The organism is Marinagarivorans algicola (assembly GCF_001292705.1).
In the GTDB taxonomy this organism is placed as follows: Bacteria; Pseudomonadota; Gammaproteobacteria; order Pseudomonadales; family Cellvibrionaceae; genus Marinagarivorans; species Marinagarivorans algicola.
The window spans coordinates 1-115,343 of the sequence record NZ_LGAK01000016.1 but is presented as its reverse complement, the minus strand read 5'-3'; the positions used below and the strand labels follow the sequence as shown (position 1 = coordinate 115,343).

Sequence of the window (115,343 nt, the reverse complement as noted above, 5' to 3'; positions counted from 1 at the left end):
GTGGGTAAGTTTGATTACGATATTATTTTGCACAAAGATTTAGAAGGTGAAAAAGTACATACCTACCTCTACAGTAAAGGAATGACGAAATGGGAATATATCGGTGTATCTGTAACTAATAAAGATGGCAGAATCTACGTGCCAATTGCCGACCGTCCAGTAGGTGAATACATAGTTAAAATGGTAGTTGAAGGTGATCTTAGCTCGGCAACCGGTTATTTGAATGTGGTAGAGCCCAATCGAAAAACCATTTTATTTGACATCGATGGTACATTAACCTTAAACGATTTCGAAGGCATTGGTGACTATTTTGGAAGTAAAACGGCTGCTGCGCATGCTTATGCCACAGAAGTTGTTAAAGCCTACACTGCAAAAAACTATCAGATTGTTTATCTAACAGGTCGGCCTTATTGGGTTGCCGAAGATACCCGCCAGTGGTTTAAAACAAACAATATTATACCTAGGCATTTACATACCAACCCTTCTAGTGGCGGGTTGCTTTCATTGGATACTGAAAATTATAAAGCGGACTATATTCGCTACTTGGTTAATGAGGCACAATTGGACATAGTGCGAGCTTACGGTAATGCTGCTACTGACATTAGTGCATACGCAAGAGCTGGCTTGCCAGCTCAACATACTTATATTATAGGCCCGCAAGCGGGTAATGGCGGCACACAGGATATAGGTGGAGATTATAGTTATCACTTTTCGACAGTTGTAAAGAGTACGCCTGCTGTCAATTGCCGAAGCTAATTTTAGATTGAATATATAAATAATAGCCTTAAAAACCCCTAGCGATTTTTTGATTACTAACTCTTGATCTTCTAATCGATAACAACACAGCAGCAAACGTGTCATGATAGTCAGATCAAATGGCGACTAACGGAGCTGCTGTGAATATTGAATTAACAACCACGCCATCGGCGCGAGATGCAAAAATTATTAGCCAAGGTATTGTCAATTACAACCACGCAATGATACCCACCCTTGAACCTGAGGATAATGAGATAAAGTTTTCGGTGTTTGCGCGGGACAATAGCGGTAGTATTACCGGTGGTTTAAGGGCAGTATGCTACTGGAATACCTTGCATATTGAATTGTTGTGGGTGTGTGAACGCGCTCGAGGGGCTCAGGTTGGTAGTCGCTTGGTCGGTAAAGCCGAGCGTTTTGCATTGAGTCAGGGCTTTAAGCGTTCACTGTTATTTACGACTAGCTGGCAGGCTAAACCGTTTTATGAAAAGCAAGGTTATTGTTTAGAGGCCAGTATTCCTGATTACCCAGAAGGTTATGTGTCGTATCTATTAACTAAAGTATTACTTTAGGTTTTTGATTTCTTCGTATTTAGGCTCACTGTGTTTTGCTCTCTCGTGAAATCGTGTATCCTCGCAAAATTTTACCTCAGTATTGCCGTGAAACTCGATATGTTTTGAGTGTGTTAGTCAAGCTCAATTCCTATGGTGCGAGCGTAAGTGGACAATGAATGAAGGTATTGATTATTTAGGGTACAGCTATGACATCACTCATTATTAAAGATATACAAAAAGGTAACGGAAAAGAGGCGGTAAAAGGCGCTTTAATTACAACGCATTATCGTGGCTTTTTAAGCGACGGTACACTTTTTGATTCCTCTTATGATAAAAATAAACCGTTTCAATGTGTTATTGGCACAGGCCGTGTGATCAAAGGCTGGGATCAAGGTATTTTAGGTATGAAAGTAGGTGGTAAACGCACTTTAGAGGTGCCCGCACATTTGGCTTATGGTGAGCGTGCGATGGGTAAGGTGATACCGGCTAATTCTGATTTGAAGTTTGAGATCGAATTACTTGAAGTGTTAACACGTGATAATTAAATATTATTTAAGTATTATTTAAGTATTAAATAGCAGGCTGCCAATCAAGTGGCAGCCTGCTTGGGGTATAGGTATTATTTCACTGATTAATCAGTGGTAACGTTGTCGCCATATAAAGCAGCCGTTAACTATTTAAGGTCAAAGCGATCGAGCTGCATCACTTTAACCCAAGCTTTAACAAAGTCGTTAATAAAGCGTTCTTTTGCTCCATTGTATGCATACACTTCAGCGACTGCGCGTAGTTCTGAGTTGGATCCGAAAATCAAATCAACAGGTGTTGCCGTGTATTTGATAGTTCCTGTTTTACGATCAGCACCTTGATAAATACCAGCTTGATCGGTTTTATGCCATTGCGTGTTCATGTCGAGCAAGTTGATAAAAAAGTCATTGCTGAGTACGCCTGGGTTACGAGTGAATACGCCGTGTTTTGTACCGTCGCTATTAATATTTAATGTACGTAGGCCGCCCAGTAAAACAGTCATTTCGGGCACGCTCAGAGTTAATTGATCGGCTTTGTCTACTAGCATTTCAGTGGGTGTGCGATAACTTTTGTTACTATCAAAGTAATTGCGAAACGCATCGGCTGTTGGCTCAAGTAGTGCAAAAGAGCGTACATCTGTTTGTGCTTGTGTTGCATCACCGCGCCCAGGAGTAAAAGGTACATCAACGTTAACACCTGCTTGACTCGCTGCTTGCTCGATACCTACTGCACCGCCCAATACAATAAGATCAGCCAGTGAAACATGTTTACGAGATGAGCTTTGGTTAAAGTCAGATTGTATTTGCGTTAGTGTTGCTATGACTTTAGCTAATGTTTGTGGCTTATTCACTACCCAGTCTTTTTGTGGTGCTAAAGCAATACGAGCACCGTTTGCACCACCGCGCATATCGCTCGCTCTAAAGCTAGAAGCTGAAGCCCACGCTGTATGGATTAACTGCTGAGTTGTTAAGCCAGAATTAAGAATCTGCTTTTTGAGTTTTTTAATGTCACGTGCAGCGATAACTTTTTTATCAGAAACAGTGATAGGGTCTTGCCAAATGAGCTCTTCGGCAGGTATATCGTTACCAAGAAAGCGTGTGCTTGGTCCCATATCACGATGCGTTAATTTATACCATGCCTTAGCAAAGGCTAATTGATATTCCTTAGGGTCGGCTAAAAAACGCTCTGCTATTTTTTTGTATGCTGGGTCAAATTTCAGCGCTAAATCGGCGGTAGTCATTACCGGAGGGTTGCGCTTGTCTTTAATGTGCGCATCAGGTACTGAATTGTGAAATGATTCATCGGTGGGCACCCATTGAATAGCGCCAGCAGGGCTGCGTACTTGCTTCCACTCTAAATTAAGTAAGTTAGATAAGTAGAGTGTTGTCCATTGTGTAGGGGCTTGCGTCCAGGCGCCCTCAAGGCCGCTCGTGACAGTATCTTCTGAGTGGCCTTTTCCGCACTTGTTCTTCCAGCCTAGGCCTTGCTCTTCTAATGGTGCAGCTGCAGGCTCGCGACCTACGCAATCGCTAGGTTTGTGTGCCCCATGCATTTTGCCAAAGGTATGGCCGCCGGCAATGAGTGCTAAAGTTTCTTCATCGGTCATGGCCATGCGGGTAAAAGCTGTGCGGATATTTTTAGCCGAGCCGAGTGGGTCTGGCTTACCCATGGGGCCTTCTGGATTGACATAAATCAATCCCATATGGGTTGCCCCTAATGGGCGTTGAAGTTTACCGTCTTTTTGCTTGCGGTCACTCGCAAGCATTTCTACTTCTGGGCCCCAGTATACAAGATCTGGCTCCCAGTCATCGGCTCTGCCACCGGCAAAACCGTAGGTTTCAAAGCCCATGTTTTCGAGCGACACATTACCGGCTAAAATAATTAAGTCACCCCACGATAAAGCGGCACCATACTTTTGTTTAATGGGCCAAAGTAGGCGACGGGCTTTATCCAGGCTTGCGTTATCCGGCCAGCTATTAAGAGGGTCAAAGCGCTGCTGTCCACCGTCGCCACCGCCGCGCCCATCAAGTGTGCGGTAGGTGCCGGCGCTGTGCCAAGTCATACGGATAAAAAACGGACCGTAATTTCCAAAGTCAGCGGGCCACCAATCTTGTGATGAGGTGAGTAGTGTATCGATATCTTTTTTAACAGCTTCTAAATCTAAGCGCTTAAAGGCTTCGGCGTAATTGAAGTCTGGACCTAATGGGTTGGAGCGCGCGTCATGATCGCGCAGTGGCGCTAAATCAAGCTGCTCTGGCCACCAAAAATTATTGGACTTGGGTTGCCCGACTAACACGCTACCGCTACCTATTGCCCCTTTGGGTTTGCTAATACTTGATGGGTCGGCTATGGCCTTTAAAGGGGCGTAGCTTGTGCTGTATATCCCTGCTATAGCCAAAGCGGTGAGTGATTTATAAAATTTCATGAGATGCGTTCTCTTGTGAGTGTTTTGGTTTTAGTTTTATTGTAACTATTCAGAGATACCGAAATTGGGCACTAATGAATCATTGTCTGGGCCGCTCAAGCCATCCATGGGCGCTATATAAGCGCTCCCGGCACTTAAATGCCCATAAAATAATCCATCAGTGCTCTATCAGGTAAATTTTTTCAGCTTGGCTGAATAATTACGTTTTATTTTTGGTTTGCATCGTTGCAATATAAAATATGTTAATTACTTGTTGCTGTTTTACTTTTAATATAGAGAAGCTGCAGTTTGGGCGCTATATAAATGCTAGTACCACTTTAGAGCTGGCCCTGTGCTGTCTCAGTTGCTTTACGCAGCGTGCGACGCAGCAGTTTTGTTGTGCAGCGCGCTTTGAGCTATAAAGCTGTGGGTGAACTATAAAAACTTGTTAACCACAGTGACACTTTTTTATTGCTATAGCGACGATAGGTAAAATTAATAATCTGTTAAAACAGGTTTTATATGTCAAATAGCTAATATGACAGCCATTTTTAGTGGATGGTTAGTGTCTTAAATGATCAAAGATGAGCAGTGGCGACCTGGCCGGCTGTGCAATAGCATGCTGGAATGCTATTCCGTAGAACTTAATGCTTCTATATCGCACTCTAAAGTTACACTGTGGACTTGATGGGATGGTAAGTCAGAGTGGCAGAATTTGAGTGCGGGCTGTGTGTACGAGGCTTGTTTTGCACTACGGTTATGCAATCGGTGGCTTTTTACGCTTCAACTGCCTAAAATGCTTAGCTAAATTAAGCTGTAGTGGTCTGTATCGATGGAAACTCTAACCCTTAAGCCGCTTAAGGCGGTACGTGGCGAAGTGACTTTGCCGGGCTCTAAAAGCCTTTCTAACCGTATTTTATTATTAGCGGCCCTCGCCCAGGGGCAAACACGTATTACTAATTTACTCAATAGCGATGACGTCAAACATATGCTAAAGGCACTCACACAGCTGGGCGTTAGTTATGCGCTCAATGCCGAGCGCACAGAGTGTACCGTTACAGGTCTAGGTGGCGTGTTTAATGTTGCTGAGCCGGTGAGTTTGTTTTTGGGTAATGCAGGTACCGCTGTACGACCTTTAACCGCAGCGCTATGTGTAAGCTCGGGTCAGTTCGAAATTACCGGCGAGCCGCGCATGTATGAGCGCCCGATTGGCGACCTCATTGATGCTATGGCGCAATTAGGTGCCGATGCTACCTACCTTAAAGATGAAGGTTTCCCACCACTGGACATTAAAGGTAAGGCGCTTGCCGGTGGCAAAGTGAGCATTCGTGGTAATATTTCTAGTCAATATTTGACGGCTTTATTGATGATTGCTCCGTTATTACGCAGTGATTTACATATTGAAGTGGATGGCGAACTGGTCTCTAAACCTTACATTGATATTACTTTAGATACTATGGCTAAATTTGGTGTGAGTGTGACCAACAATCATTATCAAAGCTTCGTGGTTAAAGGCGGACAAACCTACACTGCTCCAGGGCATATTATGGTTGAAGGAGATGCATCGTCGGCGAGTTATTTTTTGGCTGCTGCTGCGATTGGGCATGGTCCAGTTAAGGTGCATGGTACAGGTAATGCCAGCGTGCAAGGTGATGCTGCATTTGCTCGTGTACTTGAGCAAATGGGTGCCAAAGTCGAGTACAGTGACTACTGGATTGAGGTGACCGGCACAGGCACGCTCAATGGGATTGATGTTGATTTAAACCATATTCCCGATGCTGCAATGACCATTGCAACTGCTGCTCTTTTTGCAAAAGGCAGCACACGCATTCGCAATATTTATAACTGGCGCGTGAAAGAAACCGATCGCTTAAGTGCTATGGCGACTGAATTGCGAAAAGTGGGTGCGATAGTCGAGGAAGGTGAAGATTATATCCACATTACCCCGCCTACACAGATGACAAGTGCAGCCATAGATACCTATGATGACCATCGCATGGCAATGTGTTTTTCACTTGCCAGTTTTGGTGATGCAAAAATCACAATTAATGACCCTCAGTGTACCTCTAAAACCTTTCCAACTTATTTTGATGAGTTTGCAAAACTACGAATCGAATAAGACGTTTTGATATATTATTTTTTGGCCATTTAAGCGCTAGTTTTTACCTGTAAAGTAAGGCTAAATTTATACGTGAGTGCATGCAATATTAAGCTTTTCAGCAGTACAAAATCGAGATTTTAAGAACGTTAATATAGTGTCAGTTTGGGTGCCTACAACAGTGGTAAATATAAAACCTTGGCTCTTGCTGAGGTTTTTTGTCTTTGAGAATTTTGGGTGTTGACCTTGGGCGATCATTGGTAAAATAGGTGGCGAGTATTGATTATGGCGATAAAAAAAATAATAACCTTTGAGCCTTGCTTTTTATTGGCGTTGATTTGGGTGTTTTATTTTTTAGCATTTGTGATTCCAAATCTTAACTACATATTGGGTATTCAGCCGCGTACGTTGTCTGGTTTGTGGGGTATTGTGGCCTCGCCTTTTGCGCATAAAAATCTATTGCATATTAGTGCTAACTCTATCTCATTACTTGTACTGGGTACTTTATTGCGCATGCAAGGGCGTAAGCTGTACTGGAAGGTGACAGTATCAATTACTATTTTAAGCGGCTTAGGTACTTGGTTAATTAGCCCGCCGGCGATAGTGATTGGCGCCTCAGGCTTGTTGTTTGGCTATTGGGCCTTTCTTATTGTATATGGTATCAAGCGGCGCTCATTGATAGCTATTGCCATAGCCATTGCGGTGTTGATATTTTACGGCACCATGTTTTTTTCGCTACTGTACGCTGCCCCAGGTATTAGCTGGACGGCGCACTTTTGCGGCACTATTGCCGGCGCTAGCATTGCCTGGTTTTGGGCGCCGCAGCGTCAATAGTCGTTCATGCTATGAATTTAAATGTGAAGTTGGCGTCGAATCCAAAACTTAATACGACGAAAATACCGAGCACAAGTGTATGATTGATTATCAACCCATCGTAAAAAAAGTATCTAGCATTGCTATACAAGTAGCCATTATGCTTTTTGTATTTCTATTGATGAGTACAGCATTAGATATTTGGCGCGCACAACAATTACCCCAAGGTACTTTACCTGTGGGTAGCTATACTACTCTCAACGAACAGGTGATTAATTTCCATGATCTTGAGCATTATGCTGCGGATGAATTAGTGGTCGTTTATTTTTGGGCTACTTGGTGTGGTCCTTGTAAAGTGACCAGCCCATCGGTCAAGCAACTAGCAAAGCATCACCCCGTGGTTAGTATTGCCATGGCCTCAGGAGATGACAAGGTTCTTGAGCAATATGTCAGTAGCAGTGGCTTAAATATCCCGGTTATTAATGATGATAATCAAGCGATAGCTAATACTTGGGGGGTCAAGGTTACGCCGACAGTGTTATTTATTAAAGGTGGTCAAATACATGGCTATACTATGGGCGCCAGTGGCTACCCAGGCTTGTTGGCGCGGGCATGGTGGCTGGCCAAAGGCTAAGTTAGGGAATATAAAGTTTCAAAAAGGCGGTCATGTAAAGTGTGCTTTAGCAAGAGTATTGAGATGATGCCCATAAGGCATAGGTTACAGGTATAATACTGACATATTTTTGAGCAATACTGGCGATATTATGAACGATCACATCGATTACAAAAACAACCCTTTGCATGGCTTAGGCCTTAAGGCACTACTCACCGAGCTTGTAGAGCATTACGGCTTTAATATTTTATATGCGTATATGAATATTAATTGTTTTAAAACGAATCCTAGTATTGACTCAAGTATTAAATTTCTTAAAAAAACAGATTGGGCGCGCGAAAAAGTCGAAGCTTTTTATTTGTACCAATTTAAAAGTTTGCCACGGGCATCGAGTGAGCAATTTGAGCTGCCGCCGCGCGATCGCGTGATTCCTGAGGGCGACAAGCCTGGTGAGCCTGCACAGTTAAGCTTGGAAGATGCTGAGCAATTGCGTGAAAAGCGCGCTAAAAAAGCCGCCGATTTTGATAAAAACGGTGGCCGTAGCGGCTTGGGCAGAAGCAGTGCTAAAAAGACATTTGATCAACGTAAAAAGCCAGCGACTCGAGCACCAGCTAGCGCAGACCCGTGGGCCAACTGGAAAGATAAACACTAGCTAACGCCTACTTATTAATGCCGAGGCGCTAGTATTTTTTGCCCTAGGTTTTTATATTTTCAATTAAGGCAATCGCTGAAAATGGCATGTTAGGGTCTTCGATAAGAACAACATTTTTTTCGTGGGCCAAAACTTTTAAATGGGCAATATCACTACTTTGGCTGTCACGTAATATAAGTAACCTAGGGACCCGTCTCAGCATAACGCGCGTTGCTTCGGCAACACCAGGCTTTATTTTATTAATGTCTGTAATGTTGTAGCGCGCCATAATAGTCTGCATATAAGCCGCTACTATTTTTTGTCGGGTTATGCGCCATGTGCGGTCAACTGTGTTCACAGCTGTTGGTACGGTACTAAAGCGCTGACTCACTTGATCAATAAACCAGTTGCTTAAGTCATGAGTTTTTAAGTGCTGGTACATAATACATTGATGAAAACCTGTCATATTATCAAGCATGAGCGTACGCGACAGCAAACCCGACACGGTACTATTGAGTACCCCTGAGGGAATGGCATAGTCATCGGTGGTGGCAATCCACTGGGCATTCCCGCTTAAATCAGATATGACACACAGCTCATCGCCAATACAATAATCGTGAGTACTATTCCAGTGTGCAATGGCGGTTTTTAACTCTCTATTGATGACTCCTTTAGCGGTCCAGCCATCGACAAAAACAATCGATTCGGCGGGATAGCCTGCTGCTTGAATATGCGCTAAAGCAGCCGTATCGATGCCTCGGTCACGTACAATGGAAATAGAGAAATGCTTTACATTTTGACTGTAATACTGCTTGAGTGCACGTGTTAGCAAAACGCCAATAGGAGTGCCTGCACGAGCGAGAGATACCAGTGTAATGCACTCACCTTTCGCCTCAAATATTTGCTTGGCAAGTAATTTTATTTCAGCGGCAAGTCGATCAGCATACGCTTCAACCAGAGTATAAAACGTCTCCAAGTAAGTTTGACTGGGCTCTGTTTCGTTAGAAATTATCTTGGAATAGTGTACATCACCATTTTGTAGTAGTGTTTCTTTTTCGGCGATACTCAGTGGTTGAATATTTACTTCTTGCAGCAAAAACTCACAATCAGCAAGCGTGTAGCTGCCTGTTAACGGTATGTAATGTGAGGCGTCACTCATAATAAGTTCTCAGCTATTTGGCTGTGTGAGGGTAAGATTTGAAAATCACAAGCGGCCATAAAAGCTGCATCAGAGTTACTATCTCCTACGCCTAAATAAGTAACTATTGACTGTTCTTCTGCTTGTATTAATTTTTTTAAAAAAAGTACAGCGCGCTTTTTACTGGCATAAGGCGGCATGTAGGCGAGGTTTCTCGCGTTTATATGGCAGGTAAACCCTTCGGCTGGCAAGCGAGGCTGATGATTTTTTTGCATACGATTAAGGTGATCATCACGCCCTTTAACACATACATAACAAGCGTAGCTATAATCTTCGACAATACGCACACGTAAATCTAAATTATGTTGCTCAATATAGGTGAGTAACTCCTGCTCTAAAGCTTGTAGGCGTAAGCGCCATTGGGGCTCTTCTTGTTGCAGTATCTGCAGCCAAGCTGGGTGGATATTATTATTAGCATCTAAAATAATAGCGCCGTGAGAGGCCACTTTATAATGCTCGAAAGTCATGCGCACACGAGCGAGCGAGTCGGTGCGTCGCCCGGTCACAGGGATCACCATATAGGGTTCTAGCATAGCCGTTAGCATTTGCTGTTGAGGAGTTGCATAGGCGCCGGGTTGACCATTGGGTAGGTCGGCGGCAATGCTGTATTGATGGTCATCAGGGCACTTGCGAGGTGATTGAAACAAAGTGTCGTCGAGGTCAGTAAATGCAATTGTTTTCATTAAAAGTCCTCTAGGTAATAAGCGCGGCAATGAAGTAGTTTATGTAATGGAGAGCCTTCTAATTGCTCTAATGTTTCATATAGGATAATGGGCGTGCGCTCTTCGGGTAAATTGTATAGGTAGTAATTAGCTTGATGGCAGGCATCAAAAAAGGATAGTTTACTTGAGATACCCCCACCTTTTAAAATAGGCGATCTGCCAGTAGACTCAAACAGTACATCAAAACCTGCTTGCTCCATGATTTCGGCAAATAAAAAGGGTTGATAGTTAAATTCACCGGTTCCTACAACCACATAAGAACTGCTGCTGTCTAAATGCGCGAGCGTTAGGCGCTCTTTTTGTGTATTAATAAAAGTGACTTTAGATGTTTCATTAATACAAACTCCTGTTCTACCTAGATCCCAGCGGCAGTGTGCTCGCGACAGCTCTGTGGCTGTGGCGCGTGGAAATTCAATCACTTGATTAGAGGTTTTTTTGAAATTAAATTCACCTTTTAGTAAGCTAGCAAAGTGAATGTCGATGTTGCTATGCTGTGTTTTAATTTCTTTACAGCGCAAATGTGACATCCAATTTACCAGTGATAGCCAGTGTACACGCTCTACATTGGGTAGGTAGGCGATGACTTCCTGCGTTATTTGAGTAAGGGTATTTCCCGTACTAATTTCATCATCAACTAAAACTACATCGCGAATAGTATCGCTTGGGATATTTTTATTGAAGTCATAAATCAGGTGTTGAGGCGCATGACTGTGTTTTTCGGTAATATCAAAAGCGAGCGGCCTATCTTTTTTAAAACGTGTTGTTTGTGAAAAATAAATATCTTTATGTTGCTGGCAAAAGCTTTGTGCAACGCCTGCGCCTAATCCGGTTGCAGTTTCTGCAATGCCTAATACAAGTGTTGGTGTTTTTGGGTGAATTAGTTTGGCAAGCTCGCGGTATGAATTACGCATAGTGGATGGTTTGCAAGGGATATACTTACCTAAAACTTTAGAGACAAAAAGGTAAGCGCGCTTAGGGTTTTCTCGAGAGGCAAACTCGAGTAAATTTTCAATCGAATGCGTAGAGGGCTCAACTTCAACCTCCAAGCGACCAGTTTGTAAGGTGACGCCACACTGGTTTTGGTTATGCATAATGACTCCAAAAAAAAGGCGGGGTAAGCCCGCCTTTTTAGCCTGTATATCGTCGGTTTAACCGATGTTAACACCGTACTGCTTAGCTAAGGGCGCTAAACCGCCAGCAAAACCTTGGCCGATAGCTTTAAATTTCCACTCGCCGTTATGACGGTAGAATTCACCAAAGTTCAAAGCAGTTTCAACAGAATAATCTTCACTGAGGTCGTAACGTACTACTTCGCTATTATCTGTTTCGTTAAGCACACGAATGAATGCATTAGATACTTGACCAAAATTTTGGTTGCGTGCAGCGGCATCATGAATAGTTACAGCAATCACAATTTTAGAGACAGCGGCAGGTACATCGGTAAGGTTGATTTTGATGGTTTCATCATCACCATCGCCTTCACCGGTTAAGTTGTCGCCAGTATGCTCTACTGAACCGCAGACAGATTTTAAATTGTTGTAAAAAATAAAGCCTTTATCGTCAAGGACTTTACCATCTTCACCGATCATAAAAATTGAAGCATCTAGGTCAAAATCAGTACCGTCAGTGGCGCGAGTATCCCAGCCTAGGCCGGCGCGTAATTTGGTCATGCCAGGAGCTACTTTTTCTAAAGATACGTTTCCGCCTTTTTGTAAAGATACGCCCATAATATATTACTCCACTTTATTGAAATTAAGTTAATAGTATTGTAAGCCTAGTGGCTTAAAGTTCAAACTCTGCAGGTGTGAGACCTAATTCTACGGCAACCTTTTTAGCAACAGCTTTTTCGTCAGCATCAAAATCACCGTCAGCGCCTGCAATAGCAATAACTAAGCGCATTAATGTTCTGCACTGTGTTTCATCACCGCGAATTTTATTGAGTGCCTCATACGACTTAGAAACTCCAACATCGGCATCAAATTCAAAGTAGCCGAGGTACTCGTTAAAAACTTTAATAACCTCTGATTGATCAAATACAGATAATGCATCGTTACTGCTGACGATCTTCATCATTTTTTGCTTTTCTTCACTCGATACATCACCATCAGCACGAGAAATTAGCACAGAGCCAGCTGCCGCTGCATTGAGAAAATTTTTATTTTTGTATTGTAGTACGCCACTTTTTAAATCTGACGCTTTACTTTTAATAGAGTTCATTAAATTGGATAGCATAATGGAGTCCTGTTGGCGGCCTACCCTTTTTTAAAATCAGGGGTAGACCTTTACTAAATTAGGGGTAGACTTTTACTCAATTAGGTGCAGACCTTTATTAAAGCATAAGCCATTGCGACAAGCAGTATTCTATCAAAGCCACTTATAAATAATTTGCTGCGACAGTGTTGAGCGTTTGCTCTAATTTACGATCGCTGGTGGGCTCGCCTACTGCTCTGAATTTCCAGCCGCTACCATGGCGATACAGTATGCCTAGTACCATGGATACCGACCCGTTAAATTTAGGCTCATTGGCAATATTGTAATTAGCAATAATATTATCAACGCGAGTAGGGCTGCCCTCGTATAGGCGGATACTGGCAAAAGGAATCGAGGCAAAGTCTTGACCTTGGAAGCTGTTAAGTACGACAGCGACTTTGTCTGCTTCAGCAGGTAAGCGACTCATTTTGATGGTGATAATCTCATTATCAAGCCCATCATCGCCGTCAATGTCCCCAGTGCGATCATCGCCGCTGTGCGTAATTTCACCACCTTTATTGCGCAAGTTACCAAAATAAACCACTTCGGCCAGCTGCTTGTCGGCAGTAAATACACCCACACTGGCATCAAGATCAACGGCTACGCGTTTTTTGCCGCCAAATAAACCTTTCTTTTCAATAGCGCCCCAGTTAACACCGACGCATATTTCGTCTAGGCCTGAGCCATTTTTTTCAAGACTAATACGTTGACCTTTTTCTAAGCTAATAGCCATGTGATTTCCTATAAGTTAGTGGGTAGAGGTAGAAATAGTTTTAACAGTCTGTTTACGAGCTAGAATGTTGATTTTCATGTCTTTTTTTAATAATGATCGAGTGAGCAAAGGCAATGGCGATAAATCCTGCCCCAAGTAAGCCGGTGATAACCTCTGGCACATGATGAAAGGTTTTAATGAACATAATAATCGCCAACGCAATAATTGCATAAAATGCACCATGTTCCAAATAACGATATTCATCCAGTGTATTCTTTTCTACCAGCATAATAGTGAGTGAGCGCACAAACATGGCCCCAATCCCTAACCCAATGGCAATAATAAAGAGGTTGGTGGTGATAGCAAAAGCGGCAATAACGCCATCAAAACTAAAAGAAGCATCTAAAATCTCTAGATACAAAAACATACCTAACCCACTTTTAGCTGCAGCTTGAGTTGCTTTTGCGGCATTGCGTTGCTCTTCTTTTGATTCCATAAAATTGGCCAGTTTATGGATAGCAGTAAAAGTAATGACACCCGAAACACCCGCGGTTAAAAAGGAATATTTATCAGCTTCTGGTAGAAAAAAAGCACCAATCACTAGGAGTGAAAGTACGGTTAGTATTTCGGCGGCAAACTTGATTTTACCTACATGCAGTACTGGACGCTCAATTACACCGATCCAATGCTCTTCTTTTTCATCATTTAAAAAGAAGTCTAGACCCACCAACATTAAAAAGGCTCCACCAAAACCCATGAGTGAAATATGGGCACTTTCCATAATGATTTTGTATTGTTCTGGGTTGTCGATGGCGATGCGTAGCGCCTCCCATGGTGAGACCATTGCAATCACTGATACCACAGCAACAGGAAAAACAATACGCATGCCAAATACAGCAATGAGAATCCCCCAAGTTAAAAAGCGCCGGCGCCATACTGCGTCCATTTCTTTAAGCACTGTTGCATTTACAACCGCATTGTCAAAAGATAGAGAAATCTCAAGTACCGATAAGACAGCAACTAAAAATAAGCCTGTTAAACCGTAAAAGTAAAAAGCGGCGGCGGCACCGATTGCCGTCACTAAAAAACTGCCCCAAAAAAACTTAATGTTACCCATGGTATTTCCATTGATATTAAAGTGTGCAGCCCAGAGCTTACTAAGCTGTGCGTGTATTGCTTATGTTTATGGGGGTGGCCCCACATGTAAACAAGGGGGCGATGGATATTTCCCTATCCGAATGTGCTGGGTGTTGGGGAGTATGGCGTTTTTTTACCTGTACTGGTGTGAAAATAGCATGCCAATGAGTTATCGGTATACAGTCATCATTAGAGGCTCGCCTTGATGATGACTGGAACTTGGCGTTTATGCGCGCGAAAAGCCTACGGCGCTGGCGATATCGGCAGGGCTGTGGAAATATTGATCAATGCGCTTTAACGTTGCTTGAGTGCCAATTATCTCGATTGAACCCAAAACATAAAAAGGCGTGTGCAGCGCGGAATCAATATTGCAGTGGGTCAATTGATTATCGAGGTGAATAGCTAGCTGAACCTGGGTGTCCTTCCAGCAGCGACTGCCTTCGGTAATTTCGGCACAAATAATATACTTAAACATCTTATGACTGTAAGCCGAGTTGAACAGTAGTTCGCTCTCGCCTTTATCGGCATTGGTGAGTGTTTTGCAATAAGGGATACCTTCGAGTGAACCTTGGGTGTGTTCATCGGCACCATAAATGACACCGCGCTGGCCACTTTTTAAAATATATAAGCAAAAAAAGTTGAGGCTGGATAAAGCAGAAAACTCAGAGCCCAGGTAAGCACTAGAGGTATCAAAGTGCTCTGCGCAAGAGGCTGACCATGTAAGTTTTGCCGATATAGGCACGCCAGGGGTTGGCGGTGTTGGCGTATTGAGCGGTGCGGATGTTGCTGTGGCGAAGGGAGTATGTTGGGTGAGACTTTTCGCTTGAAACAGGGCTTGCTTACCCCCGCTGTAGCCTTGGAAAAAGGATTTTATTTTCCATTGCCCATTTTTAAAGTAAATATGGATGGCTTCAAGTACTTGTAGTTGAGTGTCTATATTCCCTGATGAGCATGCAATGACTTGCTCGCCCGTTAAAGAGGTGATGAGGGTAGCGTGAATGAGTGGCTTTGCTGCTGGGCCTTGTTCGCAATAAATGAGTATTTCTTCGAGTGTACTATGAGCATCTTGTAAATTGAGATAAAGCGACTGCTTAACTAAGTTTACGCCAGCTTCATTGTTTAGCGAGGTATAGACTCCAGACTTTTTGACCAGTGCACCAATGGCCCAGCCTTCGGCTTCTAAGCTGAGTTGATAAGCGAGACTAGCATCAATGGGGGTATTTTGGCCTATCACTAATTCAATGGTCATCCTTGGGTCCTTTGGTGTGGCTGCTCGGTAATACGCGAAGTGTCATTGCGGAAGCTATTATCATCAATAAATGGAAGGTAGATCAAGCGTATTTATTGGCGCTAGGTAACACTTAAAAGAGATAGATTACATTTCGCTCCAGAGAGCCGGTAGCCTCTAGGCTGATGGTTGGCAGTATGTAAAAGGGCCAGCATTTGCGGGCCCTTTTACATACTGCCATTGATTTAAGCTGAAGCTGATGCACTGCTTAATTGCGGAAAACAACATCTGATAAAGCGTGCTTGCAATGTGTTAAATTCGGTACTGGAGCAACCATTTACGGCTAGCCATTGTGCTGTTAGTGTGGCGGGCGTGTCGTTTTGGCTGCTACCGAAGCTTTGTTGCAACGCCTCCACTTGGTATTCCATGCGCAATTGTTTATCGCTTTCAGGGCTGTCTATACCCTGAGCAATTTCGGCGCGAATACACAGCAAGCGCAGTTGTTTAACGGCGTTATCATTGGGAGTCGCTATTTGCGTTAAGCGTTTGGTTAAAATGGCGACGCTATTACCGGGCAATTTTTGTGCTTGAAGCTGTGTGTTAAATGCTTCGGTTTGCTCAGTGATATCGCCCTCGGCTGCTTCTAGAGTATTGAGCTGGCTATTTAATTCGAATAATACACCCCAGACTTGCTCTTTAGCACTGTTACGGTACTGCTCTATATTAGCCTCGATAGATTGCAATGCTTTTTGCAGTTTTACCACTTGTGCTTTAGGTAGCTCACCTAGAGCATAAAAAGCTTCTGTGATTTCATTCACTTGGCCGCTGAGTGTTTGGAGTTCTTTGCCTGGCTTTTGGCTTAGGGTTATGAGCTTTTCTATCTGTGCCTCAGACTGAATAATCAGTTGATCGCGTTCGGCATTAGCTTCATCAAAAATGGCTTGGCGTTTATTAAATACCTCATCGCAAACAGAGCGAAACGCTGCCCATAGCTGTTGATCAGCTTTGCGATAGCTACGACCAATGTGCTTCCAGTTGGCCTGCAACTGTTTGATTTGTTCGGCAGCGGCTTTGATGTCTGGATTTTGTGCGGCACTTTGTGCTTGAGCTATTAATTGCTCTTTTTGTACTTTGGCAGTATCAAACGCTGCATTCATGTGTGCATAAATTTTATCGAGTACGGCATCAAAGCGTGTTTGAATTTCTTTTTGCTGTTGACGTGGTACAGGCCATAGCGTTTTCCAGGTGTCTTTGGCTACGCGTAGCGTTTGCTCTACGTCTTTCCAAATAGCTTGACTCCAATCGTAGGCATCGTAGTAGTTGTTCATTTGCGCGATTAAGTCTAGGCGTGCCTGGGCGTTATTTTCACGGGCTTGAGCTTGCTTAGCAAAATGTATTTTGCATGGTTCGAAGGCTTTGTCGGCGCTGGCTTGAAAAGCTTGCCAAATTTCGGCATCTTGATTTTCGCCGCCTTTGCATAATAGTTTCCATTCATCTTGTAGGCTGTGAATTTTTGCAGCGAGATCATCGGGTGCTAATGTGGAGTTGTGCAGGCTATTCATGGTATCGACGAGTGCTTGCTTTTTCGGGGTGACAGCAAATTCATGCCAGTCACCTAATTTAGCTATTTCGGTGTCAAGATCTTCTAATTTACTGGCTAGCCCTTGAGGAATACTGGGAATCTGCTTACGCTTGTCGTCGAGTTCGCGGTATATGCCGCGAGCTCGGCGGACTTGACCATTGCGCGCTGCACTACTGGCGCGACGCATTAGGTCGCTGATATTGCTAATGAGTGCTTTGCGGGCAGCGGCTTGCGCTTTTTGCGCTTTTTGCCAATCGGCTATTGCCGCTTGTGCTTTTTGTGCGGTGGTGCTGGTAAAATCTTTAAATTGGCTGCTAAACGCTAATAGCTCGGCAATTTGATTGCATACGTGCTCAAGCTCTGTCGTTTTGTGTGTATGAGCTGTTCCAATATTGTTGTGTGCGATGTTCTGCTCTTCGGTGCTAGGATTATTAGCGCTGGGCTGGTCGGCTTTTTCTGGTTCAGTAGAGGCGTTTTGCGTAATTTTTTGGGTCAGTGAGCTGAGAAGCTGACCTTGTGCAATTTTATTGAGTAGCCCATGGGTTGCTTCGGATACTTGATAAAAATATTGCTGGGCCGCTTGCTGTTTCTTCTGTTGGGTTTGACGTAGCTTGATGGATTCGGGGGTGTCTTCGGTGGCCTGTATTTCGCTTTGAGCACGACTAATGAGTGAACGTACATTATCACTTTGGGTTTTAAGCTGTTGCTCGGCTTGTTGTTGCCTGTCGGTTGTCCACTGTGTTGCATCATAGAGCTCGGCCGCTAATTGACTCACGGCCTGGGTGGCTGCATGAATTCCTGCGATAGCAGCATTGGCGGATTCTTCGGCTTGTGCTTTGGCGTGTTCTTTAGCTATTTCGGCATCAATGACTGCTTGGCATTTTGCAATGGCGTTATCAAAGCGGGTGTGTAGTTCGGGGGTTGCATCGGATTTGGTGTCTTGCCATGCTTTTTCGAGGTTAATAAATTTATGCGTGTATAAATGGTCGAATGGTTTTTTGCCATGACGCTCTGCATCGTTACATAAGCTGGCAATTTCAGCATGTTTTTGAGCTAAGGCTTCATCTTCGGCTTTGAATACAGCTAAGGCGGCTTTAGCAATTTTATAAACATGCTTATCTTTACCTTTTGCACCTTTTAACATGGCTTCGATAGCGGTGCGCTCGGTGACTTTTTCGGCGGCGGCTTTACGAATGGCGGCGGTAGCTGCTTCGTTGGCTAAAGAGGCAAGTGCGCTTTGTGTGTGCTCAGCGCTGAGTATTTCGGCGGCGGCCTTTTCACTAAAACTGCATAGCGTCAGTAGCTCATTGGTGTTGGCGGCATCACGTGTAACTTGCGCTAGTGTCAGTGTTTCTTCTTCGAGTAGTTTGGCTATACGCTGACGGGCTGCAGTTTTATGTTTACTGCTGTTATTGTTTAGCGCAATGTCAATAAGCTCGGGGCAATAGTGTTGCGGTACGTCAGGCTCGACTTTGGCATGAGTACCACTTATGCCGTTATGGTTCGCTGGGCCATTGGTTGAAGCGCTTGCGGCGTGGTTAGAAGCAGCGGCCGAGCGTGCGGCTTTGCTGGGAGCTTTTTTAAACAAACGGCTAAAAAAGGATATCATCGTGGGTTCTCTGCAGTTGTCGGTTTTCAAAATGCTTAAGGTTATTAAAAGCTAGCAAAAGGCCCCTAGCATAATCAATGTGCTTAAAAAATGCACGTAAGGGCGCTAGGGGTCGTATTTTTTGGGGGAATGAGTGGGGGGGGTGGCGTCGCCATGCACTTGGCGTAAGCGGGTTACTCATTGTGGGCGTGATGTGCCAGCAGTACTTCACGCGCTTGATTAACGCGTGCCGCTAAGTAATCACTGCCTCCCTTATCGGGATGGAGTTTACTCATGAGGCGCCTGTGCACAGTAATGATTTCTTTTTTTGTCGGTGTTTCTTTGAACCCAAATATTTCCATGGCCTCGCTTAGCGGTACACTGCTTGATTGGTTCGGCGGGTTTGAGTGGTTGCTATGGTGGTGATCGTGTTGCGCGCTGTCAAAGTGCTCTTGATTTTTATCGGTAAAAGTATTGGCGAAGCCTCGACTTCGGATATAGGCGGTCAATAAGTAGTATGATTTTTTGTCATGTTCATTAAAGAAGCGATGCAATTTTTGGATGTCATCTTCTTTTATATTACCAAGATTTTGCTCGGCAAACTCGCCTTTAATGACTTTACCTGTCATTTGGCCATTGGCGACACTGACGGACATGATTAAATATTCACTGCGAAAGGTCGCATTGCCACCGCTTTTAGCTAGCCACATTTTAGCCAGTGGCATACCCCAGCGTAAACCAAAACGGCCAAAAGTAGCGACTGCCGCGACTAACCCAGCTATAACCGGTACACGCCCTGTTATAGCGCCCACAATAACGGCTACCACCACCACAGCAATGACCCCTTTAAGGATCCAGCTTTTACGCTCCTCGGGTTTGGCTTTTTTGTATTTATGAATAAACGAAAAAAGCGCAGCAATAATGGCGATACCAATAATCAGTTTAATAATCATAAAAAATGGTCAGTATAAATGTAAGGTGAATGTCTGTATGCGGCAGTTATAATCGCCATGGCAGTCACTGTTTGAGTTATCTCATGTTAAGGCTAAAACCGACGGCTTCCAAATAACGGGCTTCTTGCTCTAGACCTGCTTGTGTTAAAGGGTGCTGCGCCAGCCACTCGGCATTAAAGATCAGTTGTATGTTGGGGCTATTTAGGGTGATTTCTACTGAGGTATCTACACCGTCGCGTCCGCGATTTAAGATGACAGCCAATCGCAGGCAAATGAGCAGTGGCATAATGGCGGCAATGGCTTTAGTGGGCAAGGTTGTCAGCTTGCCGGTGATTTTTTTGCGATGGCAGCTGGCAATGTTGGCCAGTAGGGCTTGTTCGTGGCGGCTAAAGCCGGCGAGGTCGGCGTGCTGTAAAATATACAGGTTGTGGTGGTGGTAGCCTGAGTGTGAAATACCCAGGCCCAGCTCGTGTAATTGCGCTGCCCAGTTAAGTAACTTGGTGCGCGAGGCACCGGGCAAAACAGGGCCGTCTATTTGTCGCCATAAATGTGCAGCCAAATGGCGTACACGCTCGCCGTGTTGGGTATCTATACGGTATTGCTGCTGTAGCTTTTGAATCGTACGTTGACGAATATCATCGTCGCCTAAGCGGCCTATGGTGTCGTAGATTAAACCCTCTTTTAAGGTGGCATCGGCGACGTGTAAGGTTTTGATATTGAGCTCATCATATATCGCTTTTAATATCACAATGCCTGCAGGCAATACGCTGCGCCTTGGTTTAGAGAAATTACCACTGTTAATCTCACCGTCATTTTCAAGCACACCGATAAGAAGATTAAGGCTTTTGGCATTAATGACTGCTCCGCCGTCGTATTCTTGGCATAAGTCGGCAATTGCGCGCATGGTACCCGAGGTGCCGTAGCTGATATCCCAGCCATGCCTTACATAGTTGGCGCGAATATCTTCGATGCGTTCGCATACAGCTAAATAAGCGGCCTTTAAGCTTTTGGCATTAACCCCCTGTGCAAAAAACTCACGAGTAATCGCAACACAACCAAAGTCTAGGCTTTCGAGGAGTTCGGGGGTGCCATCACAGCCAATAATAAACTCGGTGCTGGCGCCACCAATATCAATGACAAGGCGCTGGTTATTGTCGTTCACGACACTGCGACTTAACCCTTCGTATACTAAGCGAGCCTCTTCATAGCCCGAAATAATTGCAATAGGATAGCCTAAGGCCTCTTCGGCGGCAGTTAAGAAGTCACCTGCTGCATCGGCATCACGTAGTGTTTTTGTTCCCACTACCCGCACTTGATGTGCCGGTATATCACGCAAGCGCTCGCTAAAGCGATTGAGGCAGGCCAATGCGCGCTCGCGGGCTTCTTCGCTCAAATTACCGTCATCTTGTAGGCCGCGAGCCAATTGAACCATATCTTTTTCACGGTCTACCGTTTTAATGAAGCCATCCTCTAGCTGCGCTACTAATAGATGAAAGCTGTTTGAGCCTAAGTCAACAGCAGCAAAGTAAGGGGGAGCAGCATGGATAGAGTTTGTCATGATGAGTCGTGCGCCGTTACACAAAAATGTGGGAGTGGGCATTATGCCAAGGCTTACGCTTTTTGCCAGTGTTGGTGGCTTTGGTATCGGAATCTTCTTGAAATACTACTCTTTGGGCGCGTATTGACAAGGTTTTTGTTCTTCTTTGTACATTAAAGTGCTCTAAGCATTTTGTGATTAGATGTTAGCGTTCTATGCGCGTTTATCTTAGCACCGCTAATCCTACACATACCCCTTTGGTAGCTTGTTATTAGAGCTTTTTGGCGTATTCAATTACCTTTTATATAGCGAGTCAGTTTGACAGTGTGCTTGATTTTTATGGGGCTTATTTCGTTAATGCTAATTATATAGGCGCTTATCGTGAGTGTGGTATAGGTGGAGCTGAGTTGTGCTGGATTGCGTTGTGTTGAGCGGTATGGTCCTAAATAAGACTAAATCGTAGACATTAAAAAAGCAGATGACCAGTAGCGTTAATAAGCAGAGGTAGATGGTATGCGCAATAAAATAGTGACAATATTTAAAGGGTGTATGTGTTTAGGCTTGGCTGTTATCGTCTCGATTTTTGGCCCTGCTAAAGTGAGTCATCATCTTGATGCCTTTTGGGTTGAAGAGGCGCATCATGCATTATTAAGCGGCTTGGTTGAGGCCCGCAAGCATGCTTGGGAGAACCGAGTAACTGTAGAGCTTTGCGCAGCGACTGCCGCACGTGTTTGCATTACCCCTGAAGATAGCGATATTGAAGGCTGGTTAATGTACGAAGTGGGCCCAGAGCGCCAGCGCACCAGTATTCAATTTTATAGTTTTCATGCGGAGTATGTCGGGCTAACGGCCAGTGATCGCTTTGCTCGTTATACGCCACTGGGTTTTGATGCTGATGGCTATAGCGTGCAAGCAAATGTTATTGGTTTTGATGTGTATTCGCTTAGCGGTGTGAGTACAAAAAATTACACCGTATTAGTTGAGCCCAGTGGTGCGCTGCAAACGTTGGTCAATGGTACGCTGCGCTCAAATAGGCAAATTGCACAGCGCTAATGCTTTTTTACTCTCAATGGCACTTAAAATTCAAAGCGACAGTATCCATGGCGTAATACTGTCGCTTCATGAATATTGTGGGCGGCTGTATTTTATTATCGCTATGCAGGCTGTACTTTTGAATTATACAGGCTGCACTTTTGAATGTAGTTAAACCGCTCGCAGTTATGGTTATTAATAAAAAATTGACTGTTCTCTATGACTTGCTCGTTAACTGTATGGCAGCTAAATGACGCCCACAGTGCAGCCTGATTTAATACTGTGCATTCTTTTTCGTGTTTCTTTAGTCCTACTTGTACCTCCCCTAAGCGCTGTATATTCTGCTCTCTGTACTATTGCTGTATAAATTTCGAGAGGTGACTGGAAAGTGGCTGGCTTGGGTGTGCTTTACTTGCAGGTTGTGGCAGCTTGTTATGTCATGGTTTCGGTGGCCTTGATGCACACAGTAATAATTGATTCAGTGGCGAGTGTAGATGTGTACGGTTTTGTACATTATGGCGCCGCCCACACTGCAATCCAAAAACACTGGATGAATGTGTTAGCTGATCAATTTTGCGTGTAATGACTTTGACCACTATTGAATAGCTGCCTATGGCTATATTGTGAGCCCCCTCGGTATAGGCAAGGCAAAATAGTCGATATTTGATCTTTGATTTTTTCTTGAGGTATAAGCTTTACTCTGTATCTTTTCTGTTTATGGCTTTAATATTTTTGCATATTTTTATGAGTCATTGATTTTTTCGGCATATTCTCTTTATTGACCTTAGTTTCAAACGATTGTTTTAATAAATATGTTCAATCTTGCGCCACTATGTTGATAGATACATTATCAATTTTAAAGCGACCTTTTTATTGCAAATAAATACCCCTATCATTCGTGCCGGTTGTTCATGTCTGCATTATATTTTATTTATGAGTGTCTATGCTCGTATTTTGACATATAGTTAATTTGTTATTAATTTTTTTATGATTTTTTTGGGGAAGGTATGGCTGTCTTTTTAGGTGAAGGTATGGTTATCTTTTTAGGTGGTATGTCGCTAGGTATGAAAACGGCGAGGCCACTATGAAGGAGTGGGTACGAGATGGATTATGTTTATTTGTCTGTATGCTAGGCGGAATATTATCTGTTTATTTGTTATTTTTTGCAGCTGAAAAAGTCATTCCTTATTAGGCGAAGCAGCTATTGTTTAGGTTTTTTAATGAGTAGTTTGACGCATTAAAGCTCTTTTACATGCCTAAGTACCTCAATGCTTCAGGTTGTAATGAAATGATTATATCGATCCATTTTTTGTAAGAAATTTAGCTTCAAGCTTATCGAGAACTCTAGGTTAATAAGGTTGCTATTGTTTACTGAAAAGTGGGTCGCTCACATGCAAAAAACGATTGATACTAACCCTAAAAACAATAAAAGAAGTGGCGATTGTCGATGTTGGTGTCCGCTATCTGGTCACGCTAATGATTATGAGAACGTTTGGGGGATTTTTGAGAGAGCTTGATGGAAATAAGAATTACCTAGAATCCAAGAGGAGTGATACGAGCAAGCGCCGACTAAAATACTGAGTCATGGCCTCCACTATTGCTGATGACTATAGAGCAAAAATTATACTGTATACCCAATTTTATGAGGAGGCCTTGGCATCTGCGGTAATGACTGAAAGGTCGATTTTTCAACTTGGTTAAAAATTTACGATTTCAGTAACGTTAAAATTGTGTCTCGGCTGTCAACCAAAGTTTGCTGGTGTCTTTAAAGTTTGTGGCGTTTTCATCGGCAGAAAAATTGGCATATTTGAGCGATAAACTAATGTTGTGTAGCTTGCCTGTCATAACAATACCTAGCTCACTACCAAAGCGGTCAAAACCTGTTTGTGTTGCATCGTTAACATTAAATTGATGATAAGCAACCGCCAAGTTGATAGCGCCGGCCTGCCCACCCATTTGAAAATAAAGATCATCAATACCCCCTTCAACATTGCCGGTACCACCACCTAAGAATACATCTGTCCATCCTTGGAATTTATGCAAAGTGGCAAAGGGGGTAATGAAGCGCCCTTTATTACGGTCTGTTCCCAAGCTTTCATAGCCTAACTTAAAGGTAAGGGGCTTCATTTTATAAAAAGCGCTTAATCCGAGATAACTGGCAGAGTATTGATTGTTGTTATTACCTGATTCAGATTGTGTGGCTAGCTCGGCTTCATACACAAAAGCTGCCGCTTGACCTGTGGCGCGCATACCTAAAGTTGCATTGGATAAAGCGGGCACCGATACATTATCAATATCATAATAATAGCCTGTGAGTTTGATTATTGGGTTGAAAGCATACTGGGCATTGAGTAATAGACTTTGATTGTCATGCTCACCTCTTAGATCTTGCTCGCCAAAGATACGTTTAACCGAGGTAATATAAGCGCCAAATACTGTAAGGTTTTTGATGTCTTTGCTTTCGATACGGAATGAATCATAGGTTTGCTCGTTTTGACGAAACCCCACGCCGCCGACAAATCGCTGGTTGTCGAGTAATATGCGGTTGCGTCCCATTTTGGCAATCGTATGACCGGCTTTATAAGAGAGGAAGTATTGATTGACTTCAGTGCCTTCAGGGTCGCTAATGCTAGCGCCTTGTGGTTGGAAGTTTGTTAGGTGAGTAACGTCATCCATTTCTACGCCTAAACCCCAGCCATTAAAAGATTGCGATATGTAACTAAGGCGAGTTTTTAGAGAGAGTACATCAGCAGTACTTTCTTGAGCATTAATATTAGTGACCGTGACATCTTCGTAGCGCATACGAAAACTGAGTTTAATATCTGCGTTTTGAAGCGCTTGCGTAATAGAAGCCGCCTGCTGAGCAAATGCGGGCATTATGCAGGCGCAGCTAATAGTAGCACTGAGTGTTAATTGGCAAAAAGTATTCATGGTGAGCTCCGGTCATCAAAAAGTTATAGCTTTGAAGGTTCTTTTGGGTATGCGCGTTTAGTGTGTTCTTTATATGGGTGAAGCGATGATATGTGCTTCTGATGGTGCAGCTGTTCGTTAGGTGTCCTTGTTTTTGCAATCATTTAGCTGAGTCGACAAACTCCAGTAGAGACTAGGATCGCCCAGTCAGTGATACATGGGTGTCCAATTGCGGAATCTTTTAATAGTGGTTTTTATGCGCAGTCTTACTTTGGAGCTTGGTATATTGATGTTTGTGTTATATCAATAATCGCCAACAAAGTACTTTATGGCAGATTGAATATTCAGGGTATTGCTTTAGCTACCGCAAAGATCTTGCCAGTTTTTATTTTTTTTAAAAATTAGCGCATGAGTTCTTTTGATGATAGTTCTTTTGATGGTAGTTCTTTGAGTTGTAGGCTTACTGCTATAGCGTTTTTCTATTGCTTAATGGCTACTAAGTTAAGTGTTTGTGCATTATTTTGTATCTTGGTCGCCGTAGGCGTGTTTTTTTGGGGCGTCAATAGCTTCCTTATTATTTGGGCTGTCTGCGTTGAAGTGTTTACAATGCACAGTTTTGTGGCATGAAGACCAATGAATTGCATTGAATACCACTTCGAGATTGAATTTGCATGTTTACTTTGTTTGAGCGGAGATTATTCCAGAGTCACTATCTCTCATCGCCTCTGTTGCTTAGGGTCTATGCCATCAGAGCTCACTCTGTGCGATAGGGTAAGGTTGAACCGATGACTAGAAGATATTTAACGGGCTAAAATAAGGGATTGAGGTTTAGCGCTGTCGAGTCGTGTTCAAGCTGCGCGCCCTGTCGCTGAATGCGATGGTGAGATTGCGTATAGTCGGTATAAGTGATATTCATGTATTGAATCATTGAAGTTGGTCGAATGACTTAGCGAGCTGGATCGTAGAGGTGTAAAAGAGCGCCTATAAAGGAGCATGTAAGGAAGAGGGTAACAGGCAGTATAATATCGCTGACATATAAAGACGCTACGCGCTAGCGGGCTTAAGCATGCCTGTATCATTATTATACAATCCGAGATTGAGGCTGTGTTGAGCTATTATTATGTGAGAATAAGGTTGAATCATAGAATCTAGCAATAGGGTCTCTTCATGGGCTGTGAACAATGATGGCAGGTTAACCATCAGTAAAAAGGTAGTATTTGATGACTTGTAGGTTTAATCGGTGAAGAGCGCAATTGGCTTATTAGCTTGCGCAGTATTGGTGTGCTCGGTTGTTGCGGCTTTTTGGTTGGAGCAAAATAAAGATTTACGCTTTAAGGTGCGTCAATTAGAGCGTCAAATCATGCAGCTAGAGCTGACCGACACAGCGACAGTCTTAATTCCTCAGGCGAGTTGTCAACCCAGCTCCTTGGCGCCTGCTGTTAAGCCGTTTGATGAAATGGCTATGGCCGCTATGTGCGCGCCCTACATTAATGAACGTGACACTAATATTGATGCAAAACCAATCATGAACGCGGAGCAGAGCCAGCGTATTGTGTTACAAAAATACCGATTATTATTGCAAGCATTGACTTTGGCACCTAAAGATACCGAGACTTTGATGGCGTTATTTGCACAAAGAGAAGCGTTATTAAATGCTCCGGTGCAAGATTACTATGCGAGCCAAAAGCAGGTGGATTCGCTAATTATGGAGCAGCAAGAAGCGTTAACGGCCCTTGATATGCAGGTGTATGACATACTAGGAGACGAAGAGAGCGAAAAATATACACTACTTAAGGATTCCGATTTTGCGCAATACCAGTTGTCTCAATTGCAGCAAGGCTTAAGTGGGGCGAGTGCTTTAACCACCGAGCAACAGAGTCAGTTATTATTGAGTAAACTTACCCATCAGCGTGAATTTGAGCGGACTGTGGCGGGCCTAGTGGCTGATCATAACAGCACTAGCCGTTATAACCCTGTCAACGCCAATAGTCGTAATAGTATAGCTCGGAGCCATCAGCAGGCGCTAAAAAATGCCTTACAGGCCTATAAGCGGGCGTACTTGAGTGACAGTGCCGCGTTTTTGGGGGAGGAGCAATTTACGCGTTTAAAGGCCTTCGAGGGGGCGCAATTTGAAGCGTTACTCGAAAGCTTGCAGCAACAAGTACCTACACTGAAAAACGAAAATTGAGATGCAATATCAAGCCCTAGTGCAAAAAATCGATTCAAGTTACTAGGTATGCCTTTAGTGACCCTAAGCGCAGCTTGGGCGATGTAGGTGTAGAGTGAGTGTGGATGTCTGTGCAGGTATTATAATTTTTTGGCTGGCTTGGATAAAGCTGGGCTAGATAGGGCTGATGGGTGGTATTTGGTTGCGCGCTTTCTTGTGTTGTAACTTTGCTTTAACTGGGCTGTAACTATCCAGAGACCCCGAAATTGGATGCTAATGAATTATTATCTGGCCCACACAAGCCATCGGTGACTTGGTACTCATGTAACGTCTACCCACACGCATCCATGCTGGGGCTGGGCGCTGTATAAGCGCTCTCAGAGCTCATACAGCACCCAAAAAATAATCCATTACTTATTGTAAGGTGAGATTTTTCAGATTGGCTGAATGATTACGGCTAAGCTTTAATTAAAACGTTAATTGTCGCCCTCAAATTCGTAATCCATACTGGCAGTTGGTGCCTGCAAGTAATAGCCTTGAATGTAATGCACGCCTGACTGCCATAATTTTGAGAGTACACTGGCGTTTTCGACAAAGGGCACGATGGTGATTTTTTCGAGAGTGTGCAGTTCAGTCACTAACTCACTAAACTTTTCGGGCGCACCGCTTTGCAGTTCATGGGTGAATGAGCCATCTATTTTGATGTATTTCGCAGGTACATGCTGGAGCGCATTGAATGGGTTAACATTGCAGCCGAAGCGGCTAATACACACGGCGCTACCGAGGTGAGTGAGTTTTTCTGTGAGTGTTTTGGCCTGTGTGATGTGATCGTTGACCTCTGACTCACCGAGCTGAAACACCAAACTATCGCTGGGGAGTTTGCTTGCCTTAAATGCTAGCGCCAGCCAGTCGGGGAGTGTTTTGTCTTTGATCGACGCGGGGCTTAAATTGATAATTAAGCGTGTATTGTGGCCCACCGCGCGGTGCGATGACAGCGTTTTGAGCGCCTCTAAAATAACCCAGCGATCAAGCTTGGCGGTTAGGCCTAGGTTATCGGCAATTCCCAAAAACTCGTCGGGCGTAATCTCATTCCCCTTGCTATCTAGCATGCGCATCAGTACTTCGTAATGCTCTTGGGTTGAGCCTCTTAAACTGAGGATGGGTTGAAACAGCAGTTTAAAGCGGCCGTTGTCTAGGGCTTTTTGAATTAAACGACCAATATCTTTATCGCTACGAGCTGAGTTTTCGCCATCTTCTGCAGGTGGCTCGTAAAGCTCGGCTAGCTTACTTTCATCTTTGCTGGCCAGCGTGCAAGCTTTTAGTGCGTGAATAATCGGGGTGTCGGGAGTTGTGGTGGTTTCACTGAATAAGCCAGCACCCACAAAATATTGAAACTGCAAGCTCGAGCCATCAATGTCAACATAAAACTCACGCAAGCTTGAGCACAGTGCTTGCGCCGCTTCTAGTGCCTCGCTCGCTTGGGTAGTGGGCAATAACACTAAAAACGCACTTGCTCCAAATTGGCAGGCGGTGGCACTGCTGGGGCAAATGCTCTTTAAGTGCGTGGCAATGCTTTTTAAAACGCGATCAGCAGCCAGTGCGCCTACTTTGTTAACCACTGTGGGTAAAAAGTCTTTGATATCAATATGAATGACAGCCCCAGTACTTTCTGACTCGGCGGCAACATCTAAGGCGCGGTGAAGCTTCTCAATGAAACTATTGCGGTCAATTAACCCGTTGTTGTTATCCGTACTTTTGCTAGTGCTTGTCGCTGAGGTTTCTGTGTGGGTATGGCTGGCTGCAGCACTGGTGCCTACGCCAGGCACCAGTAACTGAATGCATGTTTCGTCATCGTAATTAGCAAGGCTAATATCAACATTTAGTGTTTTGTTCTCGCCGCTTTCATTAATCACTTGAAACGCTAAGACTTGCGTATCGAGCATGTTACCTTTACTGGTTACATCCTTTAAAAAGTCTTTTAGCATATCTTGATCGCAAGGGGCAATCACATCAATGATGGGCGTACACTCAAGGTCATCTTGCCCGCTCGCGTAGCCTAGTAGCTCGGCAAAGCTATCATTGGCGTACAAAAACATACCGTCTTCAACAAAGGCAATGGCATCTTTAGAACTGTCGAGCAGCTGTTGATTTCGGCGTTCAACTTCTTTCAGCTTGCGTTGTGCATAGCGACTTTGGCTGCGGTACTCTCGATTGTTGAGTTCACGTGTAATGACTTGTAACAGGTGCTGATCTTCATCGATCATTAGTACGTCGGCGGCCCCTTTTTTAAGGCCATCTACGATGGGTAAGCTACCGTCTTCTTCGGTTAGCATAATCATTGGAACATCTTTATTATGCTTGCGAATTTGTTTTCTGGCGGCCTCGGGTGTTAGGTTGGTTGTATCTACATGGCCAATCAGAAGGTCCCAGCTACGCTCTTGCAGGACTTTGGTTAAGGCTTCTAAACTCTCAACATGCTGCGCATCAGTAGTTTTGCCGGCATTGCTCAACATGCTCACAAGGCGATTAGCCTCATCACGCGAGTCATTTAATATCAATAATCGGATCGGGTTGTTGGCGTTCATTCCGCTCTACTTTATTTATTTGCGTGGTGGAGTATTCCAGTGTTACGCATAGGTGTGTTATATCATTGTAGGCTGAGGCAATAGTCTATGCATTATTAAGCACAATGGCCCGCTCTGCCTACTTAATTTTCGAGTGTTGGTATCTTGCTATTCGCAGAGTTTACTCAATTGACTGGCCTGCGACCAGCCCAAAGGTCGTATCTTGGGTATGAATGCATGCTTTTGTTAAAGTTCATGCATTTGAGCGCTGTTTACTTGGTTTGATAGATCGACTTTTTGCAGTTCAAAAACTTTGACTTTCCCCGTTGTTATTTGGCAGTCGAGTATTTTGCTTTGTACAGGTGGGTGAGATGCGTTGGCTTTGATTTTGACTTTTGTGTGCTCGTTAAATAAGAGGTTTGCTGTGAGTAAGCTTGGATTGTGATGCGAGTGTAAGCCTGGCAATAAAAAAGCGCGCATAAAATCTGAATAGCCCCCTTCTTTATAGTGACACGATGCCCCTACGGCTTGGGGCTTGGTATCGATGAGTTGAACTCCCAGTATCGAGTGTTGTTTAAGCTGGCGGATCCAGCGAATAACGCCAATTCCCCAGTCACGTTTTGCATGCTCGCGAATAATCACAACGTCGCCAGCATGAATGCGCACGCTTTGCGAGCCCTCCCAAAGCAAGCAGTAGCCGTCTTTACTGATGTTTTGCGTGGTGACTTTGAGGGGGGTAAAAGCATGTGTCGTCTTGGTGTTTGCATTGTCTGCAGGGGTTAGCGAGCTCATCAGATTGGTGAGCATGTCGGTGTTTTTGGGGGCTGAGATGTTATCACCAAGAAAAACATTAAAGTCATCGACGCCGCTCAGCTTGCTGTGGCATTGCTGAAAGCCGATGATAATCTCTGCTGTGTGTGTACTGGTGCGGCGCTCGTCACTGCGCAAGCTACTGCGCGACCATGCCGATTCAAGATGCACAACGGTCGGCAGGTTAATTTCGAGAGGGAGTCTCATTTGAGCGCCATTACCAATGGCGGGTCCATCACCAGCAATAAAGCGCGACAACTGACGGGTGAGAGCGCTGAAATCAATATGAATAATACGGCCGGATTCGGGGGAGCACTTGCGCTTTTGAGACTGCGGAGCGCCATCTTGTTGAAGGTCGACCCAGAAAGTGGTTGGCTCATCGGAGAACTTTAATATAGCAGACCACTGCCCCAGCGCATTAAATACATTATGCATATCAATTTGTGTTAATTGATTCAATTGCGCCCCTGCTAAAGCCACTATACGTAAATAGGCTTGGTTGGGTGTTGGGGCTTGGCATTCGGGCAGCACTGATTTGACAAGGGTTTCGCCTATATTTAAGTGATCGGTCAGTTGGATAAGTGCATTCGCGTAGCGCCATATGATAGGCGTGGCTTGACTGTAGAGTTGTTGGTTGCGTAACTGCATGAGAGCTAAGCACTGTAATGCGCTATGCGCGGCTTCTGCCGCTTGTGTTAGCTGAGTATCCTTCAGTTTTTTTTCGGTGTATGCCTTTTGTAAATAAAGTAAGTACCCTGCGGCCAATGATTTTAAAATGGCCTGCCCTAGCATTGCCGACTTTTGTGCTGGCTCTGGGAGTGATAGCGGTTGGTTGAGGAATTCTTTGCCAAGGCTTAGGCAGCTGGTGTATGCGGTTAAAAATAGCTCATCGAGCATTGCTTTGCGCTCGGGGGCTGTTGTTTTTAGTCGCAATATTTGTGCAATAGCCTGATACAGTTGGTTGCAGGTGTTAATAGTTTGTGTGGTTTTAAGATTATTTACCCAAGCATTGACCTTACTGACTTTATTGCCCCCGCAAAAAGCCAGCAACTCGATATCGGGCTTTGGTAAGCGTAAAGTACTAAAAATATGATCGATGTCTGTTGTTTTCATGATGCTTAGCCTTATTGTGTTCCGCGAACACCCTGTATAGGTGAAGCTTGGTGCAGCCCCTTGATGTGTTATGTGATGATTCCATTCATTAAGGCGTGGTCTGCTAGTGTACTTATTATAATTATTGCTGAGTATTTGACCAACTAGTATAGCGTTTGTATTGCGGGCTTGTCTTTCTTGAATTTTTTATTGATGTTGCGATTATGGCGTCACGGCCACTTTGCGTGGCCTTTATGGCGATGCGCGCTGTTTTTATTATGTATTACTATAAGTTAAATCGACTCAAGTCCCGGCTTATAGCATGGATTAGCATAATAATTGTACAGATTGGGTGTGTGAAAAAGGAGAAGATGCAGTATTAACATATTAATTGTTCATACTAAAATATGAGTGTTTTGTGTGCCCGATGCGGAATTTCACGAACCAGCTTAGGGACTAAAAAGCCAGGTAGATTGGCTTGCATTTGTTGGTGAAGTGCTATGGCTTCGCTTTCTGGGATCGAAAAATGAGCTGCCCCTTTAACCGTATCCATAAGATGTAGGTAATAAGGTAGTACACCAGCATTAAAAAGTTGCTCGCTCAATGCGATGAGTGTTTGAGCGTTATTATTGATATTGGCCAGTAGCACCGCTTGATTAAGTAGTGTAATACCTGCATGTTTGATTGCTGTTAAGGCCTGCACGACATCATTATCAATTTCATTGGGGTGGTTACAGTGAATAACCATAATGGCATTAAGCCGAGAGCGCTGCATTAAGGTGATGAGTGCGGGCGTGATGCGATGGGGTAATACAATGGGTAAGCGTGTATGGATTCGCACGCGAGTGATGTGCGGTATTTGTTCGATTTGCGCAATAAGCCAGCTGAGTGTTGAGTCGCTTAAGACGAGGGGGTCGCCACCACTTAAAATAACCTCGTTAATACTGGGTGTTTGGTGAATATAGGCTAGCGACTCTTGCCATTGTGCGCGACTGGGGCTATTAGCTTGGTAATCAAAATTGCGTCTAAAACAGTAGCGACAATTAATCGCGCATTGACTGGCGGCAATCAAGAGAACGCGACCATGATATTTATGGATAACGCCTTTTACAGGGTTGTGATGTGACTCGGCCAGAGGATCGTCACTATAGTGTTCGGGCGAAGACTGTTCAGCCTCTAGTGGCAGTACTTGCTTAAGCAGTGGATCGTTAAGATCACCTTTTTTGATTCTATTAAGGTATGGCAAAGTGACGCGCACCTTAAATAGTGCATGCGCTTGTTGTGCACTAGGTAGCGCGCTAAGAGGCAGCTCGAGCGCTTCAAATAGAACTTTGGGGCAGGTAATAATGCTTTTTAGCTCATCTTGCCAGCTTGGGGGATACGCAGCTTGCTGTGTTCGGGGTATCATAGGCACCTTTTATAGAATGATCCTGAAGAGGAAGAGATATGGCAGACTATTCTACCAGCGATTTTCGCAGTGGGCTTAAAGTGATGCTCGATGGCGATCCTTGCTCCATCGTAGAGAATGAATTTGTAAAACCCGGTAAAGGGCAGGCGTTTGCACGTGTGCGGTTGCGTAATTTACGAACGGCACGTGTTTGGGAGCGTACGTTTAAGTCAGGCGAAAAGCTTGAAGCGGCCGATGTCATGGATCAAGATATGGAGTATCTCTATAACGATGGTGAGTTTTTCCATTTTATGGATCCCGCTAGTTTTGAGCAGGTACAAGCCGATGCGACAGCTGTTGGCGATACGGCTAAATGGCTAAAAGAGCAAGATGTGTGTGTGGTCACGTTGTATAACGGTGCGCCTTTAGCTGTAACCCCGCCAAACCATGTCGAGCTAGAGATCACCGAAACAGATCCAGGCTTGAAGGGAGATACTGCGCAAGGTGGCACTAAGCCTGCCACTTTGGCAACCGGCGCCATTATTAAAGTCCCGTTGTTCTTGTGTACTGGTGAAGTTGTACGTGTGGATACGCGTACAGGCGAGTATCTTGGGCGCGCTAACAGTAAGTGATTGTGCTGCGATGATGTGGTTGGGTGATGCTTTTAGGTAAATGATGAAAGGCTGGAGTTGTTGCTCTGGCCTTTTTTTGTCTCTATAGCTACTGGCTCAGCGGTTGTAATAAATCAGCTATCGCGCTATTGGCGCGCAAAGGTTAAATGGTGGAACTAACAAATAGCACGCCTTACGAGCGTTATTTGCAAGATGTGGCGCGCGATGATTTTGTGGCCGATGCTGCTCAGCGAGAGGCGATAGAATACCTGCAGCGCCTCTACGAAAAATTGTGCGCGCCGGTTAAATCGTCGTGGTGGGCGCGTGTGCGTAAACAGCCTCAAACCCCTGTTACAGGTTTGTACTTTTGGGGTGGAGTGGGCCGTGGCAAAACATATTTAATGGATGTGTTTTATGACGCTTTACCCTTTGAGCAAAAAATGCGGACGCACTTTCATCGTTTTATGCGCCGCGTACACCATGAGTTAGGTGTACTTGATGAGCAAAAAAACCCACTGGAGCAGGTGGCTGATGTGATTGCGCGCGAGGCGCGTGTGATTTGCTTTGATGAGTTTTTTGTCACGGATATTACCGATGCTATGATTTTGGCTGGGTTATTAGAGGCGCTCTTTGCTCGTGGAGTGACGCTGGTGGCGACGTCAAATATTGAGCCGCAAGGCTTGTATCGCGATGGCTTGCAGCGTGCGCGCTTTTTGCCAGCTATTGATTTATTATTGCGCCACACTCAGGTGGTGAACGTTGATGGGGGGGTGGATTATCGATTGCGTGCGTTGCAGCAAGCAGCGCTGTACTACACGCCCTGTAATGCTGATACGCATGCGGCCATGGAGGCATGTTTTATGCGTTTGATTCCCGATAGCGCCAGCATAAAGTATGCCGAGGTTATTGATGTAGAAGGCCGTCAAATTACGGCTCGTCAAGTGGCTGATGACGTGATTTGGTTTGATTTTGAGGCGTTGTGTGATGGTCCGCGCTCTCAGCGTGATTATATTGAAATTGCGAGAGAGTACCATGCTGTGCTGATATCTAATGTGCCCTTATTAGGCGTTGGTAACGATGATCAGGCGAGGCGGTTTATTTACCTTGTCGATGAGTTTTACGATCGCAATGTTAAGCTTGTGCTCTGTGCTGCCGCCCCGATTGCTGAGCTTTACAGCGCGCAGGGCCGGCTGGTCTTTGAGTTTGAGCGCACCCAGAGTCGTCTTTTAGAGATGCAAAGCGAGCACTATCTTGAGCAGGCCCATAAGCCTTAAAAATGTGTCTCGAAGGGTCTTTAATTGAGAGGTGTTTTGGCTGTATATGAGGGCGCGGGTCCACTGTAGGTGCGCTTAAAAATTAGTATTCTGGCCCAAGCTTTTCATAAAGTAGCTTAGAAAGTACTTGTGTATTGCAGTGCGAGACTATAGAATTCGCGCTCCTAATTTTGGCTGCTCGTTGAGTGGTTATTTAAGCTGCTAAATTTAAGCGGCAAGTGCTACAGGATGTGGCGCGGTTTGCGGTGGTGTTTGACCATAGGCAGACAGGGTAGACACTCGGAGTGGTGATGAGCCCCTAAATAAGTTTGCTCGGTATTTGTTGATTGCATTGTGCATTAACACTGAGCGTAATAAAAAATATTGTATTCCATACGTTTGAAGGCCTAAAACATGAAGACATACAGTGCCAAACCTGAAACAGTAAAACGTGACTGGTACATTATCGATGCTTCTGGCAAAACTCTTGGTCGCATGTCGACTGAGATTGCGAACCGCTTACGCGGCAAGAATAAGCCAGAGTTCACCCCACACGTTGACGGTGGTGATTACATTGTTGTAATCAATGCTGAAAAAGTACACGTAACGGGTAACAAAGCTAAAGATAAAATGTACTACTCACACAGCGGTTACATCGGCGGAATTAAGTCGATCAGCTTTGAAAAGTTAATTGCCAAAGCCCCTGAGCGTGCCATCGAATTTGCGGTTAAGGGCATGATGCCTAAAGGCCCACTTGGTCGTGCGATGTTTAAGAAGCTGAAAGTATACGCTGGTGAATCTCACCCGCATTCAGCCCAACAACCCAAAGAGCTTAACATTTAACGGAAGTTGATTATGTCTGCTGAACAATTCTACGGTACAGGTCGTCGTAAAACTTCGACCGCACGTGTTTTCATCACTCCAGGTAATGGCACTATTGTTGTTAATGGTAAAGGCTTAGACGAGTACTTTGGTCGTCAAGTTGCACGCATGATTGTGCGCCAGCCTCTTGAGTTATTGGAAATTCCTGAAAAATTCGATGTAAACGTCACTGTGAAAGGTGGTGGTAGTTTTGGTCAGGCGGGTGCTATCCGTCACGGCCTAACTCGTGCCTTAATGGCGTATGACGAAACTAATCGTCCTGAGCTTCGCAAAGCGGGTTATGTGACTCGTGATGCACGTGAAGTTGAGCGTAAGAAAGTGGGTCTGCGTAAAGCACGTAAGAAGCCACAATTTTCGAAGCGTTAATATCTTGCAGCTTTGGCTGCATTGCTTGGACGATTCGTTCAAAAAAACCCGAGCTTGCTCGGGTTTTTTTATGCGCGCTTTTTTGATTTAACCCTGCCTCAAGTAGGTTTTACCTTGTGGCTTATGGCTAATTTCTTTAGTATGGCGCCGTTTTAATGGTATGCAGAATATAGGTCTATACTCATGGCTTAATTCGTACAATGTTTGTAGCTCAAGCCTTGTACTGAAGGGCTAAAGTGTGAGGTGTGCTTAACGGTTGTCTAAAAGGCGCTCAAAGCAGCCTAAAAAGACTCAGCATGGCTATATAAGTTTATTTTTTCTTTTAATACTACTGGTCTTCAGTAAATAGTCACAGGAGATTTTCTTGATGAGTGATGACGGTGCGAATTTAGTTCGCCGGCGTGTGTTAACAGCAGTAACCTCTGCCGTTGGTGCAGTTGGTGCGGTTGGCGTAGCAGTGCCATTTGTGGGTTCTTGGAATCCGAGTGAGCGAGCCAAAGCGGCAGGGGCGCCTGTTGAAATTAACATTAGCCGGATTGAACCTGGCCAAATGGTTACATTTGAATGGCGAGGCAAGCCTATTTATGTTGTGCGCCGAACCCAAAAAGTCTTGGACGATCTCGCTAAAATGGAACCTCTCTTACGCGACCCTTCTTCTGAAAAATCAGTACAACCGGATTATGTTGACCCTAAATTTCGCTCACAAAAAGACGAGTTTTTAGTGTTATTGGGTTTGTGTACACATTTGGGGTGTGCCCCTGGCTATCAGCCTAAAGTGGGCTCGGTGCAAATTAGCGGTGGCGAATGGCTCGGTGGCTTCTTTTGTAAGTGCCATGGTTCTAAATTTGATTTGGCCGGTCGCGTATTACAAGGTGTACCTGCACCAATTAATTTAGAAGTCCCCCCCCATAAATACTTGAGTGATAGTGTGATACTCGTCGGCGTAGATCAGGAGGCCTAAGCATGAATGGATTATTAAGTTGGATTGATGCCCGCCTGCCTGTTGTGCGCGCGTGGGATACTCACATGGGTAAATACTATGCCCCTAAAAACTTTAACTTTTGGTATTTCTTTGGTGTCTTATCAATTTTAGTACTGGTTAATCAGTTGTTGACTGGTATTTTCTTAACGATGCATTACGAGCCCTCAGTAGAAGGTGCGTTTGCTTCGGTTGAATATATTATGCGTGACGTGCCTTATGGCTGGTTGTTACGCTATATGCACTCCACAGGTGCCTCGGCATTCTTTGTGGTTGTTTACCTGCATATGTTCCGCGGTTTAATGTATGGCTCTTATAAGGCTCCACGCGAGCTTGTATGGATTTTTGGTATGCTCATATACTTGGTCCTTATGGCTGAGGCCTTTATGGGCTACGTATTACCTTGGGGTCAGATGAGCTATTGGGGCGCACAGGTTATTGTAAATTTGTTTGGTGCTATTCCTGTTATTGGCGAAGACCTTGTTCAGTGGATTCGTGGTGATTATCTTATTTCGGGTGCTACTTTAAGCCGCTTTTTTGCATTGCATGTTGTGGCTATGCCGATTGTCTTATTGGGCTTGGTGGTGATGCATATTTTAGCATTGCATGAAGTTGGCTCTAACAACCCTGATGGCATCGACATTAAAAAGAACAAAGATGAAAATGGTATCCCTAAAGATGGCGTACCCTTCCACCCGTTTTACACGGTTCACGACTTGGTGGGTATTACTGTCTTTTTGTTTGTGTTTTGTGCGATTATCTTTTTTGCGCCAGAAATGGGCGGTTACTTTTTAGAGTTTGCTAACTTTGAAGTGGCCAACGGACTTAAAACCCCTGAGCATATTGCTCCAGTTTGGTACTTTACGCCGTTTTACGCTATTTTGCGTGCGGTTACCATTGATATAGGACCCTTAAACTCTAAGTTTCTAGGTTTTGTAGCCATGGGTGCTGCGATTGCTATATTGTTTGTTTTACCTTGGTTGGATCGCAGCCCGGTGAGGTCAATGCGCTACAAAGGCTGGTTTAGCCGCGTTGCTTTGATTGCCTTTGCCGCGGTATTTGTGATTTTGGGCTATTTAGGGGTTAAGGAATCTACGCCTGGGCGCACTATACTGTCACAAGTTTGCTCGGTTTTGTACTTTGCTTACTTCTTAGGTATGCCATTTTGGACCTCACGCGAGAAGTGCCAACCGGTTCCTGAGCGCGTTCAGCAAAAAGGCCTCAGTAAAGCTTTAGTCTTTGGTGGTTTGGCACTGTTTGCCGTTTTGGTGGTTGTACCTATTAAAGCCGTTGCTGCAGGTGGAGCCGCTTGCGGCTCCGTGCCTTGTGAGCACTTTCATGCGGATTTTGACGATAAAGCATCACTACAGCGCGGCGCCCAAACCTTTGTGAATTACTGCATGGGCTGCCACTCAATACAATATTCTCGTTTTGGTCGTGTGGCTGATGACTTGGAGATTCCGCGTGATGTTATGCGTGAGCAACTGATTTTTGGCGATGAAAAAATCGGTGATCTCATGGTGAGCTCGATGGATCCCGTTAAATCTAAAGCCTGGTTCGGCGCTATGCCGCCTGATTTGAGCTTGGTTTCACGCTCGCGTAACCCCGATTGGTTGCTAACCTATTTTTTAACGTTTTATAAGGATGAATCACGCCCTACCGGTGTTAACAATAAGGTCTTTGCCAACGTAGGCATGCCCCACGCCCTACTGGAGTTGCAAGGCTTACAGGAGTGTGCGCCAGGGCCTAAGTACGATGATCATGGCCATGTCATTCGTAATGCGGTGGGCGAGTTGGGTGAGATTGATCCTTGTGGCTCTTTAGTAGTGGGTAATATTAAAGGCACCATGAGCCCATCAGAGTACCGAGCTGCCATGGTCGATCTAGTCAACTTTATAGAGTATGTAGGTGAGCCTATTGCTGATAAGCGCCAAACTATTGGTATTTATGTACTGTTATTTTTAATGTTATTGTTTGTTTGCGTATGGTTCTTGAACCGTGAATACTGGCGCGATATTCATTAAGCGCCCAGATTAGGGCTTCTACGGCCCTAAGCAACATAGCCCATATAAAAAACCCAGCAAGTGCTGGGTTTTTTATATGGGCTATGTTGCTTTTGAGTCTTGCCGCCCAGACACCTTAGCGCCATACTACGCACCTTGTTTTGCAACTGTTCAGTCGTAACCTCTAAGGCCAAAATATGACGATGACCTCTAGCCGCCCTTATCTTATACGCGCACTCTATGAGTGGATAAACGATAATAATCTCACCCCTTATTTATTGGTTAATGCCAACGAGCAAGATGTGAGTGTGCCACAAGATTTTGTGGGAAAGGACGGTCAAATTATTTTGAACGTAGCGCCTAATGCCATTATGGGCCTTGACATGAGCAATGACGCAATTAGCTTTAACGCCCGCTTTGGCGGTGTACCGACAGATTTATATGTTCCCAATCATGCGGTAATGGGTATTTATGCTAAAGAAAACGGCAAAGGTATGATGTTTGAGCCCGAGCCAACGCCTCCGTCAACCCCGCCTAAAGAAACTAAGCCAAAAGAGAAGTCTGTCAAAAAGCCAATGCTGAAAGTGGTTAAGTAGCGCGGCAGTAGCTAATCTTATTAAGTCAATATGTATTTCGTATAAGCAATAAATAATAAAAAGTCATTACAAAGGCGTGCCATGTTACCCAGTATTCTAGACTTTGAAGCCTCAGGCTTTGGTTATGATAGCTACCCGATCGAAGTCGGTGTGGCGCTGAGTAATGGCGAGCGCTTTTGTACATTGATTATTCCTTTAGAGCAGTGGACGCACTGGGACGCTAGTGCTGAAAAGGTGCATCAAATACAACAAGCGGACTTGGCTCGTCATGGCCTACCTATTGGCGATGTATGCTTAAGATTAAATCAGCTCTTGCGTGAGCAAACGGTCTACTCCGATGGCTGGGTTGTTGATAAGCCTTGGCTTAATACGTTGTATAAAGCAGCAGGTATAAAACCTACATTTACGCTCTCGCCTATTGAGTCAATTCAATCTGAGCAGCAGCAGGCGGTATGGGCTGAGGTGCGCGATGAACTCATCGAAAAATTTGCATTTGGCCGGCATCGTGCAAGCCATGATGCATTACTGATTCAAGAAACCTACAAAGCCACTCGGCATTTGCGATAGATATATTGTGATAGCTATAGAAAGGCATTATTCAGCCAAGTTGAAAAGTATGCCCTATTCAGTGTTGATGGTTGAGCCTCTAGGTGTTCAGTATCGGGACCCGTTTATAGCATCCAGCCCCAACATGGATGCGTGGGGATAGAGCCTTTATCGCTGCACAGAAATAGGCAAAATTAGACATCGCATTGCCTAACCCGAAAGCACCAAGTCGTCGATGGTTTAAGTGGCTTTGCCAACGGTTCATCAGCGCCCAATCTCGGTACCTGTAATAGCAGCAACAGATCTTACTGGATTAAACTAAACCTAGAGTATTAGCTGAAGGGAAGTCACCTGCGACGCCGAGGCCTTTTAATACTGTTTCGTTAAAATCATAGGTTGAGCCGTTGTTGGTAGCGCTTTGATTCAAAGCTGAAAATCCAGTATTAAAGCTTGGTAAGCGTGTAGCTAAAATAAAGGGTGCATGAGAGGTGGTGTGATCCATACCGTTACCCATACAGGTCACTTGTGCAAAAGCGGTAGTATCAATAAGGGGTTTTCCATCAGGGCCATTGTTATTCATTAATTGCTTGATTAAGTAGGCCGGCACCTGCGATAAATAGCGATGACACTCTACATAAGAGATTGGTAGATTATTTTTATTGGCTAGCGAATAACCCGCATGCACCGAGCCGTGAGAGTCTCCTGTAAAGCCACCGTAATGATTAACCCCATGGGTTTTCCAAGTGCCCGATTCTGCTCCTAGCTGTAAGGTGGCTACATTGGTTAAGCCGCACTTTAAGGCAGCAATAATAATGTCAGCTTGTACCTTGCCGTGCTCTAGCATTTTAGTTTGCTCGCCAGCGCCTACCGTTAAAATATAGTCGCTTTTAGGTGGCAGGGTCGGTGCGCAAGTGCTTGGGTCAATGCTGTTACCATTTAAGAAATCAGTAATGCGAGTTTCTATTTTTTCTAGTGCAGCTGAATGCTCTTGTAAGCGTTCACGCTCATCGGCAGAAAGTTTGTTTTTAATTCCCTCAATCGCTCGCATTTGTGCTTGGTATACTTTTAAATAAGTGGTGTCGGGCCCATCGTTATCACCAGCACCCGATGAAAAATAATCTTTTAAGGCAATAAGAGGATCCGATTTGGGTTTGCCATAAGCACTAATATCTTGGCCGGTTGCATCGCTGCCTAAAAATATCGATGAAAAAGGCGTAGAGGCGCTTAAGGCCGGGGCTGCAATTGAATCGCTGGTGGGTTGTCCGTAAGCGCGTGCACCCAGTGCGGTCGTGGCGCGACCATGACCTGCGACAACAGCGTCAACTTCACGAAAATGGCAAATGCTTGCCACATCGGCATAAGGTTCGGTCACTAAATTCATTTCGGTTTGACTTTTGGGTAGCCAATACCCGTTCGGTGCGCCACTGTTGATATAGCAAAACACAGCGCGGGTAGTTTCTTGTGCGATGGCATGGCGTGCACCTAGAACGCCAGCAATGGCTGGGAATGTACGCAATACCCCACTTGCAACACCAGTACGGCCCAGAAAATCTAAAAGCTGACGACGATTTTTGCGAAAGAGAGTGCGGCGAGTGTTAATGTCGCGCGCATATTTTTTAAAGTACTCACTCTTTGCGTTTTTTTCTTTGTCGATAAGTGCTAATCGCTGTATGTCTAGTTGAGTATGTTCATGTTTATGGTGTTGTAATATTTCATCAATCGCTTTCATAAAGTATTTACCCTGTTACATAGCGGTGGTACTGCCTGACTATTGGCGCCGCGAATGTTGATGTCATCATACATACGAATATTAATGGTTGGCACGTATGACTGTTATGGCTAAGATTATGATTGTTTAGTGTGTATAGGGGGCGACCCGCTAGCGCCTAAAGCGTACAACATCAGATAAGCTCAGCGCTTTTAACATGGCTTTAGGGTCATTAGCAGAGCCTAATGCTCTATTCAGTGCATCTTGCATGCAGAGCATTTGGCCTTGCTCTGCTGTATTGAGCGAGGCTTCAAACCGGGTATCCACATCGGATTGTGTAATTGGTGTGCCTAAGGCATAGCGATATGTTTTTTGAATTAAACAGGCATCAACACCAGGCAGGTTATTATGAACGAGTGCCTTTGACAGTGCTTTGGCGCCGCTAAAAGCAATACCATTACCCTGTGTTTTCGCATTATCAGCCGCTTGTGTATCGATGGCTCCAAGTGCATGCCCCGAGAAAAGAAAACCTCCAGTATTCACCGCCTGAATGGGCACGTTAGCTGCGCCGTTAGGCCCTAGACCTGTTTGCACAATTTGACCGTCAACAACAGAGCGCGGTAGGCCAACATTATCAAAATCGTCGATAGCGAAAAGAGGATTGATGACCGCGTTGTGACAAACCGCACAGCCAGTGCCGGGTACATTAGTTTGAATGTCATAAAACTCTGTAGTAGTTAAATCACCTGCTTGCTCGCGAGATTTCGCTAGGTCGACGGCGGCAATACGTTCGTCACCATCATCTAAAGCTTCGGGCTGGGGAATAGATTGACATAAAAAATCTTGGCGTAAATGCACGGCTCGCTTAATAGGAGAAGTACGATCATCGTGTGCATTGAGTGCCATAAAGGCTCCGGATGCGACTAATCCTCCGCGCGGCGTACCAGCAGTAGAGACTTTTACAAACTCATCACTATTGGCACCGGTTATGCCATAAAATTCGGATAAAGTTTTATTTAAAAAAGTAAAGTCAGCTTCTAATAGCTCGCGATAGGCGACGTCTTTATCGTAAAAGGCGTGAGCAAATAAAGTACGAATTTCTTGAGCCATAGCATTTTTAACATCGCGGGTAAAATTGTCATTACCAAAGCGATTCACGTTACGTACTTGGTCTGTGCCAAACCAGAGGCCCGCAAAGCGTTCAACTTGAGCGCGTCCCAAAGATGAATCCATTAAACGATCAATATGCTTTTCGACGTTTAATGGGTTTTCTAAATCACCGATTAATGCCGCTTTCATTAATGCTTTATCTGGCGATGAAGCGGTCAATAAATAAGATAAAGCTGAAGCGTATTCAAAGCTATCAAGTACATAGCTATTGGGTTCGGCAGCGGTAACTTTTTGCTTATATGTTTCGGGTATTTCTTTAACTTTCGCTGGCGCAATTAAAAACTCAGTCATATTAAAATTGCCGCCATACTTTACGCCATTAATTTCGCCCACACCTTGCGGAGCTAAAAAATAGACTGGCCCCGTGAGTGTTGAAACATGAAACTGTAAAGTCACAGGCCCTGGGCCATTCATGGGTACTGGTTCGCTATTATAACCATTGCCGGTGATACGTATGGCAGGGTAAAGACCACTTTCAATCGGTGGTGATACGCTATAATCGAGCGGTGATGTTGCTGTGAATGTCATAATCAGAAGGTCGTTACCCGTAAAAGTATAACCCGAATTGGCAGGGCTATTTCCGGTAATTATCGTGGGCTCAGCTGCTGGTTCATAAATGATGCGCTCGGGGGTCTTATTAATATCGATAAGCGCTTGTGCGGCAGTACGGCCTAGCTCTTCTCGATACAAAAATTGCGGAGACATTAATGCTGAACGGATGGCCCATTTTAAGCCAATCTCTAAATTCGTTGCCTCGTTAATTATCGCACTGTATTCGTTTTTTTCGGCTACTGTGAGTGGGCGACGAAAAGCATAATATGCAAACTTCTCAGTAAAATCTTGAGTGCATTGTGTCGCTGTTTTACATTCAAAAGAGAGCGCACCGCTTGTGTTAAGCGCCCAGTTGGCAATATCAGCTGCATTACTATCGTATGAATTAACACGGTTTTCTCCGATTTTTGAATGTGCATGGTTGGGTAGGCCGCCAACAGTATTATCACCCACAATTTTATTCGACGCGGAATAATCAGCAGGTAAAGGCTGCTCAAATAAGGCTTGTAATGAATTGTGATATTCATAGCTTGTCAAGAATTTAAGGGCGCGGCGGCCATATAAGACGGGATCTTCCGAAGTGCATTGTTGGGGGCCAATAACCACTTTTTGCCCGCGCAGTGACCATAAATAAGCAGCAATATCTTGTGCGCATTGATCTACACAGCCCGCAGGGTTGAGAGGCATTTGCTCTTCAATGTAGCGCGCAAGATCTTCAACTGATTGGCCTGTGTAATTATCGTCGGCATATTTTGTATTTTGCGGATAGGTGAAGGTATTAACATTGATACGTACATTTACGGCACCAGCTTCAAAATACCCATCTTCATCGGCATCTTGATGGCAGGTAAAACAGTTGCCGCTGGAGTCTTTGAGCAACGTGCGCCCTGTGGCTATATTGCCAATAAAGACAGGTGCAGATGAAGTGCTAGCAGAAGCTGGTGTTGTGCTCATTGATGACGATACGGCAGTACTTGAAGAGCTTAGTGGCGATGTTATTGAGCTAGATCTCGCTGAACTAAATCCCGCCGAGCTGAGTGTTGCCGAACTCAATAATACTGAACTAGAATTTTTTGATGTTGAGCTTGTGGTCGGATCAGGGTCTATGGCTACACAGGCGTTAAGCAGTGTAACCATGCTTAAGGCTAATAATGATCGCTTCATGATGCTACCTTATGAATAAAATTATAAATACACATATGTGAAATATTGCTAGTGAGTAGAAAGGTCATAATTGAAAGCGATACGGTGATTGATCAGTGCCAGCAATATGTTTTGGCATATCAAGTATCTTAAATCGCTAGCAGCCTTAATTTTTTAAATTAATTTAGGCATGTATTGCCTAAATACAATCCGATGTTATCTAACTGCACATTTGCAAGACTCTGGCCGCCAAGGTGAAAACCAATACGTGCAACTTCATCTGTTGCGGTAGCGGTAAATGTAAAAGTGAAGGTTTGGTAGTCAGTGGACAAATAGTGAGTATTTTTCTGGTGGGTTAGACTCGCGTAGTCAGGCTCATCGGTATCGACGTCAACAACAATTGTGCGCTTTTGGCTGGCTTTTGCGTCATAACATAAGGTGTATTGCTCACCCGCTTGAATGCCTACACGGTGAATCAGTTGAATGTCATAGGTGTTTTTTGACACTTGAGTAATTGTAAAATTAGCTTCACCATTAAAGCTGGCACTGCCGCTTGTATTGAGGTAAAAGTGTGAAAATAGTTGCTGACCTTGACGGAAAGTCCCATCACTTTTTAATAAGCTGGCAGTTATTACTGGCGTAGCCCCATCTCTTTTTGATGCTTGATATGCATCAATATGCGTCCTTTTTTTGAGTGTGCTTGCCGCTTTAGAGGGGTAGATGAGTTCAGCCATTTTATCGGCGTAACGCTGACCAAATATTTTATAAGCATCATAGGTAAAGTGTGCATTGTCGGCGCCTTGCAACCCCTGTGCTGAAATAACATGAGCGTTATTGATTAAGCTGGGTAGCTTATTGACCTCTAAATTATGCGCATCACAGCAACCGCCACCTGCTTGGTAGAGTAACTCGCCGGCAAGAAAAGGCACTTCACCTAAAGTAAGATCTTGTTTCAAGTCGTTAACAATTTCTTTGACTTTGTTTTTCCAGTCTTGCTGTGAGGTGTTTGTTTCACCTTGATGAAAAATAATGCCTTTGATGACACCGCGTTGCTGCGCTTGCTTGGTCAGATCGAGCAGCCAGCTATACCCGCCATCAAAGTGGGCGGGAATTTTTTCTGTGCCTATGTTGCCACGGCCAATCGGCGCGCCTTTACGATAAAGTCCAATATCACTACCGCCAATAGCAATAGGAACCAAACCAATAGAGACTGAGGAAGGCGTGTGCGTGAGGAGCGACTCGAGAAACCCGTTAGCGACACCCACTTGCCCCCAGCAGCCAAAGTAAGGTTGTTGAGCGGTATACCATTGCCCGTATGTACGCGAAAGATTAGGGCAGCTCAAATTTTGAATTAATTGTGCGCGTGGGTCGTTGAGGTTATCGGCTGTGCTGAAGCTTGCCGTACCTTCCATATTTGATTGTCCAAAGGCTAGGTAAATATGAAAGTTGGCATCCACTACGCTAACCGAAGAGCTACTATTTGATGAAGTGCTACTGTTGTCTACTATAGCTGGGCTTGCGCATTGATTGCCTGCATAAAGTCCAATGTTATCCAGTTGTACGTCTTCGGTGGTATTGCCGCCTAGATGAAAAACCACGCGCGCGGTTGTATCAGTGGCATTAGCAATGAATGTGATTTTGAAGCTTTGGTAGGCGGTGTCGAGGAGCGATGTGGTGCCTTTATCGGTGAGGCTGCCGTAAGTTGTTGGCCCACCAGTATCAATATCGGCGTAAATAGTGCGCTCACCACTGGCTTTGGCGTCATAACATAAAGAATACTCTTGGCCTGCCATGACACTGGTAGGGTGTATCAATTGGATGTCATAAGGATTCGGTGTTGTGCTATCGACTGTAAAATTGGCCGTATCTGTAAATATGGCTTGGCCATTTTCGAGCGCGTAATAATATGAGTAAAGTTGCTGGCCTTGCTCAAATGTGCCGTCGCTTGCGAGTAGGTTATGGGTAGGCGAGTGATTGGCATAACCGGTGTGGCTTGCTAAAAGTCCGGTGAGAGTCGTTGTCTTCAAAATCATTTGCAGTGTTGTTTTTTTCATAATTAGGCCAAAGCGTTATGATGAGACTCAAACAATATTGACCGACTCTCTTATCCTTGCGCTTGCTGAGAGAGCTTGTCAATAATTATTCATTGATTTACATCTTAGGTTTTTAAAAGGCCTGTACTTTACAAAAAGCACGATAATAATAAGAATCTGCAAAAAGGATATGTTATTTAGCTAATAGTCCAAGTGCTTACATAGCACGCATGAGTGCTGCTCTAGTGCGATTACAATCAATAGTTTGCGACTTAAGCGTCAGCATTCGCAGTGGTAGCGCTATTTTTTCTAGGCTGGCACTAAACGCTCTAAAGTCATGCGCCGGCACTTAAAAGGCATAGAAGGGATACTGGGCTGGAGGGGGAGATCTGTAAGGTCCGCACAAGACGGCTTACGGTTGATCTTTGACCTTGCATCTTTCACTCTATGCGCTTTTCGGTTTGAGCTCTTAGGCTGCGCGTTATTTGCAGAATGTGACCACCGGTTACTGAATGCTATTTTGCTCTCGGTAGGCTTTGGGTGTGATGTGATAGGTTTTTTTAAATAGTCGGTTAAAGTAGTTGACACTTTTATAGCCCACTGCATATGCAATTTCGGTGATACTCGCTTTTTTTGTTTCGAGTAGACGAGCGGCCTCTTGCAGGCGAAGTTGGTTGAGGTAGGTTGAAAAGGTGAGTTCCGTTTCTTGCTTAAGAATATTATTGATCTTATCGCGATTAATGCCCAGTGTATTAACGAGCACTTCCATTGATAAGTCAGGATTTGTGTATTCATGAGCAAGAAAATGCAGGACGTCGTATTTTTCTTTATCTTGTCGAGACTCAAAGTTAACTGATTGTGGCTCGAGCTTAGATGGGGGATCTTGTTTGAGCTCGGCACGGAGTTTACGGGCTAATTGTTGGGTGTGCTGATGAATGAGCCATAAAATTAATCCCACCCAAAAAAGCGCAACAACCACTACACTTGCATAGCGATACAGGGTGTTTTGGCCAATAAGCGTGAACTCGCTAATTTTGACATTAGATATTTGCGCAGCAGGGCTTTGGTTGGAGGTCGTTACCGAAAAGCTCTTTAACTGACTCAGGTCGTAATGCTGGCTAGAGTAGGGTAAGCCCCGTTGCTCTAACCACCATTCGGGTGTTTTAAGGCGCTTTAAGTCAATAGTAACAGACTGCCATTGGTCGCGACAGGTTAAAAAGTGCGTAGAAATACGATAGCTTGAAGCATCTCCTAGGGTCGATATGCTCTTGTCATAGGCATGCGCAGCAAAGCTAAGGACATTATACGGCTGACATTTCACCGTGAGTTTGATACTCGAGTATTGGGAGGCATCAAATAGGGTGTTTTCTGCGTCATTCTCAGATTGACTGATTTGTAGTGTTACCATCGCAAAAGGAAAGGCGTTTTGGCCTTTATCTAAGCTAAAATCAAAATCGAGAGCGTAGCGGCTATCGCGTGCAGCAATATGCGTATTTCCGCCTTCATAGCCATCAGACGTAAAGATTGCCTGCCACGGCAGAGGGCTTTTTTCGGCTGGCAATAAAGGGGTCTCAATACGTGAAGCTATGAAAACTGTAACCACCAGCAAGGTAGATGCCACAATTGAAATGAGCAACAGACTTAGCAATCGAAAATTTAAAACTCTCACGCGTTGAAGTTCCTAAGAATTGACGGTATTAAACAGCCTAAAAAACTGCTAATTGTAAGTCATAATGGGGTCTTCAAGCAAAGTAGCTCATTGCTCACAGCTCTTAAAGTGTGCACTAGATAGGGTGAATGAGTATTTTATTTATGCTTGATGGTGCGACAATAACTTATCAGTATCCGAATTTTGTTAAGAGTGAGACGCCTTAATGGCATTTTATCGATAGGCTGATCGGCGCAGGTGAATCCATAATCATTCAATCACTAATTTGTAGGTCGATCATCATGTTTGCTTTTAATATTCAGGTTAAGCTGCCCTTTTATGCCAAAGCGCTATCGTTTTTGTTGCTTGGGCTATTTTTTGAGCTGTGCTCTTTGGTGCTTTCAGGTCGTGTATGGGCAACAGCACAAGAATCTTTTTCTAATCCCATTTTGTCTGGGTTTTACCCCGATCCGTCTATCGTACGTGTTAATGATACTTATTATATGGTGAACTCCACTTTTGAGTGGTTTCCCGGTATGCCTATTCATCGTAGTAAAGACCTTGTTAACTGGGAGCTTATTGGTCATGGCTTGCATCGCCAAGATCAGCTTAAATTGCAAGAAGGTTTAGGTGACTATAACGGTATTTATGCCGTGACTATTCGCCACCATCAAGGAGTCTTTTACTTGGTGACCACCTGTGTTCAGTGCACTAGAGGCGGTAACTTTTACGTGACCGCTAAAAAGCCAGAAGGGCCTTGGTCTGACCCTGTATGGCTCGACTCACCAGGCATTGACCCTTCTATTATGTGGGATGATGATGGCAAAGCGTATTATGTTGGGCATGGTAATTTAACAGGAAAAGAGGCTTGGGTAGACCAGCAAGGTGTCTGGCTGCAAGAGCTAGATACTCGTTTGGGTAAGTTAGTGGGCCCTCGCAAGCAGCTGACTTTTGGCCATGCCAATAACGCCAGTTGGACTGAAGGACCGCACCTTTATAAAATCAATGGCCAGTATTTATTATTAGTGGCGGAAGGGGGAACAGGATACTTTCATAGTGTTACCGCCCATCATAGTAAAAGTGTTTGGGGCCCTTATGTGGCCGATTATGTGAACCCCGTCTTAACTCACCGTCACTTAGGGCGTGACTACCCTATTCATTCAATAGGGCATGCCGATTTAGTACAAACTCAAAAAGGTGACTGGTGGGCGGTGATGCTGGGCAAGCGTTATGTAGAAGGCGCTACTTTACTTGCTCGTGAAACTTTCTTAACACCGGTTAAATTTGAGGGTGAGACCCCTATTTTTAACCCTGGTATTGGCCGGGTGACACTTACGCAAAAGCGCCCCAATCTGCCTTGGTCGCCGGTTAAAAAAACGCCTATCAGAGATGACTTTAATAGCCCTACATTGGCGCTGCAGTGGAATATGCTACGCACACCGCAAAGCCAGTGGTATTCCGTTGGTAACGGTAGTTTGGTATTGCAGCCACGTATACAAAATTTACGAGCGCTGACTAACCCGTCATTTATAGCCCGACGAATAGAAGATCACGTTTTTACAGCGACAACGCAACTCAATTTCAGTACGCTAAAGTCAGGCGAGCAAGCTGGTATAGCTATCTATCGCAATAGCCAAAGCCATTTTACTTTTATGAAAGAGGCCGATGCTTTGGTGGTTACACAGGTGCGCCAAGGTGTTGCAACACGTATTGCGCGTATTGCTTATACCCACGATACCGTGGTGTTAAGTGCGCAAGCGCGTGGGCGTAAATTACAGTTTTTGTTCGGCGCAAACGAAGCCGATTTAAAGCCGATTGGTCGGGAGCTGGATATGGCGGTTATTTCTTTTGAAGAGGCTTTTGGCTTTAACGGTCCTTATGTGGGAATGTATGCCACTAGCGAGCAAAAGGCCGCCTCTCAAGCACGCTTTGCGTGGTTTGACTATAAAAGTCTATAGCCTCTCACCATGAGTAACATGATTAATGTTACTCATGTCACCAAATATAGTTTATTCGGTGTACAAAATAAAAATCAATGGAAAAACTACATTCTGACACTGCTCAGTAAAAGTGCTTAAAAATAGCGCAAATGTCAATAATATGGCACTGCTTGAGGTGTTTTTCGGGACTTGATTTGTCCCATAATCCGCATTGGTGTGTCTATATCATTTCTTTTGCTGCGGATTGTGATACGTATCGCGCGTATCAATTCTTTTGGGTGCATGATTGAGACGCTACTTTTTAGTATCAGCGCACCCTAGATTTTGTTTTGACGTTAAATGTATGAAGCTCGTCAATTTGAATGCTAATGACCCCAGCCTTAAGGGAGCTGCTTTATGTACCAGTCCTCCAGTAGGGCTGGTACATAAAGCAGCAAAACAAACACATGTTGTATTGATATAGTACGCAAAACTTGGGTGCGATTTTTATAGTGACGATCATGAGGTTGAAAAATGATTCTCAAACATATCCCCCACTTATGCCAGCTTGCTTTGATAATGGCTGGCTTAAGTGCTTGTTCAGGCTCCCCTAGCGACGACTCTAGTTCGACGGGTATTCATAGTTCGGCGAGGTCTAGTTCGCAGACTGCGGTCTCTTCGGTGGCAGCAAGTTCATCTCCGGCGAGCGTATCACCTGTTAGTATTTCGAGTATTACGGGGGTTGCGCCGGGGGCGGTTTTAGCACCTGATACCTCACTAGTTGTGGCGGTAACTACGACCAACGATGCTAATGTGCGCCATATTGAACTGTTTCTAAATAACACATTAGTGCGCAAAGAAGGCATAGCTCCTTATGATTGGAATAATACATCGATTAAGCAAAGCGATGCGCTATTACAATCTTTGGTGCCTGGCGCTTATACCTTGCGCGCGGTATTAACCTCTAAAAGCGGGACTAAAACAACCAAGCAAGTGCGTTTTAGCGTTGCGCAAGCCAGTACTGAGCCCACGCCCGACTTAGCTACCCGCGCGCAAAAGATTTTTGACGCAGGCTGCGCTAGCTCAAGCTGCCACGATGCAACGCCTGGCGGCGCACGCGTTGATTTGGTGACCGGCACCCTAGATGACTTTGCCAAACGCTTAGTCGGCCAGCCCTCGGGGGGCAGCAAATGTAGTGATGAGCTTATTATTGACCCTGTCAACCCGGCTAATTCCTTGTTTTTAAAAATTACCGATGCCGGTGCTGGTGATCAATGTATGGCCAAAATGCCCTTTGGCAAGGCAGGTGTAACGCCAGCAGAGCATGCAGTACTGATTGAATGGGTGAACGAGCTAGTCAATATAGCTCCGCCGATAATAAATACGCCTGATAAAGTTTTGCGCATTGAGCCTGTGACCCTGAATAAAACACAAGGTTACTCGGTGGCGCATTATGCCAAAAAAATTCTAACTGGCAGCCCCTTAACGAATGGCGAATACAAGCGTATTACTGATAATGGTGACTTTAATGTGGCCGAATACGAAGCCTTATTAAAGCAGTGGATAAAAACCGATAAATTTGACTATAAAATCCGTCAATTTTTGCGCCTTGCACTCCAGCAAAACGCCTCACCTTTAACCAATACCGATTATTGGGAGCAACTGGGCGGTTTAGGTTACGCACCAAAAGCCCCCGTAAGTACATCACGCACTCAAAAGGCGCTGCATGAAATGATGGTGCAAACGGCATTGCGTATTATTAATGGTAATCAAGATTTTCGCACGATTGTTACAACCCGTGACTGGGAAGTGAGCACTATTGTATTGGCTGCGCTGGGCCGGGCCGACCAGCAACACCTGAGCGAAAACAGCGAGCAACATCGCCTACGTAATATGCCTGGCGTGATTGATAGTGATTACGACGATTGGCGAACAATTACTTTAAAACAAGGGACATCGCCCGGACAATACGAAAAAACCGAAGACTATATTGAGTCAATGCGGGCTCTGAAAGATGGCGATAGTTATGAATTATTAGCGCCTAGGGTTGGGTTTTTTACCACGCCGGCTTTTATTTTTAATTGGGAAACTAACCCCTCTAACGAGTTTCGCCTAACGCTCAATCAAACATTGATCAGTGCATTAGGGCTGAGCTTTGAAGCCGGCGATACTACCAAGCGCAACCACAGCGAAGGTATTATTGCCGACCATGCAGTACCGGGTACCGATTGCCACGCCTGTCACACCCAGATGGACCCTATGCGCAATGTGTTTTTACAGTATTACCACTCTGAAAACACGCGAGCACTGAAGCGTAGAGGCACTCAGCGCCCTGATTTTTCACTTCATGGCTTAACCCGTGAGGTTAAGGATATGGATGAGTTTGCTCAAGCTTTGGCTGACCATCCTAATTTTGCTTTCGCATGGGCCAGTAAAATGTGCCAATGGGTGACCTCGGTTGATTGTGATAAAAAATACCCCGACGACGTGAAAGACATTGCCGAAAAATTCAAAGCTTCGGGCTTTAAGTTTAAAACTCTTTTACTCGAAACGTTTAAATCGCCCTTAGTCATCAATGGTATTACTGACAATACCGAGATGCTAGTGAGCATTGCACGACAAGACCATTTCTGTACGCACCTTGATAGTGGCTTAAATGATATTGCCAAAAAGCGTGGTCGTACCAACGACAAAGTATTTTGCGATAAGAGCGTTCACTACCGTACAGCGCAAACTGACCTTATCCCTAACGATGAATATACGCGTGGCAAAATTTCATTATTGCAGCCATCGCAAATCGATCCGTTTTATGTAAAGTCAGTCGAGTACCTATGCTCAGATCGTGACTATTGGTTTATTGGCAATAAAAATAATGTGCCCTTTCATCGGGACAAAACCGAGCAAATGCTTGACGATATGACCCAGGTTGTTTTGGGGATACCTAGCGCGCATGAACACTATGGCGTTGCTCGCCAATCGCTGGCTCGCACTTATGCTGTGCTGCGTAAATCGCCCAAGTGCGCTAACCCCAATAAAGTGAATATTAAAAATAATGCCACACCCAGTTGCGGCTATGGCTTAGACGCACAAAAAGCGGTAGAAACGCTTTGGAAAATGACCTGTAGCGCCCCATCCACCATCAGTGTTGGCCTAGGCTTTTAGGCGGAGAATAAACTATGAAAAAATCACAAAATAAGCCGTTTTTAAGTGCCCGCCGTGACTTTCTCAAGCACAGTAGTTTAGGGGCTTTAAGCCTATCAACCTGCGCCAGTGTTATTGGGGTGCCGGCGAGTTTTTTGGCTGCCGGTACAGTCAGTGCTGCCACCAATGCCAAATTTACTATTTTGTCGCAATCACTACAGGGTGAGCCGATTAATTGCAGCGGTCCCATGAGCTTTGCCAGTGCGGGTAATCAAGCGGCAAGCCTTATTGATCATCCTAAATCATCGGAGCTGGGCACCAGTGCACGCGGTACAGTTAATGGTACTAGTTACTCAGGCAAAGACTTAGAAGAGCCGGTTGAGCTGACTATTGGTGGCAAGAAAGTATTAGCCGCACGTCCTTGGCAGGAGCTACCACAAGCATTTTTAAATAATCTATGTGGCGTTTGGTATCGTACGGGTGCGAATGCCCACCCCGAAATGCCATCGGTAAAGGGTTTAAAAGGTGCGCTACGCGATGACCTTAACCCTAATCGCGGCGAAGAGCTTGGCTCAGCCATTGCCTGGGATACCGCCGAAGCTCTGGGCACTTCGTTAAAAACGCCTTTGGTATTATCTAAAAATGGCATGGCGGGGTTCTCTAAGGGTAACCCGCTGACTATCTATAAACCTTCACAGGTAAAAAGTTTGTTTGCCGCCACTGCCGGTAGTCACCTAGATCCTGCTGATTACGACAATCTATACAGTCAAATGATTGACCAAGTATATGCCAACGTAAAGCAACATGGCACGCAAAAGCAGCGCGCTTTTTTAGATAATCATGCACTCACACGCACACAAGCACAAACGATTGGCGACAAGCTAGGTACAGCATTAGATGCTATTGATGGTGATGATACCGTTAACCAGCTGCGTACAGCCATTGCCTTTATCAAGCTGCGTTTAACGCCTGTGGTGTGTGTATCGCACGACTTTGCCGGCGATAATCACAGCGATAAGATGTTAGCCGACGAAGCTAGTCGTACATTAAAGGGCATCGATAGCATGGTGCAGTACTGGAAAATGCTCAATGCGGCGGGTTTAACCGATGATATCAACTGGGTAACGCTCGATTGCTTTGGCCGCACGCCGACGCGTAATAAAGAGGGGGGGCGTGACCATTTTAGTAATTTAACCTTGAGCTTTATGCACGGTAGCGGTATCAAAAGCGGCATGATAGGCGGTCTTGAAGTCAATAAAAAAAATCAACCCGAAGCTACTGGTATTCATTCTAGAAATGGCTCTAAAAATAATCCTGATATTGATGCAGAAAGCACCTTGGCAGCCTATGGTAAGACTGTGATTGCTGCCGCTGGTGTTGATGAAGAAAAAACCAATATACGCGTGCCTTCAGGTAAAGTAATTACGGCAGCATTGGTTTAATGGCTAGCAGTCTTATATGTTAGGACATTGTTTTTATTTTTGCATTTTTAAAAATTCTCATCAGTTTTACTGATGAGAATTTTTTTTGAATAAATTATAAATATTAAGATATTTTTAATTTTTAATTTTTTTGTAAGCTCTATGGGTTCATAATTTTTTTAACGATAAAATTTTATGTTTTTTTGGGTTGTATGGCGTGTTGGCGCCATACATAAAGCGGGGTAAGTAATGTGCATTTTTATTTAATGATAGGTCGGGTCGCTATCTTTTTTTTGGCGGGCTTTCTTTTGGGAGCTTGCACCTCTGAGTCAAATACGTCTGCTTCTCAGTCATCTGATTTTTCGCAAACTTCATCAGCGCCCATGAGTCTGCCCGTTGATGTAACAAAGGGGGCTGCCCTTTATAAAAATCAATGCAGCAGTTGTCATGATGACGGCAATAGTATTGCGACTAAACCGGATTTTGGGGCACAGAATGATATAGATATTATTGATCGCTATGGTCAATTTTCTTGTGAGTATCTTAGCGACTGCGCCTCGCAGTCGAGCTTATCTGATTACATTCACACGGCGATGCCTTGGGGAGCGGTCAATAACTGTGATAAGAGCTGCGCGAGCGATATTGCGGCTTATATTATTAACCTGCAGCAAACAAGCGTGCCAAACTTAGGGCCAGGTGATGATGATGAAGACGGCGTTGATAACCCCAGCGACTTGTGTCCACTCAAACCTGGGCCTGCTCGTAATAATGGTTGTCCCGTGCCAACCAATGCGCCAGACCCTGATAGGGGAGATCAAATTGCAGGCCTCGATGTTTATACAGCACAATGCTCAACATGCCATGGCAGTCATGGCGGCGGTACTAATATTGGCCCCTCACTGATACAGGGCGAGTGTAAAGTGTGCGGTGATTTTGGTGATTTAGTGGATATTATTGAAATTAGTATGCCAACCCCCGGTGCTTGTATCGATGATTGCGCGATTAATGTTGCTACCTATGTTCAAAGCGCTTTTACCGCATCGATTCAGGCCACCAACTGCGCAGCAGAAGCGCCCAGCCCCGGTATATTTCCTCTTCGTCGGCTTAATAAACGTGAATATACCAATACCATCGTTGACTTGTTTGGTGTTGATAAATCATTAATGAATCGTATTCCTGCTGAGCAAAACTCTGGCTTTGATAATGATGCTGGTGTCTTAGGTGTTAACTCTAGCCTTGTCGATTCTTTTATTGATGCATCAGAGGTCGTAGCAGCAGCTTTTGTTAGTACATTGAGTGCCACCCCTATCGTTTCCTCTGGTGATCAGTGCAATACCACAAGTCAGTGTCGAACAACTTATGGTGCAAGTGCAACAGATTGTGTTGATAGCTTATCAAATCAAAGTTATTGCCAATGTGGTACTGATCGCTGCGATGCCGGAGCAAGCCCAAGCCCAAGCACCAGTAATCGCTTATTAAGTTGTGCGGCTCTAAATGATCAATGTGCTTTTGATTTTATTAAAAATGCTGGCCAAAAAATTTACCGACGGCCATTAAGTACGCAAGAAAATAAGCAATTACGTGCTTTATATACCGAAGGTAAAAGTATTGATTTTGCAGCAGGTATTCAATTAGTTGTAGAGGCAATGTTACAGTCACCTTCTTTTTTATATCGTGCAGAATTTGGTACCGGATCACTGAGTAGTGGCGTGACTCCATTGACAAGTTGGGAAATTGCTACTCGCTTATCGTATATGTTTTGGGCGACAACACCTGACGATAAATTATTGAAATTGGCTGCGGAAGATAAATTACGTGATAAAAAAGTGATAGCCGAGCAAGCGCAAAGGCTATTAAGTGATAATAAAGCTAAAAAAGTACTGCGATTATTTTTTCGCAATTTAATTCAGCAGACTAAAATATTGGCCGCACCAGCTGACCCTGCTATTTATCCACATATGACTGCACAAGCGCCACAATTATATTTAAAAGAACTTGATGCATTTGTTGACCATATATTATGGCAAAAAGAGGCTAGCTGGGACGAATTTTTGTCTGCCGATTACACCTTTGTCAATAACGCTTTAGCAGAGGTCTATGGCTTTACGCCGCCAGGGAGTGATGATTTTGTACAAGTGTCTGAGCAAGGTCGACACTTTGGTTTATTTAGCTTGGGGGCTGTAGTCGCGAGCCGAGCGCATGAGAGTGAAACTGCCCCCGTTTTACGTGGCGCCTTTATTTTACAAAGTTTTATGTGTGTCAGTATCGAAGTTCCTGCTGATGATTCGGGTGTTGAGATAAAACCGCCCATTCCAGATCCTAATAGCACTACGCGCGAGCGTTGGATACAAGCAACAAAAGGGAAAGACTGTGAAGGTTGCCATCGCACACTAAACCCAGCAGGGTTTGCTTTTGAAAACTTTGATCCTACTGGCCGTTGGCGTGAGAAGGATAAAAATTTACCCGTTGATGCGAGCGTTGATTTACCGGGTACCGATATTAGCGGTATGTATGCAGGGCCTGCAGGGCTTGTCAATGCACTCGTTGAAAGTGAGCAAGCGGCTCAATGTGCCGTTCAACTATGGGCTCAATATAGTTATGGGCATGAAATGCATGCAAATACCGGTGGTGCTGATGAATGTAGTATGCAGAGTGCTTACAATACTTTTATAGGTAAAAATAAAAGTGTGAAAGAGCTGCTCATTGCGCTTACACAAACAGATGCATTTTTATATCGAACCGAGGTTAAATAATATGAAAAAGCTTTTAGATCGACGTGATTTTATTAAAGCGAGCGGCCTTTCATTGGGTTTGCCTTGGTTGGAGTATTTTGCAGGTCAGCAAGCACTTGCGGCTGATGCAGGGTTAACATCGCAGGGTGTGCCTAAGCGTTTATTTATTGTTTTTAATGGTTTGGGCACTATCCCTAACGAATGGTGCGATATTAATAGCAACGGTACAGCCGTTTTTAAGAAAATATTAAAACCCCTTGAAAAACACCGCGAGCGAATGACGATTATTCGAGGCCTTACGCATGCAGCTAATGGCGGTACACATGAAGCTGTTGAACTGGCTGCATTGACCGGGCAGCCTTATGTCGGAGATCGTAAAACGACGAAATTTGCTGCTGGTATTAGCATTGATCAGCATATTGCCAATGTGATTGGCGCGAATACAGTGCGAAAAAGTATTTCTTTATCAATACAAGGTAAAAATCAATACAATCCGCTCAGTCATTTTGGGCATAGCCAACCCAACTTTCCGATTAAAAATCCTTACACGGCCTTTGATCAAATCTTATCGAATATAGGCAAGCCTAATGGCTCGATGATGACACGTGAAGATCAGTTGCAAAAAAAGCGTGAGCAAGTATTAAAGCATACTCATGAGCGTTATAAAGAGCTTTTTGCACGTTTAGGGCAAGATGATAAATTAAGGTTAGAAGCTCACCTAGAGAGTCTGAATAGCCTGATTAAGACCTTAGATTTACAGCAACAAGTCGATCAGGGGGGTAGCCATTGTGCAGTCTCTAAGCCTAGTAAAAGCAAGCATAGCTTATTACCCGAGAGCGATGCGAGTAGTAAATTTCTTACGGAAGAGTATCGCTATGGCGTTGCTGATCTCGATCGCAACCAAGATATTATCAAAGCTTATATGGATATAGGAGCGCAAGCTTTCAGTTGTGATGTTTCGCGTGTTGTGACTCTTGATCAGGGACACTTTCATCGCCATGGTAGCGCAAGTCATAAAGTAGATGTCAATAACCGAAGTGTTGCAACGGCGGAGTATGATGAGGTTTTAAATGCGGGCGTACGCTGCGCTCAGAATATTAACTATCTTGTTGATCAATTGGTCAGTACTCCAGACGGCCAAGGTGGTAATTTAATGGATAGCTCACTGATTTATTGGATGCAATCACATCAAGATGGGAAAAATCATACCTTAAATAATTGCACGGATGTGCTGATTGGTAATGCTGGCGGTATGTTTAATACCAATAGGTTGATTAGTATTAACCCTAAAGATAATCGCCGTCATACAGAGCTACTCACCTCTATTGCTAATTGTTTTGGATTACCAGATAGTGGGTTTGGTAAAATCGATTGGCGCGGTGAAGGCCGTATTCATGAGCTTGGTATTCGCGTTTAGCCTATTATTTAATGAGGTCGTAACCAATCTCAAGTACATCTTGAGATTGGTTTTTTGTTTTCTACGTTGCCAGTTATTTAGGCGTAAGCTTTACATCATCTTATAGGGCACCCGTCAAGAGTGGCGAGTGACTCACTCAATGACTTAATTTAACGCTGTTTTAGGGAGTATTTAAGTGCTCAGAAGTGAGTAATATATTTCAATATACGATAGCCGTTAATGCATTGTGGAAGGCTAAAATCCATATTTTGTGTGCGATTATCGTGTATTGAGATATTTGCTGTAAGTGAGGGGCGCCAAGATGTTGTCGCAATAAATAGAGCGGGTACTTATAACCTTTTAAAGAGCTGATAATTGACGCACAGAATCCCCTCCGAAGTATCGATATTATTGAAACTCGATACGATGTGGGTATGGCAGCTCTTTTTAAGTGACAGCTCTATTGAATAGTGTCTGCTTATCATAAAGACTTCGTAGCTATTCAGAGGTACCGAATTGGGCACTGAAGAAGTATTGTCTGGACTGCTCAGGCCATCCATGGACGCTACAGAAGCGCTCTGGGCATTGACATGCCCAGAAAATAATCCATCAGCATCCTATCAGGTAAGTTTTTCAGCTTGGCTGAATAGTTACAATACTTCTTTTATTAAGGGCTCACCTCCATCACTTTTAACCCTTTTTAACTATTGCCTCAATGGTTCTGCTTTTATGGCTTGGTTTTGATTATGCGTACTTTTGGATCTCTTTTTACACGGCGTCAGGCGGGCATGGCTATGGTGGAAGTGATTGCTAGCGTCACCTTGGCCGGCTCTGCGGCTGCTGTCATTATGACTCAGCAGCAAGGAGCACAAGAGCTGGCGGCGCGTACGCAGGCCAACCTAAGTGCTGCAGCACTGAGTAGTGCGGTTAAACTGCAGCAGGCTAAATGGGCCGTAGGAGGAGCCGATTATAGCCCTCTACGCTTTAGTAAAACTGGGGTTGTGATGGGGCTAGATACTAACTCGGCCGCCAGTTTGCAAGACTGTCAAGCGTTATGGCAGCATTTAATAGTACAGCCGCCGAGCATAGCAGGTGCCCGGCACTATTGGCGTGCGGCACCAGAGTCTAAAACAGGTTCTGTGCGTTGCCAGTTCTCGTATCATCATAATAAGTTGCCAGCGGTTACAGTATTTTATAATACCAAGACTGGCGGTGTGAGCTTTGACTAGCCTAGCTGCTGGCTAATAATGTCTATATCTCTGTGTTGTAGATGAGCTCAGCACATGCAAGGTTCGCTGCTGCACGACTGATTATTTACACGGTTGATTATTTACGCGGTCGATTGCTTGCATAATTAATATCCATTCGGTTGTTTTTTGAACGGTTTTAGGGGGTGGTGATGCCTTTCTAGGAGTGGTATTTTCAAGAGATTGCCATCTCAAAAGGCTGCACTCGCGTGGTGGGTGTAAAATTTGAGTGTTCAATGTTGGCTTGAGCGGTGAGTTGATGGTTTGAGTGCTGTTAGCGTAATCAGTCAAATTATAGCTTGTGTAAATATCGCTTAGCCTTTGTGGTTTAGTGCGCCATTGTTTTATGTAGCCTACCGGGTTTTGGCTTGCCATTGTACCTATTGGCTTGCAGTGACGTACACTTGATTGATAGATGTTATGTAACTATTCGGCCAAACTGACAAATCTCACCTTATCGGGTGCTGATGGGCTATGTTCTGGGTATCTATGCTGGGCTTTTCAGGGAAGACAAGCGTTAGGCTTTGCACCTGCACTGGGATAGGCAAGATTAGATTTTGCAGGAGCACACAGTCGAGGAGCACAAAGTCGCCGATGGTTTGAACGGCCCAGTGAATGATTCATGAGTGCTCAATTTCGGTACCTCTGAATAGTTACGATGTTATTAGTGTTAATAAATAGACTCACTCATGCGAGGGCATTATGGCCGATTACCAAGCACCGACTTTAGATCTTCAGTTTTTATTGAAGCATATTATTCATGCGCAAGAGTTATGGCCGCAGTTAGGCCTAACCGATGCCGATCCAGATACCGCCAAGGCGATACTCGAAGAAGCCGCTAAGCTGTGCGAGCAGGTGATTGCACCGATCAATCGCGAAGGCGACGAGGTTGGCAGTAAGCTGGTTGACGGTAAAGTGATAGTACCTGAGGGCTTTAATGAAGCTTACAGTGCCTATTGTGAGGGTGGCTGGGGTGCGTTAGGCGGTGACCCAGCCTACGAAGGTATGGGCATGCCCAAAAGTTTAGTGGCCTGTGTTGAGGAAATGCTGCAAGGCGCCAACATGGCTTTTGGCCTTGCGCCGATGTTAACCGCAGGCGCGTGCTTGGCGTTAAATGCGCACGGTAGTGAAGCACTAAAACAGCTGTATTTACCTAAAATGTATAGTGGTGAATGGGCTGGAGCTATGGACTTAACCGAGCCCCACGCTGGAACCGACTTAGGCTTAATTCGCACAAAGGCTGTTCCCGAAGAAGGAAGTGCTAATGCGGATGGGGTTCAAAGCTATAAAGTGAGCGGCACCAAGATCTTTATTACTTGGGGTGAGCACGATATGGCCGAGAATATTATTCACTTGGTACTGGCCAAGTTGCCTGATGCACCCGCGGGTTCTAGAGGGATATCGTTATTTTTAGTGCCTAAATTTATCCCCAATAGCGATGGCAGTATAGGCGAGCGCAACAGTTTTAGTTGTGGCGCATTAGAGAAAAAAATGGGTATCAAAGCATCGGCAACCTGCGTGATGAATTTTGATGGCGCTAAGGGTTGGTTGGTTGGTGAGCCCAATAAAGGCTTGGCTGCAATGTTTACCATGATGAACTACGAGCGCTTAACCGTAGGTATTCAGGGGGTTGCGGCAGCAGAGGCTAGCTACCAGGCTGCGCGTGATTATGCTAAAGATCGGGTGCAAAGCCGTAGCGTGACGGGTGTTAAGCAGCCCGAACTCGAAGCCGATCCCATTATCGTGCACCCCGATGTACGGCGTATGCTATTGCATATGCGTGCCTTCAATGAAGCTGGCCGTGCTTTCTATTTATATGTGGCTAAGTATCTGGATGTGGCCAAATACAGCAAAGACGATAGCGCGAAAGCTGAAGCCGAAGGCCGCGTTGCTTTGTTAACTCCCGTGGCTAAAGCCTTTATGAGTGATATGGCCTTGAGCGCAGCAATCGAAGGGCAGCAAGTGCTTGGCGGCCACGGATTTATTCGTGAATGGGGGCAAGAGCAGTATGTGCGTGATATTCGCATTACCCAAATTTATGAGGGTACTAATGGTATTCAAGCGCTAGATTTATTAGGCCGTAAAGTGGTTGGCAATAAAAGTGCTTGGCTGAAGGCCTTTATGGGTGAAGTTATTCTATTTGCCAAGGGCGAGTTAAATGATGAGCTTAAAGCCTTGGGTAAGCTATTAGTTGAGCAAGCAGAGTTAGTGATTACTGTTGCCGACGAGTTAAGCCTTCGCGCGGCTAAAAATCCAGAGGTGATCGGCGATAGTGCAACTGACTTTTTGCACTTGCTAGGGTTGGTCTCTTATGCTTATTTATGGCTGAAAATGGCTCAAGCTTCTACCACGATAAGCGGTAGTGATGAAGAGTTTGGAGCCGACTATCTGCAAGCTAAGCGCCATGTGTGTACTTACTACTTTAATCGCGAACTCCCCAAGGCAAACTTTTTGGTTAAGCGCATTCAAGCGCAAACGCCTGACCTAATGGCTATGAATGCTGAGCTGTTTTAGTGTTCACTTTTAGTATTAAGCGTTAGTTTTATATTAGGCAATACATACTGCCTCGAGTATGTATTGTCGTTGACCTACTGAATTACTTGTTTAGTCCTTTGGATGTATCTCCTTCCTCTTAGCCTCCCTTGGGTTGTCGCTGCTTTACTTTAATTACGCGCTTTTAACACCCGCGAGAGGTTTTTTTAAAGGTTGCCACTGAGGTTAGCTCGTGCACTTGGGTGTGCAAGTTTAACGAATTTTTATTTAACTCATTGACTTAAGCTAAGATGCGCATCTTGCTCCAAGGCCAGATACTGAATGTGCGCGTCTCAGAGTGATGCGTTTAAATACCGACAAATAAGTAAAAACTTTTTAATCCGCTGGCCGCGTTTTTATCTCATAAAGTCATTACTACTATTAAATAACCGGTCGCTATTTAGCCAAGCGCATTTTACAGGGTGCTGGTGGATTTCCCCCAAAACATTGACGCCGAGCCCTGTAGAGAAGGTAAGAGTTAGGCTGTGTAAGAACGCGAACTCGAGCGCCCCAATTAATCAATCACTGGCGCACAATTTCGGTATCTTTAATTCGGTACCTCTAATAAATAGTTGCAAATAATATTTAATAGCGCTTATTTCATTGGACTCAGGTTATACATAAGGCCTTTTGATACCTTTCCGCCATCTCTACCGTTTGCAGGTCATCAGGTATTATTCTGTATTTTATGTTGGTTAAGAGTATTTAATATTAGGTTGATTTTATATTGTGTATTTTCATATGCCGCAATTACATGTATTTAAACTTTAATAGGGCTTACATATGCATATTAAGTGTTAAAAAAGCACAAAAAAAAGCATCATATTGAATATTATAAAGCTATCCTTCGTAAGGGTTGATTGAAAATCATACAATTTATGGGATTTAATTTATGCGATATAAAATTATATTTAAAGTGTCAACAATAAAGTCAAAAAAACAATAAGTTAAATATTTAATTGCATCATATTTTCTAGCATGATGTCTTGTCCCAGATTAAAGCTTATTCAGCTTGAATGTGCCATAAGGTCTAGATCTGAAGCTTTTGGGAATCTGCCTATTGAATTAATATTTCCCAATTTATTGTGGCGGTATTAATTCACAAACATGGGCTGATTTTTCTGACATAGTGCGCTCACAACTTATTAGCGACTCGGATTTTGAGGTGCATATGATTCATACAATACGAAAACCCTTTACACCCTCTTGGGTTAAGTCAATACAACGATTGAGTTGTATTGCCTTAACCTCGGTTTTATTGGCCGCCTGTGCCGGAGAAGATACTGTTTCTAGTAGCTCTGTGCCTACAGACCCTATTAGTAGTATTGCCTCGTCGGTGCCAGCTTCATCAGTTCCGGCTCCGGCCTCATCGACCCCTGCTCCAGTGAGTAGTGCAGTACAGTCTTCTTCGGTGACTATGGTTCCGCCACCTAATACGAATACTGGCCAGTGTAGTAATCGCGCTGAGTGCCGGGTTACTTGGCCACAAGCAACTGGCTGCCGCGATAAAGGCACTGAAAACAGCCTTTGTATTTGTTCTGGCGCACGCTGTGATGCACCAACCCCTCCGAGTTCGGCAAGTTCAGTGAGCAGCGTTGCGGCAAGTGTACCTGCCAGCAGTTCTAGTGTGAGCAGCCAGGCAGCCTCATCGGTGGGTGGCGGTTTGTCTGAGCAAGCACAGCGCGGTAAAGATTTTTATGCTGCGCAATGTGTTTTGTGTCACGGTCCATCGGGCGATGGTGGCGGAGCAGGACAAACCTCTTTCTTAGCGTCTATTACCGTTGGCACCATGGTTAGCAAAACAGCCATTAGTATGCCTTTGCAAGACGCTACCCTTTGTAACCTAAACTGCGCTAAAGATATCAAAGCATGGTTGGTGGGTCTGCACGGTATTGATACTGGCGATAGCTCTAGTGATGCCGCTAGCAGTGCACCAGCTCAGAGTTTTCAAATTCGACGCAGTAAAGCCGAAGATGTTTATCGTCGCGCCTCTATTTTGTTTGGTCAAGGGGTACCGAGTGTTGCCGATTTAGAAGACGTGAAGGGTGCTAACTATGGTGAATTAAAAGCCAAGCTTAAAGGTTTGATGACAGGTAATGGCTTTAGAGAATTTATTAAAACCGGTGCCAATGATCAGCTATTAATGCGCGGTATTCTTGGGGTTGATTACCGTTTTTGGTTTTTGAACTACTACCCTAAATTTAGGGAGTTAGTTGAGGCTGAGGCTAATCGCTTTATTTATGATAGTGCTTTAGTTAGTGAGCTTCGCGAAGAGCCTTTAGAGCTTATTCATCATGTTGTTAAGAATAATCTGCCATACACCGAAATTCTAACGGCTGACTACACGATGGTATCTCATGAGATGTCACGTTTGTATAATTACCCAACACCGGTTGCCAAAGGCCGATGGGTTAAGGGGCAAAATACAGGCCAGCATGTCTCTACGGCTAATGGCTTGCCTTCTAAAGACTGGAATAATTCACGCTTACTCGATTTTCCGCATGTTGGTATCCTGTCATCGATCGCCTATCTTAATAAGTATCCTTCTACGGCGACTAACCGTAACCGTGCCCGTTCACGTTGGACAATGTACCACTTCTTAGGTTATGACATTGAAGCCTCGGCACCGCGCGTCAATATAGACGATGCCGATGACTCCGAGAACCCTACATTAAATAACCCTGCGTGTACTATTTGCCACATTACGATGGATCCTATCGCGGCTGGCTTTCAGGATTTTAACGATAAAGGTTTATACCGTACAGGTAATAGAGCGCTTGACTCACTTAGCCGAGATTATAAAAAGACCGATCTCTATGAAAACGGTCAAACCTGGTATGCCGACGTATTGCCTGCAGGCTTTAATGGCGAGGATACCCCGCAAGGCGAAGAACCTTTGCGTTGGTTAGCTGAAAAATTAGTTGCGGACCCTCGCTTTGGTCCTGCTGTAGTCAAATTTTGGTGGCCAGCTATTTTTGGTGAAAAGTTGTATGCAACCAAGTCAGATGAAGAGCTTGTTAAACAACAAGAATTTGTTGTTGACGTTGCGAAGAAATTTAAAAATAGCAATTGGAACCTGAAAGATTTACTCGCTAACTTACTGATGTCTGACTGGTATCGGGCAAATAATTTAGCAGGTTCCGGTGATAATACTGAGGCACCACTAACTTACTCGGGTAACCGCTTGCTAACGCCTGAAGAAATGGTCATTAAGCAAAAATCACTGTTTGATAATGCAGGGTTATACGATGCTAATCATAGCGGTGCCTTCGGTGGCATTGATTCGGTTAATATTGAATCGCGTGACCGCAATATGAACGTTGTGAAAATGAATGTTGTTAAAGCCAACTCATACCGTGAAAGCTGCTCTATTGCCTTTAAGGATTTTGATAAACCTAAAGCTACGCGTAGCTTATTCCCGTTAGTCGAGCTATCTGATGAAGCAGAACCTAAGATTAGGGCGCAATTAGTGTACTTACATGAGCGCTTATTAAATGAGCGTCATGGGCCTAATGCGAAAGCGATTAACGAGGCTTATGCATTGTTTACAAAACTTAAAGAAAATGCTGAGGCGCGTGGTAACACACGGTTAATTGGTAACGATTACCTGTGTGCAGGAGAACGCAATAAAAATAACTTTGATACGAAGTTTACATTTGCTGCTTGGAAAGGCGTGCTTGTAGCCTTGTCATCCGACTACCAGTTTATTACTGAATAGGAGCCTATATCATGAACAGACGCGATTTATTAAAATTAAGTGGTATAGCTTTAGCTTCCGCAGCTCCTACAACACGACTTTGGGCGGCACCTACAGACTACCAAGGGCAATTCTTGATTCAGATGCAAGTCCGAGGTGCTTGGGATGTCGCTAGCTATTGTGATCCTAAGTTGAATAAAAATGGTAAAATTATTAATAATTGGGCTAAAACCAAGGGCATAGAAACAGCGGGTAATATTGCTTATGCGCCTTTTGCCAATAATGCTGATCTATTTGAAAAGCATCATGACAAAATGCTTGTTATTAACGGTGTAAACAGCTACACCAATGGTCATAATGCGGGCCAGCAATATAACTTTACCGGCTCTACACAAGCGGGTTATCCAAACTTATCGGCTTCTTTTGCTGCAACATTGCAAGCTGACTTCCCTATGCCTTTATTGGTTAACGGAGGCACCTTCTCGAGTGGTGATGTGATTGTGCCTACGCGCTTAGGTCGCGACATTGAGACCTTTAATACATTGTTAGAGCCTAATGTTTCGGGCACTAAACAGTATTTACCTGACGAGGATATTAGAGCGATTGATAACTTCCGTACAAAGCGTGCGCGCGATAACCTGGACAAGGCTAGTATTGCAGCAGATAAGCGTTTTTTAGAAGACTTCTTAATTGCAAATAAAAGTTTCCCTAACTTTGCTGAATTCAAGCGTGTGCTCAAAAGTGTTGATACTACCGGCTTTGATATGCGCGAAAATCTCAACCAGCAAATGCTTTATGCTCTAGTGGGCTTTAAGTCGGGTACATCGGTGTCCGCTGATACAGTCATTAATGCTTTTGATACCCATAGTGATCACGATAACTTACATGCAGGCCGCTTAACCAAGGCAAACAATGCCATTATATTTGCTTGGGAAGTTGCTAAACAGTTGGGTATCACAGATCGTTTAAATATGTTTATTGCTTCTGATTTTGCTCGTACCCCTTGGTATAACGATGGCGGTGGTAAAGACCATTGGCCCATTGGTAGTGCAATTGTTATGAAGTCAGGCGTTAGCTGGACTGATCGTGTCGTGGGTAAAACAGATGACGGCCTAAAAGCCTATAAATTGAACCCTAATAACTTGAGACGTGATGATGCTAATGGTGTGATTTTGGAATCAAAACATGTTATGGCGTTTGGTCGTCGGCTCATGGGGATTGAAAATGATCCATTGATGCGCAATTTCGATTTGCGTACCGACGGCGTTGATTTTAAATTTGACTATTAAATGCAGTTGATCATTAAGCTGTGGGGGTTGGCTAGAAATTAGCTAAGTACTTTGCCTTAACGATCAACGTCTGGTCGTCAACTTAAACGGCTCGATTTTTCTTCCATCTCAACAATAAGTAAGCCCTTGGCATAGTGTATATGCTAAGGGCTTTTTTGTTTCTTGCAGCTAAACATTCAGTCAGGACTCAGGGCCGTTATCTGCTTTTTGTTATATTTATCATTATATTGAGCTTAACGCTTGCATCACCTGTCTAACGCTGGCTAAACGCGCTATACCTAAAGGGATTCATTCAAAAGGTTTGTGTTATGGCTATGTGGCAACAGGTGCGATTACGGTGTCAATTGAGCTTAATCGTACTATTTTTTACTGTTGTATCTCTACCAGAGCTTTGGGCGCAAGAGCAATCGATGAGCGCTGATGACCTTATTGATTTGCCTTTAGAGGCTCTAATGCAAATGGATACGACAGTCGTGAGCGCCTCTAAGCGCGACGAAACATTAAAAAACTCACCTGCAGCTATTTATGTCATTGGTAAAGAAGACTTACGCCGAGCTGCCATTAGCAATATTCCTGATGCATTGCGTATGGTGCCAGGTATGCAGGTGGCTAAAGTGTCGTCCAATGAATGGGCTGTTAGTGCTCGGGGCCTTGGTGGACGTTATGCGCGTTATTTATTAGTGCTTATTGATGGCCGTAGCATTTATACCTCGCTATTTAGTGGTGTTAATTGGGATGAGCAAAATATTAGTTTAGAAGATATTGAGCGTATTGAGGTTGTGCGCGGCCCCGGCGGAAGCTTATGGGGAGCCAATGCAGTGAACGGTATCGTCAATATTATCACTCGCAAACCAGAAGCTCTGGCCGGTATTCAATTGCGAGCAACAGTGGGAGACGGTGAAGAAAAAAGTTCCGTATATGGCCGCGTTGATTTTGCTACGCAAGCCAATAGCGAGGCGTTTGTTTCGCTGTATACGCAGAAAAATGGCGCCTTAGTTGCAGTAAACCCTAATTTGAAGGGGCATGATTGGCAAAGCTCGCGATTAAATTCCGGTTGGCAGTTTCAGCAGGCGCAAAATACACTGAATATCAGTGCTGGTTTTTTTGAGGTTCAATCGACAACGCCCTGGGCAAAGCAGCTACTAGAGCCGCCTTGGGTCAAACCGCTATACAGTCATGAAGATAAAAAAGGTTTTTATGGTTCATTGAGGTGGCAGCACCAAACACGCTATGGGCAATGGTATTTGCTGATCAACAGTGACGATACTCAGCGTGACGCAACAGCTTATCATTGGAGTACTCGCAATTATGATGCCGAGTGGCAGTGGACAGGGGGGCTAGGGCAAAGACAGATGTTAACCGCAGGCCTTTATAGTCGCTACACCGAAAGTGATTTTAGCGTGCCTGCCGATGGCTCGGGAATTGATATTTTACTGCGACCCGAAAAACAATCGAGTAAAACTCACAGTATCTATTTTCAAGATACCCTTACATTGAGCCCTACTGTATCGGCATCTTTGGGGTTGCGTCTCGACGATCACTCGTTAAGTCATTCTAGTGTGCAACCGTCACTGCGTATTATGTGGCAAACCCATAAAAGTCAGCGCTTTTGGGGGGCTATGTCTAAAGCGAATAGTACGCCGTCTCGTATATTAAATAGTCAAAGCGCATTAAGCTTTGCCACATTACCCCCTGATGCGATTGCTCAGCCCCCTGCGTCTTTTTTACCTGTGCGCTTGTCGCTGAGCAATCGCGACAGTAATGAGGTCGATGTTAAATTATTGTCTTTTGAGTTAGGGTATCGCTATTCGGCTTCTGAGGTGTTTAGCTTAGATGCTGTATTTTTTGAGCACCGCTATGAAAATATACTAGGCGTTGAAGGTACCGGTGACCCTGAATTTAGGATGAGTTATAGTGGGCAAGGCTATTTACACATTCCAATTTATGCTAATGCTCAAGGCGTTAGAGAAAATCAAGGTTTCGAATTAGCTTTAGCGTATCAGCCTTGTGATCAATGGTTTTTACAATATAGCGCTACAATATTAGATGTAGAGCAGGGGTTTGAGCAAAGCGATGATAGTCTTGGCTTTAATTTAGCTGAGACGGTGCCCCAGCAGCAGCACATACTACGCTCTTTATGGCGTGTTAATAAGCAACTCGATCTCGATACCATCGTTCGCTACGTCGGTGCTTTAGAAAAAACCAATATTCCAAGTTACGCAAGCGCCGATATCAAGCTCGCCTACACTATCAATACACAACTCAGTATTTCATTGAATGCACGTAATTTATTCAATAGCGATAAACAGTATATCGAATCAGAGCGTGAAATATTTAATGCAGGTGCTTTTACGGTTGAGCCCTATGCTTATTTAAAAATAGAGTGGGATTTAACACGTGATTAAGATGTGGCACTGTATTTTTATTGTTATAGGGATATTTTTAAGAGATGTCAGTACAGCATCAATGGATCTTATATTAAGTGCTGCATCCAGCCCCGTGCTTAACCCTGTATCAAGCTTGCCACTCAAATCTTTATCAGGCCCCATGATAGGCTCAGGGCAAGCTGTAAAGACTCTGTCTTCAAAGACAACGAATGCTCAGCAGTCGTCTTATAAAAATGAAAAAGTTAATGCCTTAATCGCGGCATATATTTATTACTTTACTAAATTTGTACACTGGCCTGATAATTCAAAAATTAAAAAAATTTGTGTTGTAGGAGGAAGTAATTATTTACTAGATGAATTTAAAAAAATCGCTAAAAAGTCATCAAGTCATATTTACCTTAATCATTTAAGTTATGTTGTATTTTCTCAATCGGCACCAGAGTATAAGGTTGTAGAGAGCTGTCATTTGTTGTACATCACTGAAAATTATCAAGGTGATTTTTTACTTGATCCGCCAAAAAACTTTAATGGATTGCTGGTCGTTGATGAATTCATGAAAAACAAGCATGCCGTGATTAGGCTTGTTATGAACGGTAAAAAATTAAGCTTTGAAATTAGTCGAAGTAATGCCCAGAAAAAACAACTCTATGTGAGTGCAAAGCTATTGGGGTTAGCTAAGGCGGTCATTGATTAATGTTCCATTTTAAAAAAATACGAACACGTATGCTGGTTGTTATTATGGCTGGCGCTAGCTTAGGTTTATTAGTATTGGCTTTCGCCTTTATGTTGTATATTATCAACTTGTTGCAGCATAAGCGTGAAAGCCAGTTAAACGCTGAGTTAGGTGTTTTGGCAATTAATATTGCTGCCAGTGTTATGTTTGAAGACGAAATCACAACGCGTGAACTGCTTCAAGGGTTGGCGGTTGACGATGAAGTGATGTATGTCGAAGTTACTAAAAAAACAGATAACCCTAAAAATGTATTTCGTGTTGTTGAATTTTTTAACCCTCAGTTGCAGCGCAGGTATCATGTTCGCTCTTCCAAAGAAACGATTGCTGAATCTACACTTGATAGCTTTAAGCATTCGGTAGAGGTTGATGGTGAGGTTATCGGTTTACTCACAGCCTATGTCGGTGATAAACAACTAAAAGATCAAATTTTTTCTACCTTTGTATTCACGATTGGTGCGTTAATATCGGTTTTTATTTTAGTTGTTTTTTTGGGGGTTCGCTTACAAAAATCTATAACTTACCCAATAGAGCAGCTCAATTCAACCTCTAAAAAAGTAACAGAGCAAGGAGATTACGCACTGCGCGCTGATGCTAATGGTGAAGATGAATTAGCTGATTTGGCGCGCGCCTTTAATCGAATGCTCGATCAAATAGAGCAACGTGATATTATGCTCGAAAAAACAGTAAAGCAGCGTACAATTGAATTAGAACGCTTAGCTGATGAGTTTAGGTATCGTGCATTTCATGATTCACTAACTGGTTTACCTAATCGAGCATTATTAACTGAACAGTTTCCTATCTTCTCTGCGCATGCACGCCGATCTTCTACATTGTTTGCTGTATTTTTGATTGATCTTGATAATTTTAAAAATATCAATGATACACTAGGTCATGATGTTGGTGATCAGTTACTAAAGACTGTGGCGGAGCGATTAAGTTACACTTTGCGCAGTGAAGATCTTGTGTGCCGATTGGGTGGCGATGAGTTTTTAATTTTAGTTGAAGATTTACATGTTCCTAGTGACGCGCAAGCTATTGCCGATAAATTATTTAAAATAATGAATCAATCAATTGTGATTGATTCTAAGCGCTTAGATATCACGATGAGTTTAGGGGCAGCCCTTTATCCTAAACATGGCTATGACTTAACCTCGTTAAAACGCGCTGCCGATATTGCTATGTATGCCTCTAAAGAAGCAGGTAAAAATCAGTATAAAGTATTTGAATCGGCAATGGAGATAACAGCCAAACAGCGCTTAATTGTTCAAAATGATCTGCGTAGTGCGCTCGTGAATGGGGATATGCAGCTGTATTATCAACCTCAGGTTTATGCCGATAATGCATTGATGTATGGATGTGAAGTGTTGGTGCGTTGGCGTCATCATAAATATGGGTTACTATTTCCTGATGTTTTTATTCCTCATGCTGAAGATTCAGGTTTAGTGCAGTTTATTGATTATTACGTTTTAGAAATGGCCTGTAAGCAAGCTAAATTATGGCTTGATGAAGGACGTCCACTCATTGTTTCTATTAACTTATCGGGGTTGCATTTTAGAAATACAAAAATTATTGAGAAGATTATACATGCTTTAGAAGAAAATAAACTACCTGCAGAATACTTGTGTGTAGAGTTAACAGAGGCGGTATTGATTTCGGATACCGAAGTGGCTACAAAAATTGTAAAGGAATTAAAAACTCTAGGTTTGAAAATTAGCCTAGATGATTTTGGTGTGGGTTATTCATCACTTAATTACTTGCGTACTTTCCCTTTTGATACCGTTAAACTTGACAAGTCATTTATTGCAAGCATTTTAACAAACCCCCAAGATCAGCGATTAACCGAAGGGATTATTACGCTAGCGTCAAGTTTGGACTTGAGCGTGGTGGCTGAAGGTGTTGAGAATCAGGAGCAAATGAATTATTTAAGTACGATTGGCTGTAACCGTATGCAAGGTTATTACTTTTTACCACCGCGTAGCCTAGGGGAGTTTGAGCGTTGGTGGGATAGGCATATTTTAAGGCATTCTATAGGCTAGTAATACGGCGACTTTATACTCGGTAAGAGCGCAATGCTGTACCGATCAACCATGAAAAAATTTATGTAATATATGCGTATGACAGTGATGTAGATTATTACAGCTATACTTGGGTTAACTCATCTTGGGTTAACTCATATTGAGTCTGAATTAATCGATATTTGATTGGTGAAAAATTGGGTTGAATACTTTTGAAATGATGGATGATTTTTACGGGCACAAGGTTAATTAGCTATGAGGTTAGGTGTGCGGCATATGGGCAGATGGCAAATACAGAGCAGAGAGAGAGTACATGGTATCTGTAGTGCGTTATTGACGATGCTTATGATATTGCTGCTTGTTATATCGTCACTTTTATTATCAACACCTAGTATTGCTGATAATGAAGCCGATGTACGATTAGTGATTGATATTTCCGGTAGTATGAAGCGCAACGACCCTCAAAATTTGCGTCAACCTGCGGTTGAGATGTTGATGGAACTACTGCCTGATGGTAGTCATGCGGGTGTTTGGGCATTTGGTAAAGAAGTCAATATGTTGGTGCCATTTGGAACGGTTGATCAGCGATGGCGCGAAATGGCCACGGAGCGAGCTAAGAATATTAATTCTGTGGGGTTATATACTAATATTGGTGGGGCCTTAGAAAAGGCATCGCAAGTGAGTCCTGCTTCTCAAAAAAATGCGCATATTATTCTGTTAACCGATGGCATGGTTGATATCGATAAAGACCCCTCGGTGAATGAAAAAGAGTGGCGCCGTATTGTTGATGAAATTATTCCAGTGCTTAAAAAGCAAGGCTTTAGCGTACATACTGTAGCGCTTTCTGATAATGCCGACACTCACCTGATGAATAAATTATCATTGGCAACAGGTGGGCATGCCGGTGTTGCTAAAACAGCTGATGATTTAATGCCTGCTTTTTTAAAAGCTTTTGATGCTGCTTCGCCTTCGCAGCAACTGCCATTGGCGGGCAATCGCTTTGTGGTTGACTCATCTATTGAGGAGTTTACCGCTTTAATGTTTCGAGATAGCTCGCAAGAGATTATTAGCTTAGTTGGCCCAGACGATACGGTAATTAATGAAGGAGATTTAGATAAAGATATTGCTTGGCACCATACCGATAATTATGATCTAGTCACTATTACGCGACCTTTAGAGGGTGAGTGGGAGGTAAAGGGGGCACTCGCAAAAGGTAGTCGCATTACCGTAGTGAGTGATCTTAACTTACGAGTTAAGCCTTTGCCCTTGCAGGCGCCTGTGGGTAGTGAATTAGACCTTCAGCTGGCTTTGCAAGAAAATAACCAAGTAGTTTCGCGGGCTGATTTTTTAAAGTTATTGACGATCGAAGCGGCAAGTGGACTTAAAGCGAGCGCTACACCTAGTTGGCAATATACCTTTGATACTCAAAACTCGCCTAAGCGAGGTATTTTTAGTACTAAAATTAAAGGGTTTGTTGAGCCGGGTGATTATTTGGTGAGTGTTAAACTCGACGGCAAGAGTTTTAAGCGTAAGTTTTCTCATCAGCTTAAGATTAATATGCCGTTTACGGCGGATCTAATCAAGGGTTATAACGATAACAGTCAGATGCAATTTGTGCTTTTTGTCCGTAAAAACGCTGAGCATATTCGTGTTAAAAATACTCAAATTGCACTAACATTATCGACGCCTGATCGGCGCAAGCATGTATTACCATTAAAGCTCAATGCTACAGAAGAGTGGACTTATGCGATTATTCCAGAGCAAAGTGGTGTGCATAAGCTTGTTATACGTATTGCCGGTATAGACAACAACGGTGACGAATTTGAGTATATTATCGATGATTTATCGTTTAATTATGCGCCAAGTGCTGATTTTGAATCATTATTATTAGAAGAGCAAAGTGATGTTGAGACGATGTCTTCTGAAGCGTCGACTGAACCAGAGCAAGAAGATACTCAGTCGCGTGAGGCCAACGGCGAAGATGATGCTAGGAATATTGACCCCAAGGAGAGTGCGGCGGACGATGGCGCGCCATGGGTACTTTATACCGCATTAGGAATTGGGAACTTACTCCTGCTTATCGGTGGTTTTTTTGCCTTTAAAAAAATGCTGCGCTCAACCTCTGATATTAAAGAAGAGCCCACTTTACAGCCTGAAGAATCTTCAGCGTCTAAGGAGCCCAGTCCCGAACCACAAGAAGATAATGGCGATGCTGGCCCAATGCAGATGCAAGACCTTGAGGATGAGATTCCTCCTATGGAAGATTTAGAACCTGATTTGAATTTTGATGAAAATCCAGAGACAAGTGAAAATACAGACCAAGCGGCCGTTGACGATACATCGCGAGTGGACGAAGACTTTGACTTTGACCTATCAGCCTTAGATGGCAGCGCAGCATCGGAGCCTGATGGCGAAGTAGAGGGGCAGTTATCCAAAGAGCCCGAGGCATTAGGCGAGCCTGATGTTGAAACGCAAAGCGTTGATGAGCTATTTGATACAGCCGCAGCAGTAGAGGCTGGCATACCTGAGGAGCCTGAGGAGGATATGGCTCAAGCGATGCTTAAGGCTCAAGGGCTTGATTTAGCAGAAGATGAGCTTGACGATGCGATATCTAACTTGATTGATGAGCTAGATGAGCCGGAAGCGACGCCACTTAACAAGACGACTGACGCTGAAAAAGGCGCATTTAGCGGTGAAATTAATTTAGATGATTTTGATTTTGATGATGAAGATGACAAATAATAGCTCATCCAGCACGATTCGATAAATACCTTACGTACCTATAAGCACTCTCGGTGCTTATATACTCAGAAAATAATCCATCAGCACTCTATCAGGCGGTATTTTTCAGTTTGGCTGAGTGGTTAAGTTATTCTTTTGTTTGGGGGTATGTAAATACTTACTATTAAGCTTGTGATAACTCTAATTTTAAAGGGGCTGCAGGTCGCAGCACAGAGTAATGGTGTATATTGTGGGCTGATGCTTGGCTGTTTGCAGCAGGTCTTTGGAAGTGCAGTGCTTTCAAAGGTCGGTTTTAGTGGCGTTTAGCGGTACAATTTTGTTATTGATGCCGTTTGATCTGACGCGCGCGCTCAAAATGTGGTGACCTTGATCATCGCTCTTAGAATTGTGTGCGTATATTCGGCTGTTACTCAACTCCTTAAGGTTATAAAGAATGTTGCAAGAAGCAAAAACGGTGCGCGCAGCGCTAGAGGCAAAAGGTTTAGAAACGCCTCTTAAGCCCAACCATTTAAGTACAGAGCAAAAACAAGAAAAGCTAAAAGCACTGTTTACCCAAGTGACTGAAACTTTAGGTCTAGACCTTACGGACGATAGCTTGAGTGAGACGCCACACCGCATTGCAAAGATGTATATCAATGAAATATTCAGCGGCCTTGATTATCACAACTTTCCTAAAATAACCGTGATTGATAATAAAATGGGTACCGATGAGATGGTTATGGTGAGCGATATTGGCCTGACCAGTACATGCGAACACCATTTTGTCACTATTGACGGCTTTGCCAAAATCGCTTATTTACCGGCAGGTAAAATAATTGGGTTGTCTAAAATTAACCGCTTAGTGCGTTTTTTTGCTCAGCGACCACAGGTTCAAGAGCGCTTAACGCAGCAGATCTTAGTCGCTTTGCAAGCTCTATTAGAGACCGATAACGTAGCTGTTACGATTAACGCAACACATTACTGTGTAAAAGCGCGCGGCGTGATGGACTCTAATTCTATTACGCGAACAACAGCATTAGGTGGTACCTTTAAGGCTAATGCTACAACACGTGCAGAATTTTTGGCGGGATAAACCATGAATATACCAGCGATTATTCGGATTAAAAATTTACGTCTACGGACTTATATTGGCATTAAAGAAGAGGAGATTAATAATCGCCAAGATGTGATTATTAATGCTGTGATCCATTGCCAAGCTCAAGCAGCGGTGGAAAGTAATATTATCGCTGATGCCCTAAATTACCGCACAATTTGCAAGGCAATTATTACGCATATAGAGGATCAGCGCTTTGCTTTGCTTGAGCGTATGACCTATGAAATTTTAGAAATTGTTATGGCTCATCCAGATGTCATAAAAGCAGAGGTCGAAGTTGATAAAGTTGGTGCGCTCAGATATTCAGATTCTGTGTCAATGGCTTTAGGCGGTAAGCGTAAGCGTTGCGGTGAGCAGTGGGTGGCTGGATTTTAGTACAAGCTTCTTAGCCATAGCTTAAAGGCAATCATTGAATCTAAAAAGGCCATGAATTGAATCTTCATGGCCTTTTTTGTAACTGGTCTATTCAGGGTATCTTGCAACGAGTGATAGTGTTTATTCATTTATGCTGAGGTTGTTCATCAAAACCCTACAGTATGCGTTATTACACTAAAGGGCTTTGAGCTTATCAGGTTTTCAGTGCTTTATCGCTATGGCTTCTAAGCTATTCGATTTTGATTATTGAGCTCTTAAGGCAAACACAATAGGCACGGTGAATATAAAGCTATCACCCGTAATTGTCTCGGGCACTGCCGGATAGGGGCTGGCGCCTCTGATGGCCTTTTGCGCGGCTCTATCAAGTGACTTGACTCCGCTAGTCTCAGTAATTGCTTGATCAATGACTTTTCCTTTTCGATCAATGGTAACGGTCATTCTTACGGTACCTTGCTCGCTTTTACGTAAAGCAGAGTTAGGATATTTAGTTGTTTTACCGGTCCATTTGGTGAGCTTAGAAATATAGAGTTGACGAGATAGCAAATCAGCAGCGGTATAAGAAAAGTCATCACCTTCATTATCAAAAATATCATTACCAATCATCTGGCTCGAATTATCAGCGGTAAGCTTAGCCTCTTCTTTATTTGAGGTGGCGACCAGCGTGTCATTATCGAATATTTCTTTATCGACGAGGGTATCCTGAAGTGCCTCACTGCTATTATTGCGCTCTAGCACTTCTTGTGTGTCGCTTGTATCTACAGCATCCGTTATTATGTCTGTAATGGTGGCAGTATTTTTTATGACCGCAGAAGTTGTTGCTACAGCTGCAGGCGCTTCGGCTATAGAAGGTGTTGTAGGTGTGGCTGTTGTAGTTTTGTTTGTAGTTTTGTTTGTAGTTGTAGTTGTAGTTGTAGTTGTAGTGACTTTTAGTGTGTTATTTGTAGTTGCTGTAGTATTTTCTTTCGATACTAAGGCTTCAGTTAGGCTGCTAACACGCTCATTGGTTGTGCGTACACCGTTAAAGCGCGCTAATGTTTCTGACTCGATACTACCGGCTTGTAATAATGCCTTTTTAAAATTAGAAGATAAAGGCACAGGTCCAATCCACGATCGTAATAGTAAATCAAAAAAGCTGTTATCTTTAATAACACCAAGAGTCACACCATTAATACTCACAATGACACCTCGCCTAAACGTGCGTTCAATGGTGAGCGTGTCGTTCTTAATCAACTTAATTTTTAGCATATTGCTAAAATCGGCTAAATTCTGCGCGTGCTTTGACAGATCACTATTGCCGGCATTAATAGCAACGCCTTCAATCCATTGCCTTTGAAATTTACGCGATAGTAAACGCCTAGCCAGTACTTTTATTTCCATACGCTTGCGCTGGTTTGATAGTAGAATCTCTTTTGAATCTTTACTTAAGTCCTCAACATACAACCCAGCGATAAATTGATCTTTGCCTAATTCACTGTGCAAGGCGGCGCCGTTAAGGTTTAGCGCTGCACTAGAGGTGTTAGCAAATAGTGCACTGACAAATAAATAACATGCAATCAATAGAGGGCGAGTCGCGTATGTAAAAATACCATACGGTTTTATGCGTAAGCGTAATTTTGTGCAATGCCTGTGTAAAATAAAGTCACAAACACGTGTAAACCTTTGGGGGATTAAGTTGAGAGTCTGCATGGCTATCTCATTGTTGTATTTTATTATGGCTGTATAAAATATTTATTATGCGCTGTGCCTAGTAAATCATGCTGACAGTAATGCCATAAAGTTTAAGGCTGCGCAAGTTCTCTATTCACCTATCTGCAAGTTACTTATTGACTAGATACCATAATGCATTTTTTTTGCGATAAATGTATCACATTTTTATTTTTAATTTAAGTCGCTTGTATTATCACTCTATGTTTATGGCTGGCCTATAGCTGTTTTATAGTTTGGCTATCGCTACATCTCTGTGTGCTTGCTATTTTTAGCTATGCTTAAATTAAGGTTTTGACGGTATAGCTTTTGGTGTGTCAGTGTTGGTATTCACTGATTGGCGTCAATAAAATGAAATTGGCGACTAAAAACTATAGTAGATACGTTTTATTGAGAGCAACCTATGGCTGATGAAATTATGACTTTTGACGATCTAGCGCTAAGTTTTGGTCAGCACTTGCTACTGGATTTAATCCTGCCGATAAAACGATGGTCTTTGGTTGCGTTTTGGCTGGCTGCTTAATGGGTGATAGCCTCATGACTACTGCTGAGTCTGATGGTGTGTTTCCTCACTTAGATGAGTGGCAGCGCGTCGCCTTATTTATGACAACGGTGTTATTTATTGGCGAAGTGCTTACGCTATTGGCTTACCTCGATTTACCCGTCCAGATTAAATTTAAGCGTTTGCGCACCGCTAAGCGGGTGATAGTTACGCAGCCGATTTTAATCAATAATATCGATTAATGGGGTTTATTGTCCATACCATGCTAACGGGAGAGGTTGATGCCATACGTTAAAGCTGTAATAAAATTTCTTCAATGCATGCATTCACAGCTAATGACAGAGTATTGGCGTGTAGCTTGGCTATATATGATGTGTGTGATAGCGGCTTTTATCATGAGCTGCAGCGTTTGTGCCGAGCCCGTTGTGACGCAGCAAAAAGATAATACTGTAAGCTCACCAGTAGTCACTCATCTTGAAGAGGCTCAAAACCAGCATGTCACAAAAGTCCCCCTTAACGAAGATAAGTTGTGGCTACCAAGGAGGTATCAAAAATATCATCTGCCTTTGTTGCGCGCTGCAAAGGTTGCTTTGGCGCAACCGCGCTGTTATGAAATTAAGCGCGGGAGCTTAGATTTACGCCAAAGTGAGCCTAAACATGCTATTTATCGTTTTTTGTGTAAGCAAGCCTCGGGTAAAACCTATAGCGAAGTGATTGATGGGGTGACGTTTCAATCTTTGGTGCCGAGGCCTTCATCAGAAATAGTCTGCTATGAGCTTCTGATGGCACAAGTTAAAATGATGAAGCAAGTGCGATGGCTTAATGATACGGCTTTAACGGCAGGTGATGGAGAGCCTGAGCGCTATGAGTGGCAATTTGACTCAGTCGCTGTCGATGGTCAGCCTCTAAAATACAGTGCATTGTGTCAGTTAAATAGTGAGGCAATCGCAGAGCTTAAAATAATGCCTCGACGGGAATAAAGCTGCCCATTAAAATACTGTTTATCAATACAGTTTTTGGGGCTGTCAATGCGTAAAATTATTCATATTGATGCAGATTGCTTTTTTGCCGCTTTAGAAATGCGCGATAATACGGCGTTAACGCATGTTCCGATTGCCGTTGGCGGCAGTGCCCGCCGGCGGGGTGTTATTGCTACTTGTAATTACCCTGCGCGAAGCTTTGGTGTGCATAGCGCCATGGCAACAGCTTATGCCTTGCGCTTGTGTCCTCACTTGCATTTATTGCCCGCGCGTTTTGACGTGTACCGTCAGGCTTCGCAATCGATGCAGGCGATTTTTGCTGACTATACCGACCTTATTGAGCCGCTGTCTTTGGATGAAGCTTTTTTGGATGTGAGTCAGGCAAGCGCTTGTGCCGGTAGTGCAACTTTAATTGCACAAGAGATTCGCGCGCGTATTGCTTGTGAAGTGGGCATTACGGTTTCCGCAGGCGTTGCAAATAACAAATTCTTAGCTAAAGTGGCGAGTGATTGGCAAAAGCCAGATGGCATCACAGTGATTACGCCTGAGCAAAATGATGCCTTTAGCTGTGCCTTGCCAGTCAAAAAACTCAATGGCGTGGGTAAAGTAACCGCCCATAAGCTAGAGCAAATGGGGTTGTATACCTGTGCTGATTTACGAGCAGCGGGTAAAGCGGTATTACTTGATCGCTTTGGTCGCTTTGGTGAGCTTTTATATGAGCGCTCGTACGGTATTGATGAGCGCGAAGTACAAAAGAGTCGCACACGAAAGTCTATTAGCGTAGAGCATACCTATGCTGAAGATTTCAATGCACAAGGTTGTGCTCAACATATAGAGCCGCTACTGCAGGCGCTCAAAGAGCGCATACGCAAGTGCGAAGCTGCGAAGGCGGTGCATAAGTTATTTGTGAAGGTGAAGTTTGCCGATTTTACCGTTACCACCCTTGAGCGCAGCGCACATAGTGTCAGTATTGAAGTTTTTGGGTTGCTGTTAGAGCAAGCTGTTGCGCGTTCGGCGCAAAAGATTAGGTTGCTCGGCTTCGGTGTTAGGTTGATGCAAGGTAACGTGCAGGATCAGCCCTCAGAGCAATTGATGCTATTTGGTTAATTTTTTGCCTTTAGAAAATCATCCACAAGCATAAAAACTTCATGTAGAATGGGTCGCTCGAGGGGGAGTGTAAGCGTAATGCGCTATTATCCCAATACGCAGGCTTAATGAGGTCGCTCTATGAGCTAACCCTGTTAAGTCACAAAACATTTAGCGAGATTAAAGTAGTCAGATAAAAAAGCGAGAGATCTTTGATCATCCCGCATCTAGGCTTCTGTGGAGACGGTATTGTGAGTCGTAGAAAGCGTAATCGCCAGGAAGATGCCGATAAGGCAGACATCGATTTAACCCCCATGTTGGACGTTGTGTTCATCATGCTTATCTTCTTTATCGTAACGGCTTCGTTCGTTAAAGAGCAAACTATTAATGTTAACGTGCCTGATCCAAATCAAGCCGAGCAACCCCCAAATCCTGACTCTCCCGAGAGTATTTTGATTGTGGTTAGCGCACAAAACGATATTACTATTGATGGTCGCCGTGTTGATTTGCGTGCTGTTCGTTCACTTGTTGCACAAAAGAAAGCCGAAAGCCCTGAGTCGAGCGTTGTTGTACGTGCACATGAAGACTCAAGTGCTGAAATCTATGTAGGCATTGCCGATGCCGCCTATGCCGCTAATGTGGGGGGTGTTTCTTTAGTGCCTTACAATGATAAGAAAAAGCGTTAAAGCTCAGCGCTTACGCAAAAAACGCTATGCCTTTTGGGTGTAGCGTTTTTTTTTGCCCCAAGTTAGGGGCTTGATGAGCTATAGCGATAGATGACTGTATCGCTGATCGGCCTTTATCGTCATAGAGGTTCTGAAGGAATAAAGGCCAATAGCAAGGCTAGATCGCTAGAGCGGTGAGCGATTCTACCGCGCTTGTTAAGGTAGATAAAAAGGTGACTCCGATAAACTTGTAGTCGCGAGTACTAAGGCGTAAGGCAGGACCATAATGACTGTACGGCATACGATCACTCAATCAGCGATACTAAACTGAGGCTCGTTCATAAAAATGCCGTTTGACCTTGGGGGTAGCTCAACCACTAAATAAGCTGCTGTAAAAGCTCGCTCAGAGTGAGTCTCTGCGCAGACGGGTAAAGCAAGTGAGTAAGAGGGTTAATAGATACAATCTATTCATTAAGCCGCTTGCTTGATGAGTGCCAAATGGTGTGCAAGGCCTTATACTAAGTCTTTTTTGCCGATGGACTACTGTTTTTTGTTGTTATTGATATGGACCTAGACTGGCCTAGCGCCACGATTTAAGGCTATTAATGCTCAATCAGTTGCTAAAGGCAAGTTCACCGCTAATGATTTTACGAGACTTAATTCATGCAGAGTTCTGATATTCGCAAGGCGTTTTTAGACTTTTTCGCCAGTAAAGGCCATCAAATTGTACCCAGTAGTTCTCTGGTCCCCGAAAACGACCCTACATTGCTCTTTACTAATGCGGGTATGAACCAATTTAAAGATGTTTTTTTGGGCGCCGAAAAGCGCACTTACAGTCGTGCCACCAGCTCGCAACGCTGTGTGCGTGCTGGCGGTAAGCATAATGATCTTGAAAACGTAGGGTATACCGCGCGCCACCATACTTTTTTTGAAATGCTGGGCAATTTTAGCTTTGGTGATTACTTTAAGCGTGATGCTATCTTTTTTGCTTGGGAATTCCTCACCCAAGTCATGCAGCTTCCGGCCGAAAAGCTCTGGATTACCGTTCATATTAGCGATGATGAAGCCGCCGATATTTGGCAAAAAGAAGTCGGCGTTAGTCCCGAGCGCTTTTCGCGTTTAGACGAGGATAATTTTTGGCAAATGGGTGATACCGGTCCTTGTGGCCCCAGCTCCGAAATTTTTTATGATCATGGCGCTGATGTGCCGGGTGGCCCACCGGGTAGCGAAAATGACGATTTAGACCGCTATATAGAAATCTGGAACCTAGTATTCATGCAGTATGAGCGTCAGGCCAGCGGTGAATTGATGCCTTTACCTAAACCATCTGTCGATACGGGTATGGGGCTCGAGCGTATCTCAGCCATTATGCAAGGCGTTCATACGAACTACGAAATTGACTTATTTCAAGCGCTTATTAAGGCGGCCGCGAAAGCGTGCGCGGTAAATGACTTACAGCACAAGTCGCTACGCGTTATTGCCGACCATATCCGCTCGTGCGCCTTCTTGGTTTCTGATGGTGTCATTCCTTCTAATGAAGGCCGCGGTTATGTGCTGCGTCGTATTGTGCGTCGGGCTATTCGTCATGGTCACAAACTAGGGCAAAAAGGGTTATTCTTTGCCGATTTAGTACCAGCATTAGTGGAGCAAATGGGGCAGGCTTACCCCGAGTTGAATCAAAAGCAAGCGCAAATCGAAAAGGTCTTGCGCACTGAAGAAGAGCAGTTTTCTAAAACACTCGATAAGGGAATGAAAATTCTCGAAGAGCAGCTGGCAAAGCTAAATAGTGCAGTCATTCCTGGGGACTTAGTTTTTAAGCTTCACGATACGTTTGGTTTCCCCGTTGATCTCACCAATGATATCGCCCGCGAGCGCGATTTAACAATTGATATTACAGCGTACGAAACGCTTATGGCCGCTCAGCGTGCAGGTGCAGCGGGCAACCAATTTCAGTTAGATTACACTAAAACGTTAACGCTAGAGGGTAAAACCGACTTTAAAGGCTACGACACTCTCGAGGCGCGCTCCGAGATTATCGCTTTGGTTATTGACGGCGAGCAGCAAAAGATAGCAACAGCCGGGCAAAAGCTCAGTGTGGTGCTTGAGGCCACGCCGTTTTATGCTAATTCGGGTGGACAGGTAGGGGATACGGGCTATTTACGCGTTGGTGATGCTTGTTTTGAGGTGCATGACTGCCGCAAGGCTGGCGATCATTTTTTACATATCGGTGTATTGCAAGCAGGTACGCTTACAGTGGGTGATCTTGCGCTTGCCCAGGTGGATGCTCATGTGCGTGCCGCAACGGCTCTTAATCACTCGGCGACACACTTAGTGCACGCTGCGCTGCGAAAAGTGTTGGGCGAGCATGTGAGCCAAAAAGGTTCACTGGTTGATAGCCAGCGTTTACGGTTTGATTTTGCGCATTTTGAAGCAATGACTACCGCGCAAATAGCGGAAGTTGAAGCGATGGTCAATGCTCAAATACGCGCCAATACCGAGGTGAAAACCGACTTGTGCACTATGGATGAAGCTAAGGCAAAAGGGGCTATGGCGTTATTTGGTGAAAAATACGGCGACAGTGTGCGAGTATTAACAATGGGCGCCGATGAATTCTCGATGGAGCTGTGTGGCGGTATTCATGCGCAGCGCACTGGTGATATTGGCTTATTTAAGATTGTTAGCGAGGCGGGCACCGCTGCAGGGGTACGTCGGATTGAGGCTGTAACCGGTGAGCAGGCCTTGCAAGTGATCAATAATACCGCTGCGCTGATGGCGAATATTGCCAGTCAAATGAAGGCTTCGCCCGAGCAGTTGGCCGAAAAGCTCAGCGTTTTAATGCAGCAAAATAAAGAGCTGCTTAAAGAGGTGGGTGGTTTAAAAGCCAAGTTAGCCGGCTTTGCCGCCGCCGAGTGGGTGGCTGAAGCTGTAGAGGTTAACGGTATTAAGGTGCTCGCCAAGCGCGTTGAAGGCCTCGATGCGAATGCTCAATTGGATGCCGTAGATCAGCTTAAAAATAAGTTAGGCGCTGCCGTTGTTTTATTGGTAAACGTTGATGGAGATAAGGCCAGTGTTATTGCGGGGGTGACTAAAGCTGAGTCTAAAAAGTATAAAGCGGGTGATTTAATGCGTGAATTTGCGCAAAAAACAGGCGGTAAAGGCGGTGGTCGGCCCGATATGGCGCGCGGAGCTTGCCCAGTAAACACTTTGTTGGATGAGGCTTTAGCTCAAGTGGTTGATTGGGTGGCTAGTCGGTAGCAAAATACGGCTAAAACATAAATAAAGAATAAGAAACCCTTTAATTGTAATTAAATGTTAACAATTGTCGCCAATTGGTGTTTAATTGGCGCGTTTTTTTGTCCGTTAAAAGCGGGCGCGGCACTTAAGTCTCTTGGAGTGTTTAAGTATTGTATTTTTTGCATATGATGAGCTGCTGACGTTGTGATTTATAAAGGTGTTTTTAAAAGCGCTTTTGTTAGAGGCGTAGCATCAAAAAGTAATCATTATTGAAAGGTGTGGTGAATCAATGGGCTTAATTGTTCAAAAATACGGCGGTACTTCGGTCGGTACGGTCGAGCGTATTCAGGCGGTGGCCGACAAAGTGATAGGTTTTCGTAAAGCCGGTCACGACATTGTTGTCGTTGTTTCAGCGATGAGCGGCGAAACCAATCGTTTATTGGGTTTGGCAAATCAAATGCAACAAACGCCGGATGCTCGTGAACTCGACGTACTGGTGTCGACCGGTGAGCAAGTGACTATTGCGTTGTTGTGCATGGCACTGAAAGAGCGCGGTCAAGATGCTCGCTCTTATACGGGCGGTCAAGTGCGTATATTGACTGATGACGCGCACACCAAAGCACGTATTAAATCGATTGATGACGCCAATATGCGTGCCGATTTGAACTTGGGGCGCGTGGTGGTAGTGGCCGGTTTTCAGGGGGTTGATGAGGCAGGTAATATCACAACACTTGGACGTGGTGGCTCTGATACGACAGGTGTTGCTTTGGCGGCCGCACTAAAGGCCGATGAGTGCCAAATCTACACCGATGTCGATGGCGTATATACTACTGACCCTCGTGTAGCCGATAAGGCCCGCCGATTAGACCGTATTACCTTTGAAGAAATGCTTGAAATGGCCAGTTTAGGCTCCAAAATCTTACAGATTCGCTCTGTTGAGTTTGCGGGTAAATACCAAGTCCCTTTACGAGTATTGTCGAGCTTTGAAGACGGCCCTGGTACTTTGATTACTATTGATGAGGATCTTTCAGATATGGAACAACCGGTTGTTTCTGGCATTGCCTTTAACCGCGACGAAGCTAAGCTCTCTATTCGCGGTGTCCCTGACTCACCAGGCGTGGCCTCCAAGGTATTAGCGCCTATTGGCGAGGCCAATATCGAAGTCGATGTTATCGTTCAAAATATGGCTGCTGACAGCACCAATGATATAACCTTTACTGTTCATCGCAATGACCTAGCCAAAGCGCAAGCCGTGCTCGAGCAAGTGGCTAAAGAGCTGAATGCTCGTGAAGTGATAGGTGATGCCACAGTGGTGAAGGTGTCGGTTGTGGGGGTCGGCATGCGCTCTCATGCAGGCGTTGCCTCGACAATGTTTAATGCTCTAGCCGCAGAAAATATTAATATCCAGCTAATTACAACATCAGAAATTAAAATATCTGTTGTTATCGAGGAAAAGTACCTTGAGTTAGCGGTTCGTAGTTTGCACTCAGCATTTGGCTTAGATACTGAGTAATCTGTGCATTTGCAGTGGTTCGTCTATGCTTATAAAGCGCTATTAGGATGGGCGGCTGTAATTCCCTTCGGGGTGGTTGGAATGCGATCCAAATAATAATTGATCAAAAAATGATCTACCCTATACTAAAAACATAATGGGTCGCAAGTAATGCCGCGTTAGCTACCAAGCCATAAATGCTAGCAATCTCTCACAGGATGAATAAAAGGAGAAATAACATGTTAATTTTAACCCGTCGAATCGGTGAAACACTTATGGTAGGTGACGACGTTACCGTAACTGTATTAGGTGTAAAAGGTAATCAGGTGCGCATTGGTGTGAATGCGCCAAAAGAAATTGCCGTACATCGAGAAGAAATTTATCAGCGTATTCAGCGCGAAAAAGCCATGCAAGCTCAACCGATTGAGCCTGGCAATAGCTAAGCGCTAACAACGAGCTGTTTAGACTGCTGTTTTTTGTAAAACCCCGCCTAGGTCACTAGGTGGGGTTTTTTGTATATTAGAGAGCTAAATGCATACATTTAGCTCTCCATTTGTATAAATAACGCTCTATTTATCCGCTAATTTAAAAAAAGTATAATTATTGTTTGTTAACGTTTGATTTTTGCAAAAAAGTTGATATGATGCGCGCCATTGTTAAGAACAAAGCGTTACTTAACTGCCTGATTAATAAAGACTTATAGTAATGTTTATATATTAGGTGGTTGTTAAATGAAGTAGTTGCTACGACTTAGCATGGATTCTATTATTTAACAGTAATAGGTTCGCGGAGAGGTGGCCGAGTGGCCGAAGGCGCTCCCCTGCTAAGGGAGTATACCCTAATCCGGTATCGAGGGTTCGAATCCCTCCCTCTCCGCCATTTCCTATATTATGGAAACTCGCCTACTCAATATTCCAAATGCTACAGTACTAAATACTTTTTTTACTGGCTAGCTGTCTAAATAAGCCTTATTTGTATAAAAACCCTACGGTGTTCACCTGCGCTATGCTGTACGCGCTTTATTAAATCTGACACTGTTGACCGACTGATTAAATCTTGCTGCCTTAAATGCCAGCACACTGTAAGGCTTCAGTGTGTATGTACATTTCAAGCTGAAAGTTAAAATATCCTTGTTATTTCTGTGCTGTACCCTTCTATTTATTCTCTAGGTCGTTCTGTTTATTCTCTGCGCTACTCCATTTATTCTCTAGGCTACCCCATTTATCGTTCTGTATTCTATGGGCGTGATATAACCAATAGCTTTTATTTTATTATTATTGGGCTCTAATTAGTTATGCATTGCTTTTTTTTAGAGGTATAAAGAGTGTTAATTTAATTTTTTGCTGCTTCTTGTTCTTATTAATAACTGCTATTGAGTTTTTCTACCGATATTCCATTTTTTTCATCTTACAGATTTTACGGTACTTCTCTCATTCCGTTTTGTACTAACTTGGCGTGTTCCAAATTGCGACTAAGCTTGAATTAAAGGGAAGTTGAGCGTGGCGCTATCAGGATGATGCCTAGGCTGACGATTTTATTGAGCTTTACCTTGAATGAGCTTGTGGTGGTACGCGGTGATGCACAGCGACGACTATAAGCGTCTTCTGAGATGTAAGGTATTCGCGAAAAATTGTCACCCAGTTAAATGGGCTTATTGAGCGCGTTTTACGATTTACTTTGGAGATAAATTCATGGTTCAGCAGCGAGTTGGTTTTAAAGATATGAGTAGTAATAAAATGCAGTCAGGTTTTACATTGATTGAGCTAATAGCAGTGATTGTTATTTTAGGGATTTTGGCGGCCACCGCGGTGCCACGATTTGTCAATTTACAGGATGAAGCGGCTCAAGCGGCAGTCAACGGTGTAGCAGGAAGCCTAGAAAGTGCCTCTGCGCTTAATCATGCGGTTGCGGTTGCGGTTGCTGCTGGCTTAACCACTAATGCCAGTGACCCTTTTTATAATATAGCTAATTGCAGCGAGGCGGGAATACTACTGCAAAATGGCTCTTTGCCAACAGGTTACACAGTAGCCGCACTGGCTGTTGCGGTAGGTGCAACGGTTGAGTGTACGCTTTCTGGTCCTGCCCCCAACCCTAAAACAGCCCCCTTTGTTGTTATTGGGACAACCGGTGGTACTGATCCATAACTGTAGTGCTAATAAGGTGTTGAGCGTGCTTAATACTGCAATTGCACTAGAATTAATCTAATAGTTATTAACCATTAACTGATTAGAGGTGGGTGAGTGTTACATGAGAGGCACGGTGCAGGCTCGGTGGCAAAAAGGATTTACGTTAATTGAGCTTATTGCTGTTATGGTGATTATTGCTGTTATTACGGTAACAGCAACAATTCGACTAATGCCTAGCTCTTTATTTGAGTTGCAAGCGGCGCGGGACCAGCTGGTTACCGCGCTTTTTTATGCGCAGCAAAAAGCACTCTATAGTCCCTTGGCGGTACGGGTTATTACTCTGGGGCGCTCTGTGGATGTGCGAGTTGATGCCGATGCCGATGGTGTGTTTAGTGCAGCAGAAAGCATCCGGTTTGGGGCGGTTCAGTACCCGTTAGATTTTGCCGGTGGCGTTTCTGTCTCTTCGCATACACTGAATTACAGTGCGCTAGGCGAGGTGCCGGCGGCCTCGCTCACACTAACGCGTGGCTCAAAAACAGTGGCTGTGACCGTCAGTGAGTCGGGGTATGCGCAATGATGCATGGGAGAGGGGGGGGTAAGGCGACTGGGCAAAGGTCTAAAGGGCGCCCTGGAGCTCCCAGTTTTATCTATCGGGCTTATCAAGCGGGCGTCACTCTTATAGAGGTGATTGTTTTTATCGTGGTTGTCAATTTGGCTTTTGTTGCTGTTATGCAGGTGTATGGGCAGGCCATTGTTAATAGTGTTGACCCTGTTATTCGGGTGCGGGCCATTGAGCTGGCGCGTGCTACGTTAGATGAGGTGTTAGCGCGGCGCTTCGATGAAAATACACCCGCCGGCGGTATTCCCGCTTGCGGCTCTGCTGACGGTGTGGCTTGCTCTGGGATTGTGGCTGACTCGGCTTATGATGATGTGGGTGATTTTGACGGTTATATCGATAACAGCGCGACCGCATTTCCTATTGTGGTTTCGGTGGTTGAGGCAGGCGATGATTTGGGGTTATCTGTCAATATGGCCAGAAAGATCACGGTAACCGTCAGTATGCCCGATGGTCATCGTGTGAGCCTAGCCGCTTACAAGGTAAACTATTAATGATCGGTTTGGCTGAATATGCAGATCGGCCTGCGAAAAGACTGGCGCTTGCTGCTTGGTCGCAACGCTCGCATATAAAAGCTCGATCGCCGCAAGGCTTCACATTGGTGGAGTTAATTGCGGTAATCGTTATTTTGGCGATAACATCGGTGCTAGGTGCAGGTTTTATTACGAGTGTTATAGAGCAGTATCAAAAGGCGCAAATACGCTCTGAGCTGGTATTGAAGGGGTCGGTGGCATTGGAACAGCTCACCCGACAATTGCGAATGTCTGTGCCCAATTCGTTGAGGGTGAGCGCCAGCGGGGCTTGTGTAGAGTTTTTACCCTTGCTAGGTGGCGCTTTTTATCATGCTCAGGTGCCTGATTCGGCCAACGGTATGGCGCCAGCATCTGCCGTGTCTACAATGAGTTTTTCACTGGGCGCAGCAGTGCCTAAACATGTGCTGGTGTCTCCGTTATCCACATCCGAGATCTATCGTGTCTCGTCACCTGCTGCGCGAGTAACGGCGGGTGATTTTGGGGTTGAGCCTTATACTCAAGCGGTGTTTAGTGCGGCGCATAGTTTTATTCGTAATTCGCTCAATCATCGATTGCTCATTGCTGCTGACCCTAAGCGCTTTTGTGTGGGGGGCGATAAACTGGTGCGCTATCAAGACTATGGGTTATCGGTGGCGACTCTGACTGACGGCTCGCCTGGAGGTCAGGAGGTGTTAATGTCAACGGGGGTGGCTGCTGGCTCGCCAGCGTTTGAGCTATCGCTAGGTAGCGAGGATCGTAATAGTGCGCTTGAAGTGGCATTGGTCTTTAGTGACCGCGGTGAGCAAATTACCTTGACCGGTAGGGTGTTGGTGCGCAATGTTCCTTAGTTGGAGGCGTGTGATCAAAGTGCATCTTAGTCTTGGTGTGAGTGCTAATGGCGCAATACTGCCTGTACGTTTGAAGTCGCCAGGTTTGCGGCGTCAGCAGGCTGGGTTTTTAATACCATTGGCTTTATTTATTGTGGTAGCAGCGGCGACTTTGGGTGTGGCAATGGGGCAAATGGTTGCCGGCTCACGTTCATCAGCTATTTTAATGGCGTTAAATGCTCAGGCGTTATTTGCCGCCGATGTAGGGGTACAAACGGCAATGCATAAATTGCATTATGGTGTTGATACGCGTGCGGCTTCGGATGCATCTTGTGCCGCTATGACCGGTGATGTACTGACCTTGTCGGGCGAGGGTATGGCAGGGTGTCGTGTCACTGTGGGCTGCTCAATGTTGGTCAGTGATACGGGTGATGTGAGCTTATATACAGTGAACAGTCAGAGCGTGTGCGGTACCGGTGACTACGAAACGGGTCGGCGCATTCGCGCCGAATCTTATATGCAAAACCGTTAGATTCCATCTTTTATGGGTTATTCGCTGGTTGTTAAGTGCAATTACTGGGCTAAGTAGTTAATATCGCTTTTATTTTTAGGAAGTCTTTATGTCGACACCCCTAGTGCTGGCGATGATCGCCGTGGTTGCGCTTACTTCTCAGTGGATGGCGTGGTATAGCAAAATACCCGCTATTTTATTTTTGTTGATAGCGGGTATTTTATTAGGCCCAGGGTTTGGCGTGTTAGAGCCCGATGCTATTTTTGGTGAGCTGCTCTTTCCTTTGATTTCGTTAAGTGTGGCGGTAATTTTGTTTGAGGGCAGCTTAACGCTACGCTTTGAAGAACTCAAAAAGCTAGGCACAGTTGTGCACCGGTTGGTGACTTTAGGTGCGCTAGCGAGCTGGCTGGTGGTCAGTGCGGCAGTGCATTATTTATTTGCTGCTGACTGGGGAATTAGCATTTTATTAGGTGCAATCACGGTGGTGACGGGGCCTACGGTTATTGTGCCTTTATTGCGAACAGTAAGGCCTAATGCTCAGGTAGCGGGTATTTTGCGCTGGGAAGGCATTGTGATTGACCCTATTGGTGCGCTGTTTGCGGTAGTTGTTTTTGAGTTTATTGTGACCGCGAGTGAAGGTCACGCCATTACTCATAGCTTGTGGCTGTTTTGTCGCGTTATTTTTTGGGGGTTGTTCTTAGGTGGCTTGGGTGGCTATATTTTAGGTTTGGTTTTGCGTAAGCACTTACTGCCTGAATATTTACTTAACTTGGCAACACTCACTTTTGTATTTGCCGTGTTTACGGGTTCTAATGCCTTGGCGCATGAGTCTGGGTTATTGGCGGTCACGGTAATGGGAATGTGGCTTGCTAACACTCGGGGTATTCATATTGAAGAGATTCTTAACTTTAAAGAAAACCTCACTATTGTTTTAATCAGTGGTTTGTTTATTTTATTGGCGGCGCGGATCGAACCCGAGCAAATGCTATCTCTTGGTTTACCTGTCTTACTCTTGTTGTTGGTCTTGCAGTTTGTTGCACGGCCATTGTCAGTGTTGGTGGCGACCATTAAAACACCACTGACTTGGCGCGAGCGCGCGCTATTGGCTTGGATTGCACCACGGGGCATTGTAGCCGCTGCGGTATCGGCGATTTTCGCGTTAAGATTAGAGGATGCGGGTGTTGCACAGGCCGAGTTATTAGTGCCGATTACTTTTAGTATTATTATCGGCACGGTATTGCTACAAAGCTTAACCGCGCGTGCTGTCGCTAAGGGTTTGGGGGTGGCAGAGTCTGCACCAACAGGCTACTTAATTATTGGTGCAAATAGTGTGGCGCGCACCATTGCTAAAACTTTGCGCGATTTAGATTATCGCGTACTGCTGACTGATTCGAGCTGGGATAATATCAGTGCTGCGCGGATGGAAGGGTTGGATACGTTTTATGGGAATCCGGTTTCTGAGTATGCCGATAGAAAGCTAGAGCTTGTGGGTATTGGTCGCTTATTATGTTTGTCGCCTCAGCGCGAGCTGAACGTCGTTGCGAGCATGCGCTATCGCTCGGAGTTTGGTAAAGAAGAGCTTTATACGCTAAAAAGTAGCAGTGACAGTCAATCGACTGAAAAGCATCAAATATCTGCCGATCACCGCGGGCATACGCTGTTCGATAATGATATGACCTATGGCAAGTTAGCAAGCTTGCTTAGTCGCGGTGCGGAAATACGTAAAACAAAGCTAACAGAGGAATTTGGTATTGAGCAATATTTAGCGCAAGGCGAGGGGCAGGTGACGCCTTTATTTGCGTTGACACCGAAGGGGCGTTTACATCTTTTTGTTGCCGGTGGCGACTTGAAATTAGAGCCCGGTTGGACGTTGCTAAGCTTGGTGAGCGCTGAAAAATTAGCTGAAAAATTAGCCGAAAGAGCCGCTGATAAAGCCGCTGGTGATGGTGATCCAGCTACTGTATAACCAAGGATAGGCAAGACTGCATTGCAATAAAGTTTTGCCTAAAGTATGTAAACTCAAAAGGCCAAATCAACGTGGATTGATTTGGCCTTTTTAATTTTTGTAGCATCGCTCTATGTAACAGGTGGTCTGAGCGGTGCTGGGTATTGTACTTGCTGTGCGCTAGTTATCGCTATGCGACAACCCCATCTCACGGTCTCTAAAGCCCATTAAATACAGAATAGCATCTAATCCTAGTGTTGAGATGGATTGCTTGGCGCTGGCTTTGACCAATGGTTTAGCGCGAAAGGCAATGCCTAAGCCTGCAACGCTCAGCATGGGTAGATCGTTAGCCCCATCACCCACGGCAATCACTTGCTCTAGTGAGATATTTTCTTGTTGCGCAAGCTCTTTGAGTAGCTCGGCTTTGCGTTCACCATTGACCACGGTGCCCACCACGCGACCTGTAACTTGGTGATTTTCGATTTCAAGCTCGTTCGCAAAGACATAGTCAATACCTAGCTTTTTTTGCAGGTAACGACCAAAGTAGTTAAAGCCGCCCGACAATATAGCGGTTTTATAGCCCAGTTGGTTCAGTGTTTTGAGTAAGTGTTCGGCGCCTTCGGTAATGGGTAGGTTGGCGGCAATATTTTCGAGTACGCTCTCGTCTAGACCTTTGAGCAGCGCCATGCGTTTGGCAAAGCTCTGATTAAAGTCGATCTCACCGCGCATAGCTTGCTCGGTAATAATGGCGACTTGATCGCCTACACCATGAGCTTTTGCCAGCTCATCGATTACTTCGGCTTCGATCAGAGTTGAGTCCATATCAAAGCAAACCAAACGGCGTGTGCGGCGATAGATGCTATCGGCTTGAAAGGCGATGTCGACATCTAGCCGCGAAGCCATATCGGTAAATGCTGCTCGTAGTTTGGTGGGCGAAACGGGCTCGCCACGGGCAGAGATTTCAATACAGGCCTTGGTCGGCGTACAATCAAGGGTGCTATTGGTGTTTTCTTCAAGGCTTAGGGCTACTCGTCCAGAAAGACGACTAATGTTGTCGATGTTTAGGCCCTGCTCAGCCATAATACTGGTTAGGCATGAAAGTTGCTCGGCAGTGATTTGACGTGCCAATAAAGTGACGATATGCCGTTTTTTACCGTGATGGCTTACCCACTCTGCATAGCTGTCAAGTGTGATAGGTTGAAACCCAACTTGCATTGACATGTTGTACATAGCGTAAACAATTTCTTTGACCGCTGGGGATGAGTCATGCTCGGCCGAAAATTCAACCAGTAAACCCAGTGATAAAGTATCGTGGATCACCGCTTGACCAATATCTAATACATTAGCGTGGTGGCGGGCCAAAATGGCTGTTACGGCAGAAGTAACCGCTGGGCGGTCAGCGCCAGCTATGGTAATCAAAATGAGTTCGTGCACGGCTGATTCACTACCCGAAGAAAAATAAATGGGTATTATACAGGTCATGCCCATGTCTGCCGAAAAAATCGATCAAGAGGGTATTTAAACCTCTTGATGCATCTTGAGGCCACTGTTTATGGTGGCTTATAAAGGTTAAAAAGAGCATTTATGAGAGTAAAGTTTCACGCAAGCCGTTTACCGCCGCTGTGTTGTGCAGCCTTAGGGGTACTGTTAACGCTATTATTAGTGGGTGGCTTTGCGTGGCAGCAAACCGTGCAGGGTAATCGAGTCTGGGCGCAGATGTACGGTGAGAGCTTAGCGAGTATGACCGCCAAGTCTGCCATTGACTCGACGCTCAATCATGACTTGGTGAGTTTGCAGGTCGTTTTACAAGATGTTGTTTTGAGTCCGAGGGTCGTATTTGCCACTATTCACGATGTTGAAAACAACTTATTGGTGCAGGCAGGTACTGTCCCTTCGGCGCACCAAATGAATACGGTTGATTCTTATTCAGCGGCAATTGGTTTTCAGCAGAGTGTCGCCGGTTATGTCAGTGTGCATATCGATAAGCCTAGAGCCCCAGAAACACTGTGGTGGGCCTACTGGGGCTCTATTAGTTTAGCGCTATGTGTTGCAAGCTTGGCTTTAGTTGACGCTAACGCCCGGGTATTTGAATGGCAAGACAAGCCGGTACAAACCGAGGAAAGCGGTGAACGAAGCCCAGGGCTAACAAGTGTTAAAACAGTCTCTCAAATAACACCAGCACCAGAGCTGGTAAGCCAACAGGCAAACCCGGTCAGTTTAGCGGCTGTCAATGATCCTGAAAATGGGGCCAATGCGCAGGCTTTTGTGGTTAAGGCAACAGCGCAAATTGTGCTACAAATTGTCGATTTTACAAAGCTGCAAAAAACACTCAGTGCTGACCGAGTGGGGGAGCTGAAAACCCAATGGTTAGATGTCGCGCAAATGGCTTTAAATTTATATGGTGGTCAATGGGCATCGGCGCCAACAACCTCACTGACTGATGGTGCTTTGATTGCCTTGTTTCCTAGTGCTCAATCAAAAGAAGAGGCGATCAAAACAGCTGCCTTTTTTGGGGCGGTTGTCAAAGCGGCCTTTAAGCCACCACAGCTAAGGGTGAATGTTGATGCGATTGTGGGGCTGCAGGATGAGTTTATGCACTTGTCGTCACGCCCAGCATCGAGCTTTGCGGTGTATTTCAGTAGTGATAGGCAACGCCAAGCGTTGGCAACACGTATTCATTTTGCCGCGCTCGATGGCTGTTGGTGGCAATTGGATGCCTTTAATGCGAGCTATCAGGCGTTACTCGATAAGCAAGCAACGCAGTTATCGCAAGGGGCAGTACTGGTTTAGTGGTTGCCGATTGCGTCAATTTACAGCGCTGGGCTGATTGTGAGCCAAAGAGCGTTGCTTCTAGTCTTTTGAGCCTTTTAATACGCATGTCATAGAACGGTCAAGTCTTAGGTTTAGGCTTGAGGCCATTGTTTTTATTGGGTGGCCCTATGATTGATGTAGAACAAACGCTAAGCCTTCGCTTCCCTGCTATTGCGCATCAGCCGGCGTTGGTGCGCAATAGAGCCTTTAGTGTATTAAAAAAATGGGCTTATCAAGAGGCGGTCAACAATTTTTTAATACTCAATCAAGATAAAAAAAATATCGATTTTATTGATGCTGTTTTTGACTATTTTGACTTTAGTTACAGTGTATCAGCAAAAGATAAGGCGCATATTCCAGCAGAAGGCCGCGTTGTGGTGATTGCTAATCACCCTATTGGCACGCTTGATGGCTTAGCGTTGTTACGGTTAATTAGCGAGGTGCGTAAAGATGTCAAGGTCGTCGCTAATGATCGCTTGAGTGTTATGGCGCCGCTCAATGATTTAATGATACCTATTGATAAGATGGCCAGTAGCAGTGCGTTTAATGTCTTTAAGAAGGTACGCGATGCCCTAGAGCATGAACAAGCGGTTGTTGTGTTTCCGGCGGGCGCTGTTAGCCGTGCAGGTCCTTCTGGAGTCAAAGATGGTGCGTGGCTGCCTGGCTTTTTGCATTTTGCTCGCAAGGCGCATGCGCCCATTTTACCGGTGCATATTCAGGCTAAAAATTCCTTGTTATTTTATGGCGCCTCTTTGTTTTTTAAATCTTTAGGTACCGCTTTACTACCCCGCGAGATGTTTAAACAGCAATCGCGCACTTTGCGCTTCAGTGTGGGCGAGCTCATTGCGCCGACTTCGCTATTGACTGATAAATTACGTGATAAAACGCTTGTTAAGCGTATAAAAAAACACGTGTATCAATTGGGTAAAAATAAAAAATCGCCTTTTTTGACAGTGAAAACTATTGCTCATCCAGAGCCAAGGGCTGACCTGCAAACAGAATTTAAACAAGCCGAATTACTCGGTACAACACGCGATGGCAACTGCATTTATTTAGTGGCTTATCAGCAAAGTCCTACTATTATGCGTGAAATTGGTCGGTTACGTGAAGTGGCCTTTAGGCGTGTGGGCGAAGGAACGGGCGCTAAATGTGACCTTGACCGATTCGATAAAATTTATCAGCATCTAGTTTTATGGGATCGTGAAAATTTGAAAATAGCGGGTGCTTATCGCATAGCGCCAGGTCGGACAATTATGGATAAATATGGTGTCCAAGGGTTTTATACGCAATCGCTTTATACCTTTAAGCCCGAGCTTGAACACTACCTTAAAAATGGCATTGAATTGGGTCGTAGTTTTGTAAATCCCGAGTATTGGGGTAAGGCAAGTCTAGATTATTTATGGCAGGGAATTGGCGCTTATTTAGTTAGATACCCTGCGCGCTATTTGTTTGGGCCTGTGAGCATGAGTGCGGATTACCCGCGCGAACTCATGAATATTTTAGTGTATTTTTATTTGCGCTACTACGGCTTTGATGGGGGGCGTGATTGGGTGGTTGCGCATTTACCCTATCACTTAAGCCCAGAGGCGATAGCAGTATGCGAGGCGTTATTTTTAACCCAAAATGCCGAGCAAGCTCTTGCGGTGATGCAGGCTGAATTTACAAAAAAGGGCTTCAAATTGCCTGTATTATTTAAGCAATACATGGCTATTTATGAGCCTGGCGGCTTTAGTGCATTGGCGTTTAGTGTCGATCCTGATTTTGGCGATTGCCTCGACGGCTTTTGTATGGCTGATTTAACCAAGCTTAAAGAGAATAAGCGCAAACGCTACATGAAAGACATCAGCGCATAATTGGATGATCGGAAAGGGCCCAGTAAGTAGATGCGAGTGTTAGCACAAAAATTATGATAAAGGCCAAATTGCGATGATAGTGATGAGCGATACGGCACCCACAAATATATTCATCGGTAAACCCACTTTAATAAAATCGGTGAAGCGATAATTGCCTGGTCCATATACCATGAGGTTGGTTTGATAGCCCAGCGGTGTGGCAAAGCTGGCTGAAGCAGCCATCATAATAGCAAAGATAAAAGGTTCATGATTGAGCCCTGCGCGACTGGTTAAGTCGAGGGCAATCGGCAGCATTAAAATAGCGGCGGCATTATTGGTAATCATTTCGGTTAGAAGAGACACGCAGACATAAACCAGTATTAGCATAAGTAGCGGATTATTTTGGCTAGCCTCAATAAGATGGTGAGCTAAAAAAGTGGCGACGCCAGTTTTTTGCAGCGCTGCGCCTAAGGCAAAGGATGCTGCAATGGTAATAATAACTTGAAAGTCGATACTTTTTTCGGCTTGACTGACCGAGCAGCAGCCGGTCATCAGCATCAAACCTGCGCCTACCAGCGAGGCATACAGCATACTGGTTACACCAAAACCTGCCGCAGCGACAATCACTGCAAGTATGCCCCAAGCGATGTAGGCTTTTTCGTGGCGGGGCTGTAAAGTGGCTAAATCATTAATCAGTAAAAAGTCTTTATTGTATTTTTGTCGACTGACAAAAGCAGGGCGCGACTCGAGTAATAAAGTATCACCGGCTTTTAAGCGAATGCTACTGAGATTACCCTGTAAGCGCTCACCGTTGCGTGCCACCGCTAATACAATTGCACCATAGCGATCGTGGAATTGCGCATCGCGTATAGCGTAGCCTACAGCGGCACAATGCGGCGATACCACCGCTTCTACCAAGCAGCGCTCAGAGCGATCGGTGGCGAGTGATTGGTAGGTGTCTTGTTCGAGCGATGGAATAATACCGTGAATGCGCAGCAGGTCCGATATAGCCTGAGTGTCTCCAGCAAATACTAACCGATCATTGGCTTTTAGTCGCTCCTCTGAGGGTGTGGCTGTCACAATAGTACCGCCGCGCTCGATTTCGACTAAATAAACACGCTCCAAATTACGTAAACCTGCCTGCGCGACTGTTTTGCCAACAAGTGGGCCGTTAGGGTCTATAGCGACTTCTAAGGTGAATTCACGTAAATTCCCAAACGCATTACCCGTGTTGCGACTGGGTAGCCATTTAGGGAAAAAAATTAGCATAAAAATAATGCCAGCAATGGTTACCGGTATACCGACAAGCGTAATCGAAAACAGTGAAAACCCGGCCTCACCCGTTATGGCTTGGTATTGACCGTTAACCACTAAATTGGTGCTGGTACCAATTAACGTGAGTGTGCCGCCTAAAATAGCGCTATAGCTTAGTGGAATCATTAACTTGGATGCGGGTATGCCAATTTTACGAGACCATGCATGCAGTGCAGGAATCATGGTTGCAACAACCGGGGTATTGTTTAAAAACCCACTGAGCAGAACAACTGGGGCAAAAATGCGCGCTAGAGCACTACGCTCTGTTTTAGGGTTGCCCAAGACTTTATTCACCAACAAGTCGATACCACCAGAGCCATGAATACCAGCGGCTACTACAAACATAGCGGCTACGGTTATGACGCCGCTATTGCTAAAGCCCGCTAATGCTTCGCTGCTGGTTAAAATGCCGAGTACGCCGAGCAACACTAATGCGCCCATCATAACTAAGTGCGCACCGAGAGTCGTGGTGATTAATATTGCGAGCGCGCCAAGGGTAATTGCCAATGCCGCCCAACCTTGCCATTCCATCTTATACACTCATAATGGTAAAAATGGCGGCATGGTAAGGTTTTTTGACAAGAATTCAAAAGACTTTAAAGGCCTTTGCTTATAGGTATGAGTTATATAAATGCTAGGTACAGCTGTATGGCATGTAGGTTTGAGGGTGTATTTTTATCCATTGAGGCACGAGCTGCTATAGAATATCGTACCGATAGGTAGTGCAAGTGAATTTAACAATTAAAGGGCAGGCAAAGTGACGCGTTTAAAGCAGGTTATACCATTAGTATTATTTGTAGGGATGGCTGGTGCCGTGATTGCAGGGGTGCAAAAAGGCTTATCGCAATCACGCGCCCCTTTGGTTGACCCTAACCACCCTAAAGTTGTTAATAATGAATTGCCCAGTGTTGTATTGTATAGCGCCGAGTGGTGCACTTACTGCAAAGCAGCAAGAACCTATTTTACGAGTAAAAATGTACCGTTTGTAGAGCGCGATATCGAAAAAAGCCCGCAAGCCGAGCGTGAATATCGGCGCTTGGGCGGGCAAGGCATCCCTTTAATTACTATTAATGATCACCGTATTCAAGGGTTTGATAAAACAGGTTTTAAATCGGTGTATCTGGGGGAGATTGAGCTATAGTCGCGACTTATCGCACTGATGAAACCCTCTTGAGCCAAGCCCTTTAAAGATCATTCGATAGCTCAAAGACAGGGGCTGCTGAAGATAAATGTGTGGGCTCGAGTGCAATCGCTAAAAAAATATCCTCAAAGCCTAACGGGTTAAGCCAGTGATTAAACCACAAGACATGCTGGCTTTTTGCAAGATGTAGCATTTGCGGTTGCTGAGGGCTAATTTCCAGTGCATTCATCCGTTCTAGCCCTGCGCTAATTCCTGCGCCTGTGGCTTTGAATGCGGCTTCTTTGAGTGTCCATACTTTATAAAATAAAGCGTATTGTTCGCGCCCTTCACAGCGCTGTATCGCTTGGTATTCTGCGGGGGTAAAGTAGCGCTTGGCAACACCGATGATATTGGCAGTGCGTTTTTGTACATGCTCGATATCTATGCCTATTTCGCCATCGCTGCTAATACAAAAGGCAAGATATTCCCCCGAGTGAGTCAAGTTAAAAAAAATAGGATTATCTTGTAAATATAATTTACCTTGGGGTCGCTTTAATAGCGTGAGGCTTTTAGCGGGTACATTAAGGTGCTTGGCTAGCGCTAATTTTAAACAGTAGCGCCCGTAAATAAATTCGTGTAGACGGTGGTTAGCTCTTATGTTGGCGGCGTTGTTTTTTTCTTCTATATCAAGGAGCTCTTGCGCTGTCGATAAAGGAATATTGGCCGCTAATGTAGGGATATGAAAAAGATGAATAATCATAAATGACAGCTATTAATGTTAAGTGTAAGAGCGTAACTCTGTTTTTAGTTGTTATTTAACTAAGCTACAAAACCCTATCAGCATAGGGATAATACTGCGCATTTTTTATTTATTAACTGAATAATCTTTGCTACGGGTAAGCGGCTTTACGGTAGATAATTGAATAAAAAAGAAGGGTAAGACAGCGATCTCTCTATCATTCGTAAAGCCATTGCGTTGTAGGTCTACGGGTAGCTTATTGGCCATCCATAATAGCTACAAGCCTTACTGCCAATGTTTATTGCAAAAAGACTTGTAGGGCAGGTTTGCAGTAAAGGTCAGAGGAGTCTGATAATTTAATGATTATCGAGCGTTGGGTAATCGGTATAGCCTGCCGCCGACTGCGTATAAAATGTGGCTTCGTCGGGTGTGTTGAGTGGTGCAGCAGCTTGTATGCGCGCGGGCAAATCGGGGTTGGCCAAAAAGGGCGTACCAAAAGCAACGGCATCGAGCTTGCCGGCATTCACTGCTTCAGCGGCCTCGTCGGCGTTATAACCCATATTGCCGACCAGTACACCTTTAAAGTGTTCGCGCGCTGGGGTGAGTACGTCGCCTGTTTGAGTCTGAAAAAAGTCAGCACGCATAACATGTAAATAACCTAAGTTAAAGTCATTTAAGCGTTTGGCGAGCCAAGCCGTTAGGCCTATAGGATCGCTATCGAGCATACTATTGTAGCTATTTAAAGGCGAAATACGCAGACCTACACGCTTGCTGTCCCAAACTTCGCACACAGCACTAACAACCTCTAAAAGTAAGCGGGCGCGATTTTCAAGTGAGCCACCATATTGGCCGTCACGTTTATTCGAGCCATCGCGTAAAAATTGGTCCAGTAAATAGCCATTAGCACCGTGCACCTCGACACCATCAAAACCGGCGGCTTTGGCGTTAATGGCAGCTTGTTTAAAGCCGGCAATAATGCTTGGTATTTCATCATCGCGCAGTGCACGAGGCACAACTTGCGGCAGCTTACCATCGGGGGTGTGAACTTCGTCTTCAATGGCTATTGGGCTTGGGGCAACGGGTTGTTTACCGCCATTTAATGCAGGGTGACAAGCTCTGCCGCCGTGCCAAAGCTGCAAAAATATTTTGCCACCTTTGGCGTGCACGGCATTGGTGACAAGTTTCCAGCCAGCGATTTGTGCGTCGGAATAAATACCGGGCTCTTGCCAGAATGCAGAGCAGCCTTCCATTGCCATAGTGGCTTCAGCCACAATGATGCCGGCAGAGGCACGCTGTGCATAATGTTCAGCCATAAGTGTATTAGGGATATGCTCTAAACCTGCGCGGCAGCGTGTTAGCGGAGCCATCCAAATGCGGTTTGCAATATCCATATCGCCGATAGAAAGATTGTTAAAAAGAATGTCATTAGAGCTCATATTGTGCCTTTAAATTTGCGTGCCTTAAATAAGGACTTTTTTGGTAAGGCGCTTGTTAATTAAAAAATACGTACTCGGCATGATGGGTATAATCGATACACGCCAGTGTAAAATAATTAGCAAGCCTATATTCACCGTATAAATTCAACACTCAAAGTGTGAGTGGGTTATACGCTCTTGATTTGGGTTATACGTTAAAGTTCAATAATAAAGTTCAATAATAAAGTTTAATAATAAAAAATGACGCACACAGTAATACTTCAATCGTGTTGATTCACGATACTCGTCAGGCGAGCGCAAGACTTTGATTGCTATTTAGCCTATTGGCCAAATAGGCGTGTTGCCGGTTTTATCGTATTGGGGGAAGAGTGTTATGTTATCAACAATACCATCAACGACCCAAATTGATAATTCCCGATCACTCAGTACAAAGTTTCTACCGTTCTCGCCTAAATCATCTTCGAGCTCTAGTTCTGTAAAATACCGGATCAGTTCATATTCTGTTATACCAACAATGGGCAGTCCATAAAGCGTTTGGCTTTTATCGCTGAGAGTGATGCACCCTAATATAAACTGATCATCATAAGAAAAGCTCAGTTGCACGCCTTTGTCGTACATCCATTCGATGGAGCGTTCTTCGGGTTTGTGCTTGGCGGCAATAAACGATTCAATGTGCTCGGGTTGCCCCCATAAACTTCTGACTTGGCCCATTGTCATGCCGAACCGAATAGGGCCAACCCCTATTTTTGGAAATATACCCATTCATTTATCGCACTATTGTTAACAAAAGATAAAGTATTTAGCATTGCTATTTTTACGCTTCGTCTAAGCTACCTAGCTCCAATAAGGTGGCATTGCCGCCGATCGCTGTGGTGTTTATAGATACTGTGCGCTCAGTTACAAATCGCAAAGCATAATGAGGCTGAGCAATAGTACTGAGTGTCGCGCTGCTGGTTTCGGCGACTAACTGGGTAATCAAACCGTCTTTTGCTGCCAAGCGTGTATTGAGCGTGTTAACAACGGTAGCGTCGTCACACAATAGCGCAACACCGGCAAGTGGGTTGGCCTCTATAATGGCATCCAGTGCGTTATCAGCAATATTTTGAATAACCCCTGGAGCCACAAAAGGTGCTATGGCGTCTGTGAATACTTGCCCTATTTTACCGACCGTAATCACTGGGTTACCGGTCACAAGCGCTGTAAATATTTGGCCAGCAAGACCGATAGTCGATTGTTCTGTGTCATTTCCCATAAGTGACAGGCATAAAAAGCTACCGCGGCCTAGATTAGAGAGCTCGTTAAGCTCGCCGGTTGGTCCTGGCATTATGTGTGTTTGTGCGAGTTTTTTTTGGGCGTTAGCCAGTTGCCATAACGCCATTTTTTGGGGGGCGAGTGAGAGCGATTGTGCTGCTTGGCTTAAAATCTGGGTGCGTGTATTGACGCCCAGCGCATTCCATGGCTCAAAAACAGACGCAGCTGTGTGGAGTGGGGTTGCAGGCGTTGGTTCGCTAGCTGGCATAATAGTAGTCATAGTGAGCTCCTAAGCGTTTGCTCAATAGTAAAACGGTGTAAATAATGAGGTCCGCCCGCTTTGGGCCCAGTACCCGATAAACCTTGCCCGCCAAAGGGTTGTACACCCACAACAGCCCCGACTTGGTCGCGGTTAATGTAGATATTACCTACACGCGCCCTTTTGGCAATGCGCGCGCAGGTTGTTTCGTTACGGCTATGAACACCAAGCGTAAGGCCAAAACCTGAGTGGTTAATGGTATCGATAATGCGATCCAGCTCGCGTGCCTTATAGCGAATAACATGCAAAATGGGGCCAAACTTCTCATCGCTGAGCTGCTCAATACTGTCAATTTCGATAGCGGTAGGTGCTACAAACGTGCCTTGTTGAGCGAGCTTAGGCAGCGGTGACTGAGCTATAAGCTTGCCTGTTTTTTTCATGTCTTCTATGTGTGCAAGTAGCATCGCTTGTGCTTTTGGATCGATAACAGGACCAATATCGGTACTGTGCAAATAAGGCAGGCCAACGACTTGCTCTTGCATAGCACCTTTGATCATCGGGATAATTTTATCGGCAATATCGTCTTGAATAAATAAAACCCGCAAGGCCGAGCAACGCTGACCGGCCGATGCAAACGCTGAGCGCACAGCATCGCGTACCACTTGCTCGGGCAGCGATGTAGAGTCAACCAGCATGGCATTCTGGCCACCTGTTTCTGCAATGACGGGAATGGGCGCTACGCCGCGCGCAGCCAATGTGCGGTTAATATGTTGAGCGGTACCGGTTGAGCCGGTAAAGGCTAAACCTGCAATACGGGTATCAGATGTTATTGCATGGCCCACTGTGGCGCCGTCGCCGGGTAATAAGTGAACAACATTGCTAGGCACGCCTGCGCTATGCAATAGCTCAACCGCACGCGTGGCAATTAAACTGGTTTGCTCGGCGGGTTTGGCTACAACGGTATTGCCTACCGCAAGGGCGGCGACCACTTGGCCAATAAAAATAGCCAGCGGAAAATTCCAAGGGCTAATGCAAGCAAATACGCCGCGGCCTGTGGCTTGCACTGTTTGTGTGTGGCCCATAAAGTCTTGATAGTCGGTAGGCTCGGCAAAATGGCTGCGCACTTGTTGTGCGTAGTACCGGCAAAAATCGACAGCTTCGCGCACCTCATCAATACTGTCTTGAATCGTTTTACCGGCTTCGCGGTGGCACAGCGCCATTAGTTCGGGGTAGTGAGCTTCCATTAAATCGGCCATGCGGTCTAAGCAGCCGGCGCGCTCTACGGCAGGGGTTGCTGACCATTTGGGAAATGCGGCGGCGGCAAGGTCAATCGCTTGGGTCACGTTGGCAGCCGTGGCCCAATCAACTGTGCCTACACACTGTTGGTGGTCGTAGGGGCTAAAGACCTTATGGCTTTGTGTTGTATTGTTTTGTGCTGTACGGTTTTGTTCATTGTCGCTTTGTTTTTGATTGCCCTGCTCTTGATTAGCTTGCGCTTGATGAGAGGGCTGCGTGGTGACGGCTTGGCCGCCTACAATAGGGTAAGCACGCCACAGTTTAGTTTTTTTGTTATCGAATTGCTCGTTGTGTGGCGCGTCGTTTTGCAATGGAGAGGCCGGCTCGGCAGCCATAAAGGCATCAATCTTAGCTTTAAAGGGTGTCCAGTCTGACTCGATTTCGATGTTGGGGCCAAAAGAATTTTTGCGATCATCAAATAAGTGCGTGGGTAATTTAATATGTGGATTGGCCAGCGACTTACGGCTTTCCAGAGTGGTTACAGGGTGATGCACTAGTTGCTCAATAGGGTAGCTAGCATCGATCAAGCGATGGACAAACGAGCTATTAGCGCCATTTTCGAGTAAGCGACGCACTAGGTACGGCAGTAAATCTTTATGGCTGCCCACTGGGGCATAAATACGCACACAGGTATCAGCGTTTTTAATGACATTGTCGTATAGCGCATCGCCCATGCCGTGTAAGCGTTGAAACTCAAAGGTATTATTGGTCGCGCCTAATTGCTTTGCTAAGCACTCAATAGCGGCAATCGTGTGTGCATTGTGACTGGCGAATTGCGGAAAAATATGTGCGCGTACATGCTCGCTCAATAAAAAATGTGCACAGGCTAAATATGCCACATCGGTAGATTCTTTGCGGGTATAAACAGGATAGCCTTGAATACCACGCTGCTGGCAGAGTTTAATTTCTGAGTCCCAATATGCCCCTTTTACTAAGCGCACAGGAATGCGATCGCCTTGGGTTTTGGCAAGGGCGGCAAGCCAGGCGAGTACGGGTAGTGCACGCTTCGAATACGCTTGCACCACTAGGCCAAATAACCCCCAACCACGCACTGCTTCATCGTGATAAAGCGCTTCAAATAATGCGAGTGATAACTCTAAGCGATCGGCCTCTTCGGCATCAATCGTAATGCCGACCCCCAGCTGGCGCGCCTGAATAATTAATGTTTTAACTGTTGCAAACAGCTCGGTCATGACGCGCGCTTTGCAGCCCACTTCGTAACGCGGGTGCAAGGCCGATAATTTAATCGAAATAGTGGGTAGGCTAGTACTTGTATAGCGTGTACTGGCGTTGTCTTGGCCTATCGATGTGATGGCGTCTTGGTAAGCTTTAAGGTATTTAGCGGCATCATCTAACGTGAGTGCTGCTTCGCCCAGCATATCAAAAGAGTAAGTGTAGCCCTTATCGCGATAGCTATTGCCACGCGAAAGCGCCTCTTTAATATCGCGACCCAAAACAAATTGGTGACCCATTATTTTCATGGCCTGATTCATGGCTTTCCGAATAACCGGCTCTGAAACACGGTTGACCATGCGACCTACCAAATGCCCAGCAGTGCCGTCTTTTTTCTCGCTCATGGTGACAATTTTGCCTGTCAGCAAGAGCCCCCAAGTAGAGGCATTAACAAAAAAAGACGCTGACTTTTGAGCGTGAGAGGCCCAGTCGGCAACCCGCAAGCGGTCTTTGATAAAAGCATCGGCAGTGGCTTTATCGGGCACACGCATTAACGCCTCGGCTAGGCACATTAATAAAATGCCTTCTTTGGTATCGAGGCTGTACTCAAGCAGCAGTGAATCAATCATAGAGACACTGTTGTCGTCTTTGCGGACGTTAGCAATGAGTGCTGTTGCAGCGCGGGTCGTGTTGTTTAGCTCGGTTTGTGAAGGTTTAGCTAGCGGCAGTAATTGGGTAAGCCATTGCTCTTCGTCCACGGCATACAGTGGTGAAATGAATGCCCATAGGTCTTTTGGTGCTTGCTGAATAAAACGGGGGTCAAGAACATCAATAGCGTTAAATCTGAGAGACTTCATTGTAGGGTGGACTCTATTTGGGTAGGTCTTGAAATATGTGTGGTTTATTAGGGTAAGCACTTAGGCTTTACCCGCTACAGGCAGCGCGACCTATTGAATGGGTGTTGGAATGTAAGTAAAAATAAGACACTTATATTTTTTATTGGCCATCGGTCAAGCTGCAAAACGGTGAGCAATATACTTGATCATGAATAAAGCTTCTAGCGACCTATGCGATAGTTTTTATGTTTTAAACGCAAGTGCTTAAATAGCTAGAAGGTGACTGATCAAAGGCTAAAAGATCGGTAGGGCGTTTAAGCTGAAACATGCTGATAACAGGCACTACTAATTTAAAACATGGCAATCAAAAATAATGATTGGGTATGGTGGGCTAGTAGTGCTGAGCGCCATAGGTAGCAAGGCACTAAGAGTGCTCTTATTCTTAAGTCTTTGTCGTGTTAGCCCTGTACTGAAGAGCCCTGTATTGAATAGTGCTTTTAAAGGTCGCGATTTGTGGGTTTTGAGTACGGAAAAAAATCACCTCTATGGCGTATTAAATGTAATCGGCGGTTAAGGCTCGATTTAAAGCGAAAGATTTTTTCGGTCATTTTACCGTTATAGCGGCTAATCGGATGGGCTATATTACTGGGTCTTTCGGTGTGTGCAATAAGGTAAGGCTCAACGCAATAGGTGTTAATGCCAGAGTCCCAAAAACGGTCATAATACACATCAATAGGGTGCACAATATTGGCGCCGTGAGCCAGTACTTTAGCCATGCCTTCCCTATTTAATATATACCCTTGTGTGCCGAGTACACCTTTAATAGGCCGAGTGATCTTGTGGTGTGAGCCTAGTGGTTGCACAATTTTACGGGCTCTTACTCTTAGCCCCATCAATCGAATATGGTGGTATTGGGTGGGTAGCTCAATCATTTGCCTAATATGATCGCCCAGACCAGCAATTAATGTGACGTCGTCTTCTACTATTGTGACATGTGTTAAGTTGTTGTCAAAGGCCGAGGCAATGGCGCTGTAGTGCGATAAATAGCAGCCCAGCTCGCTACCGGTTAAGTGAGTATCGCTAGATTTTGTAATTTGCCGCTTGAGCTGCGAAGAGAGTGCCTCGAGTGATGGCAATGTGGCGCGGCCATCTACAGCGGGAAACACACAGGGCTCAAGCCCTTCTTTTATTAAACCACGCTCAAGCGATACTACCTCGGGTGATTGTGGGTGCAAAGTAATAATAAAAACTGTTTGGTTTGAGTTCATGCTAAGTCGGCTGCCACTATAGTAAAGAAAGAGTACACAGAGTTTATACTCCCAAAAGCTTGCAAAAAAGGCCACCCAAGTAAACTTGAGTGGCCTTTTAAATAAGTTGTAAGCAGTGATCGCGCGGCGCAGGTCTTGTAGGTATTAACGGACGACCAAAATGTACGACCGAGTACTACTTGTTACAAATACTACTCGTTACAAATATTGCTCGCTGCAAATACTGCCAAGGCTTATCGCTCTAAGTATTGTAACTTGTTGGGTACGCCATCCCATTTGTCGGCGTCGGCAGGGGCGTCTTTTTTCTCGGTAATGTTTGGCCATACCTCTGCAAGCTCAGCATTAAGCTCTAAGAAGGCCTCTTGGTCATCGGGTAATTCATCTTCCGAAAAGATCGCATCAACCGGGCACTCTGGTTCGCACAAGGCGCAATCAATACACTCATCAGGATGAATCACCAGTGTGTTTGGTCCTTCGTAAAAACAGTCTACAGGGCATACTTCTACGCAGTCTGTATGTTTACATTTTATGCAGTTATCACCCACAACAAATGTCATTGCATCACCTCAAGTTTAGTCGGGCATATGTTGGCGCTTAGCGGGCTTGCGTTAGTCAGCAAAAACACCGCTAAAAATAGCCTAGTGCCGAGTTGGTATGGTTATAAACGCCGCATTTTAACAGGTGCGACGCTAAAAGAAAGTATAACTAGCCTGGGCCTTATACCATTTTTTTTAGTTCATAGATCAATTGTAATGCATCAAAGGGGGTTAGTGTGTTGGGGTCGCAATTATTCAGGGCATCTTCGACTAAGCTAGTGCTACCAAATAGGTCGGGTTGAGGGCCTTGCGCCTTGTGGTTGGTGCTTTTAGTGTAGGCGTTTGCAACTGCAGATGTTGGTGCTGGCGCAGGTACTGGTTCAGGCGCCGGTGTTAGGGGTTTTGCGGGCGCTGCAACTATGGGCTCGGGTTGAGCGTATACCGGTGCCGGTATGACCATGGGCTCGGGTGCGGGCTGACCCTCTAGCCTAGCCAGTTGGCACTGTGCATTATAAATAACCGGCGCAGGAATACCGGCAAGTTTGGCCACTTGTAAGCCGTAGCTTTTACTGGCAGGGCCTTCTTCAATGCTGTGTAAAAATACGATGTTATCGTTATGCTCGGTCGCGCTAAGGTGTACGTTGTGTACGCTGGGTATTTGAGCCGCTAGCGTTGTTATCTCAAAGTAATGGGTGGCAAATAAGGTAAAGGCTTGCAGCTCTTTAGCTAGGTATTCGGCGCAAGCCCAAGCCAGTGACAAACCATCGTAAGTGCTGGTGCCACGGCCCACTTCATCCATCAATACTAAGCTTTGTGCGGTTGCATTGTGCAAAATGTTGGCGGTTTCGGTCATTTCAACCATAAAGGTTGAGCGGCCACCAGCTAAGTCATCTGATGAGCCTATACGGGTAAAAATACGATCAACCAAGCTTAGTTCGCACGCTTGGGCGGGTACGTAGCTGCCTATTTGTGCGAGCAATACAATTAAGGCTGTTTGGCGCATATAGGTCGACTTACCGCCCATGTTTGGCCCAGTAATCACCAGCATGCGGCGCTCGTCATCACACATCACATTGTTAGGTACAAAGGGGGTTTCGAGCACATCTTCCACCACGGGGTGGCGACCTTTGGTAATTTTAATACCGGCGTCTTCAACAATTTGCGGGCAACATAAGTTTAAGTGCTCGGCGCGTTCGGCAAGGCCGGTTAATACATCAAGCTCGCTCACGGCAGCGGCGGCGCGTTGCAGTGCAAGCAGTTGCTCGTTACAGGTTTCGATCAGTGCTTCGTAAAGGGCTTTTTCGCGAGTGAGCGCACGACTTTTGGCCGATAGGGCCTTGTCTTCAAATTCTTTAAGCTCGGGGGTAATAAAGCGCTCGGCATTTTTGAGCGTTTGTCGGCGAATATAGTCGGCGGGGGCTTTGTCGGCTTGGGCGCTGGTCATTTCAATAAAATAACCGTGTACGCGGTTGTAGCCGACTTTAAGTGTGGGGACGCCGGTGCGCTCGCGCTCGCGAGTTTCTAGGTCGACTAAGTATTGCCCCGCGTTAGAGCTAATATTGCGCAGTTCATCCAGCTCGGCATCATACCCTTGTGCAATCACCCCGCCATCGCGAATTACGACGGGTGGGTTTTCGATAATGGCTTTTTCAAGCGTGGTGACCAGCGCCGGAAACTCATTAATTTGAGTGGCCAGACTGGTAAGGTGCGGGTTATTTATAGCGGCAAGCTGTACTTGTACCTCAGGAAAGGCCCCCAGCGAACTACATAACCGCGATAAGTCGCGTGGGCGGGCAGAGCGCAGTGCCACGCGGCCCAAAATGCGCTCCATATCACCAATGTGTTTAAGCGGCTGACGCAATTGCTCAAAGTGGTAGTGGCTAAGTAAGGCGCTAATGCCGCTTTGGCGAGCAAGAATAGTGGCTTCACAGCGCAAGGGTTTGTGCAGCCAGCGTTTAAGCAAGCGGCCGCCCATTGCAGTACAGGTGCTATTGAGTACGCCAAACAGGGTGTTTTCTTCGCCGCCATTTAAGTTAACATCCAGTTCAAGGTTGCGACGGGTGGCGCTATCCATTGTTACGGTTTGTTCGATATTCTCGACGGCTAGGCCCGATAAATGCGCAAGGTCGCTGCGCTGGGTTTCTTTTGCGTAGCCATATAGGCAGCCGGCGGCGGCAATTGCCGCATACATTTGGCCGCAGCCAAAGCCTTGTAAATCTTTGGTGCCAAAGTGCTCGCACAATACGCGGTGGCCTTGCTCGCTATCAAACTCCCACTCGGGGCGTTTGCGTAGGCCGCCTGTGGGTAAGGTGTAATCATTAAGGCTAAAAAGCTCGGGTATTAAAAGCTCGGCTGGGCGCAGTCGCTCTAGCTCGCCCATTAAGGCGGTTTCGCCAATCACTTCTAATACGCAAAACCGCCCACTGCCCATATCGAGCGTGGCAATACCAAAGTGATTATCGCTTTGGGCAACGGCCACTAATAAGTTATCACGGCCAGCATCAAGCAGTGCCTCGTCGCTGACGGTGCCAGGTGTGACCACGCGCACCACTTTACGCTCGACGGGGCCTTTGCTGGTGGCTGGGTCGCCTATTTGTTCGCAAATAGCGACCGAAATACCTTGGCGCACAAGTTTGGCGAGGTAGCCTTCGGCCGCATGAAAAGGAATGCCCGCCATAGGAATGGGCTCGCCACCGCTTTTGCCGCGTGCTGTTAGCGTAATATCCAGTACTTTAGAGGCCAACTTTGCGTCATCAAAAAATATCTCATAAAAGTCGCCCATGCGGTAAAACACAAGCTCATTGGCGTGATCGGCTTTGATACGTAGGTATTGCTGCATCATGGGGGTGTGCTGGGCGGCGGTTTTTGGCATGTGGGTGACTTCTTATTAATGCGGGTTATTCATACGGCTTATTAAAGCAGGGGGGCTCAATGTAAAAAAGGAGGGCTTTACTATTTAAGCGCGGCAATTGTATCAAAATGTACTAAGGCTGGGTGAGCGCTATCGCCATTAGGTGAGGTATTTGTATGTTGGGATGGGTGTGAGTACGAGTATTAGAAGGGGCGGTCTGCCATTCGTGCACGGCGCCATCTACACCACTCATTCAAGGCACGTGGCAAGTAACTCCCTGTAGGCTCCAGTTAACATAACAGTCGGCATCCTGCCGCCAAAGGCCTTGAATGAGTGGTGTGGCTGGTTTTTAGTGAATGGTATTAAAGTAAAGCGAGTGTCTGTTCCTGAAAGCCCATATCCCTGAAAGTCCACGCCTTGGTGTGGCGCCGCCGCGTATCGATTTCTCTGGCGCGTTCAAGCCATCCATGGTCACTCCATACGCGTTCCCGACGCATAAGGGCCCGAGAAATCAATCCCCGGCGGCTTTAAATGTGCGTGCCGGTGAGTTTGTTAAAATTAAATGGTATTAGCTTTGAGTATTTATGCTTGGAGGTTATTAAAACGAGTGCCTGTCCCTGAAAGCCTATATTCCTGAAAGTCCACGCCTTGATGTGGCGCCGCCGCGTATCGATTTCTCTGGCGCGTTCAAGCCATCCATGGGCACTCCATACGCGTTCCCGACGCATAAGGGCCTGAGACATCAATCCCCGCCGGCTTTAAATGTGCGTGCCGGTAAGCTTGTTAAAACCAAATGATATTAGCTTTGAGTATTTATGCTTGGTGGTTATTAAAACGAGTGCCTGTCCTTGCAGTTGTATTGGGGTGCTGTTTTTGATGGAACAGGATGTAACGCTTGACCCAAAAGGTATAGGTTTGGATCGTGCGTAGTGCATAGTGATGTGAAACCATATGCTTGTGGATATCATTTAGGAAGGGTGAATGAGCCATGGAGATACCTTAATTTTAACTGTTTAAGTATACAGTTTAGGGGCGATTCGGTATTTTTCTTGAAATGGCATAGATTTTTTCCGTCTATCTATGCTCTAGATTGGTGCGGCTCTGTATCAGGCTTGCCACGCGGGCTTGAGCCATGCTAGATTGGTGGAAAACTTAGATATACGGATTGAGGTCCAGAGATATATGGATTTTTTCCGTCTAATATAATGTTATGTGCTCAGGCGCTGTGTATTCTATAAATATTAAGAGAGTGTATGGATAACGAAATAAACTGCGTTTCAGATTATTTAAAAATGGCTCCAGCATTTGAATCTGAAGTGTTGCTTCTCTTTAGAGGACAGGGTGGGCACTATCCTTTATATCCTAAAATTGCACGTAGTGACCCAAAGAAGAATACAGTTGCAGTTGAAAGGGAAATGGTTGAGGAGCTATCTAGGCGACTAGCTGGTGATGCTGATTTCTCGGGTATGTCTGAATGGGACAAGTTGGCATATGCACAGCATTATGGTCTGGCTACGAGATTACTAGATTGGACTACAAACCCTTTAGTGGCTTTATGGTTTGCTTGCTCTGATTTAGATGAATCTAAAGATGGGCATGTTTATATGATCGTCACAAACAAGAATATGTTTGTAGATACCAAAAAAGACAAAACACCATTTCGTTTGAGTAAAACTAAAATCTGGAAACCGAACATAAATAATGCTCGAATTGCATCTCAGAATGCTTGGTTTACTGTACACAGATACTCTCAAAAAGATAAAGCATTTGTTCATTTGGGAGCTAATGCCGAATATTCTGATGAAATAATCGGAAAAATAGTGCCTAAAGCTAGAAAGTCGGCGCTATTGAAACAACTCGATAAACTTGGAATAAATCACGAGTTTATTTATCAGGGCGTTGAAAGTACTTGCAAGTATATCAACTGGATAAATGGAATACGGTAAATCACATAACAATTAGCTGCACGCGGACCCATATTACTACGCTCGTTTTGTGTATTCGCTGCGCTCCATTTTACACAAAACGCTCTCCGCAATATGGTCCGGTGAGCTAGGCGTTAGCAGTACTTTAGAGATCATGCATGGCAGGAATATTTAGTTTTAAATGCTCTTCGTGTGAAGAGATTCATGAAGGCTCACCCAGTTTCGGATTTAACGCACCAGATCCGTATTTGGAGCAGAGCGAAGAAGTTCAAAAAGCTGGGAAGCTTACCGAAGATCTTTGTTTCTATACAGATGAAGATGGAACTCATTATTTTGTACGTGCAGTTATAGAAATACCAATCATCGGTGTTGCCGAGCCGTTTACTTGGGGAGTATGGAGTTCGTTAAGTAAAGCAAGTTACGATAGGTACGTAGAGACTTATGACGAGCCTGATACTGAAGATTGTTATTTTGGCTTTTTATCAAACTATATACCGTGTTACGAAAACACATATGCACTAAAGCTTGATGTACAGCCTCAAGAAAACAATCAAAGACCGCAGCTCGTTCCACATGAATCCGAGCATGAGTTTGTTAATGATTTTGAAAATGGCATTAGTATATCTAGGGCGCAAGAAATCGCTGAAGAGTGCATGCACAGCTAACAAGCCGCTCAAGGCTCGGCCGTAAACGGCCTGGACCTCTGCTGCGTTGCTCGTTCTGCGTTTATTCGCTACGCTAACGCAAAACCATCAACACAGCTCCGGCCCCTTAGCGGAGCGTTACCTGTCATGAGTGCGAGCATTAAACTTGCAGGGACACTCACCCAAAAGTTTGCATAATAATCAACCAATTTCTACGCTTAAGTGAACAATTCAACCGATAGCGGTAAGGTGGTTATTATTAAAACGAGTGCCTGTCCTTGCAGTTCTGTCTATCAACATATCAGTTAAACCATTTATAGTGCCTAACAGCCCGCACAATTAACCACCAAAACAAAGGTACTCAACTTAAATAACAACTTACA

Annotated in this window: 84 protein-coding genes and 1 tRNA gene (1 of these 85 running past the window's edge); 53 read left to right on the top strand and 32 right to left on the bottom strand. The window is 44.8% G+C overall.

Annotated features, from left to right (window positions below; translation table 11 throughout):
* The 3 genes from AC438_RS07420 to AC438_RS07410 all read left to right on the top strand — a co-directional run.
* On the top strand, window positions 1-756 hold the 3' portion of the coding sequence (locus AC438_RS07420) for a lipin/Ned1/Smp2 family protein (protein WP_202904723.1). It extends 228 nt beyond the left edge of the window; only the last 756 of its 984 coding nucleotides appear in the window; the start codon falls outside the window, past its left edge; the stop codon is at window positions 754-756.
* Window positions 757-896: 140 nt separating this feature from the next.
* Entirely contained in the window at window positions 897-1,325 is a 429-nt protein-coding gene (locus AC438_RS07415) for a GNAT family N-acetyltransferase (RefSeq protein ID WP_162230707.1), read from the top strand.
* Between the two features lie 188 nt (window positions 1,326-1,513).
* A complete protein-coding gene (locus AC438_RS07410; protein ID WP_053980609.1) occupies window positions 1,514-1,852 on the top strand; it encodes an FKBP-type peptidyl-prolyl cis-trans isomerase in 339 nt (112 codons plus the stop codon).
* Between the two features lie 128 nt (window positions 1,853-1,980).
* On the opposite strand, the gene katG is transcribed toward AC438_RS07410, so the two are convergent.
* On the bottom strand, window positions 1,981-4,257 hold the full coding sequence (katG, locus tag AC438_RS07405; RefSeq protein ID WP_053980608.1) for a catalase/peroxidase HPI: 2,277 nt from the start codon (window positions 4,255-4,257) through the stop codon (window positions 1,981-1,983).
* Between the two features lie 811 nt (window positions 4,258-5,068).
* Here katG and aroA point away from each other — a divergent pair.
* The 4 genes from aroA to AC438_RS07385 all read left to right on the top strand — a co-directional run bounded on the left by aroA (window position 5,069) and on the right by AC438_RS07385 (window position 8,412).
* Window positions 5,069-6,355 (top strand): 3-phosphoshikimate 1-carboxyvinyltransferase, encoded by a 1,287-nt coding sequence (gene aroA / locus AC438_RS07400; RefSeq protein WP_053980607.1) that lies wholly within the window; start codon window positions 5,069-5,071, stop codon window positions 6,353-6,355.
* A 264-nt stretch (window positions 6,356-6,619) separates the two neighbouring features.
* Window positions 6,620-7,168, top strand: a complete 549-nt coding sequence (locus AC438_RS07395) for a rhomboid family intramembrane serine protease (RefSeq protein ID WP_053980606.1) — start codon at window positions 6,620-6,622, stop codon at window positions 7,166-7,168.
* Between the two features lie 79 nt (window positions 7,169-7,247).
* Window positions 7,248-7,781, top strand: a complete 534-nt coding sequence (locus AC438_RS07390; protein ID WP_053980605.1) for a thioredoxin domain-containing protein — start codon at window positions 7,248-7,250, stop codon at window positions 7,779-7,781.
* 130 nt (window positions 7,782-7,911) lie between these two features.
* Window positions 7,912-8,412 (top strand): VF530 family protein, encoded by a 501-nt coding sequence (locus AC438_RS07385; RefSeq protein WP_053980620.1) that lies wholly within the window; start codon window positions 7,912-7,914, stop codon window positions 8,410-8,412.
* Window positions 8,413-8,455: 43 nt separating this feature from the next.
* On the opposite strand, the gene AC438_RS07380 is transcribed toward AC438_RS07385, so the two are convergent.
* From AC438_RS07380 to AC438_RS07330, 11 genes are all read right to left on the bottom strand, one after another.
* Complete coding sequence (locus AC438_RS07380) at window positions 8,456-9,550, bottom strand: cysteine protease StiP family protein (RefSeq protein WP_082354022.1); 1,095 nt, start codon at window positions 9,548-9,550, stop codon at window positions 8,456-8,458.
* The gene (locus AC438_RS07375; RefSeq protein WP_053980604.1) at window positions 9,547-10,272 is read right to left on the bottom strand and encodes an HAD family hydrolase; all 726 of its coding nucleotides are present in this window, start codon (window positions 10,270-10,272) and stop codon (window positions 9,547-9,549) included. Before AC438_RS07375 ends, AC438_RS07380 begins: the two co-directional genes overlap by 4 nt.
* On the bottom strand, window positions 10,272-11,402 hold the full coding sequence (locus AC438_RS07370) for a phosphoribosyltransferase domain-containing protein (RefSeq protein ID WP_053980603.1): 1,131 nt from the start codon (window positions 11,400-11,402) through the stop codon (window positions 10,272-10,274). Before AC438_RS07370 ends, AC438_RS07375 begins: the two co-directional genes overlap by 1 nt.
* A gap of 57 nt (window positions 11,403-11,459) precedes the next feature.
* On the bottom strand, window positions 11,460-12,038 hold the full coding sequence (locus tag AC438_RS07365) for a TerD family protein (RefSeq protein WP_053980602.1): 579 nt from the start codon (window positions 12,036-12,038) through the stop codon (window positions 11,460-11,462).
* 55 nt (window positions 12,039-12,093) lie between these two features.
* Window positions 12,094-12,543: a tellurite resistance TerB family protein gene (locus tag AC438_RS07360; RefSeq protein WP_053980601.1), complete on the bottom strand. Its 450-nt coding sequence runs from the start codon at window positions 12,541-12,543 to the stop codon at window positions 12,094-12,096.
* Between the two features lie 142 nt (window positions 12,544-12,685).
* Window positions 12,686-13,294, bottom strand: a complete 609-nt coding sequence (locus AC438_RS07355; protein ID WP_053980600.1) for a TerD family protein — start codon at window positions 13,292-13,294, stop codon at window positions 12,686-12,688.
* A 52-nt stretch (window positions 13,295-13,346) separates the two neighbouring features.
* Complete coding sequence (locus AC438_RS07350) at window positions 13,347-14,390, bottom strand: DUF475 domain-containing protein (RefSeq protein ID WP_053980599.1); 1,044 nt, start codon at window positions 14,388-14,390, stop codon at window positions 13,347-13,349.
* Between the two features lie 246 nt (window positions 14,391-14,636).
* Window positions 14,637-15,659, bottom strand: a complete 1,023-nt coding sequence (locus AC438_RS07345; protein ID WP_053980598.1) for a hypothetical protein — start codon at window positions 15,657-15,659, stop codon at window positions 14,637-14,639.
* A gap of 224 nt (window positions 15,660-15,883) precedes the next feature.
* Entirely contained in the window at window positions 15,884-18,829 is a 2,946-nt protein-coding gene (locus tag AC438_RS07340) for a DUF349 domain-containing protein (RefSeq protein WP_053980597.1), read from the bottom strand.
* Between the two features lie 173 nt (window positions 18,830-19,002).
* Window positions 19,003-19,761: a J domain-containing protein gene (locus AC438_RS07335; RefSeq protein WP_053980596.1), complete on the bottom strand. Its 759-nt coding sequence runs from the start codon at window positions 19,759-19,761 to the stop codon at window positions 19,003-19,005.
* Between the two features lie 76 nt (window positions 19,762-19,837).
* Entirely contained in the window at window positions 19,838-21,319 is a 1,482-nt protein-coding gene (locus AC438_RS07330) for a Ppx/GppA phosphatase family protein (protein ID WP_053980618.1), read from the bottom strand.
* Window positions 21,320-21,811: 492 nt separating this feature from the next.
* Between AC438_RS07330 and AC438_RS07325 the strand changes: the two genes are divergently transcribed.
* Window positions 21,812-22,351, top strand: coding sequence for a hypothetical protein (locus AC438_RS07325; RefSeq protein WP_053980595.1), 540 nt, complete (start codon window positions 21,812-21,814; stop codon window positions 22,349-22,351).
* Window positions 22,352-24,052: 1,701 nt separating this feature from the next.
* Here the strand turns inward: AC438_RS07325 and AC438_RS07315 are convergent.
* The gene (locus tag AC438_RS07315; RefSeq protein ID WP_082354021.1) at window positions 24,053-25,261 is read right to left on the bottom strand and encodes an alginate export family protein; all 1,209 of its coding nucleotides are present in this window, start codon (window positions 25,259-25,261) and stop codon (window positions 24,053-24,055) included.
* 1,219 nt (window positions 25,262-26,480) lie between these two features.
* Between AC438_RS07315 and AC438_RS07310 the strand changes: the two genes are divergently transcribed.
* On the top strand, window positions 26,481-27,428 hold the full coding sequence (locus AC438_RS07310; RefSeq protein ID WP_053980592.1) for a hypothetical protein: 948 nt from the start codon (window positions 26,481-26,483) through the stop codon (window positions 27,426-27,428).
* A gap of 455 nt (window positions 27,429-27,883) precedes the next feature.
* Here AC438_RS07310 and AC438_RS07305 read toward each other — a convergent pair whose 3' ends face one another.
* The 3 genes from AC438_RS07305 to epmB all read right to left on the bottom strand — a co-directional run bounded on the left by AC438_RS07305 (window position 27,884) and on the right by epmB (window position 33,281).
* Complete coding sequence (locus AC438_RS07305) at window positions 27,884-29,992, bottom strand: EAL domain-containing response regulator (protein WP_053980591.1); 2,109 nt, start codon at window positions 29,990-29,992, stop codon at window positions 27,884-27,886.
* A 225-nt stretch (window positions 29,993-30,217) separates the two neighbouring features.
* On the bottom strand, window positions 30,218-31,894 hold the full coding sequence (locus AC438_RS07300; protein WP_053980590.1) for a hypothetical protein: 1,677 nt from the start codon (window positions 31,892-31,894) through the stop codon (window positions 30,218-30,220).
* A 379-nt stretch (window positions 31,895-32,273) separates the two neighbouring features.
* On the bottom strand, window positions 32,274-33,281 hold the full coding sequence (gene epmB, locus AC438_RS07295; protein WP_053980589.1) for an EF-P beta-lysylation protein EpmB: 1,008 nt from the start codon (window positions 33,279-33,281) through the stop codon (window positions 32,274-32,276).
* A 38-nt stretch (window positions 33,282-33,319) separates the two neighbouring features.
* Between epmB and efp the strand changes: the two genes are divergently transcribed.
* The 8 genes from efp to AC438_RS07255 all read left to right on the top strand — a co-directional run bounded on the left by efp (window position 33,320) and on the right by AC438_RS07255 (window position 40,517).
* Window positions 33,320-33,892: an elongation factor P gene (efp, locus tag AC438_RS07290; protein WP_053980588.1), complete on the top strand. Its 573-nt coding sequence runs from the start codon at window positions 33,320-33,322 to the stop codon at window positions 33,890-33,892.
* Window positions 33,893-34,041: 149 nt separating this feature from the next.
* Window positions 34,042-35,145 carry a cell division protein ZapE gene (zapE, locus tag AC438_RS07285; protein ID WP_238376343.1) on the top strand — a complete coding sequence of 368 codons (1,104 nt, stop codon included), beginning with the start codon at window positions 34,042-34,044 and terminating at the stop codon, window positions 35,143-35,145.
* Window positions 35,146-35,538: 393 nt separating this feature from the next.
* A complete protein-coding gene (rplM, locus tag AC438_RS07280) occupies window positions 35,539-35,967 on the top strand; it encodes a 50S ribosomal protein L13 (protein ID WP_053980586.1) in 429 nt (142 codons plus the stop codon).
* A gap of 12 nt (window positions 35,968-35,979) precedes the next feature.
* Window positions 35,980-36,372: a 30S ribosomal protein S9 gene (gene rpsI / locus AC438_RS07275; protein ID WP_053980585.1), complete on the top strand. Its 393-nt coding sequence runs from the start codon at window positions 35,980-35,982 to the stop codon at window positions 36,370-36,372.
* A gap of 367 nt (window positions 36,373-36,739) precedes the next feature.
* Window positions 36,740-37,333: a ubiquinol-cytochrome c reductase iron-sulfur subunit gene (gene petA, locus AC438_RS07270; RefSeq protein WP_053980584.1), complete on the top strand. Its 594-nt coding sequence runs from the start codon at window positions 36,740-36,742 to the stop codon at window positions 37,331-37,333.
* A 2-nt stretch (window positions 37,334-37,335) separates the two neighbouring features.
* Window positions 37,336-39,375: a ubiquinol-cytochrome c reductase gene (locus AC438_RS07265; RefSeq protein ID WP_053980583.1), complete on the top strand. Its 2,040-nt coding sequence runs from the start codon at window positions 37,336-37,338 to the stop codon at window positions 39,373-39,375.
* A 176-nt stretch (window positions 39,376-39,551) separates the two neighbouring features.
* Window positions 39,552-39,950: a ClpXP protease specificity-enhancing factor gene (locus AC438_RS07260; RefSeq protein ID WP_053980582.1), complete on the top strand. Its 399-nt coding sequence runs from the start codon at window positions 39,552-39,554 to the stop codon at window positions 39,948-39,950.
* An 81-nt stretch (window positions 39,951-40,031) separates the two neighbouring features.
* Window positions 40,032-40,517 (top strand): hypothetical protein, encoded by a 486-nt coding sequence (locus AC438_RS07255; protein ID WP_053980581.1) that lies wholly within the window; start codon window positions 40,032-40,034, stop codon window positions 40,515-40,517.
* A gap of 292 nt (window positions 40,518-40,809) precedes the next feature.
* Here the strand turns inward: AC438_RS07255 and AC438_RS07250 are convergent, their stop codons facing one another.
* Both AC438_RS07250 and AC438_RS07245 read right to left on the bottom strand, forming a co-directional pair.
* Window positions 40,810-42,225 carry a DUF1552 domain-containing protein gene (locus AC438_RS07250; RefSeq protein ID WP_053980580.1) on the bottom strand — a complete coding sequence of 472 codons (1,416 nt, stop codon included), beginning with the start codon at window positions 42,223-42,225 and terminating at the stop codon, window positions 40,810-40,812.
* A 150-nt stretch (window positions 42,226-42,375) separates the two neighbouring features.
* Window positions 42,376-44,880 carry a DUF1592 domain-containing protein gene (locus tag AC438_RS07245; RefSeq protein WP_162230706.1) on the bottom strand — a complete coding sequence of 835 codons (2,505 nt, stop codon included), beginning with the start codon at window positions 44,878-44,880 and terminating at the stop codon, window positions 42,376-42,378.
* On the opposite strand from AC438_RS07245, the gene AC438_RS16950 reads away from it, so the two are divergent.
* Complete coding sequence (locus AC438_RS16950) at window positions 44,852-45,109, top strand: hypothetical protein (RefSeq protein ID WP_162230705.1); 258 nt, start codon at window positions 44,852-44,854, stop codon at window positions 45,107-45,109. The two genes, AC438_RS07245 and AC438_RS16950, sit on opposite strands and share 29 nt — an antisense overlap.
* Window positions 45,110-45,248: 139 nt before the next feature.
* Here the strand turns inward: AC438_RS16950 and AC438_RS07235 are convergent, their stop codons facing one another.
* Both AC438_RS07235 and AC438_RS07230 read right to left on the bottom strand, forming a co-directional pair.
* Window positions 45,249-47,123, bottom strand: a complete 1,875-nt coding sequence (locus AC438_RS07235) for a sialate O-acetylesterase (RefSeq protein WP_053980577.1) — start codon at window positions 47,121-47,123, stop codon at window positions 45,249-45,251.
* 484 nt (window positions 47,124-47,607) lie between these two features.
* Window positions 47,608-48,663 (bottom strand): helix-turn-helix domain-containing protein, encoded by a 1,056-nt coding sequence (locus AC438_RS07230; protein ID WP_162230704.1) that lies wholly within the window; start codon window positions 48,661-48,663, stop codon window positions 47,608-47,610.
* 389 nt (window positions 48,664-49,052) lie between these two features.
* On the opposite strand from AC438_RS07230, the gene AC438_RS07225 reads away from it, so the two are divergent.
* The 16 genes from AC438_RS07225 (at window position 49,053) to folX (ending at window position 77,469) form a co-directional block, all read left to right on the top strand.
* Complete coding sequence (locus tag AC438_RS07225) at window positions 49,053-50,708, top strand: glycoside hydrolase family 43 protein (RefSeq protein WP_082354019.1); 1,656 nt, start codon at window positions 49,053-49,055, stop codon at window positions 50,706-50,708.
* A 495-nt stretch (window positions 50,709-51,203) separates the two neighbouring features.
* Window positions 51,204-53,831 (top strand): Ig-like domain-containing protein, encoded by a 2,628-nt coding sequence (locus tag AC438_RS07220; protein ID WP_053980575.1) that lies wholly within the window; start codon window positions 51,204-51,206, stop codon window positions 53,829-53,831.
* A 14-nt stretch (window positions 53,832-53,845) separates the two neighbouring features.
* Window positions 53,846-55,252, top strand: a complete 1,407-nt coding sequence (locus AC438_RS07215; RefSeq protein ID WP_053980574.1) for a DUF1501 domain-containing protein — start codon at window positions 53,846-53,848, stop codon at window positions 55,250-55,252.
* A gap of 362 nt (window positions 55,253-55,614) precedes the next feature.
* Entirely contained in the window at window positions 55,615-57,984 is a 2,370-nt protein-coding gene (locus AC438_RS07210) for a DUF1592 domain-containing protein (protein WP_162230703.1), read from the top strand.
* 1 nt (window position 57,985) lies between these two features.
* Complete coding sequence (locus AC438_RS07205; protein ID WP_053980572.1) at window positions 57,986-59,380, top strand: DUF1552 domain-containing protein; 1,395 nt, start codon at window positions 57,986-57,988, stop codon at window positions 59,378-59,380.
* A gap of 495 nt (window positions 59,381-59,875) precedes the next feature.
* Complete coding sequence (locus tag AC438_RS16945) at window positions 59,876-60,103, top strand: hypothetical protein (protein ID WP_162230702.1); 228 nt, start codon at window positions 59,876-59,878, stop codon at window positions 60,101-60,103.
* Window positions 60,104-60,105: 2 nt separating this feature from the next.
* A complete protein-coding gene (locus AC438_RS07195; RefSeq protein ID WP_053980570.1) occupies window positions 60,106-60,588 on the top strand; it encodes a type II secretion system protein in 483 nt (160 codons plus the stop codon).
* Between the two features lie 720 nt (window positions 60,589-61,308).
* Window positions 61,309-63,120 (top strand): acyl-CoA dehydrogenase family protein, encoded by a 1,812-nt coding sequence (locus tag AC438_RS07185; RefSeq protein ID WP_053980568.1) that lies wholly within the window; start codon window positions 61,309-61,311, stop codon window positions 63,118-63,120.
* A gap of 1,189 nt (window positions 63,121-64,309) precedes the next feature.
* Complete coding sequence (locus AC438_RS07175; protein WP_082354017.1) at window positions 64,310-66,856, top strand: DUF1588 domain-containing protein; 2,547 nt, start codon at window positions 64,310-64,312, stop codon at window positions 66,854-66,856.
* A gap of 11 nt (window positions 66,857-66,867) precedes the next feature.
* On the top strand, window positions 66,868-68,124 hold the full coding sequence (locus AC438_RS07170) for a DUF1501 domain-containing protein (RefSeq protein WP_053980565.1): 1,257 nt from the start codon (window positions 66,868-66,870) through the stop codon (window positions 68,122-68,124).
* Between the two features lie 308 nt (window positions 68,125-68,432).
* Window positions 68,433-70,529: a TonB-dependent receptor plug domain-containing protein gene (locus AC438_RS07165; RefSeq protein ID WP_053980564.1), complete on the top strand. Its 2,097-nt coding sequence runs from the start codon at window positions 68,433-68,435 to the stop codon at window positions 70,527-70,529.
* A 1-nt stretch (window position 70,530) separates the two neighbouring features.
* A complete protein-coding gene (locus AC438_RS07160) occupies window positions 70,531-71,205 on the top strand; it encodes a YfiR family protein (protein WP_082354016.1) in 675 nt (224 codons plus the stop codon).
* The gene (locus AC438_RS07155; RefSeq protein WP_053980562.1) at window positions 71,205-73,280 is read left to right on the top strand and encodes an EAL domain-containing protein; all 2,076 of its coding nucleotides are present in this window, start codon (window positions 71,205-71,207) and stop codon (window positions 73,278-73,280) included. Before AC438_RS07160 ends, AC438_RS07155 begins: the two co-directional genes overlap by 1 nt.
* 324 nt (window positions 73,281-73,604) lie before the next feature.
* Complete coding sequence (locus AC438_RS07150) at window positions 73,605-76,001, top strand: VWA domain-containing protein (protein ID WP_162230701.1); 2,397 nt, start codon at window positions 73,605-73,607, stop codon at window positions 75,999-76,001.
* 433 nt (window positions 76,002-76,434) lie between these two features.
* Window positions 76,435-77,073, top strand: coding sequence for a GTP cyclohydrolase I FolE (gene folE / locus AC438_RS07145; RefSeq protein ID WP_053980560.1), 639 nt, complete (start codon window positions 76,435-76,437; stop codon window positions 77,071-77,073).
* Window positions 77,074-77,076: 3 nt separating this feature from the next.
* Window positions 77,077-77,469, top strand: coding sequence for a dihydroneopterin triphosphate 2'-epimerase (folX, locus tag AC438_RS07140; RefSeq protein ID WP_053980559.1), 393 nt, complete (start codon window positions 77,077-77,079; stop codon window positions 77,467-77,469).
* A gap of 243 nt (window positions 77,470-77,712) precedes the next feature.
* Here folX and AC438_RS07135 read toward each other — a convergent pair whose 3' ends face one another.
* Complete coding sequence (locus AC438_RS07135; RefSeq protein ID WP_053980558.1) at window positions 77,713-79,155, bottom strand: TonB family protein; 1,443 nt, start codon at window positions 79,153-79,155, stop codon at window positions 77,713-77,715.
* A 555-nt stretch (window positions 79,156-79,710) separates the two neighbouring features.
* On the opposite strand from AC438_RS07135, the gene AC438_RS07130 reads away from it, so the two are divergent.
* The 14 genes from AC438_RS07130 to AC438_RS07065 all read left to right on the top strand — a co-directional run bounded on the left by AC438_RS07130 (window position 79,711) and on the right by AC438_RS07065 (window position 93,690).
* The gene (locus AC438_RS07130) at window positions 79,711-79,917 is read left to right on the top strand and encodes a hypothetical protein (RefSeq protein WP_156317022.1); all 207 of its coding nucleotides are present in this window, start codon (window positions 79,711-79,713) and stop codon (window positions 79,915-79,917) included.
* A gap of 153 nt (window positions 79,918-80,070) precedes the next feature.
* A complete protein-coding gene (locus AC438_RS07125; protein WP_156317021.1) occupies window positions 80,071-80,655 on the top strand; it encodes a hypothetical protein in 585 nt (194 codons plus the stop codon).
* A gap of 48 nt (window positions 80,656-80,703) precedes the next feature.
* Entirely contained in the window at window positions 80,704-81,762 is a 1,059-nt protein-coding gene (gene dinB / locus AC438_RS07120; protein WP_053980555.1) for a DNA polymerase IV, read from the top strand.
* Between the two features lie 230 nt (window positions 81,763-81,992).
* The gene (locus AC438_RS07115; protein ID WP_053980554.1) at window positions 81,993-82,427 is read left to right on the top strand and encodes an ExbD/TolR family protein; all 435 of its coding nucleotides are present in this window, start codon (window positions 81,993-81,995) and stop codon (window positions 82,425-82,427) included.
* A gap of 642 nt (window positions 82,428-83,069) precedes the next feature.
* Entirely contained in the window at window positions 83,070-85,661 is a 2,592-nt protein-coding gene (gene alaS, locus AC438_RS07110; RefSeq protein ID WP_053980553.1) for an alanine--tRNA ligase, read from the top strand.
* A 268-nt stretch (window positions 85,662-85,929) separates the two neighbouring features.
* The gene (locus AC438_RS07105; protein ID WP_053980552.1) at window positions 85,930-87,153 is read left to right on the top strand and encodes an aspartate kinase; all 1,224 of its coding nucleotides are present in this window, start codon (window positions 85,930-85,932) and stop codon (window positions 87,151-87,153) included.
* Between the two features lie 218 nt (window positions 87,154-87,371).
* On the top strand, window positions 87,372-87,575 hold the full coding sequence (gene csrA, locus AC438_RS07100; RefSeq protein ID WP_053980551.1) for a carbon storage regulator CsrA: 204 nt from the start codon (window positions 87,372-87,374) through the stop codon (window positions 87,573-87,575).
* 345 nt (window positions 87,576-87,920) lie between these two features.
* A tRNA-Ser gene (locus AC438_RS07095) sits at window positions 87,921-88,011 on the top strand.
* An 812-nt stretch (window positions 88,012-88,823) separates the two neighbouring features.
* The gene (locus AC438_RS07090) at window positions 88,824-89,276 is read left to right on the top strand and encodes a type II secretion system protein (RefSeq protein WP_172676742.1); all 453 of its coding nucleotides are present in this window, start codon (window positions 88,824-88,826) and stop codon (window positions 89,274-89,276) included.
* Window positions 89,277-89,379: 103 nt separating this feature from the next.
* Window positions 89,380-89,835, top strand: a complete 456-nt coding sequence (locus AC438_RS07085; protein ID WP_053980550.1) for a type II secretion system protein — start codon at window positions 89,380-89,382, stop codon at window positions 89,833-89,835.
* The gene (locus AC438_RS07080; protein WP_238376342.1) at window positions 89,832-90,368 is read left to right on the top strand and encodes a type II secretion system protein; all 537 of its coding nucleotides are present in this window, start codon (window positions 89,832-89,834) and stop codon (window positions 90,366-90,368) included. Before AC438_RS07085 ends, AC438_RS07080 begins: the two co-directional genes overlap by 4 nt.
* Window positions 90,368-91,234 (top strand): PulJ/GspJ family protein, encoded by an 867-nt coding sequence (locus tag AC438_RS07075; protein WP_053980549.1) that lies wholly within the window; start codon window positions 90,368-90,370, stop codon window positions 91,232-91,234. Before AC438_RS07080 ends, AC438_RS07075 begins: the two co-directional genes overlap by 1 nt.
* A 10-nt stretch (window positions 91,235-91,244) precedes the next feature.
* Window positions 91,245-91,745, top strand: coding sequence for a hypothetical protein (locus AC438_RS07070; RefSeq protein WP_156317020.1), 501 nt, complete (start codon window positions 91,245-91,247; stop codon window positions 91,743-91,745).
* An 88-nt stretch (window positions 91,746-91,833) separates the two neighbouring features.
* Entirely contained in the window at window positions 91,834-93,690 is a 1,857-nt protein-coding gene (locus AC438_RS07065; RefSeq protein WP_053980547.1) for a cation:proton antiporter, read from the top strand.
* Window positions 93,691-93,849: 159 nt separating this feature from the next.
* On the opposite strand, the gene serB is transcribed toward AC438_RS07065, so the two are convergent.
* Window positions 93,850-95,103 carry a phosphoserine phosphatase SerB gene (gene serB, locus AC438_RS07060; RefSeq protein ID WP_274377608.1) on the bottom strand — a complete coding sequence of 418 codons (1,254 nt, stop codon included), beginning with the start codon at window positions 95,101-95,103 and terminating at the stop codon, window positions 93,850-93,852.
* A 150-nt stretch (window positions 95,104-95,253) separates the two neighbouring features.
* Here serB and AC438_RS07055 point away from each other — a divergent pair, with 150 nt between their 5' ends.
* Together AC438_RS07055 and olsF are read left to right on the top strand one after the other, a co-directional pair.
* Window positions 95,254-96,459: a hypothetical protein gene (locus AC438_RS07055; RefSeq protein WP_053980546.1), complete on the top strand. Its 1,206-nt coding sequence runs from the start codon at window positions 95,254-95,256 to the stop codon at window positions 96,457-96,459.
* 149 nt (window positions 96,460-96,608) lie between these two features.
* Window positions 96,609-98,333 (top strand): bifunctional ornithine lipid synthase OlsF, encoded by a 1,725-nt coding sequence (gene olsF, locus AC438_RS07050; RefSeq protein ID WP_053980613.1) that lies wholly within the window; start codon window positions 96,609-96,611, stop codon window positions 98,331-98,333.
* Between the two features lie 51 nt (window positions 98,334-98,384).
* Here olsF and AC438_RS07045 read toward each other — a convergent pair whose 3' ends face one another.
* On the bottom strand, window positions 98,385-100,157 hold the full coding sequence (locus tag AC438_RS07045; protein ID WP_053980545.1) for an SLC13 family permease: 1,773 nt from the start codon (window positions 100,155-100,157) through the stop codon (window positions 98,385-98,387).
* A gap of 226 nt (window positions 100,158-100,383) precedes the next feature.
* Here AC438_RS07045 and AC438_RS07040 point away from each other — a divergent pair, with 226 nt between their 5' ends.
* Entirely contained in the window at window positions 100,384-100,767 is a 384-nt protein-coding gene (locus tag AC438_RS07040; protein ID WP_053980544.1) for a glutaredoxin family protein, read from the top strand.
* Window positions 100,768-100,810: 43 nt separating this feature from the next.
* On the opposite strand, the gene AC438_RS07035 is transcribed toward AC438_RS07040, so the two are convergent.
* The 9 genes from AC438_RS07035 to AC438_RS17415 all read right to left on the bottom strand — a co-directional run bounded on the left by AC438_RS07035 (window position 100,811) and on the right by AC438_RS17415 (window position 113,381).
* Window positions 100,811-101,506 carry a 4'-phosphopantetheinyl transferase family protein gene (locus AC438_RS07035; RefSeq protein ID WP_053980543.1) on the bottom strand — a complete coding sequence of 232 codons (696 nt, stop codon included), beginning with the start codon at window positions 101,504-101,506 and terminating at the stop codon, window positions 100,811-100,813.
* Window positions 101,507-101,841: 335 nt separating this feature from the next.
* On the bottom strand, window positions 101,842-102,921 hold the full coding sequence (locus AC438_RS07030) for an alkene reductase (RefSeq protein ID WP_053980542.1): 1,080 nt from the start codon (window positions 102,919-102,921) through the stop codon (window positions 101,842-101,844).
* Window positions 102,922-103,236: 315 nt separating this feature from the next.
* Entirely contained in the window at window positions 103,237-103,683 is a 447-nt protein-coding gene (locus AC438_RS07025) for a hypothetical protein (protein ID WP_156312540.1), read from the bottom strand.
* Window positions 103,684-103,735: 52 nt separating this feature from the next.
* Window positions 103,736-104,452, bottom strand: coding sequence for a hypothetical protein (locus tag AC438_RS07020; RefSeq protein WP_202904722.1), 717 nt, complete (start codon window positions 104,450-104,452; stop codon window positions 103,736-103,738).
* On the bottom strand, window positions 104,449-107,757 hold the full coding sequence (putA, locus tag AC438_RS07015) for a bifunctional proline dehydrogenase/L-glutamate gamma-semialdehyde dehydrogenase PutA (RefSeq protein WP_053980540.1): 3,309 nt from the start codon (window positions 107,755-107,757) through the stop codon (window positions 104,449-104,451). Before putA ends, AC438_RS07020 begins: the two co-directional genes overlap by 4 nt.
* A 476-nt stretch (window positions 107,758-108,233) precedes the next feature.
* Window positions 108,234-109,004 carry a glycosyltransferase family 25 protein gene (locus tag AC438_RS07010; RefSeq protein WP_053980539.1) on the bottom strand — a complete coding sequence of 257 codons (771 nt, stop codon included), beginning with the start codon at window positions 109,002-109,004 and terminating at the stop codon, window positions 108,234-108,236.
* Between the two features lie 233 nt (window positions 109,005-109,237).
* Window positions 109,238-109,561 (bottom strand): ferredoxin FdxA, encoded by a 324-nt coding sequence (gene fdxA / locus AC438_RS07005; protein WP_053980538.1) that lies wholly within the window; start codon window positions 109,559-109,561, stop codon window positions 109,238-109,240.
* A 160-nt stretch (window positions 109,562-109,721) separates the two neighbouring features.
* Window positions 109,722-112,412, bottom strand: a complete 2,691-nt coding sequence (gene mutS / locus AC438_RS07000; protein ID WP_053980537.1) for a DNA mismatch repair protein MutS — start codon at window positions 112,410-112,412, stop codon at window positions 109,722-109,724.
* Window positions 112,413-113,204: 792 nt separating this feature from the next.
* Complete coding sequence (locus tag AC438_RS17415) at window positions 113,205-113,381, bottom strand: phage integrase N-terminal SAM-like domain-containing protein (protein WP_082354014.1); 177 nt, start codon at window positions 113,379-113,381, stop codon at window positions 113,205-113,207.
* 263 nt (window positions 113,382-113,644) lie between these two features.
* Here AC438_RS17415 and AC438_RS06990 point away from each other — a divergent pair, with 263 nt between their 5' ends.
* Both AC438_RS06990 and AC438_RS06985 read left to right on the top strand, forming a co-directional pair.
* On the top strand, window positions 113,645-114,337 hold the full coding sequence (locus tag AC438_RS06990; protein ID WP_053980535.1) for an FRG domain-containing protein: 693 nt from the start codon (window positions 113,645-113,647) through the stop codon (window positions 114,335-114,337).
* 137 nt (window positions 114,338-114,474) lie between these two features.
* Complete coding sequence (locus AC438_RS06985; protein WP_053980534.1) at window positions 114,475-114,981, top strand: DUF2199 domain-containing protein; 507 nt, start codon at window positions 114,475-114,477, stop codon at window positions 114,979-114,981.
* Window positions 114,982-115,343 lie beyond the last annotated feature (362 nt).

What these genes read in the sequence shown, in the direction of transcription:
- AC438_RS07410 (WP_053980609.1), top strand. Translation starts at nt 1,514, where the DNA reads ATGACATCACTCATTATTAAAGATATACAAAAAGGTAACGGAAAAGAG.
- katG (WP_053980608.1), bottom strand. Translation starts at nt 4,257, where the DNA reads ATGAAATTTTATAAATCACTCACCGCTTTGGCTATAGCAGGGATATAC.
- aroA (WP_053980607.1), top strand. Translation starts at nt 5,069, where the DNA reads ATGGAAACTCTAACCCTTAAGCCGCTTAAGGCGGTACGTGGCGAAGTG.
- AC438_RS07395 (WP_053980606.1), top strand. Translation starts at nt 6,620, where the DNA reads ATGGCGATAAAAAAAATAATAACCTTTGAGCCTTGCTTTTTATTGGCG.
- AC438_RS07390 (WP_053980605.1), top strand. Translation starts at nt 7,248, where the DNA reads ATGATTGATTATCAACCCATCGTAAAAAAAGTATCTAGCATTGCTATA.
- AC438_RS07385 (WP_053980620.1), top strand. Translation starts at nt 7,912, where the DNA reads ATGAACGATCACATCGATTACAAAAACAACCCTTTGCATGGCTTAGGC.
- AC438_RS07380 (WP_082354022.1), bottom strand. Translation starts at nt 9,550, where the DNA reads ATGAGTGACGCCTCACATTACATACCGTTAACAGGCAGCTACACGCTT.
- AC438_RS07375 (WP_053980604.1), bottom strand. Translation starts at nt 10,272, where the DNA reads ATGAAAACAATTGCATTTACTGACCTCGACGACACTTTGTTTCAATCA.
- AC438_RS07370 (WP_053980603.1), bottom strand. Translation starts at nt 11,402, where the DNA reads ATGCATAACCAAAACCAGTGTGGCGTCACCTTACAAACTGGTCGCTTG.
- AC438_RS07365 (WP_053980602.1), bottom strand. Translation starts at nt 12,038, where the DNA reads ATGGGCGTATCTTTACAAAAAGGCGGAAACGTATCTTTAGAAAAAGTA.
- AC438_RS07360 (WP_053980601.1), bottom strand. Translation starts at nt 12,543, where the DNA reads ATGCTATCCAATTTAATGAACTCTATTAAAAGTAAAGCGTCAGATTTA.
- AC438_RS07355 (WP_053980600.1), bottom strand. Translation starts at nt 13,294, where the DNA reads ATGGCTATTAGCTTAGAAAAAGGTCAACGTATTAGTCTTGAAAAAAAT.
- AC438_RS07350 (WP_053980599.1), bottom strand. Translation starts at nt 14,390, where the DNA reads ATGGGTAACATTAAGTTTTTTTGGGGCAGTTTTTTAGTGACGGCAATC.
- AC438_RS07345 (WP_053980598.1), bottom strand. Translation starts at nt 15,659, where the DNA reads ATGACCATTGAATTAGTGATAGGCCAAAATACCCCCATTGATGCTAGT.
- AC438_RS07340 (WP_053980597.1), bottom strand. Translation starts at nt 18,829, where the DNA reads ATGATATCCTTTTTTAGCCGTTTGTTTAAAAAAGCTCCCAGCAAAGCC.
- AC438_RS07335 (WP_053980596.1), bottom strand. Translation starts at nt 19,761, where the DNA reads ATGATTATTAAACTGATTATTGGTATCGCCATTATTGCTGCGCTTTTT.
- AC438_RS07330 (WP_053980618.1), bottom strand. Translation starts at nt 21,319, where the DNA reads ATGACAAACTCTATCCATGCTGCTCCCCCTTACTTTGCTGCTGTTGAC.
- AC438_RS07325 (WP_053980595.1), top strand. Translation starts at nt 21,812, where the DNA reads ATGCGCAATAAAATAGTGACAATATTTAAAGGGTGTATGTGTTTAGGC.
- AC438_RS07315 (WP_082354021.1), bottom strand. Translation starts at nt 25,261, where the DNA reads ATGAATACTTTTTGCCAATTAACACTCAGTGCTACTATTAGCTGCGCC.
- AC438_RS07305 (WP_053980591.1), bottom strand. Translation starts at nt 29,992, where the DNA reads ATGAACGCCAACAACCCGATCCGATTATTGATATTAAATGACTCGCGT.
- AC438_RS07300 (WP_053980590.1), bottom strand. Translation starts at nt 31,894, where the DNA reads ATGAAAACAACAGACATCGATCATATTTTTAGTACTTTACGCTTACCA.
- epmB (WP_053980589.1), bottom strand. Translation starts at nt 33,281, where the DNA reads ATGATACCCCGAACACAGCAAGCTGCGTATCCCCCAAGCTGGCAAGAT.
- efp (WP_053980588.1), top strand. Translation starts at nt 33,320, where the DNA reads ATGGCAGACTATTCTACCAGCGATTTTCGCAGTGGGCTTAAAGTGATG.
- rplM (WP_053980586.1), top strand. Translation starts at nt 35,539, where the DNA reads ATGAAGACATACAGTGCCAAACCTGAAACAGTAAAACGTGACTGGTAC.
- rpsI (WP_053980585.1), top strand. Translation starts at nt 35,980, where the DNA reads ATGTCTGCTGAACAATTCTACGGTACAGGTCGTCGTAAAACTTCGACC.
- petA (WP_053980584.1), top strand. Translation starts at nt 36,740, where the DNA reads ATGAGTGATGACGGTGCGAATTTAGTTCGCCGGCGTGTGTTAACAGCA.
- AC438_RS07265 (WP_053980583.1), top strand. Translation starts at nt 37,336, where the DNA reads ATGAATGGATTATTAAGTTGGATTGATGCCCGCCTGCCTGTTGTGCGC.
- AC438_RS07260 (WP_053980582.1), top strand. Translation starts at nt 39,552, where the DNA reads ATGACGATGACCTCTAGCCGCCCTTATCTTATACGCGCACTCTATGAG.
- AC438_RS07255 (WP_053980581.1), top strand. Translation starts at nt 40,032, where the DNA reads ATGTTACCCAGTATTCTAGACTTTGAAGCCTCAGGCTTTGGTTATGAT.
- AC438_RS07250 (WP_053980580.1), bottom strand. Translation starts at nt 42,225, where the DNA reads ATGAAAGCGATTGATGAAATATTACAACACCATAAACATGAACATACT.
- AC438_RS07245 (WP_162230706.1), bottom strand. Translation starts at nt 44,880, where the DNA reads ATGAGCACAACACCAGCTTCTGCTAGCACTTCATCTGCACCTGTCTTT.
- AC438_RS07235 (WP_053980577.1), bottom strand. Translation starts at nt 47,123, where the DNA reads ATGAAAAAAACAACACTGCAAATGATTTTGAAGACAACGACTCTCACC.
- AC438_RS07225 (WP_082354019.1), top strand. Translation starts at nt 49,053, where the DNA reads ATGTTTGCTTTTAATATTCAGGTTAAGCTGCCCTTTTATGCCAAAGCG.
- AC438_RS07220 (WP_053980575.1), top strand. Translation starts at nt 51,204, where the DNA reads ATGATTCTCAAACATATCCCCCACTTATGCCAGCTTGCTTTGATAATG.
- AC438_RS07215 (WP_053980574.1), top strand. Translation starts at nt 53,846, where the DNA reads ATGAAAAAATCACAAAATAAGCCGTTTTTAAGTGCCCGCCGTGACTTT.
- AC438_RS07210 (WP_162230703.1), top strand. Translation starts at nt 55,615, where the DNA reads ATGAGTCTGCCCGTTGATGTAACAAAGGGGGCTGCCCTTTATAAAAAT.
- AC438_RS07205 (WP_053980572.1), top strand. Translation starts at nt 57,986, where the DNA reads ATGAAAAAGCTTTTAGATCGACGTGATTTTATTAAAGCGAGCGGCCTT.
- AC438_RS07195 (WP_053980570.1), top strand. Translation starts at nt 60,106, where the DNA reads ATGCGTACTTTTGGATCTCTTTTTACACGGCGTCAGGCGGGCATGGCT.
- AC438_RS07185 (WP_053980568.1), top strand. Translation starts at nt 61,309, where the DNA reads ATGGCCGATTACCAAGCACCGACTTTAGATCTTCAGTTTTTATTGAAG.
- AC438_RS07175 (WP_082354017.1), top strand. Translation starts at nt 64,310, where the DNA reads ATGATTCATACAATACGAAAACCCTTTACACCCTCTTGGGTTAAGTCA.
- AC438_RS07170 (WP_053980565.1), top strand. Translation starts at nt 66,868, where the DNA reads ATGAACAGACGCGATTTATTAAAATTAAGTGGTATAGCTTTAGCTTCC.
- AC438_RS07165 (WP_053980564.1), top strand. Translation starts at nt 68,433, where the DNA reads ATGGCTATGTGGCAACAGGTGCGATTACGGTGTCAATTGAGCTTAATC.
- AC438_RS07160 (WP_082354016.1), top strand. Translation starts at nt 70,531, where the DNA reads ATGTGGCACTGTATTTTTATTGTTATAGGGATATTTTTAAGAGATGTC.
- AC438_RS07155 (WP_053980562.1), top strand. Translation starts at nt 71,205, where the DNA reads ATGTTCCATTTTAAAAAAATACGAACACGTATGCTGGTTGTTATTATG.
- AC438_RS07150 (WP_162230701.1), top strand. Translation starts at nt 73,605, where the DNA reads ATGATATTGCTGCTTGTTATATCGTCACTTTTATTATCAACACCTAGT.
- folE (WP_053980560.1), top strand. Translation starts at nt 76,435, where the DNA reads ATGTTGCAAGAAGCAAAAACGGTGCGCGCAGCGCTAGAGGCAAAAGGT.
- folX (WP_053980559.1), top strand. Translation starts at nt 77,077, where the DNA reads ATGAATATACCAGCGATTATTCGGATTAAAAATTTACGTCTACGGACT.
- AC438_RS07135 (WP_053980558.1), bottom strand. Translation starts at nt 79,155, where the DNA reads ATGCAGACTCTCAACTTAATCCCCCAAAGGTTTACACGTGTTTGTGAC.
- AC438_RS07130 (WP_156317022.1), top strand. Translation starts at nt 79,711, where the DNA reads ATGACTACTGCTGAGTCTGATGGTGTGTTTCCTCACTTAGATGAGTGG.
- AC438_RS07125 (WP_156317021.1), top strand. Translation starts at nt 80,071, where the DNA reads ATGAGCTGCAGCGTTTGTGCCGAGCCCGTTGTGACGCAGCAAAAAGAT.
- dinB (WP_053980555.1), top strand. Translation starts at nt 80,704, where the DNA reads ATGCGTAAAATTATTCATATTGATGCAGATTGCTTTTTTGCCGCTTTA.
- alaS (WP_053980553.1), top strand. Translation starts at nt 83,070, where the DNA reads ATGCAGAGTTCTGATATTCGCAAGGCGTTTTTAGACTTTTTCGCCAGT.
- AC438_RS07105 (WP_053980552.1), top strand. Translation starts at nt 85,930, where the DNA reads ATGGGCTTAATTGTTCAAAAATACGGCGGTACTTCGGTCGGTACGGTC.
- csrA (WP_053980551.1), top strand. Translation starts at nt 87,372, where the DNA reads ATGTTAATTTTAACCCGTCGAATCGGTGAAACACTTATGGTAGGTGAC.
- AC438_RS07090 (WP_172676742.1), top strand. Translation starts at nt 88,824, where the DNA reads ATGGTTCAGCAGCGAGTTGGTTTTAAAGATATGAGTAGTAATAAAATG.
- AC438_RS07085 (WP_053980550.1), top strand. Translation starts at nt 89,380, where the DNA reads ATGAGAGGCACGGTGCAGGCTCGGTGGCAAAAAGGATTTACGTTAATT.
- AC438_RS07080 (WP_238376342.1), top strand. Translation starts at nt 89,832, where the DNA reads ATGATGCATGGGAGAGGGGGGGGTAAGGCGACTGGGCAAAGGTCTAAA.
- AC438_RS07075 (WP_053980549.1), top strand. Translation starts at nt 90,368, where the DNA reads ATGATCGGTTTGGCTGAATATGCAGATCGGCCTGCGAAAAGACTGGCG.
- AC438_RS07065 (WP_053980547.1), top strand. Translation starts at nt 91,834, where the DNA reads ATGTCGACACCCCTAGTGCTGGCGATGATCGCCGTGGTTGCGCTTACT.
- AC438_RS07055 (WP_053980546.1), top strand. Translation starts at nt 95,254, where the DNA reads ATGAGAGTAAAGTTTCACGCAAGCCGTTTACCGCCGCTGTGTTGTGCA.
- olsF (WP_053980613.1), top strand. Translation starts at nt 96,609, where the DNA reads ATGATTGATGTAGAACAAACGCTAAGCCTTCGCTTCCCTGCTATTGCG.
- AC438_RS07045 (WP_053980545.1), bottom strand. Translation starts at nt 100,157, where the DNA reads ATGGAATGGCAAGGTTGGGCGGCATTGGCAATTACCCTTGGCGCGCTC.
- AC438_RS07035 (WP_053980543.1), bottom strand. Translation starts at nt 101,506, where the DNA reads ATGATTATTCATCTTTTTCATATCCCTACATTAGCGGCCAATATTCCT.
- AC438_RS07030 (WP_053980542.1), bottom strand. Translation starts at nt 102,921, where the DNA reads ATGAGCTCTAATGACATTCTTTTTAACAATCTTTCTATCGGCGATATG.
- AC438_RS07025 (WP_156312540.1), bottom strand. Translation starts at nt 103,683, where the DNA reads ATGGGTATATTTCCAAAAATAGGGGTTGGCCCTATTCGGTTCGGCATG.
- AC438_RS07020 (WP_202904722.1), bottom strand. Translation starts at nt 104,452, where the DNA reads ATGACTACTATTATGCCAGCTAGCGAACCAACGCCTGCAACCCCACTC.
- putA (WP_053980540.1), bottom strand. Translation starts at nt 107,757, where the DNA reads ATGAAGTCTCTCAGATTTAACGCTATTGATGTTCTTGACCCCCGTTTT.
- AC438_RS07010 (WP_053980539.1), bottom strand. Translation starts at nt 109,004, where the DNA reads ATGAACTCAAACCAAACAGTTTTTATTATTACTTTGCACCCACAATCA.
- fdxA (WP_053980538.1), bottom strand. Translation starts at nt 109,561, where the DNA reads ATGACATTTGTTGTGGGTGATAACTGCATAAAATGTAAACATACAGAC.
- mutS (WP_053980537.1), bottom strand. Translation starts at nt 112,412, where the DNA reads ATGCCAAAAACCGCCGCCCAGCACACCCCCATGATGCAGCAATACCTA.
- AC438_RS17415 (WP_082354014.1), bottom strand. Translation starts at nt 113,381, where the DNA reads ATGGCTCATTCACCCTTCCTAAATGATATCCACAAGCATATGGTTTCA.
- AC438_RS06990 (WP_053980535.1), top strand. Translation starts at nt 113,645, where the DNA reads ATGGATAACGAAATAAACTGCGTTTCAGATTATTTAAAAATGGCTCCA.
- AC438_RS06985 (WP_053980534.1), top strand. Translation starts at nt 114,475, where the DNA reads ATGGCAGGAATATTTAGTTTTAAATGCTCTTCGTGTGAAGAGATTCAT.